The 115343-nt window shown below is 39.2% G+C and carries 87 protein-coding genes, 1 tRNA gene, 2 other RNA genes, 1 pseudogene and 1 riboswitch (2 of these 92 only partly in view); of the genes and pseudogenes, 63 read left to right on the plus strand and 28 right to left on the minus strand.

What is annotated here, in order from left to right:
• The 3 genes from guaA to ssrA form a co-directional block, all read left to right on the plus strand.
• Positions 1-423, plus strand: the final stretch of a protein-coding gene (guaA, locus tag HXT20_RS02150; protein ID WP_004112523.1) for a glutamine-hydrolyzing GMP synthase. 1140 nt of this gene lie to the left of the window's left edge; 423 of the gene's 1563 nt are visible here — the last part of the coding sequence; its start codon lies beyond the left edge, outside the window; the stop codon is at positions 421-423.
• Between the two features lie 90 nt (positions 424-513).
• Entirely contained in the window at positions 514-2196 is a 1683-nt protein-coding gene (locus HXT20_RS02155; protein ID WP_422114458.1) for an alpha-amylase, read from the plus strand.
• A 158-nt stretch (positions 2197-2354) separates the two neighbouring features.
• Positions 2355-2751, plus strand: a transfer-messenger RNA (tmRNA) gene (gene ssrA, locus HXT20_RS02160).
• A 239-nt stretch (positions 2752-2990) separates the two neighbouring features.
• Here the strand turns inward: ssrA and HXT20_RS02165 are convergent.
• Complete coding sequence (locus tag HXT20_RS02165) at positions 2991-3737, minus strand: Panacea domain-containing protein (RefSeq protein ID WP_004112525.1); 747 nt, start codon at positions 3735-3737, stop codon at positions 2991-2993.
• 370 nt (positions 3738-4107) lie between these two features.
• Between HXT20_RS02165 and miaA the strand changes: the two genes are divergently transcribed.
• The 15 genes from miaA (at position 4108) to HXT20_RS02240 (ending at position 23656) form a co-directional block, all read left to right on the plus strand.
• On the plus strand, positions 4108-5097 hold the full coding sequence (gene miaA / locus HXT20_RS02170) for a tRNA (adenosine(37)-N6)-dimethylallyltransferase MiaA (RefSeq protein WP_248912208.1): 990 nt from the start codon (positions 4108-4110) through the stop codon (positions 5095-5097).
• Positions 5098-5248: 151 nt separating this feature from the next.
• The gene (locus HXT20_RS02175) at positions 5249-6250 is read left to right on the plus strand and encodes a cation diffusion facilitator family transporter (RefSeq protein WP_004115518.1); all 1002 of its coding nucleotides are present in this window, start codon (positions 5249-5251) and stop codon (positions 6248-6250) included.
• A gap of 68 nt (positions 6251-6318) precedes the next feature.
• Positions 6319-7284, plus strand: coding sequence for a TrmH family RNA methyltransferase (locus HXT20_RS02180; protein WP_014554679.1), 966 nt, complete (start codon positions 6319-6321; stop codon positions 7282-7284).
• Between the two features lie 60 nt (positions 7285-7344).
• Entirely contained in the window at positions 7345-8412 is a 1068-nt protein-coding gene (gene pheS / locus HXT20_RS02185) for a phenylalanine--tRNA ligase subunit alpha (RefSeq protein ID WP_180946763.1), read from the plus strand.
• A gap of 5 nt (positions 8413-8417) precedes the next feature.
• Positions 8418-11042 (plus strand): phenylalanine--tRNA ligase subunit beta, encoded by a 2625-nt coding sequence (pheT, locus tag HXT20_RS02190; protein WP_420028138.1) that lies wholly within the window; start codon positions 8418-8420, stop codon positions 11040-11042.
• Between the two features lie 194 nt (positions 11043-11236).
• On the plus strand, positions 11237-11860 hold the full coding sequence (locus HXT20_RS02195) for an arginine repressor (protein WP_004115512.1): 624 nt from the start codon (positions 11237-11239) through the stop codon (positions 11858-11860).
• A gap of 285 nt (positions 11861-12145) precedes the next feature.
• Positions 12146-13360 (plus strand): argininosuccinate synthase, encoded by a 1215-nt coding sequence (locus HXT20_RS02200; protein WP_004115510.1) that lies wholly within the window; start codon positions 12146-12148, stop codon positions 13358-13360.
• A 30-nt stretch (positions 13361-13390) separates the two neighbouring features.
• Positions 13391-14920, plus strand: a complete 1530-nt coding sequence (argH, locus tag HXT20_RS02205) for an argininosuccinate lyase (RefSeq protein ID WP_422114424.1) — start codon at positions 13391-13393, stop codon at positions 14918-14920.
• A 66-nt stretch (positions 14921-14986) separates the two neighbouring features.
• On the plus strand, positions 14987-16306 hold the full coding sequence (gene tyrS / locus HXT20_RS02210; RefSeq protein ID WP_014554673.1) for a tyrosine--tRNA ligase: 1320 nt from the start codon (positions 14987-14989) through the stop codon (positions 16304-16306).
• An 83-nt stretch (positions 16307-16389) separates the two neighbouring features.
• On the plus strand, positions 16390-17955 hold the full coding sequence (locus HXT20_RS02215) for a hypothetical protein (protein ID WP_422114459.1): 1566 nt from the start codon (positions 16390-16392) through the stop codon (positions 17953-17955).
• 98 nt (positions 17956-18053) lie between these two features.
• Complete coding sequence (locus HXT20_RS02220; RefSeq protein WP_422114425.1) at positions 18054-19151, plus strand: HAD-IIA family hydrolase; 1098 nt, start codon at positions 18054-18056, stop codon at positions 19149-19151.
• 38 nt (positions 19152-19189) lie between these two features.
• Positions 19190-19969 carry a TlyA family RNA methyltransferase gene (locus HXT20_RS02225; RefSeq protein ID WP_004112542.1) on the plus strand — a complete coding sequence of 260 codons (780 nt, stop codon included), beginning with the start codon at positions 19190-19192 and terminating at the stop codon, positions 19967-19969.
• A gap of 107 nt (positions 19970-20076) precedes the next feature.
• Positions 20077-21105 carry an NAD kinase gene (locus HXT20_RS02230; protein WP_004112543.1) on the plus strand — a complete coding sequence of 343 codons (1029 nt, stop codon included), beginning with the start codon at positions 20077-20079 and terminating at the stop codon, positions 21103-21105.
• A gap of 9 nt (positions 21106-21114) precedes the next feature.
• Positions 21115-22893: a DNA repair protein RecN gene (recN, locus tag HXT20_RS02235; RefSeq protein ID WP_422114426.1), complete on the plus strand. Its 1779-nt coding sequence runs from the start codon at positions 21115-21117 to the stop codon at positions 22891-22893.
• Positions 22894-22957: 64 nt separating this feature from the next.
• Positions 22958-23656, plus strand: coding sequence for an HAD family hydrolase (locus HXT20_RS02240; RefSeq protein ID WP_422114427.1), 699 nt, complete (start codon positions 22958-22960; stop codon positions 23654-23656).
• On the opposite strand, the gene rnpB is transcribed toward HXT20_RS02240, so the two are convergent.
• Positions 23655-24026: RNase P RNA component class A (gene rnpB, locus HXT20_RS02245), an RNA gene on the minus strand. The genes HXT20_RS02240 and rnpB overlap by 2 nt on opposite strands.
• Before the next feature lie 156 nt (positions 24027-24182).
• Between rnpB and hpf the strand changes: the two genes are divergently transcribed.
• Both hpf and secA read left to right on the plus strand, forming a co-directional pair.
• Positions 24183-24857, plus strand: coding sequence for a ribosome hibernation-promoting factor, HPF/YfiA family (gene hpf / locus HXT20_RS02250; protein WP_004112546.1), 675 nt, complete (start codon positions 24183-24185; stop codon positions 24855-24857).
• A 215-nt stretch (positions 24858-25072) separates the two neighbouring features.
• Complete coding sequence (secA, locus tag HXT20_RS02255) at positions 25073-27844, plus strand: preprotein translocase subunit SecA (protein ID WP_004115494.1); 2772 nt, start codon at positions 25073-25075, stop codon at positions 27842-27844.
• 99 nt (positions 27845-27943) lie between these two features.
• On the opposite strand, the gene HXT20_RS02260 is transcribed toward secA, so the two are convergent.
• Positions 27944-28486, minus strand: a complete 543-nt coding sequence (locus HXT20_RS02260; RefSeq protein WP_422114428.1) for a hypothetical protein — start codon at positions 28484-28486, stop codon at positions 27944-27946.
• Between the two features lie 76 nt (positions 28487-28562).
• On the opposite strand from HXT20_RS02260, the gene HXT20_RS02265 reads away from it, so the two are divergent.
• Complete coding sequence (locus HXT20_RS02265) at positions 28563-29252, plus strand: lysophospholipid acyltransferase family protein (protein WP_004112549.1); 690 nt, start codon at positions 28563-28565, stop codon at positions 29250-29252.
• Between the two features lie 133 nt (positions 29253-29385).
• Here HXT20_RS02265 and HXT20_RS02270 read toward each other — a convergent pair whose 3' ends face one another.
• Positions 29386-31707 carry a protein kinase domain-containing protein gene (locus HXT20_RS02270; RefSeq protein ID WP_422114429.1) on the minus strand — a complete coding sequence of 774 codons (2322 nt, stop codon included), beginning with the start codon at positions 31705-31707 and terminating at the stop codon, positions 29386-29388.
• A gap of 90 nt (positions 31708-31797) precedes the next feature.
• Positions 31798-32880 (minus strand): polyprenyl synthetase family protein, encoded by a 1083-nt coding sequence (locus HXT20_RS02275; protein ID WP_422114430.1) that lies wholly within the window; start codon positions 32878-32880, stop codon positions 31798-31800.
• 178 nt (positions 32881-33058) lie between these two features.
• Between HXT20_RS02275 and HXT20_RS02280 the strand changes: the two genes are divergently transcribed.
• The 8 genes and pseudogenes from HXT20_RS02280 to HXT20_RS02315 all read left to right on the plus strand — a co-directional run bounded on the left by HXT20_RS02280 (position 33059) and on the right by HXT20_RS02315 (position 43262).
• On the plus strand, positions 33059-34009 hold the full coding sequence (locus tag HXT20_RS02280) for a hypothetical protein (protein WP_004112552.1): 951 nt from the start codon (positions 33059-33061) through the stop codon (positions 34007-34009).
• A 130-nt stretch (positions 34010-34139) separates the two neighbouring features.
• Entirely contained in the window at positions 34140-35444 is a 1305-nt protein-coding gene (locus HXT20_RS02285) for an RNA polymerase sigma factor (RefSeq protein ID WP_004112553.1), read from the plus strand.
• Positions 35445-35552: 108 nt separating this feature from the next.
• A complete protein-coding gene (locus HXT20_RS02290; RefSeq protein WP_422114431.1) occupies positions 35553-37913 on the plus strand; it encodes a DNA gyrase/topoisomerase IV subunit B in 2361 nt (786 codons plus the stop codon).
• A gap of 218 nt (positions 37914-38131) precedes the next feature.
• Positions 38132-40253: pseudogene (locus HXT20_RS02295) on the plus strand (InlB B-repeat-containing protein).
• A 208-nt stretch (positions 40254-40461) separates the two neighbouring features.
• Positions 40462-40761: a DUF3791 domain-containing protein gene (locus tag HXT20_RS02300; RefSeq protein ID WP_004112558.1), complete on the plus strand. Its 300-nt coding sequence runs from the start codon at positions 40462-40464 to the stop codon at positions 40759-40761.
• On the plus strand, positions 40721-40948 hold the full coding sequence (locus HXT20_RS02305; RefSeq protein ID WP_032837413.1) for a DUF3791 domain-containing protein: 228 nt from the start codon (positions 40721-40723) through the stop codon (positions 40946-40948). The genes HXT20_RS02300 and HXT20_RS02305 overlap by 41 nt, the downstream gene beginning before the upstream one ends.
• A gap of 119 nt (positions 40949-41067) precedes the next feature.
• Positions 41068-41247, plus strand: coding sequence for a hypothetical protein (locus tag HXT20_RS02310; RefSeq protein ID WP_004115478.1), 180 nt, complete (start codon positions 41068-41070; stop codon positions 41245-41247).
• A gap of 131 nt (positions 41248-41378) precedes the next feature.
• A complete protein-coding gene (locus HXT20_RS02315) occupies positions 41379-43262 on the plus strand; it encodes a cell surface protein (RefSeq protein ID WP_422114432.1) in 1884 nt (627 codons plus the stop codon).
• A 143-nt stretch (positions 43263-43405) separates the two neighbouring features.
• Here HXT20_RS02315 and HXT20_RS02320 read toward each other — a convergent pair whose 3' ends face one another.
• Positions 43406-44515: a type II TA system antitoxin MqsA family protein gene (locus HXT20_RS02320; protein WP_422114433.1), complete on the minus strand. Its 1110-nt coding sequence runs from the start codon at positions 44513-44515 to the stop codon at positions 43406-43408.
• Between the two features lie 57 nt (positions 44516-44572).
• Positions 44573-44980, minus strand: a complete 408-nt coding sequence (locus tag HXT20_RS02325) for a hypothetical protein (RefSeq protein WP_004112566.1) — start codon at positions 44978-44980, stop codon at positions 44573-44575.
• 477 nt (positions 44981-45457) lie between these two features.
• On the opposite strand from HXT20_RS02325, the gene HXT20_RS02330 reads away from it, so the two are divergent.
• The 4 genes from HXT20_RS02330 (at position 45458) to HXT20_RS02345 (ending at position 51781) form a co-directional block, all read left to right on the plus strand.
• On the plus strand, positions 45458-46636 hold the full coding sequence (locus HXT20_RS02330) for an MFS transporter (RefSeq protein WP_004115467.1): 1179 nt from the start codon (positions 45458-45460) through the stop codon (positions 46634-46636).
• Positions 46637-46854: 218 nt separating this feature from the next.
• Entirely contained in the window at positions 46855-48876 is a 2022-nt protein-coding gene (locus HXT20_RS02335; RefSeq protein WP_422114434.1) for an InlB B-repeat-containing protein, read from the plus strand.
• Positions 48877-49119: 243 nt separating this feature from the next.
• The gene (locus tag HXT20_RS02340) at positions 49120-49293 is read left to right on the plus strand and encodes a primosome assembly protein PriA (protein WP_101887847.1); all 174 of its coding nucleotides are present in this window, start codon (positions 49120-49122) and stop codon (positions 49291-49293) included.
• Between the two features lie 40 nt (positions 49294-49333).
• On the plus strand, positions 49334-51781 hold the full coding sequence (locus tag HXT20_RS02345; protein ID WP_422114460.1) for an InlB B-repeat-containing protein: 2448 nt from the start codon (positions 49334-49336) through the stop codon (positions 51779-51781).
• A gap of 265 nt (positions 51782-52046) precedes the next feature.
• Here the strand turns inward: HXT20_RS02345 and HXT20_RS02350 are convergent, their stop codons facing one another.
• A complete protein-coding gene (locus HXT20_RS02350; RefSeq protein ID WP_422114435.1) occupies positions 52047-54716 on the minus strand; it encodes a DNA gyrase/topoisomerase IV subunit A in 2670 nt (889 codons plus the stop codon).
• A 156-nt stretch (positions 54717-54872) separates the two neighbouring features.
• On the opposite strand from HXT20_RS02350, the gene HXT20_RS02355 reads away from it, so the two are divergent.
• Positions 54873-56066, plus strand: a complete 1194-nt coding sequence (locus HXT20_RS02355; protein ID WP_246979120.1) for an alkaline phosphatase family protein — start codon at positions 54873-54875, stop codon at positions 56064-56066.
• Positions 56067-56077: 11 nt separating this feature from the next.
• Here the strand turns inward: HXT20_RS02355 and sepH are convergent, their stop codons facing one another.
• A complete protein-coding gene (gene sepH, locus HXT20_RS02360) occupies positions 56078-57409 on the minus strand; it encodes a septation protein SepH (protein WP_009993669.1) in 1332 nt (443 codons plus the stop codon).
• Between the two features lie 205 nt (positions 57410-57614).
• On the opposite strand from sepH, the gene HXT20_RS02365 reads away from it, so the two are divergent.
• From HXT20_RS02365 to HXT20_RS02375, 3 genes are all read left to right on the plus strand, one after another.
• Positions 57615-57908, plus strand: coding sequence for a DUF4193 domain-containing protein (locus HXT20_RS02365; protein ID WP_004112589.1), 294 nt, complete (start codon positions 57615-57617; stop codon positions 57906-57908).
• Entirely contained in the window at positions 57908-58405 is a 498-nt protein-coding gene (gene dut, locus HXT20_RS02370) for a dUTP diphosphatase (RefSeq protein ID WP_009993670.1), read from the plus strand. The genes HXT20_RS02365 and dut overlap by 1 nt, the downstream gene beginning before the upstream one ends.
• A gap of 160 nt (positions 58406-58565) precedes the next feature.
• Positions 58566-60905 (plus strand): RelA/SpoT family protein, encoded by a 2340-nt coding sequence (locus HXT20_RS02375; RefSeq protein ID WP_004138463.1) that lies wholly within the window; start codon positions 58566-58568, stop codon positions 60903-60905.
• A 103-nt stretch (positions 60906-61008) separates the two neighbouring features.
• Here HXT20_RS02375 and HXT20_RS02380 read toward each other — a convergent pair whose 3' ends face one another.
• The 5 genes from HXT20_RS02380 to HXT20_RS02400 form a co-directional block, all read right to left on the minus strand.
• Complete coding sequence (locus HXT20_RS02380; RefSeq protein ID WP_020760232.1) at positions 61009-61548, minus strand: peptidylprolyl isomerase; 540 nt, start codon at positions 61546-61548, stop codon at positions 61009-61011.
• Positions 61549-61695: 147 nt separating this feature from the next.
• Positions 61696-64341, minus strand: coding sequence for a phosphomethylpyrimidine synthase ThiC (gene thiC / locus HXT20_RS02385; protein WP_422114436.1), 2646 nt, complete (start codon positions 64339-64341; stop codon positions 61696-61698).
• Positions 64338-64445, minus strand: a riboswitch (TPP riboswitch). (Overlaps the previous gene by 4 nt.)
• 171 nt (positions 64446-64616) lie before the next feature.
• On the minus strand, positions 64617-65300 hold the full coding sequence (locus HXT20_RS02390) for a methionine ABC transporter permease (RefSeq protein WP_004112597.1): 684 nt from the start codon (positions 65298-65300) through the stop codon (positions 64617-64619).
• 2 nt (positions 65301-65302) lie between these two features.
• Entirely contained in the window at positions 65303-66127 is an 825-nt protein-coding gene (locus tag HXT20_RS02395) for a methionine ABC transporter ATP-binding protein (RefSeq protein WP_004115441.1), read from the minus strand.
• Positions 66128-66231: 104 nt separating this feature from the next.
• Entirely contained in the window at positions 66232-67080 is an 849-nt protein-coding gene (locus HXT20_RS02400) for a MetQ/NlpA family ABC transporter substrate-binding protein (protein ID WP_004112601.1), read from the minus strand.
• A gap of 308 nt (positions 67081-67388) precedes the next feature.
• Here HXT20_RS02400 and HXT20_RS02405 point away from each other — a divergent pair, with 308 nt between their 5' ends.
• The 10 genes from HXT20_RS02405 to HXT20_RS02450 all read left to right on the plus strand — a co-directional run bounded on the left by HXT20_RS02405 (position 67389) and on the right by HXT20_RS02450 (position 79276).
• Complete coding sequence (locus tag HXT20_RS02405) at positions 67389-69086, plus strand: NAD+ synthase (RefSeq protein ID WP_246943321.1); 1698 nt, start codon at positions 67389-67391, stop codon at positions 69084-69086.
• Positions 69087-69327: 241 nt separating this feature from the next.
• The gene (gene pflB / locus HXT20_RS02410) at positions 69328-71703 is read left to right on the plus strand and encodes a formate C-acetyltransferase (protein WP_004112605.1); all 2376 of its coding nucleotides are present in this window, start codon (positions 69328-69330) and stop codon (positions 71701-71703) included.
• Between the two features lie 121 nt (positions 71704-71824).
• On the plus strand, positions 71825-72706 hold the full coding sequence (pflA, locus tag HXT20_RS02415) for a pyruvate formate-lyase-activating protein (protein ID WP_004112608.1): 882 nt from the start codon (positions 71825-71827) through the stop codon (positions 72704-72706).
• Positions 72707-72805: 99 nt separating this feature from the next.
• The gene (locus tag HXT20_RS02420) at positions 72806-73177 is read left to right on the plus strand and encodes a hypothetical protein (protein WP_004115434.1); all 372 of its coding nucleotides are present in this window, start codon (positions 72806-72808) and stop codon (positions 73175-73177) included.
• Positions 73178-73370: 193 nt separating this feature from the next.
• On the plus strand, positions 73371-74744 hold the full coding sequence (locus tag HXT20_RS02425; RefSeq protein WP_032836416.1) for an HRDC domain-containing protein: 1374 nt from the start codon (positions 73371-73373) through the stop codon (positions 74742-74744).
• A gap of 52 nt (positions 74745-74796) precedes the next feature.
• Entirely contained in the window at positions 74797-76155 is a 1359-nt protein-coding gene (gene tig, locus HXT20_RS02430) for a trigger factor (RefSeq protein WP_422114437.1), read from the plus strand.
• Between the two features lie 122 nt (positions 76156-76277).
• Positions 76278-77741 (plus strand): chloride channel protein, encoded by a 1464-nt coding sequence (locus tag HXT20_RS02435; protein ID WP_422114438.1) that lies wholly within the window; start codon positions 76278-76280, stop codon positions 77739-77741.
• A 35-nt stretch (positions 77742-77776) separates the two neighbouring features.
• Positions 77777-78388 (plus strand): ATP-dependent Clp protease proteolytic subunit, encoded by a 612-nt coding sequence (locus tag HXT20_RS02440; RefSeq protein ID WP_004112615.1) that lies wholly within the window; start codon positions 77777-77779, stop codon positions 78386-78388.
• A 6-nt stretch (positions 78389-78394) separates the two neighbouring features.
• Positions 78395-79063, plus strand: coding sequence for an ATP-dependent Clp protease proteolytic subunit (locus HXT20_RS02445; protein ID WP_004112616.1), 669 nt, complete (start codon positions 78395-78397; stop codon positions 79061-79063).
• Positions 79064-79202: 139 nt separating this feature from the next.
• Positions 79203-79276: transfer RNA gene (locus HXT20_RS02450), tRNA-Arg, on the plus strand.
• A gap of 152 nt (positions 79277-79428) precedes the next feature.
• Here the strand turns inward: HXT20_RS02450 and HXT20_RS02455 are convergent.
• The 12 genes from HXT20_RS02455 to HXT20_RS02510 form a co-directional block, all read right to left on the minus strand.
• Complete coding sequence (locus HXT20_RS02455; protein ID WP_004112617.1) at positions 79429-79710, minus strand: HU family DNA-binding protein; 282 nt, start codon at positions 79708-79710, stop codon at positions 79429-79431.
• A gap of 289 nt (positions 79711-79999) precedes the next feature.
• A complete protein-coding gene (locus tag HXT20_RS02460; RefSeq protein ID WP_014554652.1) occupies positions 80000-82435 on the minus strand; it encodes a lysylphosphatidylglycerol synthase transmembrane domain-containing protein in 2436 nt (811 codons plus the stop codon).
• A gap of 28 nt (positions 82436-82463) precedes the next feature.
• Positions 82464-83906 (minus strand): adenylosuccinate lyase, encoded by a 1443-nt coding sequence (gene purB, locus HXT20_RS02465; protein WP_004138519.1) that lies wholly within the window; start codon positions 83904-83906, stop codon positions 82464-82466.
• 69 nt (positions 83907-83975) lie between these two features.
• Entirely contained in the window at positions 83976-85646 is a 1671-nt protein-coding gene (locus HXT20_RS02470; protein ID WP_004138481.1) for a lipase family alpha/beta hydrolase, read from the minus strand.
• Positions 85647-85651: 5 nt separating this feature from the next.
• Positions 85652-85852, minus strand: coding sequence for a hypothetical protein (locus HXT20_RS02475; protein WP_009994208.1), 201 nt, complete (start codon positions 85850-85852; stop codon positions 85652-85654).
• 120 nt (positions 85853-85972) lie between these two features.
• Positions 85973-86587 (minus strand): DUF6466 family protein, encoded by a 615-nt coding sequence (locus tag HXT20_RS02480; protein WP_032841029.1) that lies wholly within the window; start codon positions 86585-86587, stop codon positions 85973-85975.
• On the minus strand, positions 86584-87621 hold the full coding sequence (locus HXT20_RS02485) for a vWA domain-containing protein (protein WP_004118050.1): 1038 nt from the start codon (positions 87619-87621) through the stop codon (positions 86584-86586). Before HXT20_RS02485 ends, HXT20_RS02480 begins: the two co-directional genes overlap by 4 nt.
• The gene (locus HXT20_RS02490; protein WP_048730308.1) at positions 87618-88808 is read right to left on the minus strand and encodes a vWA domain-containing protein; all 1191 of its coding nucleotides are present in this window, start codon (positions 88806-88808) and stop codon (positions 87618-87620) included. The genes HXT20_RS02485 and HXT20_RS02490 overlap by 4 nt, the downstream gene beginning before the upstream one ends.
• Entirely contained in the window at positions 88805-89338 is a 534-nt protein-coding gene (locus HXT20_RS02495; protein ID WP_004138491.1) for a hypothetical protein, read from the minus strand. The genes HXT20_RS02490 and HXT20_RS02495 overlap by 4 nt, the downstream gene beginning before the upstream one ends.
• A gap of 12 nt (positions 89339-89350) precedes the next feature.
• A complete protein-coding gene (locus HXT20_RS02500) occupies positions 89351-90385 on the minus strand; it encodes a DUF58 domain-containing protein (protein WP_009994213.1) in 1035 nt (344 codons plus the stop codon).
• A complete protein-coding gene (locus tag HXT20_RS02505; RefSeq protein WP_032812301.1) occupies positions 90382-91536 on the minus strand; it encodes an AAA family ATPase in 1155 nt (384 codons plus the stop codon). Before HXT20_RS02505 ends, HXT20_RS02500 begins: the two co-directional genes overlap by 4 nt.
• 61 nt (positions 91537-91597) lie before the next feature.
• A complete protein-coding gene (locus tag HXT20_RS02510) occupies positions 91598-92308 on the minus strand; it encodes a uracil-DNA glycosylase (protein ID WP_004118032.1) in 711 nt (236 codons plus the stop codon).
• 146 nt (positions 92309-92454) lie between these two features.
• On the opposite strand from HXT20_RS02510, the gene HXT20_RS02515 reads away from it, so the two are divergent.
• Positions 92455-93138, plus strand: coding sequence for a LytR C-terminal domain-containing protein (locus HXT20_RS02515; RefSeq protein ID WP_004138477.1), 684 nt, complete (start codon positions 92455-92457; stop codon positions 93136-93138).
• Between the two features lie 273 nt (positions 93139-93411).
• Positions 93412-95037 (plus strand): chaperonin GroEL, encoded by a 1626-nt coding sequence (gene groL, locus HXT20_RS02520; protein WP_004115364.1) that lies wholly within the window; start codon positions 93412-93414, stop codon positions 95035-95037.
• Positions 95038-95155: 118 nt separating this feature from the next.
• On the opposite strand, the gene HXT20_RS02525 is transcribed toward groL, so the two are convergent.
• Positions 95156-95449: a WXG100 family type VII secretion target gene (locus tag HXT20_RS02525; protein WP_004115363.1), complete on the minus strand. Its 294-nt coding sequence runs from the start codon at positions 95447-95449 to the stop codon at positions 95156-95158.
• A 186-nt stretch (positions 95450-95635) separates the two neighbouring features.
• Here HXT20_RS02525 and HXT20_RS02530 point away from each other — a divergent pair, with 186 nt between their 5' ends.
• The 6 genes from HXT20_RS02530 to HXT20_RS02555 all read left to right on the plus strand — a co-directional run bounded on the left by HXT20_RS02530 (position 95636) and on the right by HXT20_RS02555 (position 103623).
• Entirely contained in the window at positions 95636-96370 is a 735-nt protein-coding gene (locus HXT20_RS02530) for a hypothetical protein (RefSeq protein WP_004112647.1), read from the plus strand.
• Between the two features lie 60 nt (positions 96371-96430).
• Entirely contained in the window at positions 96431-97171 is a 741-nt protein-coding gene (locus tag HXT20_RS02535) for a response regulator transcription factor (protein ID WP_004112649.1), read from the plus strand.
• A gap of 2 nt (positions 97172-97173) precedes the next feature.
• On the plus strand, positions 97174-99207 hold the full coding sequence (locus HXT20_RS02540) for a sensor histidine kinase (RefSeq protein ID WP_248903155.1): 2034 nt from the start codon (positions 97174-97176) through the stop codon (positions 99205-99207).
• Between the two features lie 189 nt (positions 99208-99396).
• A complete protein-coding gene (locus tag HXT20_RS02545; RefSeq protein WP_004115360.1) occupies positions 99397-99786 on the plus strand; it encodes a cold-shock protein in 390 nt (129 codons plus the stop codon).
• An 18-nt stretch (positions 99787-99804) separates the two neighbouring features.
• Entirely contained in the window at positions 99805-101064 is a 1260-nt protein-coding gene (locus HXT20_RS02550; protein ID WP_248902375.1) for a DUF3027 domain-containing protein, read from the plus strand.
• 69 nt (positions 101065-101133) lie between these two features.
• Positions 101134-103623 carry an ATP-dependent Clp protease ATP-binding subunit gene (locus HXT20_RS02555; protein ID WP_004112655.1) on the plus strand — a complete coding sequence of 830 codons (2490 nt, stop codon included), beginning with the start codon at positions 101134-101136 and terminating at the stop codon, positions 103621-103623.
• A gap of 143 nt (positions 103624-103766) precedes the next feature.
• On the opposite strand, the gene HXT20_RS02560 is transcribed toward HXT20_RS02555, so the two are convergent.
• On the minus strand, positions 103767-105947 hold the full coding sequence (locus HXT20_RS02560; RefSeq protein WP_248902376.1) for a DUF2075 domain-containing protein: 2181 nt from the start codon (positions 105945-105947) through the stop codon (positions 103767-103769).
• 1259 nt (positions 105948-107206) lie between these two features.
• On the opposite strand from HXT20_RS02560, the gene HXT20_RS02565 reads away from it, so the two are divergent.
• From HXT20_RS02565 to cas5e, 8 genes are all read left to right on the plus strand, one after another.
• Positions 107207-107380: a hypothetical protein gene (locus tag HXT20_RS02565; RefSeq protein ID WP_004112661.1), complete on the plus strand. Its 174-nt coding sequence runs from the start codon at positions 107207-107209 to the stop codon at positions 107378-107380.
• Positions 107361-107495, plus strand: a complete 135-nt coding sequence (locus HXT20_RS02570) for a poly(A) polymerase (RefSeq protein ID WP_004138524.1) — start codon at positions 107361-107363, stop codon at positions 107493-107495. The genes HXT20_RS02565 and HXT20_RS02570 overlap by 20 nt, the downstream gene beginning before the upstream one ends.
• Positions 107496-107624: 129 nt before the next feature.
• A complete protein-coding gene (locus HXT20_RS02575) occupies positions 107625-107921 on the plus strand; it encodes a hypothetical protein (protein ID WP_004112662.1) in 297 nt (98 codons plus the stop codon).
• 856 nt (positions 107922-108777) lie between these two features.
• Entirely contained in the window at positions 108778-111615 is a 2838-nt protein-coding gene (locus HXT20_RS02580; protein ID WP_004138506.1) for a CRISPR-associated helicase/endonuclease Cas3, read from the plus strand.
• A 3-nt stretch (positions 111616-111618) separates the two neighbouring features.
• Complete coding sequence (locus HXT20_RS02585) at positions 111619-113289, plus strand: type I-E CRISPR-associated protein Cse1/CasA (RefSeq protein WP_004138497.1); 1671 nt, start codon at positions 111619-111621, stop codon at positions 113287-113289.
• A gap of 22 nt (positions 113290-113311) precedes the next feature.
• Positions 113312-113926, plus strand: coding sequence for a type I-E CRISPR-associated protein Cse2/CasB (gene casB / locus HXT20_RS02590; protein ID WP_009994023.1), 615 nt, complete (start codon positions 113312-113314; stop codon positions 113924-113926).
• 94 nt (positions 113927-114020) lie between these two features.
• Complete coding sequence (gene cas7e, locus HXT20_RS02595; protein WP_004138505.1) at positions 114021-115109, plus strand: type I-E CRISPR-associated protein Cas7/Cse4/CasC; 1089 nt, start codon at positions 114021-114023, stop codon at positions 115107-115109.
• A gap of 58 nt (positions 115110-115167) precedes the next feature.
• Positions 115168-115343: the start of a type I-E CRISPR-associated protein Cas5/CasD gene (gene cas5e / locus HXT20_RS02600; RefSeq protein WP_004138504.1), read on the plus strand. It continues 700 nt past the right edge of the window; only the first 176 of its 876 coding nucleotides appear in the window; the start codon lies at positions 115168-115170; the stop codon falls past the right edge of the window.

Raw genomic sequence — 115343 nt, forward strand, 5'->3', positions numbered from 1 at the left:
ATTGGTACGGAGCTTGGGCTTCCAGACGCTATTGTGTGGCGCCAGCCGTTCCCAGGCCCAGGATTGGGAATTCGCATTGTTGGCGAGATTACTCGCGAGCGTTTAGCTGTTCTTAGAGAAGCAGATGCGATTGCGCGCGAAGAGCTTTCGGCAGCTGGATTAGATCGCGATATTTGGCAATGCCCAGTTGTTCTTTTGGCAGATGTTCACTCTGTTGGAGTTCAAGGAGACGAGCGCACATATGGATCTCCAATTGTGCTTCGACCAGTAAGTTCTGAGGATGCTATGACTGCTGATTGGTCGCGAGTTCCTTACGATGTATTGGCAAAGATTTCTACTCGAATCACAAACGAATGTCGCCAGATTAATCGCGTTGTGTTAGACGTTACATCTAAGCCGCCTGCCACAATCGAGTGGGAATAGATGGTTCTAATATAGTGAGGTAGAATCTAGCTCTAAAAAGAATAAAGTAAGAACAAAGCAAAGCCGCAATTCTTGCAGGAAGGAACAATGATGATCCACGGCATAGAAGTATTTACAAGCTTCAATAAAAAGGCGCTTGTAAAGTTAAAGTTTGTGTTGGCAAGAGTTGCGGCTATAACATCTTGCGTCGCTATGATTTTGGCGGGAGCAGTAGTCGCAAGCAGACCAGCGATTGCAGATGAGGGCGTAAAATCATCTCAAAAAACTACACAAAAAGGTGTAATCGTAACAGCGTTCCAACAAAATTGGAGAAGTATAGCTAAGGAATGCAAAAAAACGTACGGCCCAGAAGGCGTAAAATATGTACAAGTATCACCTCCGCAAGATCATATTAAAGGTGACCAATGGTGGACAAGCTATCAACCTGTAAGCTATAAGCTAAATTCAAAACTTGGCACAGAAGACGAGTTTAAAAAGATGATTACAACGTGCAAAGCTTCGGGTGTTGGAATTATTGCAGATGCGGTAATAAACCACACAACTGGTTTTGCAAACAAAGACACTGTTGGCGTTGGTGGAAGCAAGTATGATGCTGCAAATCAATCGTTCCCAGATGCTGGATATACAAAAGACGATTTTCATAAGTCAACAGAAAATATCAACACGTATCGAAAAGCAGAAATCGTTTGGACGCATCGACTTGTTGGACTGTTGGATTTGGACACTTCTAATCCTCATGTGCAAAAAACTTTGGGAGAGTACTTTGCGCATATGCTAAAGCTTGGAGTGGCTGGGTTTAGAGTTGATGCAGCAAAACACATGTCTCCGCAAGATGTAAAGGGAATAAAAGATGCAGCTGCAGAGGCTGCTGGAACAACGCCAGATAAGATTTGGTGGATGCAAGAAACAATAGGGTTTTCTGAGCAAGACCCTAGAATTCAGCCAAACCAATATTTGCAAACTGGTGAAGTGAATGAATTTGAGTACTCTTATAGGCTTAGAAACTATTTTTATGGGTCTATTGAGAATCTTAAACATATTACAGATAAGTTGATTCCAAGCAAAAAAGCTGCGATTTTCGTTACAAATTGGGATACTGAGCGAGATAATGCAAGCAGAGTTTTGACGTATAAAGATGGTAAAAAATACGAGCTTGCAAACGCGTTTATGTTGGCGTATCCATATGGAACTCCAAATGTGTTTTCTGGTTATGAGTTTACAAAACGAGATGAGGGAGCACCTGGAGCTACGCAAACTTCGATTCCTGATGTGAGTTGTGCAAAGGATTCTAAGTGGCAATGCACGCAAAGGTTAACTTCGATTCGCGGAATGATTGGGTTCTACAACGCCGTTAGGGGCACTAAGGTTACTAATTGGCAAGATGATGACGATAATAACGTTGCATTTAGCCGAGGAAACAAGGGTTTTCTTGCGATTAACAATACGGAAGAGCCGCAAAAAGTGAGTTATAAGACTGACTTGCCAGATGGTGAATATTGCAATGTTTATGAGTCTAAAGATTGCACTAAAACTGTGAGCGTTAGTGACGGAAAAGTAAAGACCACTGTTGATGCGGAATCTGCTGTTGCTCTTCATGTTAATGCTGTAAAAAGTCTTGGAAATGCTAGAGCTAGAAACGTTACAATATTTATTTGCGTGTTTGTTGCGTCAATTTGTACGTTTGTTGTTAATAGAAGATTTGTTGAAAAATCGAAGAAGCTTGCCAAAGGCAATAGTGATGGTGTTAAAACAGGTGAGACTAAAGGTAAGTGATTTATTGGATTAGTCTTTGGATTAGTCTTTGGATTAGTCTTTGGATTAGTCTGAAATAAATCAATAGCCTAAAACAGGTTGACTCTGTTAAAACGTTTATTTATAATGATTATTCTGGCTTTATGCCAGTATCTAATTGATAGTTTGATAAATCAAAAGGGGTCGATCGGTTTCGACGGTGATCTGTTCGCCGCGGGGAAGCGTGCCGAGAATGCGAAAGTCCACTCGTAAACGTCCTTTCGCAAAAGAATAAGTGCTAAATCTAATCGCACTGAGTTCGCTCTTGCTGCCTGAGCTTCGCGCCAGGATTAACCAGTGAGCAGCTGCTCCGTTTACCCACTCACGTCTTCGGAGTGGTGCTAAACGTCATTAGAAGACTTGCTTGAATTGCCGAGCTGCAGGGTAGTTCAGGGACTTTTACTGTAGATATGCTCGCCATGAATTGTCTGCGATAACATGGGGGCAGAAAAACTGCCGAATGGCCAGCAGGCTACGCACGTAGAAGACCGAGGGTACGGTTTCCGGACCGGGGTTCAATTCCCCGCGACTCCACAAACGCAATAACGCCACTGCTAAAACAGTGGCGTTATTTGTAGCAAATCCCAATGTTTCCAACGCTTTTAGCATAGAACAGTGGGCGTTGTTTACCGCTTGCACACAAGTATGTACGATATGTGATATAGCACATACAACAGACGGAAATAATCAGAGCAAAAGCTCTAGGTATAAGATCTAGAGCTTTTTTGACTTTCCTATGCATACTTATTTGCGCCGTATGTTTTGACCTATACCACTTATTTATTTTTATTTTTATCATTAATATCATTGTTTATGTAGTCAACAAAATGTCGTGCTGTAATACGAACAATGTTTTCATCAAAATAAATTTTATTATTTTTAAGCCCATTCAATATGCTTAATTTTTCTCTTAAAATTTTTTCAGCCCGTCTTATTCTTCTAACTTTTTCATCTTGATTATATTGATTAAATTTTTCAATTTGTTCAGAAATTATATCTTGTATGTCTTTTTGTAGTTCTTCATCATCTTTTCTAAATTCTTTGCTTCGTGTTGTTCGTGAATTCGTATTAATTACTGGATGTTTTACGTAATAATCATGAATAATTTTCTTAGATATTTCTACTTCATTAGCCTTATTTGGTAATATCCCTCTGCGTGCATCAATCCATGGCATCTCACTGCGGGCGCGATTTTCTAGTTCTTCAATACTAAAATCAATTAAAGCGTCGCAAACGTTATAGATAGTGAGTAAATTAGAATAAGTAAGATGATTTTTAAGTTCATAAGGTCCTAGAACAATATCTTTACATTCTATAAAAACATCATTAATTCTGTGCATTTTAAATAAATCTAGGCATACTGGACCGTTGCGCCAAGCCTGAAAATTGTTATAGAACAAAGGAGAATTAGTGGATGCTAGGTTATAAGCTTGGCAATAGTAAGAAAGTAATTGTAAGCGATTAATATTCATTTTCCCATAACGTTTTAAAATCGCATATGCTACATGAGAAATAGTAATCATATCTATTCTCCATCGGTGCAGAAAAGACAACAAAATGATTAACGTAAAACCAAATGGAATCCTTTTATAAATCACGTTGAACGAATAATTTTAGTTGTAAAATGCACGAACACGTGTAAACAATAAAAATCATTCGGTTTTAAGTTAGCGAAAACGGTACCATATAAAATAAAACACATCAACAATAGCGCGTGTCGTCCTCAATGGGGATTGTAATACAGTGTGGTAATCAACTACTGCTTTGGTGTCGAAGCAAAATCTCCTACTACTTTTATTGACTTTTATGTATGTTTGATTGTGTAAATTTGTAGAAAAGATTCTTCTTTAAGGTTGATTTTAGTTCGTTTAATATGATTATTAGGAGCGCATTGTGTGCAAACCGCCGAAAGTGATTTCGATTGTAGGTCCAACAGCATCTGGCAAAACGAGTCTTGGTATTGCAATTGCAAAGAAATTTGCTGAACGTGGTGTAAAAGCGGAGATTATAAACGCAGACGCATATCAAATGTACCGTTATATGGATATTGGTACAGCAAAAGCCACTAAAGAAGAGCAAAGCGAGATTAAGCATCATTTAATAGATATTATTGATCCAGAAGAATCCATGAGCGTTGCAAAATTTCAAACGCTTGCTAGGCAATGCATACGCGATTTGCAAGAAAAAGGTATTCGCCCAATTCTTGTTGGAGGCTCTGGTCTATATGCTCGTGCGGCTGTAGATGATATAACTTTTCCAGGTACAGATCCTAATATTCGCAAAGCTTTGGAAGATCGTGAAAAGTCGCAAGGAGCAATGTCTCTTTTTGAAGAGTTACAAAAACTGGACCCAGTGGCGGCTAAAAATATGGATCCAAGAAATTCGCGCAGAACAATTCGCGCTCTAGAAGTTATTGAATTAACAGGAAAGCCGTATTCTGCTACTCTGCCAAAATACAAGTATTTGATTGATTGTGTGCAAATAGGATTGGACTTAAACAGAGAAGATTTGGATGCGCGAGTGGAGCTTCGCACAAAAATGATGCGCGAGCAGGGTTTTGTAAACGAAGTTAAAGAGATTCGCTCAAGGCTTGGTGTTACTGCGAGTAGAGCTTTGGGATACAAGCAAATAATGGACTATTTAGACGGCTTATGCAGCGAAGATGATGCTTTTGCTGATATTGCTCAGAAAACTAAACGTCTTGCTAGAAAACAAATGGGTTGGTTTGGAAGAGATTCGCGTATTCATTGGGTTAATGCTTTGCAGCCAGATGTGGTTGATGTCTCAATGAAGATAATTAATGCTGCTGATAATGGCGATTTTAAAGATGATTTGATTGCCGAATCAACTTCCCATCATCTCGGCGCGTTAATTGACGAATAGTAATAATAGAATAAGTTTTTAGATAATTAATCTTTAGATGTTTATGCGTGAACCCTAGCTTAGGCTGGGGTTCATTGCGTATAAGGCATATTGGGAATGATATTGAGAAACGATATCGAGATACTTATTTGTATGAACATAGGAGATTTGTGTGAATAATCATCATTTGTCAAACTCTTCCAGTGAAATCTTAGAGAAGAATGATTTAAGTACTTCTGGAACTAATGCCGCTTCTTTGCAAGATGCTATTAAAGCAAGTCATGCGCATCAGCATAAGCTAACTATCACTTTGGCTTTAACGTCTATTGTATTCTTGGCAGAAGTAATTGGATCTGTTTTAACAAATTCACTTTCTTTGTTAATTGACGCAGGACATATGTTAACAGATATTTCTGTTTTAGCTGCATCTACGGTTACTGCGATTTTGATGCGCAAAAGACCTAATGCAAAGCGCACTTGGGGTTGGGCTAGGCTAGAGGTAATTACTGCTGCTGCTGGTGCTCTTGTTCTACTTTTTGTTGGCATTTATGCGATTGTGGAATCTTGTATGCGTCTTTTTGGTGTAAATCATAATGGAATACATGATGTAAATCAGCTTCTTTTCTTTGGTATTCTTGGTTTGCTTGCAAATCTCGCTTCTCTTGTAATTCTTGTTTCTCAATCTAAAGACAACATGAATATGCGAGCAGCCTTTTTAGAAGTAATGAACGATGCTTTGGGATCTGTTGCTGTTGTAGTGTCTGCTGTAGTAATGATGAGTACTAGTTGGAATGGATTTGATGCTTTAGCTGGCGGGATTATTGCAATTTTGATGATTCCTAGAGCGTTACATTTGCTTAAAAATGCTGTAAAAGTTTTGCTTGAGCAAACGCCGGAAGGATTGGATATAGAAAAAGTTCGCGATCATCTTGAACACGTTCCTCATGTTCTTGCTGTTCACGATTTGCATGCAAGTACTGTTTCTACAGGAATGCCTATTTTTATGGCACATGTTGTTGTAGAGCGCGATTTAACAATGGATCAGTGTGCTGATATTTTAAGCCAGCTTCAAGATTGTTTGCGTGAGCATTTTCCAGTTTCTGTTTCGCACACCACATTCCAACTAGAACCTGAAGGATATACCACTCAAAGTTCGTCGGAACATCATGAGTAGTTTCGTTGAGTAGTTTTGTATTGCAACATTTACGCGTGTTGTAACTATATGTAAAGTAGAGTGATATTATGCCGTTAAAAGAGTTAATAGACAACGCGCATAGCGATCGCGTTAAGCGTATTTGCGCAATAAGTCGTGCAAAATCGCGAGTGGATGGGCGCTTTTTAGTAGAAGGTCCGCAAAGCGTTAGGGAAGCGGTAAGGTACGCGCATAAGTCGATTCTAGACATTTACGTTTTGCAAGATGCTGTTAATAGTGACTACATTGATGTCAATTCTTTTAAAAATCTTAAAAATGGCATTTTGCAAAATGGATCTTTAGAAACAATAAGCAAAATTGTTGACGAATCCTTAAAAAATCAGTGCTATGTGCACCCTGCAACAGCAGAAGTTATGCATAAGATCAGTACGGATTGTCAAGGGATTGTTGCCGTTTGTGATTCTACTATTTTAGATAAAGAATTTATAAAAGAATTTAATAGTATTGGGGTAGAAAGCAAATATAAGTCTGGTTTTGCTTATGATCCTATATTGATTGCAGCCTGCTGGCAGGTAAGAGACCCTGGCAACGCTGGTGCGATTATTCGCGTTGCAGATGTAGCTGGTTGTAGTGCCGTTGTTTTTGTTGACGATTGCGTGAATCGTTTTAATTCAAAGCTTGTTCGTTCTACTGCAGGCTCATTATTCCATTTGCCAGTAGTGACAATGAGTGAGGATGATTGGTTTGATTGGACAAAGTCATTAAAAATAAGGGTTATTGCAGCTGATATTTATGGAACGGAAAATAAAAAACCAAAGTCTTTTGCAAATCTTCTAAAACCACTAAGTGATGATTTAAATAAAGGATATAACGAAGGATCTAATGCAATATTATTTGGAAACGAAGCCAGAGGATTGCCAGAAGAAATATTAAATAAAGTAGACGAAATATCGGTAATACCTATTTACGGAAAAGCAGAATCAATGAACTTGGCAACCAGCGCTGCAGTAATGCTAATGGGCTTGGCTATGTCTAGTCATGAGCGAAAAATGTAGATTTGAGACGTTTTTTGAATGCTTCACAAAAGTACACATAACACGGATAGGAAGGGTGCTGTGGCAAGTAGTAAGCCGTTCGACTCGAAGGCAATTACAAAGGTAGTAAAAGAGGGTATAGCTTGTGTTCAAGCCGCTAAAACAATGGAAGAGTTGAAAGCGGCAAAAACTAAGTATGCAGGAGCTCAGTCTGCAATGACCCTTGCCAGCAAGTCTATTGGAAGTCTTCAAGTAGAAGAAAAGAAAGAAGCTGGCAAGATAATGTCGGCTTTACGCGCTGATTTTGGTCGTGAATTTGCAGCAGCCCAAGAGCGTATTAAGGCTATTGAAGAAGCTAATATGCTTCAAAAAGAAACAATCGATATGACCTTGCCAATAAATCGTAAGCCGCTTGGCGCTCGCCATCCGATTGCGCGTATTATTGAAGACTTTGAAGACTTCTTTGTGTCTATGGGTTGGCAGATTTCTGCAGGACCAGAGGTAGAAACAGAGTGGTTCGATTTTGACGCGTTGAATTTTGGTCCAGATCATCCTGCTCGTCAAATGCAAGATACTTTTTATGTGCAAGGTAATCAGGCAAAGGATGCTGCAGGATTTGTTGGATCTAACATGGTTTTGCGTACGCAAACTTCTTCCGATCAGGTTCGTGCGTTAATTGAGCGAGGAGTACCTCTGTATATTGCGTCCCCAGGCCGAGTATTCCGCACGGATGAGCTTGATGCAACGCATACTCCAGTCTTCCACCAGTGCGAAGCTTTGGCAGTAGATAAACATTTGAGCATGGCTGATTTAAAGGGTGTTCTTGATCGCCTTGCTGTTGCAATGTTTGGTCCAGATGCAAAAAGCCGTTTGCGCCCAAGCTACTTCCCGTTCACGGAGCCTAGTGCGGAGTTGGATCTTTGGTTCCCAGATAAGAAGGGTGGCCCAGGTTGGATTGAATGGGGCGGATGCGGAATGGTGAATCCGAATGTTCTTAAGTCTGCAGGCTTAGACCCAGATGTTTATACGGGATTTGCTTTCGGTGTTGGCTTGGAGCGCACTTTGCTGCTTCGTCACGATATTAACGATATGCACGATTTGGTTGAAGGCGATAAGCGCTTCAGTGAACAGTTTGTGATGGGAGAGTAGTACTCATGCCAATGGTAGATATTGACTGGCTTAAAGATCATGTTGAAGTGCCAGAAGGTTTGACTTACGAGCAGCTTGCTAAAGATTTGGTGCGAGTTGGCTTAGAAGAAGAAGAGATTCACGACTCTCAAGTTACAGGTCCTATTGTTGTAGGATACGTCGTTGATGCTACTCCTGAGCCGCAAAAAAATGGCAAAATTATTAATTGGTGCCATGTTGATGTTGGAGATAAATACAACGAGGTAGACGAAAATGGTAATAAGGTTCCTCGTGGAATTATTTGCGGTGCTCCAAACATGGCTGCTGGAGAAAAAGTTGTTGTAACTCTTCCTGGGGCAGTTTTGCCTGGCGATTTTAAGATTGAGCCTCGCAAAACTTACGGCCACATTTCTAATGGAATGTGCGCATCCGAGCGCGAGCTTGGTTTGGGAGATAGCCACGATGGCATTATTTTGCTTCGCGAATACGGTTTCTCTAAAGCTGAATATGATGCTTTGAAACCTGGAGACGACGCAATGTCGCTTCTTCACTTAAACAAGCCTTTGCTGGAAATTAACATCACTCCTGATCGTGGATACGCGTTTTCTTATAGGGGTGTTGCGCGCGAATATCACCATTCAACTGGTGCAACTTACACTGATCCAGTAATTGAACTTAATAATAAAGCTGATCAAGTAGTTTCTATGTCTGATGGAGCTTCTAAAGATATAGAAGTTAGTATTGAAGATAATAATCCTATTCATGGTGTTGTTGGATGCGACCGTTACTACGCTCGCGTTGTTAGAAACTTTAATCCAGATTCTTCTAGCCCTAATTGGATGCGTAGGCGTTTAACTCGTGCTGGAATGCGTGGTATATCTCTTGCAGTAGACGTTACAAATTACGTAATGCTCGACTTAGGTCAGCCTCTTCACGCTTATGATTTAGATAAGATTGAAGGTCCTATTGTTGTTCGCCGCGCTAAAGCTGGAGAGCGTTTAACAACTTTAGATGGCAAAGACAGAGAGCTTAACGTTGAGGACTTGCTTATTTGCGATTCTCCAAAGGGAAATCACGGTTCGCGTGTTCTTGGACTTGCTGGCGTAATGGGCGGAATGTATGGAGAAGTAACGAGCGAAACGAAGAATATTCTTGTTGAAGCTGCACACTTTGACCCCGTTTCTATTGCACGTACAGCTCGTAGACATAAGCTTCCAACTGAGGCATCTCGCAGGTTTGAGCGTGGCGTTGATACTGCTTTGCAGCCAGCAGCTGCGCAAATGGCTGTTACAATGCTCAGCGATTTTGGTTCTGGAGAGCCTTCTAATACGCCTACAGACGTAAACAATACTGTTGATAGAAGTGTTATTGTTTTCAAAGCTAGCGAAGTAGAGCGTGTTTCTGGCTTAAGCATTGATTTGAATCGTATTAGCGATATTCTTACGGATATTGGTTGCTCTGTTGCTGGCGGCGGAAACGGATCCTTCTCTGTTTTGCCTCCAACTTGGCGCCCAGACTTAAATGAGCCATGCGATTTGGTCGAAGAAATCGCGCGCTTGGTTGGCTACGATGAGATTCCTGTTAAGGTTCCAGCTGTTCCTGTTACTGGCAAAACTGGTTTAACGCAAGATCAAGCAACTCGTAGAGCTATTGCATATGAACTTGCTGAAATGGGCTTGATTGAATCTTTGAGCTACCCGTTTGTTGGTCAGGAAGATTTTAAAGCTTTCCGTGAAGACGTTGATTCTGTTGCTAAAGTCAGCGTAAAAATCGCAAATCCTTTGGCTGGCGATCGTCCTTGGCTTCGAAGGAATGTTCTTACCACTTTAGCTGGAACGGTTCGCAGAAATATTCGTCGTGGCTTAAGTGATGTTTCTCTTTATGAGCTTGGTCACGTGTATTTTGCGGATCCTAATGCTCCAGCTATTCCTGCTTTGCCTGGTTCGGTTCGTCCTACGGATGCTCAGCTTGTTGCGTTGGATGCAGGTTTGCCTGAGCAGCCTTTGCATGTTGCAGCTCTTTTAACTGGTAATGCTGAAGAAACAGGTTGGCTTGGAACTCATAGAGAAGTTGATTGGAGTGATGCTGTAGAAGCTGTTAATCGTTTAGGAAAGCGAATCGGCGTTGCTTTTGACGTTCGTCAGATTAATTCTGATGATGTTCCTGCTTCTTGGCATCCAGGTCGTACCGCGAAGGTGTATATTCCTGTTGATGGTGCCGACGATGTTGAAATTGGTATTGTTGGAGAGCTTCATCCTCAGGTTGATGAGAATTTGGGTTTGCCAAAGCACTCTGCAGCATTCGAGCTTGATTTGAGCGCATTGTTTGATGCTATGCAAGTTAAGCCTGTTCAGGCAAAACCTGTTTCTACATTCCCTCCTGTTAAGCAGGACTTCGCGTTTGTTGCTCCTTCTTCTTTGACTGCTCACGATTTAAAGGAAGCTATTGTTAAAGCTTCTGGTGATTTGCTTGAGTCTGTAGAGTTGTTCGATGTTTATGAAGGCGAACAACTTGGAGAAGGGCTAAGATCTCTTGCTTATTCTGTAACATTTAGGGCTGCTGATAGAACGCTTTCTAGCGATGATATGGAAGCGGTTCGAGAGGCTATTACAAAGTCTGCTCAAAAATTGCATGCAACATTGCGAGTATAAGTTCGAGTATAAGTTACAGAGTCGCGTTTTTTAAATTAATACGGCTGAATGATTAGTATTATCTGGTTGTTCAGCCGTATTTTTTAGTAAATAAAATAGTATTTATGGCTTTGTTAAAATGTATATATTCATGAATATATTTATGTATTCATGTATATTAGATTGGAGTGCTCTTTAGAAAGGTATTGCCAATTATGGTTGAGTCTAATAGGAAGTCAAATAATTTTAGTAGCGATGATGCGCTTAATCATAGTTATGTGAATGAAGATAATAATTTTGACGATGCTTTTGATGATAATGACGATTTTGGTTCTATTGAATCCGCTGGAAAGCAGCGTCCTACGACTAAAGCTGCACGTTTAAATGCGATTGAACAGGCGCTTTTAAGTGAGGTTATTACTTCACAGTCTCAGCTTGCTAAAGTTTTGGCTCGTCATGGTTTTGAGGTTACTCAAGCAACTTTGAGTAGAGATTTGGATGAAATAAATGCGGTTAAAATTCGTCTTACAGACGGCAGAATTGCTTATGTTCTAGGAGATGGAACTGGTAATCGTCACGCAATGGATACCGTTAGGATTGATCAACAGGTTGCTAGGACTCTTTCTGGTCTTATTACAGAAGTTGGATTTGCTAATAATATTGTTGTGATTCACACTCCTTCGGGCGCTGCTCAATATGTTGCAAGTGTTATTGATAGGCAGCCTTTAAAAGGTATTTTAGGTTCGGTTGCTGGCGATGATACAGTGCTTATGGTTTGTGTTTCTAACGAAGAAGCAGAAGATAGAGCTAATTGGATGCTTTCAGTTGCATCTAGGTGATTTTGTATTAGTTTATTCATTTTATAGTTATATTTGTGTCTAATATGCATCGATGGATGTTGAATTTATAATACTTGCTGCAAAGACCACAGTGTTGTGGTTTTGCACTTTGTTATAGTGTAATCAATTGCATAAGTATTATTTTTATTGTCTTATTTTTTTAAATATTATTTTTCGGAATGTAATAAAAACGTTGTATTTCTAAGCGTGTTGAGATTTTATCTATGGTTGTATAATATACTATATATCGTTTATTTATTCAATATATGACCTTGGGAGGTCACTATGACTAGTAAGAAACGTATTGTATTGGCGTATTCGGGTGGCCTCGATACATCTGTAGCTATTCCGTACCTTAAAGAGCAAACAGGTCAAGACGTTGTAGCTGTGTCACTAAACGTTGGTCAAGGTGGAGAAGCGCTCGAAGTTATTAAAAATCGTGCTTTGGCTTGTGGTGCTGTTGAATCGTATGTAGTTGATGCTCGTGAAGAATTTGCGGATAACTATTGCATGCTCGCATTAAAAGCAAATGCAATGTACGAAGACGTGTATCCTTTAGTTTCCGCGCTTTCTAGGCCGCTTATCACTCGTCACTTAGTTCACGCAGCGCACGAATTTGATGCTGATACAATCGCACACGGTTGCACTGGCAAAGGAAACGATCAGGTTCGTTTTGAAGTTGCAATCCAGTCTTTGGATCCAGATTTAAAGGCAATTAGCCCAATTCGCGATTTGTCGCTTACTCGCGATGTGGAAATCGCTTTTGCAAACGAGCACAAGCTTCCGATTACTCAAAGCAAGAAAAGCCCATATTCTATAGACCAAAATGTTTGGGGAAGGGCTATTGAAACAGGCTTTTTGGAAGATCCGTGGAATGCTCCAACCGAAGAATGCTACTCTTACACAAAGAATCCTTTGGAAGCTACAACTCCAGACGAAGTTACAATCACGTTTGAAAAAGGTATTCCAGTTGCAATTGACGGTCATAGCGTAACTCCATTGCAAGCAATCGAAGAAATGAACAAAAGAGCTGGGGCACAAGGAATCGGTAGAATCGACATTATTGAAGATCGTCTAGTTGGCATTAAGTCTCGCGAATTGTACGAAGTTCCAGGCGCGCAAGCTTTGATTACGGCTCATCAAGAGCTTGAGAATTGCTGCTTGGAGCGCGAACAGCATAGGCTTAAGCGTGCTCTTGATAAAAAGTGGGCGGAATTTGTGTATGACGGCCAGTGGTTCTCGCCAGTTGTGCGTTCTTTGAACGCGTTCATAAACGAAACGCAAGAGCATGTTTCTGGCGATATTCGCATGACTTTATACGCTGGAAAGGCTGTTGTAACAGGCAGAAAGTCGGATGAGTCTTTGTACGACTTTAACTTGGCTACTTACGATTCTTCCGATACTTTCGACCAGCGCGCTTCCAACGGATTTATTGAAATCTACGGATTGTCTAGCAAGGTTGCAGCGGCTCGAGATATGCGCGTTGCAAAGAACAACTAACAAGAGGAAAGCAGAAAGAAGAATATAACTATGCACGATGCAAATGCCAACGCAAATGCCAACGCAAATGCCAACGCAAATGCCAACGCAAACCATCCAATAGCCTTGTGGGGCGGACGTTTTAGCTCAGGACCTTCCGCAGAGCTTGCAAAGCTTAGCAAATCAACTCAATTTGACTGGCGATTAGCAGATGACGATATTGCAGGATCTCGCGCTCATGCGCATGCGTTGCATCGTGCAGGTTTATTAACAAATCAAGAATACGAGGATCTTCAAAAAGCTCTAGACGAGTTGCAAAATCGCGTGGATAATGGCACTTTTACGCCAATTGAAGAAGACGAGGATGAGGCAACTGCATTAGAGCGCGGTTTGCTTGAGATTGCAGGAAGCGAACTTGGCGGAAAACTTAGAGCTGGACGCTCTAGAAACGATCAAATTGCAGCTTTAATACGCATGTTTTTGCGCAGACACTCGCGCGTTTTGGCTGCTCTCGTGTTAGATGTTTGTAATGCTTTAGTTGCTCAATCTTTAGCTGCAAAAGATTCTGTAATGCCTGGTCGTACTCACATGCAGCATGCTCAACCTATTTTGCTTGCACACCAGCTAATGGCTCATGTTTGGCCGCTTTTGCGAGATGTCAATCGCCTTGCGGATTGGGATTTGCGCGCAAACGAAAGTCCATACGGAGCAGGGGCATTGGCTGGCAACACTCTTGGGCTAGATCCCGAAGAAGTTTCTAAAGAACTTGGTTTTTCTGCTGTCTGCGCGAATTCTATTGATGCTACAGCAAGTAGAGATATTGTTGCGGAGTTTTCATTTATTGCAGCCATGATTGGCGTTGATATTTCTCGCTTAAGCGAAGAGATTATTATATGGAATACTCAAGAATTTGCGTTCGTAACTTTAGACGATGCTTATTCTACTGGATCTTCTATTATGCCTCAAAAGAAGAATCCAGATATTGCGGAGCTTGCTAGAGGAAAAGCAGGACGATTAATAGGAGATTTAACTGGATTAATGGCCACTCTTAAAGGTCTTCCTACTGCTTATGCAAGAGATTTGCAAGAAGATAAAGAGGCAGTTTTTGACCAAATTGACACTCTAGAAGTTCTGCTTCCAGCATTCGCAGGGATGGTTAGAACAATGCAATTTAATATTGCTAGGTTGCGTGAACAGTCTGCTACTGGTTTTGCCTTAGCTACAGATATTGCAGAATGGCTTGTAAAACAAGGTGTTCCATTTAGAAATGCGCATAAGTTATCAGGATTATGCGTAAAACGTGCTGAAGAACTTGGTGGAGATTTAGACGTTTTAAGTGATGATGATTTTGCTAATATTCTGAATGATTTTGTAAATCGAGCCGATATTGAGAATCTTAAACTTGTTCTTTCTAGTGATGGATCAGTAGCTTCTAGATGTGGAAAAGGTGGAACGGCTTTTGTTCGCGTAAAAGAACAAATTACCCAAGCTCAGCTTGCTATTGATGAGTATAAGAAATTTTCTGAATCTGTAAGTGATGGAACTGCTTATAAGAGTGTCGCCCTGTGCTGCCAAAATTGAAAGGCTTGGATTGCGCTTTTAGCGCCCGATGCCTAGGTAAGTTTTGGCAATAATAAGGAGATACGAATGGCTCAGGTCAGGAATTACAAGGAAGCTGGATTTGCCTCCTTGTTTGAAGAGCTAAAGTGGCGTGGATTAATTTCACAATCTACTGATGAGCAGCAGCTTGCTCAAGCGCTTGACGGAGAACCATTAACTTATTATTGCGGTTACGATCCTACTGCTGCTTCATTGCATATTGGTAATCTTGTTCAGCTTATTAATATGCGTCATTTGCAAGCTGCAGGTCATCATCCTATTGCGTTAGTTGGTGGTGCTACTGGTTTGATTGGTGACCCTCGTCAAAGTGGAGAACGCACGCTTAATTCTAAAGATATTGTGGCTGGTTGGGCAGAGCGCTTACGCAAACAGATTGGCAGAATCTTGCCTCTTGATGGAGAGAATCCTGTTCGTTTTGTTAGCAATTACGACTGGGTTTCTAAGATGTCTGCTATTGACTTTTTGCGTGATGTTGGTAAGAATTTCCGTGTTGGCACAATGCTTTCTAAGGATATTGTGGCTCGCCGCTTAAACTCCGACGAAGGCATTTCTTTTGCTGAGTTCAGCTATCAGGTTTTGCAAGGAAACGACTTCTTGTACTTGTTTGATAATTACAATGTTACTTTGCAGCTTGGCGGTTCGGATCAGTGGGGTAATTTGACTTCTGGCATGGACTTGATTCGTAAGGTTCGCGGAGCTTCTGTGCACGTGTTTACAAGCCCTATTATTACGGATAATCAAGGTCGTAAGTTTGGTAAGTCGGAGGGTAATGCAATGTGGCTTGATCCTACAATGCTTAGCCCTTATCGCTTCTATCAGTTCTGGTTTAATCAGCCAGACGATGAAGTTGTTAAGCTTCTTAAAGCTTTTACGTTCTTGCCTAAGAGTGAGATTGAGCGCTTGGAAAAGCAAATTCAAGAAGACCCAGGAAGTCGTGAAGCTCAGCGTGTTCTCGCTTGGGAAGTTACGAGCTTTGTTCATGGTGAAGATGTTACGAATCAGGCGATTGCAGCTTCTTCGGCATTGTTTGGTAAGGGTGATTTAGACGCTATTGATGAGCAAACTCTTGAAGCTGCCTTGGATGGTGTTAAGGTTAAGGCGCAGGATGGTAGTTTAGAATTTGCTAAAGCAAATAGTGGTGATCGCGTTGTTGAGGCTGCTGTTGCTGCTGGATTGTTCCGCACAATTTCTGAAGCTCGTCGTGCTATTGAAGCCGGTGGTTTGTACGTTAACAATAATCGAGTAGACAGTGTCGATGACATTTTGAATGATAATTCATTCTTACATGGTCGTTTTGCTTTGATTCGTAGGGGCAAGAAGGCTATTGGCGCTGTTGAGCGTGCTTAGTTTTTTAAGCGTGTTTGATTTGTTTTTAATATTAGATTTTTAGTATAATTTTATATTTTTAGAATTTGAAAGGTATGCCAATAATGGGCGAAGAACGCGGATCGCGTAGTGGTAAGTCGTTTGGTAATCGTGGCCATTTTAGCCGTCAAAATGGCGGTAAAAATGGTGGAAACGGCGAGCATCGTGGTGGATTCCATAATGGTGGATTCCACAAAGATGGTGGCAGAAAGTTTAATCACCGTGATGGCGAACGTAGATTTGAGCACAATGATCGCAGATATGATGATCATAAGAACGGTCGTCGTGACGATTTTGAGCGTGATTCTGGTAGTTCAGAAGGTTTAAGACGCAATGGATTCCACAAAGGTGGATTCAATAAGAGCGGTTTTAAGAAGGATAACGATCGTAGGTTTAACCATCGTGATAATGATCATAGGTTCAACCGTGATGATCGTGATAACCGCAGTGATCGCAGATTCGATAGAAAAGATAATCACGAAACTCGCAGAAATCGTGGTTTTGATGCCAAGTCGGAAGAAAATGGCAATCCAAGGTACAAGAAGTTTGATCGTGATAATCGTGGCGAGCGCAATGATCGCCGCTTTGAAGATAATCGCGGTGGCTTCCACAAGGGTGATTTTAAGAAGAATGATTCTAGAAAGCGCGATTCAAAGTCGTCTTTCCGCTTTGAAAATGGTCCTCGTAGAAACTCGGATGGAACTGTTTCTTACCCATCTCAAAACCCTTATACTGATAGGCGTCCAGGCGAACCTAAGATGCCTAAGGGCTTAGAGTATTCCATGCTTTCTAAAGAATCTCGTGAGCGTTTGCGCGGTCTTTCTAAGGAACATTCTGAAAATATTGGTTTGCATATTCTCGCAGCTTATGCTTTGCAAGAAGAAGATCCAGAGCTTGCATTGGAACATGCAAAGTGGGCTGCAAAGCAGGCATCGCGTATTGATTTTTCGCGCGAAACATTAGGATTTATTGCATACCGTCAGGGTGATTACAAGCTTGCTGCGCGCGAGTTTAGAACAGCTATGCGAATGAATGGCTACATGGATTATCTTCCATTTATTGCCGATTGTGAGCGCGGTATGGGCAACCTTGATAAGGCTTTGGAAATCTGCATGTCGGATGAAGCTAGAAGGGTTACTGGCGAAGTCAAGGCAGAAATGTTCCTTGTGTACGCAGGTGTTTTGGCAGATACAAACCATTCAGATAAGGCTATTGAGCTTGTTCACGCAATGGGTAGGTCTAAGGGTTTGCCTGGCGAGTATAGAATGCGTGCAGTTCAGGCGGAACAGTACTTCCTAGAGGAGGCTGGGCGAAGTGATGAGGCTATTGAGCTTGACTCTTTGCTTGATCGCTTAGAAGAGGAATACGCAGATATTGAAGACGAAGAAAATCCAGAAGATGTTGTGATTGACTACGATTTGGAACATCTTAATGACGCGATTATGGACGAAGTTGGCATTAGTGAAGATGATGCGCAATTTGCTCCAGCTGATGATTTGGAAGATGATTCAGATGATTCAGATGATTCAGATGATTCGGGCGAAGATTCAGACGATTCAGACGATGATTCACAAATCGCAGACAATACTGAAACTATAGAGATGAGTGCAGTTAAGTCTGAAGAGGAATAGTACAACCATATCTTCTAAGCCCGGCTTCTGTATTATGAGAGTATAGTAAGCCGGGCGTTTGCTACTTTGATATTTTTAAAATCATGCGGGGATATTCTATGCAACTTGATGAACGAACGAATTTTTCAAATAGTAAATCTGCGTTAAGCAAGAATTTTCGCTTAGCTTTGCTTGACTTAGACGGCGTAGTGTATAGAGGCGGAAAATCCGTTGAATATGCTGCTGAATCAATTGAAAATGCTCAAAAAAATGGCATGTTTATTGAATATACGACTAATAATTCTTCTCGTTTTCAAGGAGTTGTAGCAAGTCAACTAGAAAGTTTCGGCTTAAAAGTAGAGCCGTGGCAGATTATAACTTCTTCTGTTGTTGCAGCAAGAATGGTTGCTCGCTACGTTCCGAGCAATTCTAATGTTTTAGTGCTTGGAGCCGATCATCTCATACAAGAGGTTCGTAGTGCTGGTCTTAATCCAGTAAAGTCTTGTAAAGACAATCCAAAAGCTGTTATCCAAGGCTGGTATCCGCAAATGACTTGGCAAGAAATGGCACAAGTCGCTTTCGCAGTAGAGCATGGAGCTAAGTATTTTGTTACTAATCGCGATTTAACAATTCCACGTGAGTTCGGTATAGCTCCTGGATGCGGTTCTATGATTCAAGCTGTAGTAAATGCAACTGGAGTTGAGCCTATTGCTTCTGCTGGAAAACCCGAGTGCGCAATGTATGACGAAGCGAGATTGTTGGTTGCTGCAAATGCAAATCACAATGATGAAGATGTTAAAGAATATGCAGAAAAAGATGAGTTTGGGAATCCTGTAATAAGTATTTCGCGCTCGCTAGCCGTAGGAGACCGATTGGATACAGACATCGAAGCTGGTACCAGAGGGGGATATGAGTCTCTTCTAGTGCTTACTGGTGTCACCAATCCGCGTATGTTGCTTGAGGCTCCAAAACACTTGCGACCAAGCTTTGTTTCTAAGGATTTAAGAGGACTAAACGAGGCTCATGAGTCTCCAAAGCGTGTTGACGACGTTACATTTGTATGCGGAACTTCTAGAGCACAAATTGTTTGTAACTCTATTGAAGTAAACAATCCTAATGATTGCAACGCTTTACGTGCTGCTTGTGCGCTCACTTGGAGCTTAATAGACAGTGGAAAATCACTTGAAGACTACATTCTTCCAGAGTTTTCTTTATAAATATATGAGTTTGCATATGTGTGTATGAGGATTTTTCAATGTCTGACGGAGATGATTTAGTTCAGCGATTAGATTGTGAACTTGTAAATCGCGGATTAGTGAAAAGTAGAACGACAGCTCAGCGTTTAATTAAGTCTGGGTTAGTAAAAGTAGATAATCGAATTGTTTATAAATCATCATTTTTAGTGGAAAAAGCGCAAGAAATAAGTTTTGATGAATCAAAAAAAGAAAATTCTTGTCTTAAATATGTTTCTAGAGGAGCACTCAAATTAGAAGGTGCGTTCTCTTTATTTGAAGATTTAGGATTAAAAGTTTATTCAAATACTAAAGCGCTAGATATTGGTGCTTCAACTGGCGGTTTTTGCGATTATTTGTTGCAAAATGGCGTTAATCGCGTTATTGCTTTAGACGTTGGACACGGTCAATTGCACCCAAAGATCGCAAGCGATCCGCGCGTTATCGAAATGAGTGGCGTAAATATTAGAAATGTTTACGCGCAAGATCTGCCTTACAAGCCTAATCTTATAGTCTCAGATGTTTCTTTTATATCTCTTACTTTTGTTATTCCAGTAATCGCGCGTATTGCGCAAAACAACGCGAATATTGTTCTTCTTGTAAAGCCACAATTTGAAGTTGGTAAAGGAAATCTTGGAAAAGGCGGAATTGTAACAGATAAAGACCTAAGACTTAAAGCATTAGAAAATATTAAAGAATGCGCTAAAAATAGTGGTTTAAAAGTTGTTTCAACTCATGAATCTCCTATAGAAGGAACTCATGGAAATATTGAATATCTTCTTTATGCGCAATTTAATAGTTAAAAATAATTATTTGATAAATATTTTTACATAAGCAGTACAATGCGCAATATGTAGTGCAACAATTACAATATTTATTGTTATTTGCAAAACCACAAAGGGGCTGTGTTATGCCAGAACTTTTAGTAGATGATGATGCTTCTTATGCTCGTCGCGCTCTGGTAGTTACGCATGCGCGTCTTGATAGTCACAGTGCCGTTGTAAATCAAGTTACCACGCAGCTTAGTAGTGCTGGTTTTCATGTAGATGTGTTTCATAGTGCTGCCGTATCTGATTTTGCGCAAAAAACAGCACATGTTATTGATGAAAACACAGAGATTGTTGTTGTGCTTGGTGGAGATGGCACAATGCTTCAAGCTGCAGAATTGGTGCATTGCACTCCTGTTCCAATCATAGGTATAAATCTTGGTCATGTTGGATTTTTGGCGGAATTTGAAAGCTTCCAAATAGATGAGGCTATTAGAAGAATTGCTCAAAAAGATTACTTTTTAGAGCATAGGATGGAAGCTCATGTAGATGTTTGGCTTCCTGGAGCGAGTGAGCCTTTAAGTGATTGGGCGCTTAACGATATTACTTTAGATAGGGCAGATCGCGGTAGAATGGTGGAGCTTTCGATTCGCGTTGATAATGTTGAAATGTCGTCTTTTGGCTGCGATGGTGTTATTGTTTCTACTCCTACTGGTTCTACTGCGTACGCATTTTCGGCAGGAGGTCCAATCATGTGGCCAAACGTTGAGGCTTTGCAACTGGTTCCTTTGGCTGCACACGCGCTTTTTTCTAGACCATTGATTATCGGAGCAGGTTCAACTTTTACTATTGATATTTTGGAAGATTCAGCTTCTGGTGGTTGGATTTGTTGTGATGGTAGGCGTCAAAGGGCTTTACCGCAAGGCTCTAGGATTCAAATTCGTCAGTCCAAAGATGAGCTGTTTTTAGCGCGTCTTTCTGGTGTTCCATTTACACAAAGATTAGTTACTAAGTTTGATTTGCCTGTAGTTGGTTGGCGCGAAAATCGTCGTAAAAAGTCTTCCAAACCTAAGGAATATGAGGCTAATCTGCATAATGAAACCGATAGGAATTATGAAGATGTTCCAAATGTCTCAAATAACTACCATAACCCTAATAGCTTAAACTCGTAGGGGGCATCCTTGCTTGAAGAATTAGAAATTCGTAATTTAGGACCAATCTCTCACGCGGTTATTACTCCCTCATATGGGATGACTGCTATTACTGGAGAAACAGGGGCTGGAAAATCTATGCTCCTAAGCGCTATAAGACTTATATCTGGAGGAAAGGCTGATTCTTCTAGAATTGCATCTTTTGCGTCAGAATCATGGGCGCAAGGCGTTTTTTCTGTTTCAAAGTCAGGAATTGTTTCTAATCTTTTGCAAGAATCTGGGATAGATGTTGAAGAATCTGAAGGCGATGATTCTAAAATAGATGTTTATGTATCTCGTACTGTTCCAAAATCTGGTAGGTCTAGGTCGGTAGTATCTGGTTGTTCTGTTCCTAAGACTTTGCTGGATAAAATTTGTTCGCAAACAATAACAATTCATGGGCAAAGTGATCAGTTGCGTATAGCAACAAGTGCAAAACAGCGTGAGTTCTTGGACTCAATTTCTTGTGATTCAAAAGAATTACAAGAATATTCTGTGGCATTTAAAGAATGGCAGGATGCTGTTGAATCTTATAACAGGCTTATAAATCAAGAATCTTCTTCTAGGCAGCGTGCAGATTATTTGCGAGAATCGCTAGAAAAAATTCGCCAAATCGATCCAAAACGGAATGAAGATGAAGAGCTTAAAGCTAAAAGAGATCGCATAGAAAACGCTGCTCAAATCGTTGGAGCTATTAGCGAAGCAATTTCTTCGTTAGACGCAAGTCAAATTGACTACTGCGCAATAGATTCCGTTGACGCATTACATTTGGTTGACAATGCATCTAAGTCAATTCGCTCAATTCGAGTTGACGGAGATTATAGCGCGATTGCAAATCAACTTGACGATATTTCTTCCCAAATTTCCGACATTGTTATGCAGCTCGCTCAGCAATTAGATGTTGATGAGAGTCAGGAAGATCTAGACGCTATTAACAATCGTATTCACGATTTAAGCGATTTAACACGCAGATGGGGTCCACAGATCGACGATGTTTTAGAGTGGGCTAAAAAGGCACAATTTGAGCTTGAAGATTTAGATGATTCACCTGAGGCTATTGATCGCGCTAAAAAAGCTTGTGATAAATATTATTCTAATGCCAAAAATTTAGCAGATAAACTTTATGATTTGCGCAAAAGTGCAGCAGAAAAGTTTAGTTTTGAAGTTAGTAAAGAGCTTGAATCTTTGGCTATGCAAGATGCTCAGCTTTTAATCAAAGTTAATAGGCGTAAAGTAGATGAAACTGGAGTAGTTGACTTAGATTCTCATGGTTTAGACAATGTTGAGTTTCTTTTTAAGCCTTTCCCGTCGTCTGATTATTTGCCAATGGGTAGCAGTGCTTCAGGTGGAGAGTTAAGTAGACTTATGTTAGCTATGGAGTTGGTTGCGGCAAAATTCAATAACAGCGACTCTCATTCTATGACTTTTATTTTCGACGAGGTTGATGCGGGAGTTGGAGGAGTTGCAGCAGTGGAATTAGGCAAACGCTTAGCTCAACTTGCTAAAAGTTCTCAGGTGATTGTTGTAACGCATTTGGCTCAAGTTGCTTCTTTTGCTGATGCTCAATTTGTGGTTAGAAAAAGTTTTAGTGATTCATCTGTTTCTGGCGATTCTTCTAATGATTTTGACTCTTCATTAGTCGTAGATACTACTGTTACTAAGTTGGATGATTCACAGCGTGAGCAGGAAATAGCTAGAATGCTTTCTGGAAGTCAGTCTCAAGCCTCTTTAGAGCATGCTAGAGAATTGTTAAAAACAAGCAAAATTTAATTTAAAATCTGAATCTAATTCAAAGTAATTTTTATAAAACAGGATTAATATCAGGATTAATAATATGAGCGAAAATGTGTTAGTTGATAATTCAAATTGCGCAGCAATTTTTGATTTTGATGGTACTTTGCTTGACTCCTTACATGTTTGGGATGATATAGACGAAAAGAGTTTTGCTAAACGCGGTATTAAAGTGCCTGCTGATTTTGCTGATTCAACTGCAACAATGACTCCTCGAGAAGTGGCTGATTATGTTATTGCACGTTTTGGTTTTACGGATTCTCCAGAAGATTTAATGCAGGAATGGAATGATATGGCTAATGAAGCTTATTCTAATCAACTGCTTCTTAGAAAAGGTGCAAAAATTTACGTGGATTATTTGCATAAAACAGGTGCAAAATTAGTTCTTATGACTACTCTTTCTAAATCTTTATGCGAATCATCTTTAAAGCGAACAGAATTATGGCAATATTTTGATTTGATGATTTTTGGTGAAGATTTACAATCAGATGGGAAAAATAGTCCTCAAACTTATTTAGATTTGTCCAATAGAATAGGTGTAAAACCAGAGTATTGCACTGTTTTTGAGGATTCAGCTATAGCTTTAAAGTCGGCTCGTTTGGCTGGAATGAAAACTTGTGGTGTAGCGGATTTAGATAATAGTGATTTAAATCCAGAATTTAATAATTGTTTCACAGTTTTTTGTGATTTTGATTTCGCTCCAAAAGTGTTATGCAAAAAACTAAGTGAAAATCAAAATTAAGTTGAGGTTTCACATACCCCGGGTTTTGTCGCGTGCAAAATGCACACGGATGACCATCCATCTCGATTTGACGTTACCGCCAAACTCTAGCAGTCTACCCGAAGACTTAGGCGAGCAGCCCTTAAACACCTTCTACTTGACCTTGCTCCCAATGAGGCTTGCCATGCGGCTAACTGTTACCAGAAGCCCGGTGGTCTCTTACACCGCCGTTTCACCCTTACCTAAACAAAAGTTTAGGCGGTCTATTCTCTGTTGCGCTATCTCTCAGGTTGCCCTGGGCGGACGTTATCCGCCATTGTGCTCTACGGAGCCCGGAAGTTCCTCAGCTGCTCCGAATGAACATTGCAGCCGCGGTCATCGTGAAACCTCAACCTTCCCAATTATAACAGACGTTTTAATTTTGCGCATATTTTGCGACTCGCTAGAAAATGGCGGCTTTTAGCGGATATAATGGATGTATCAGCGGCGCTGGTGCCGTTGACGTGTACACAAACCGATTTATATCGGATTACTTAAGGAGGTTCGCATGGAAATCGTCATCACCGGACGTCATACGCAGATTAAGCAAAGATTCCGTGACGTTGTGGAAAGCAAGATGAATCGTGTGACCGCCATTGCTCCAGATGCGCAGCGCATTCAGATTGTGCTTAACACTGAGGGCAATCCAAGGCAGGCAGATACTGCAAAGAGAGTTGAAATTACTGTAGTTGCAGGAAGTACGGTTATTCGCGCAGAGGCATCTAGCACAGACCAATACAGTGCATTGGATATGGCTCTTGATAAGTTGACGCTTCGTTTGCGCAGAACTCGCGATCGTCGTAAGGACCATCGTCGTGGATATGAGCAGATGGTTCCAGTTGACTTGGGTGTTGTAGAGCCAGAAGTTGAAACAACTGTTGAAGAAGTTGCACAAGAAGATGGAACGAATAGTGCAGATGCTGCGGTTGCTTCCGACTTGGGTCCTGGTGAATCAGTAGAGGTGAGTGTTGGAGATACTCCTATTGTGATTCGTCGCAAGCTTCATATTGCTGAGCCAATGAGCATTGACGAAGCGTTGTATGAAATGGAACTTATTGGTCATGATTTCTTCCTGTTCGTAAATAAGGAAACAATGAGACCTTCGGTTGTGTATCGTAGGCATGGATGGAGTTATGGTGTGTTTGAAATTGATACTCCAGAAAACGTTTCTAAAAAGAAGTAATAAAACAGTAAAGAAACAATAGAAGAATAAGGGTAAATAAAGTAAATAAAATAACTCATATGAGTTTAATGCCCGTCTAGTAATTAGCTAGGCGGGCATTTTATGCGTTGTTTTGGACTCGCTAGCTGCAAAAATCGTAGCCGTCGCGTAATATAGGCACAGTTTACGTCTATATTGGCTAGCCGAATAATAGACACGACCTAAGGGAGCTAAACGTGGTAGATATCGTCGATAAAGCCTTGCGCATGGGTGAAGGCCGTCAATTGAAGCGCCTTGAGAATGTTGCAAAGGCTGTGAATGCGCTAGAAGATGAGATTTCTGCGCTTTCCGATGAAGAGCTTAAAGGGCAAACGGCAAAATTCAAGCAGAAGTTAGACAATGGTGCAAAACTTGATGATTTAATGCCAGAAGCATTTGCTACAGTAAGAGAGGTTTCAAGGCGTACTCTTGGTCAGCGTCATTTTGACGTTCAGCTCATGGGTGGTGCAGCATTGCATTGGGGCAATATTGCAGAAATGAAGACTGGTGAAGGTAAAACACTTGTTGCAACACTGCCTAGCTATTTGAACGCTTTGGAAGGTAAGGGCGTTCATGTTGTTACTGTTAACGACTATCTTGCTAGCTATCAAAGTGAGCTTATGGGTCGTATTTACAGGTTCCTTGGCATGAGCGTTGGATGCATTATTACAGATCAGCAGCCTCCAGAGCGCAGGAAGCAATACAACGCAGATATTACTTACGGCACAAACAACGAGTTTGGTTTCGACTATTTGCGTGACAACATGGCTTGGGAAAAGGGCGATCTTGTTCAGCGTGGTCATCACTATGCAATCGTCGATGAGGTTGATTCCATTCTTATTGATGAGGCTCGTACGCCACTTATTATCTCGGGACCTGCCGAAGGTGATGTTACGCGTTGGTATCGCGAGTTTGCAAAGCTTGTTCTAAAGCTTGATCGCGATGTTGATTACAAAATTGATGAGAAGCGCAAGACTGCTGGTATTTTGGATCCAGGCATTGCAAAGATTGAAGATTATTTAGGTATTGATAATCTTTACGAGCCAAGCAACACTGCTTTGATTGGCTACTTGAACAATGCTTTGAAAGCTAAGGAATTGTTCCTTCTTGATCGCGATTATGTTGTTACTAATGGCGAAGTTTTGATTGTTGACGAGCACACTGGTCGTGTTCTTCCAGGTCGTCGTTATAGCGAAGGCTTGCATCAGGCGATTGAAGCTAAAGAGAATGTTGAAGTAAAAGCAGAAAATCAGACTTTTGCAACTATTACTTTGCAAAATTACTTCCGCATGTACGACAAGCTTGCTGGCATGACTGGTACTGCAGAAACGGAAGCTGCCGAGTTTATGGGAACATACAAGCTTGGAGTTCTTCCAATTCCTTCTAACCGTCCAGTTATTCGTATGGATAAGGATGATTTGATCTTCCGCACTAAGAAGGAAAAGCTTGCTGCGATTGTTCGAGACGTAGCTCAGCGTCATGCAAAGGGTCAGCCTGTTTTGCTTGGTACTGCATCGGTTGAATCTTCCGAAATCGTTTCTTCGCTTTTGGATGTTGCTCGTATTCCTCATCAAGTGTTGAATGCTAAGCAAAACGCTAAGGAAGCAGCTGTTGTTGCTGTTGCAGGTCGTAAGGGTGCTGTGACTGTTGCTACAAACATGGCAGGTCGTGGTACAGATATTATGCTTGGCGGAAACGTTGAGTTTTTGGCAGATGCAAAGCTTAAAGCAGAAGGCTATTCTCCAGACGATACTCCAGAGGAGTACGAGAAGCGTTGGCCAGGTGTTTTGGCAGAAGTTAAGGAACAAGTTAAAGACGAGCACGAAGAAGTTAAGAAGCTTGGTGGCTTATATGTTTTAGGCACTGAGCGCCACGAATCTCGTCGTATTGATAATCAGCTTAGAGGTCGTTCTGGCCGTCAGGGTGATCCTGGCGAATCGCGCTTCTACTTAAGCTTGGAAGATGACTTAATGCGTTTGTTCAACACTCAGCTTGTTGCGCGTGTTATGGCTAAGGGCTTGCCAGAAGGTGAGCCAATCGAATCTAAGTATGTTTCTAATGGCGTGCGCACGGCTCAAAAGACTGTTGAGGCGCGTAACTTTGAAATGCGTAAGAACGTTTTGAAGTACGATGATGTTATGAATAAGCAGCGTACTGTTATTTATTCAGAACGTCAGATTGTTCTTAAAGGTGAAGATATTCATGAAGATATCTTGAAGTTTATTAAAGATACTGCCGATAGCTATGTTCGCGGAGCTATGAACGGTTCTGATAAGCCAAAGAACTGGGATTGGGAAGGTCTTAAAGACGCTGTTAATGCTGTTATGCCAATTATTTTGGATTGGGATCAGCTTCGCCTGCAGATTGAGTCTCTTAAGGGAGAAAAAGCTGTTGAAGCTTTGCGAGACACTATAGTAGATGGCGTTACTACTATTTACGCTGTGTTTGAAGAAAGAATGGGTTCTGATAACTTGCGCCAGTTTGAGCGTAGAGTTGTTCTTGCTGTTCTTGATCGAAAGTGGCGTGAACATCTTTATGAGATGGATTATTTGAAGGATGGTATTGGTTTGCGCGGTATGGGTCAGCGTGACCCTCTGGTTGAATATCAGCGCGAAGGATTCCAGATGTATAACTCAATGATTGAGGCAATTAAGGAAGAGTCTATTCAGCTTCTATTCCGTATGAATCTCGAGCAGATTGTTGCGGAAACTGAAAACCAAGATGATTCTTATGTTGATGCCGATATTCAGCAAGCAGAACAAGAAGAAGATGAGCATTCTGGAATCGTTGGTCCTGCTCCTATGAGCCATGCTGATGGTGAAGTGCCATTGAGTAAGCGTCCAAAGGTTGAAGAATGGAAGACTCCTTGGGCTGATGGTCGTACCTTCCCAGGAACGAACAAGAATGATGAGTGCCCATGTGGCTCTGGCAGAAAGTACAAGTTATGCCATGGTCAGAATGAGGATTAAAATAATTTTAGTTTAAACGAAGATTAAATTTTAAGTTGTAATCTTTAAAAAATGAGGCTGGTGCTTTAACATCAGCCTCATTCTTTTGTATAAATGCACTTAAACTCGTGCGCCTTTTCCGTAGTCGTTGTAATCTTCACTAGAAGTATAATTTTTCTTTCTACTCATAAGTAAGCCTGCAGATCCAACAAGAAACAGAAAAGCGCTTATAGTACCTGAGTATGCTGCGAAATATGGCACTAAGACGCTAAGAATTACGCCCAAAATACCCAGAATAAGAATAGTCCATAAAACTATGAGGGTAATAGAAATATTCTTAAAATGTGGGTTTGGTGGAACAAAATCGTCTCCGTAAGAATCCATTGTTTCATCAACATCTAACCAACTGGTCTTAACGTTATCTCTTGGACCAGCATTATTGTATGACGCTATTTTAGTAAGTGGTTTTGTCGCCTGACTAATACGTTTTTTAAAGATTTTCGCACTTTTAGATTTCTCTATTTCTTTAAAATCTTCTGCATGATCTCTAATAAAATCAGACCAATTCTCATTAAAAGAATTATCGTCAAAAGAATCGTCATTATTGTTGTTTGAGTTTTTGTCCTCAGGGTGAGGGGAGTTGGTATTCTTAGAAGAAGTCATAAATTATACTGTAGCAAGTCTGCTTGATTGCGTAATGATTCGCTTTTAGTAACTCTTGCTAGAAGGGGTTTTTAGAATGTTGTATTGGTTCTTTGTAAAGGGGTTTGGATTTATTGCGCGTTTACGGATTAATCCTACTGCTCAAGGCGTTAACAACATTCCTAAAAAAGGTGGGGCTATTATTGCCGCAAATCATCTTGCCGTGATTGACGATGCACTTTTGCCTCTCACATGCCCTAGGATGATTCATTTTATGGGTAAAGCCGAGTATTTCGAAGGCAAAGGATTAAAGGGTCGCTTTAAAAAATGGTGGTTTACGTCCGTTGGCGTATTCCCAGTGGATCGTTCTGGAGGTTCTAAATCTCTTGGGGCATTGAATCATGCTCGTGCGATATTAGAAAATGGACAGCTTTTTGGAATTCATATTGAAGGAACTAGAAGTCCTGATGGAAGATTATATAAGGGACATACTGGTGCAGCTCGCTTAGCTTTAGAAACAGGATGCCCGATTATTCCAGTTGCGATTATTGGTACTAGGGAATTACAAAGGCATGGTCAGGTTATGCCTGCAAAGGGCTATACAAAGGCTATTTATGGCGAGCCTATTGAAGTTGAAAAAATGAATCCAGAAGATATTACGCACGATATTCTTCGTGAGCTTACCGATAGAGTAACCAAGACAATTCAAAAAATGAGCGGTCAAGAATATGTTGACGAATATGCTCAAACCGTTAAAAAGCGTATTATGGCAGAATCAGCGAAATAAGCTGGTAAATTGTTTGTTGTAGATTATTTGAGTAAAAATATTTTGATTCAAACAACCTACAACATAACTCACAACATTTCATACAACATTTTATACAATGTGTGTGTAGCATTACCTACGTTATTTGTATAAATCAAATAACGGTTAATGTAACAACTGTTGGGTTTCCTCTTTCATCAAGAACACGAACTTGTGTACCAGGAGCTACAGACTGGAATCTTACCGTGTGCATAAAGTCTCCAAGCGGAGCGGAAACATTTACTTTTAGTCCTAGGGCTTCAAGAGCTTTTCGAGCGTCGTTAGCATTTTTATTGCGAACATCTGGCATAGTAACAGTTCTTGGACCTTTAGAAACAACGACATTGAGTTTATCTCCCCAATGAAGTTGCGCTCCTTTTTCTACAGATGTGCTAATAATTTTGCCTTTTTCAACGGTATCATTGAACTCTTCACTGTATGTTGGAACAAGTTTTGCGTCGTTAAATGCTTTATCCGCATCTTCTTTTGTTCGGTTAACAACATCTGGCATAGAAACAGGCATAGGACCTTTAGATAATACAACAGTAATATTCTTATTGTGATTCATTTGCATTCCTGGTGTTGGAGAAATTTCTACAACACAGCCTTTAGGAACATCTAATGAATAAACGTCGTTGCTTTCTTTGTGATTAATAGAAGTAAAACCAGCTTTGCGTAAAGCTTTTATAGGATTCTTACCAGTTGTTGATGTTGGATCGATAATATCTTCAGGAATTGTAGATTGTCGTATTCCTTTTGACACAATAACATGAACTTTATTATTTCCGTGCTTAGATACATGACCGCCACTGAAATCAGGATTAGTGGAAATAATGTTTCCAGAAGGTATATTATCGCTAAATTCTTTTTGAACAGAATAAGGAATATTGGATATTTTAAGAGTTTGCTCGTAATCAAACCATGGAATATTTGTGATTTTGCAAGCTTCTTGTGTTTTGCATGACTGCGTATTTGGCTTCGGCAAAGACCAGTAGCTTCCAGGTCCTAGATAATACCAGTAAGAACCAAATGCGATTGCTGCTGCAACAACTGCCGCGCTGCTAACAGCTATAATAACAACTTTATTGTGTAATTTTTTATGATTAGAGTCTTGACTTTTACCGTCAGTGCCTAAATCATTCTTATTAAATTGAGGCGCACGCATAGCAATAGTTAGCATATTGCTATCATTAAAATCTTCAAGTTGATTCACACTGTTTGAAGAATTTTGACTATTGGAATAGTTAAAATCACTGTTACTGTTTTTTTGAACTATTGTCATAGTTGCATCAATATCAGCTGTTTTATCAATATCAGTTGTTTTATCAATGTCTTTAGTTTTAGACAATACCTCATTTCCAATATTGTTAGGATTAGAACTACTCTGATTTACATTCTCTTTATTAACTTTATCAGCATTATTCGCATCGTTCACATTAGGAGGAAGAGGTATGTTAGAGTAATTTCTTTTATCGAATTTATCTGAATCAGACATTTTATTTTCAGTTTTGATTGCGTCTAAAGTCGTATTTAAAAGTTGATCTTCATTATCGTAATTTGGATCAAACTTATATTGCCAATCTTCTTTAGGCATGTTAGCGCAAATTTGTCTAAGCATACTAAGTGCTTTAGAAGCGTCACTCGGTCTTTTTTCCATTTCTCGAGCAGTAATAGAGGCAAGAAAATCAGCTATAGAAGAGTTGATGTCGCTACAAATTGTTTTTATAGATGGAGTGTCTTCATGAACGTGCTTAAAAACAAGCGTAACAGGATTATCTGCGCTAAAGGGAACACGCCCAGCAAGCATTTCCCAAGCCATCATTCCAGCAGAGTATAAGTCTCCTTGAGGAGTGGCAAGATTCTTTTCAATCATTTCTGGAGCTAGGTATGCGGCAGTTCCAAGAAGAAGACCAGTAGAAGAAAGTGTAGCTTGCGATATAGCGCGAGCAAGACCAAAATCAGTTATTTGCACGTGACCGCGGTCGTTAATAAGAATATTTTCTGGTTTAATATCTCTGTGTACAACACCAGCAAGGTGTGCTGATGCAAGACCATCTAAAGTTTCCGCGAGAACTCGAAGAGTGTCTTTTAGGCTAAATGTGCCATATTTGTTCATTTCGTATCTAAGATTTACTCCATGAACATATTCCATCACCAAGTAGTCAAGCCCTTCAAATTCGCCAGTATCGTAAACCTGAACAATATGAGGATTCGCTATTGCAGCGGCAGATGTAGCTTCACGCCTAAATCTTGCAATAAATTGCTCTCTATGTATTCCTTGAGCTAGTTGAGTATGCATGATTTTAAGCGCAACTGGGCGATTAAGACGCTCATCTTGCGCTTGATAAACGGTAGCCATGCCGCCTTCTGCTATCTTCCGCATTATGCGATAGCGATTCTCAATACACATTCCTGGTTGCGCTTGAACTTCACTCATGTAGTAAATCCCTTATACGCGTATTAAACCAACTACCTAAAAGTGTACAGGCAATACAGTATCCACTAAATATTTAGTATATCAGTGATTTTACTGCCATTCTCTAGGAATGAATTTGCTAGAAACCTCGTTCAATATGGATTTTCCAAATTCAGATAATGTACTGTTATCTATTTTTTCTTGTGATGAAACCCAAAGATTATGAATACGATTTTTAGATTTATCTATAGCACCACTCTGATTGAAAATGTTAATAATCCTATTAACATCATCTTCATTGCGATTATTAGAATTATAAGCATCTATCAAAAATAGACGATCTTCGCTTGAAGAAAGATCTAGAGCATCAGCCAAAAGGACAGTGCGTTTACCTTCTCGAATATCGCCTCCAATAGGCTTTCCAGTGTGAGCAGAATCTGAAACAATATCAATAAGATCATCTGCAATCTGAAAAGCAATTCCCAATGGTTCACCAATATCATTCGCCAACTTAATAGCGTAATTTTTATTAAGTCCAGCAGATAAAAATCCGAGCGCAAGTGGAGCTATAGTTGTGTAACTTGCAGTTTTCCAACGAAAAACATTTATTGAGGATTCTGCTAGTTTCTTTGGATTTTTAAGGCTCATCATTTCTATGGAAAGATCTAAAACTTGACCAATACCAACATTTCTTTGCATATTTGCAAACTCGCCTAAAACTTCTTGAGGATTGCGCAAATTAGTACATGCTTTTCTAGTTATGTCAAAGCTTTGAGTTGCTAAAATATCTCCAAGCATTAATCCAAGTCCAATGCCGATATGCTTGCTATTGCATGCTTTGCTCAATGCGCAATATGCGCTTGGTCTTCCTCGTCTTAAAGCAGATTCGTCGATTATATCGTCATGTACAAGTGCTGCAGTTTGAAAGACTTCTAAAGCACATGCAACATCTAGCATTGCGCAATATACAGTGTCTTTAGAGCAGTTACCGCGTACTGCATCGAAAGCTTCTAAAGCTAAGTAAGCTCTGAGTCTTTTGCCGCCTTCACTAGAAGAAATTGCTTGTTTCACTACATCTTTAAGTGTTTTATCACAACTAGAAATAAGGTTTTTACAAGCTAAAGAATTAAATTGGTCATAAATTAATTCGCTTATACGCGTCTCTATACATGACTTTTGCGAATCTAAACTCATATTAAGAGTTATCCACATGCCTTAGACATTACAAAATGAGTATTTTTCTAGTATTTTCTAGGATTTTATAGCCTTTAACCACATTGCGTTATTTTTATTGCACTAATTTGTTTCTGCTGCAAAACTCTTATTACCAAGTTAAAAACAGTATAAAAACACAACAAAATAAGGAGGAATTATGCAAATAAAAAGTGAATTGAAAAACAAGCAAGTTTTTGAAGATAATGATCATGAATATTCAACTTTGAAAGAATTAACAAATTTATATGCTGCAGGTACGTTTTGCGGAATATCTGAAGAGTACTTTGCTATGACTTGTGTTGCTGGAAATAGTATAGAAAAAGTGAATATCAGTAATGTTCCAAAAGAATGTATGACAGTTTTAGATATTCCTAAAGATTATATTAACAAACATCATAATTATGAAGATTATTGGATTAAATGTCTTAGAGATTTAACGCCAGATCTTTTTGAAAAATACATAGGCATAGATTATATGAGCAAAAATTTGAATGTTAAAAAAGAGGAAGCTGTATTTTCAAGTTATGATATTTTTGTTACACAATCTATACGAAACTGGCATAACATGGTTTCTAAAAAAGACGGCAATATTGTGGGTTATGACTTAATAATGTTGCCGATTGCAATGCTAAATAACATTAATGTTCGAGATACTCTGCTTGTGTCTTTACTAGACAGTAAAGGCGAGTATTACAACATAAATGATCTACTCGTGCTAGCTTTAGCTCCACGAGAAAAAGAAAGATCTAAGGAATTAAGAGATTTTCTAGAAGAAAAATTTAACGAAGAATATGAGTTGCCTGATATTTGTAAAGCGCTAGACGTTGTTAACTTGCTAAAAGCTATGACTTATGTTGTAGATAATAATCCTAAATTAAAAGTACAAGTTTACGCATTAATGTCTTATATAAGCTGGTGGTTTAAGCTAGGAGATGTTGAAAGATACGTTTCAATGGCGCTAGAAATCGATCCTGATTGTTCTATGGCTATGATTGTGGATAATGCATACAAAAGTCATGTTGAGCCAGCATGGTGTAGAAAATTCGCCACGCCGCAAGTAGGGAAGCAGAAAAAATCGTCCTTAGAAGATGATTTACTTCTTAAGTAAAAGTTGCCCTTGCCATAACTATGCCTTTGTGGTATAGTGAGATGCCTTTAAAGGGCATAGCAAGGTATGATGAATGCCTTAATATGGCGGATTACTTTGCACATAGCAGGGAATCTACAGGAGGAAAAGTTTGGCGAGCGAAGATACATCTATTGTCGATTCCAAGATGGGCAAGGAAGAAAATCAGGAATTTAAAATGTCAGAAGATGTTGATGATCAAGATGTAGATGTTGACGTTGATGCAGACATGGATACAGATGAAGAACATATGGATTTAGAAGATTTTGATGAAATCCATGATGATCTTGATGTAGACGATGTTGACAATTTAGATGACGTTGACGATATGAATAATCTGGATGACATTCCAGATGATGAAGATTCCGAAGATTCTGACGATAATAAAGAAGAAGCGCCACAAGTTCCACAAGCAAAAGGTGCTTTTATTGTTCGAGATGATGATGACGACGATAATCTTACGCCTTCTGGAAATCCTAAGCGTCGAGTAATCGCCACTGGCGCTACAGCGGATCCTGTTAAGGATTATTTAAAGCAGATTGGTCGCGTGAGCCTGCTTAACGCAGAGCAGGAAGTTGATTTGTCAGAGCGTATTGAGGCTGGTTTGTATGCTCAGCATTTGCTTGATACGCAAATTGACCAAATGGAGTTTAAGCGTAAGCGTGAGCTTAAGTGGGCTGCAGCAGACGGTAAGAAAGCTAAAGATCATCTTCTTGAAGCAAACTTGCGTCTTGTGGTTTCTCTTGCAAAGCGTTATACAGGTAGAGGCATGCTTTTCCTTGATTTGATTCAGGAAGGTAATCTTGGTTTAATTCGCGCAGTAGAAAAGTTCGATTGGAAGAAGGGCTTTAAGTTCTCAACCTATGCTACTTGGTGGATTCGCCAGGCTATTACTCGTGCTATGGCAGATCAGGCTCGTACTATTCGAGTTCCAGTGCATATGGTTGAAGTTATTAATAAGCTTTCTAGAGTTCAGCGCCAGATGCTTCAAGATTTGGGTCGCGAACCTACGCCAGATGAGCTTGCGCGCGAGCTTGATATGCCTGTTGAAAAGGTGCAAGAAGTACAGAAGTATGGTCGTGAGCCAATTTCTTTGCACACTCCTTTGGGTGAAGATGGTGATTCTGAGTTTGGCGATTTGATTGAAGATACTGATGCAATCGCTCCATCGGACGCTGTAGCATTCTCGCTTCTTCAGGAACAATTTAGACAAGTTCTTGAAACTTTGTCTCCTAGGGAAGCTGGCGTTATTAAAATGCGCTACGGTTTGGAAGATGGTCAGCCAAAGACTTTGGATGATATTGGTCGAGTATATGGTGTTACTCGTGAGCGTATTCGTCAGATTGAGTCTAAGACAATGTCTAAGTTGCGCCATCCTTCCAGATCGCAAACTTTGCGTGACTTCTTAGATCAGTGATTTTAGAATAATTAACAAGTAAAGTGTCGTATTGTTGCTTTGTTTAGCAGGGATGCGACACTTATTGCTTAGTGGTTGCTTAATATTCGTGTTGTACAAGGGGTAGAAGTGGTCTCTAATAAAGATCGAGAACAGTATGATGCCGACAGTTTGACTGTGCTTGAAGGCTTGGATGCTGTACGAAAGCGCCCAGGCATGTATATTGGCACCACTGATAGTCAAGGTTTAATGCATTGCCTTTGGGAAATCATTGATAATGCTGTTGATGAGGCTTTAGCTGGGGCTTGTGACCATATTATCGTCACTCTTCACGACGATGGTTCTATTGAAGTTGCAGATAATGGTCGTGGTATTCCAGTAGATGTAGAGCCTAAAACAAAACTTACAGGTGTTGAAGTCGTTTTAACTAAGCTTCATGCTGGAGCTAAGTTTGGTAATGCTTCGTACAATGCTGCAGGTGGCTTGCATGGCGTTGGATCTTCTGTTGTAAATGCGTTGAGCTTGCGATTGGATGTTGAAGTTGATCGTGATGGTAAAACGCATCACATGGCTTTCCATCAGGGTCATCCTGGAGTTTATAGTGACGCAGATCCAATGCATCCGTCTCCAGTTTCTCCGTTTAAGCGCACTCGCAAGAACAAGCCTACTGAGCTTGAGATTATTGGTACTGTTTCGCCAAAAACTACAGGTACTCGAGTTCGCTATTGGGCTGATCCTGAGATTTTTAACTCAACAGCTCGCTTTAGTTATGAACAGTTAATTGATCGAGTTCGTCAAACTAGTTTTTTGGTTCCAGGCTTGCGCATTACTGTTATTGACGAACACGTGCCAGAAGGCGAATTTAGCGATATTCAAGAGATTGATGTTAGCGCTAGTGATGATGCGAATGCTAATACTAGTGATTTAACAGATGATTTGGCTTTTAAGTATGAATCGCAAGCAACCGTAGATAATGAATCTAATGAGCTAAATCAATCTGAATATGAATCAGAAGAATCTGAATCTGATGGCGAATCAGAAGAAACCACTGCGCAATCTGTTGCAAATAGTGAGTCTTCTAGAGAATTGCAAAATAAGCATCATCCTCGAGTGGTTGAATTTTTGCATAACGGCGGAGTAAAAGATTTCGTTGATTTTCTTTCAAAGGGTCAAGCAGTCTCAGATATTTGGCGTATTTCTGGCGAAGATACGTATGTAGAGGAGACACAAGCTGTTGATTCTGCTGGAGATTTACATGCTCAGCAAGTGACGCGTAAATGTGGCGTTGACATTGCAATGCGCTGGGTAAATGGCTACGATTCAACGATTATTAGTTTCGTAAACGTTGTTGAAACTCCTGGCGGAGGCATGCACGTAGACGGATTCTTGCAAGGATTGACTAAGCAAATTCGTAAAGCTGTTGAAGATAATGCTCGCAAGCTAAAAGTAAATCTTAAAGATTCAAACACTAAGATTGAGAGAGACGATATTTTAGCTGGAATGGTTGCTGTTGTAACAGTTCGCATTGCTGAACCTCAATTCCAAGGTCAAACTAAAGATGTTCTTGGAACTGCTCAAGTTAAGCCAATCGTTACTAAAATGACGGATGCTCAATTTGGGGAGATGATTAGCGGGTCCAAGAGAGGATTCAAAGAACAGTCTGCCAGAGTTTTAGAAAAAATTGTTTCCGAAATGCATGCGCGTATTCAAGCGCGTAAAACTAAGGAAGTTACTCGTAGAAAGAATGCACTTGAGTCTGCTTCAATGCCACCAAAGCTTTCTGATTGCCAGCCTGGAAATGACGATGTTGCAGAACTTTTCATCGTCGAGGGCGATTCTGCACTTGGAACTGCAAAAGCTGCTCGAAATTCTGCTTTCCAAGCGCTTTTGCCAATACGCGGTAAGATTTTGAACGTTCAAAAAGCAAGTCTTGCGCAAATGTTATCCAACAAGGAGTGCGCTGCAATTATTCAAGTTGTTGGAGCAGGGTCGGGCGCAAGTTTTGATATTTCGCAAGCGCGTTATAACAAGATTGTTATGATGACCGATGCAGATGTTGATGGCGCGCATATTCGTATTTTGTTGCTAACGCTGTTCTACCGCTATATGCGTCCGCTTATTGAGAACGGGCATGTTTATGCTGCTGTGCCGCCTCTTCACAGAATTGCTCTCGCTGGAAAGCACAAAGGCGAGTATATTTACACGTATTCCGATGACGAATTGGCTGGAAAACTTGATGATTTGCAAGCTAAGGGCATTGATTTTAACAGCGATATTCAGCGCTACAAGGGATTGGGTGAGATGGATGCGGATCAGCTTGCAGACACCACTATGGACCCTAGAACGCGAATGCTAAGAAGGATTCGTATGGAAGATGCTCAGCAGGCGAGCGAAGTATTCGATTTGCTTATGGGTGATGATGTTCCTCCGCGCAAGCAGTTTATTGTTGATAACGCTGACGACTTCGATCGTTCCAAAATCGATACCTGATTTTGTTTTACTTGTGCGTTAAGTTACTTAATTTGTAATTTTCTTCGCATTATATAATGTGTATTACAAATTTTGAATTGTAATTACATTATGACATTTAGTTAAGTTATAATGATTTTATGATATAATTGCGAATGCAGGTTTGCTTCAATAGTGGAAGTGAATCTGGGATTTTGCATTTATTGATTTTCTTAGAATTTGTTTTATAAGAGGGAAAAATGAACAAGAAAACTGTGATTTTATTATCGACTACGATGATGAGTATTGCTACTGCTGCTTGCGCTTTTTGCGTGGCTCAAACTGCGAATGCTGCTGATACTTACGTGGATTCTGGCACTTCAACTGCAAAAGTTACTACCCCCCCCCCCAATTGAAAATAGCTCTTCTCAAAAAACTGGTACTTTTGATAAGAGTGTAATAAAGTCTTCTGATTCTTCTGATAAAGATAATATAAAACCTGAAACGAATTCGAAACCAAATTCTAATACAAAAACTGAATCCAAGCTTGAAGCTAAGAGCGATGTAAAGTCTAGTATCAAGCTTTCTGCAAATACTAATGTAAATTCTGTAGTTGATACTACTGCTAAATCTAATGCAGATTCTGTTGTAAATACTGATACAAAGACTGAATTAAATATTGATTCAAAGTCTAAGGGTGAGGAAGATCCAGTTTCACCAACAATTTTTAATCAAGCGCTTTTTGCTAGTGGTAAGCCAGCTCCTAATCAAACTCCTAAACCTCAAACACAAACAACCGAGCTTAAAGTAAGTCTTTGCTGGGAAACTATGAACAAGGATAATAAAAATGCATTTATTAAGGGTGATAGTGATTTTGGTCAATTGAATTTTGAGAGTTGGGACTTTGGTTCCACGCTGGACTCAACTAGACAAGACGTAAAGGATGCATTTAAGAAGATTCAGTTTAAGATAAAAGATACAACTGATAACAAGGTAGTAGCAACAACTACTGGAACTTATGATCCTGATACTGCTACTAGTGCAACCAAAAGCTTGGGTAGTTATGATTCAAGCCATACTTATGAAGTGTCAGTGGTAAACAGCACAGTTCCAAGCCCGTATTATGTGACATACAATAATGTTTCTGTAGATGAAGGTGATGAATTTACACCTAGTGTTAGCCACTTTACATGGACTCCAGCTAGCGGGTCTAATAAAACGCAAAACAAATATTTTCGTCTTAATGCCTTGGAAATTGTGTATGCCAAGGATGAGGATGTTGCATCTAAGTGTTTCTCGTACGCGCAGCCTCAAAACTCTAATAAGGAGTATCAATCTGACGGAAACTGGAAGTTCACATATAACAAGGATAATATTTTTGAACGTCTTCGTGTAAAAGACAACGCTATTCAATTCCCGATGGATGAAAATGGTAAACCTAAGGTTCCTGTTAAAGCTGGTTACAAGTTTGTTGGTTGGCAGTTCTATGTTGCTAAAAAAACGAATGGTCAACCATACACATCATATGACCGTATGGGGGATGACAATAAAACGATGATTAATAGTACAACCGTTGCGTACGTACCATTTAACGATCAAACTACTGCCTACCCATATTTATTTGCTGTACTTAGAGACAACAAGGGCGTTAATACGTTTGGTAGTATGCTCGGTACGCAATATTGCTCTACAAATCACACATTTGTTGTATTCCCTAAGTGGGAGGTTGCTGGTCATACAGTTACTTTTATGGATGGAGATACTCAATATGCACAAGTAAAAGTGCAAGAAGGTAAAACTATTAATAGTGATGAGTGGACTGATCAGTCTATGCCTGATAATCCTACTAAAGCTGGTTTTACTTTTAATGGTTGGTATCAGGATAAAAATGGAACTGGGGATGCGTTTACTGGTGATACTGTTGTAGCTAATAGTGATATGACTGTATATGCGTCGTATGTAAAAGAAACATCTCCTACACCATCTCCTACACCATCTCCAACTCCTGAACCAACACCAACGCCGACTCCAGATCCTGAGCCAGATGTGACTCCTGAACCTGAGCCAATACCAGTTCCTGACGTTCCTGATGTTCCTGGTGGTTTGTGGATTCCTCTTCCTGAGATTGTTCCTGAGAATCCAGAGTATTCTGTTGTTGAGCAGCCTGTGTTGAATCCTGTTCATTCTTCGGATAAGCCGGTGGAGCATTCTGTTGAGCAGCGTTTTAAGGCTGTTGATGCTGGTGAATCTTATAATGCTAAGGCTCCTGCTAAGCATTTGCCTGATACTGGTGTTTCACTGGTTATGTCTATAAGTACTTTGTTTGTGTCTTTGTTTGCTGGCTTTGGTTTGTCTCTATTCAAGTCTCGCCGCAAGCATTAAACGCAAATATCGCATATAATCGCGTATAAACGCGTATAAGAATTAAAAAATATTGGAATAAGGCTTCTGAGTAAATGTTTTATAACATAAAGTCAGAAGCCTTATTTTATATGCGATTTTTGATGTAAACTGTATTAAAGGTTTGTTTTAAGAATTATTACTTTGTAAGTCAGTGTTCTATTGTGCTTTATCTTAAAAAGGAGGGTTTATGATTGGTAATAAGCAAGAAGTCTTTGACAAAGATAAGCTTGATTTTGCAATATTTTGTATTGAAAATGTTGCAAATAAGCTTAATCAAAACCCTCGAGATACGTATGATGCTTTGACTAAGAAAAGTAATATTCTTATGTCTTATATTGTTCCATCTTATGATGTTTTGCATACTCAAGGCAAAGAGTATATTACAAATGACATTATTTCCTTTATGCGTGAAAAAGGTGTGGCAAGTTTTAGGGGAGTGATGGATTTTGAAGGCGAATCCTATTTTGTTGCAAAAGAAGTATGCTAGGGTTGTAAGTTTGTTAGCTGAGCGTGCTGGGTTGAGTTATGAGCAGGCGCTTGACGTATTTTACCATTCCGTCACTTATGATTTGATGCGTAATGGTATTTCGGATATGCATTGTATGAGCGACGGATATTTGGTTCAAGATCTGCTTGATGAGATGCATAATTCTAAAATATGTGTTAATGCATGACTTTTGTAATAAATTAAACGATCGCGTGATATATCATGCTTGCATTAGTATTTCGACTATAAAGCGTACAATGTGTGTATGTTTTTACATTATTGCGTTATATATCTTTAAGAGGAAAAATGGGTAAGAGAACTAATATAATTTTGACTAGCGCTATGATGGGTATTGCTACTGCTGCTTGTGCTTTTTGTGTAGCGCAAAGTGCGAATGCTGCTGAAACTTCAGCTGCTTCTTCTGGTGTTAATACGTCTGTAAATTCTTCTGCCGCAACTTCTAATACACCCGGGGGGGGGCTTTAGATAGCACTTCCTCAGAACATGCTAAATCTGTTGATGAAGATAGAAGTGCTCCTGAGGAAACGCCTGTATTTGATACTGCTGCTAACTATAAGAAAGTTGGCGAAGATGATGACCAAATTAAGTACACTTATGTGAATAATACTACTAAAAAAATCACAAATCCATTTCCAGATGTAATTTCAGATGACGAGATTGAAAAAGCGTTTAAGAATAAAGAAACTTCTGTAGAAAAAATTTATTTTAAGCCTGCTGCCACTTCAGATAATCCTAATCCCAAAAGTGAGATTGTTAAAAATAGATTCTTAAAGAATGTTGATGGAGAATATATTGTTTACAAAGTATATAAAAATGATTATGTTTCTGGCAAAAATGAGTCACAGATTACTTCATCTCAGGGTGTGTCTGTAAATGGTTCTATATCAAAAGATGGTAGTATTTATGCAGGCTCTGAACAAACAATTACAGCTTCTGCTGAACCAGTTGATTTTGAATTAAATGGTTATACTGTTGCAAAGAATTGTAAAAAGTCTATTGATATTCGCTCTGAGTATGCTTTCAAAAATTACTTATACCTAAAACTCACGTATAAGTATAAGTTTAATTTTGAAAGATTTAAATTTGTGTATGTTTATTGTCATCATGCTGGGTGCAATACAAGTTATAATCGTTATTTTTCTGCAGCAGATGCGCAGTTCCATTTTGTGGATGATTTGCAATATAGATCTAAGAATCCAAATGGGGTAGATAAAGATGGTAAGTTAAAGCAGCGAGGAAATTCTGACACTCATCCATCTTTAACTGATGCAGACAAGAAGAAGGGTACTCTAATATCGTCGGTTCCATTTTACGAAATTGCGGGATTGGCGGATATTTCTGGTACTTCTGCTGTAATAACTGATAAAGCAGCCTTCTATCGAACAGATAGTGGTGACGGTAAGACATCTATTTTGTCTTTTGATAAAGATCCAGATATAAAATATGCGAAGCGTCCTATACTTACTGATCTTACTGGTAAGAATATTCCAGGATACGTGTATTGGGATAATGACATTGATAAGCCTCAGAACAAGAATCATGAGTTTGCGAACGATAAGGATACTAAGGAAGATCCTGGTAATCACTATCTTTCCTTTGCTTATGAAATGAAGGATGGCAAGCCTGTTAAGCGTCTTACACGTAAACATTATTATGTTACTTTTAGAGCAATTCCTACGCAGTTGGTCGTTAAGTATAAGAAGTCTGATGGAACATTTGAATCAAATGCAAAGTACGAGCTTTTAGATTCTGGTAATGCGAAAATTGGCAATGAATTTGCTGCTGCGAGTGGTGATATTGTTGCCAGCAGTATAAACGATCTAGTGACTATGATGAAGTCAACTGACACTACTCTTCTTAAAGGTTTTACTGGTTACTTATCTAACGGTGCTGTGTATTTGACTCCAGGAAACTATACTGTAAAACCTACAGCTCAAGCGCCTGAAGGGTACGATTGGGTTGTAGATTCAAATAAGCAGGATTCCAAAACTAGTGCAGATATTAATATCGGACTTCAAACTGGAAAGACTACTGCTATACAATTTATTACTTTTGTATTGAAGAAGAAGCCAACTCCTCCTATTCCTACGCCATCTCCAACTCCTGAAACTACACCAACGCCGACTCCAGATCCTGAGCCAGATGTGACTCCTGAACTTGAGCCAATACCAGTTCCTGACGTTCCTGATGTTCCTGATGATTCGTGGATTCCTCTTCCTGAGGTTGTTCCTGAGAATCCAGAGTATTCTGTTGTTGAGCAGCCTGTGTTGAATCCTGTTCATTCTTCGGATAAGCCAGTGGAGCGTTCTGTTGAGCAGCGTTTTAAGGCTGTTGATGCTGGTGAAGCTTATAATGCTAAGTCTCCTGCTAAGCATTTGCCTGATACTGGTGTTTCACTGGTTATGTCTATAAGTGCTTTGTTTGTGTCTTTGTTTGCTGGCTTTGGTTTGTCTATGTTCAAGTCTCGCCGCAAGCATTAAATATGCATGTAGTAGGTTGATTTTATGTAAGAATCTAGTTATGTTGTGTTGATATTGTGATTCAAGAATTCCCCCTGTTGTGTAACTTGTATGGTTGTTTGCAGGGGGAATTTGATTTTATTGTGTTTTGTTTCTGTTTCGCTTTATTTACTGGCAAACATATCTTTCGCATACTGGCGAATATCATCTGGATTTATCATATTGTATTTTTCTTTTATTTTTGTGAAGTATTCGCCAATTATCTTTTTGCTGATTATTTTATTTGATGAATCATTAGTTTTTAGATTTCCGCGAGTAAGTATCCAAGGCTCCTCATGATGCGTAAATCGTTCAAGTTCTTTACCGCTGTAGCAGCAAAGATTATCAATAACGCTATCGCATACTGCTTTTTCGGTAGCTGATAGTGTGGTTGTTAGTTCTGATGTAAATAATGTCACATCACTTTTTTGAACATGTTTGTAATCCGCTAATTTTTCTGATGATTTAATTCCTGATATTTCTGTTGTCGGTGAATCTATTGGAGTAAAAGTGTAGTCTTTATAACGCAAATAGACGTCTTTATATACAGGTCCATGAATCCATGCTTGACAATCATCGGTAAATATGAATGATTTATAAAAAGCGAAATAAAAACCCTGAATGTAGTATAAGGATTTTTGCAAGGCTAGGGTAGTTATATCCTCACACTTTATAAGCAAGTATTGTATTACATTGTGTATTTTGTCACTCGACTTATTGCCATCAAAGTTATTGTTTGCAAAGTTATTTTGTAATTCGCGTATTAGTTTTTGTGTTGCTTTATAACTTTTTTCGTAACTAATTGCAGATTTCAGATTATCCTTATTGCTGATTAATAATTGCAAGTAATATTCCGGATCATTATAAATGCGTAGCAAAATATCAGAATATTGTTTTGAAGGAATGTCTCCGTCTGCAAATCTAGAAAACGTTTGTTCACCCCAACCGAGAAGCAGTGAAAGTGGACGCTTGCCTATTGAGTATTTAGCAGGTATTTCGTTGATTTTGTCAAGCGGAATAATATTGTTTTCTTTACGATACTCGTCATACAATGCTCGAAGATTCGCGTCAATAATTTCGGGTACATATACAGCAGAGCCGCATTCTTTGCAGTGTGCTTCTGTGCCAGTGTAGGAATATTGTTTTCCTTTGATAGATGCAGTCATTGGAACGGATTTTGTTGAGTACTCAACGTCATTCCTGCATTCTTCACAAAATGTCTTATTATCTTTCATTATGAGCCTTTTATTGAAAATTAGCAGATTTATTATCTTTTTGAGTTGTTTATTAGATTATTTAAATAAATAATCTATCTGTTTATTTGCTTTATGGAATGAAATAACAACTGTTCTATTTTGCTGAGAAATAGTAATGATATTAAACTTCGTGTAAATGTTTACCATCTCACATTTACCTACGTGTGATAGTTTTACGCGTGGTGCGAATACGTAAAGCGTTTCATATTCATAGCCTCTTTTTTTGTTTTTTAACGAATGACAAAAATCTTCCACTTCTATGTTGAGAAGTATATTTTTCTGAATATCTGATCGTATGTTGTATTCTCGAATGAAGTTTATGTTTTCTTGACGATTTTCGTTTAACGAGATGGTAAAACGGTCATTCCTTATGCAGTCTTTTATCTTTGCAAGTATTGCTGAAATTTCTTCTTTTGTGTAATTCTGATTATAGTTCTTGTTCATACATCACCTCTAGTCGTATGATACAAAAAATAGGTGCATTTATCAAGAAAAATGCATCTATTGATGCATAAATAATTTCTAAGCATTCTAGAATAAAATTTATTAGCCTTATTAATGTATTTGGCTTGTTTTTATGCTTTAAGATGATATGCAATAAAATGTAAATTTGAAACTTTTATTTAGTTTAAATAAGATGTTGAATCATTTGGTTACTTACAGTATTGCTTATGCTGTTGAATATTGTATCATTTTTATCGTTGCTAATTTTTGTCTTTCCTAGTAACACATATTTGCAGTAGGAGTGTTGCATGACTGATTTAGATGCTATTTTTGATTTCTCTACAACAAATTGTGCTTTTTGCAAGAAGTATGATATTCCTAATGCTGATACGTTTGCTGCATTTGAAGAAACTGAGTAACTGAAGTATGATCCTAATGCGAAAACTTATAACTCGTTTTATGAATTAATATGTGAATATGATTAATCTTCTTCTTGCAATTATTTATCTAGCATTTATCAGTTTGGGTTTGCCTGATGCTCTTTTGGGATCTGCTTGGCCGACTATGAGTCACGATATTGGCGCGCAAATTTCTTGGGCTGGCGGAATATCAATGGTTATTTCTGCAGGAACTATTGTTTCTGCTCTACTGAGTGACAGGATGACTAAGCGTTTTGGTGCAGGCAAAGTTACGTTTGTATCTGTTGCTTTAACTGCATTGGCATTGTTGGGTTTTTCTTTTGCACCGAATTATATTGTGCTTATTTTGTTAGCAATCCCGTATGGTCTAGGTGCTGGAGGGGTAGACGCTGCTCTTAACAATTATGTTGCTGTGCACTACGAAAGCCGTCATATGAGCTGGCTTCACTGCATGTGGGGTATTGGAGCTTCAGCTGGACCTTACGTTATGGGTTTTGCGCTTTCTCACGAATTGGGATGGTCTGCAGGATATCAGTATATTGCGATTGTTCAAGTGATATTAACTGTAATATTGTTTATAAGTTTGCCATTGTGGAATAATCATAAAGCGCATGAATTAAGTAAATCTATTCAGATATCTAAAGAATATTCTAAAACGCTATCTTTTGCGGAAGTTTTGCGCATTCCTGGAGCTAAAAATATTCTTATAATGTTCTTCTGCTACTGTGCTATTGAACAGACTGCAGGATTATGGGCCAGTAGTTACATGGTTTTGTATGGGTCCGTTAGCCACGTTGTTGCAGCAGGATGGGCAAGTTTATTTTATGTTGGTATTACAGCAGGACGATTTATAAGCGGATTTTTGACAATGCGTTTTAATGACGAAACCATGATTCGTCTTGGGCAACTAGTGATGATTCTAGGTATTCTTGTGTTGTTATTGCCATTGCCCAATCATATAGCATTAGTTGCAGGATTTGTGATTATTGGCTTAGGGTGTGCTCCTATTTATCCATGCGTTATTCACTCTACACCGCATTATTTTGGAGCTGATAAATCGCAAGCGATTGTTGGCATGCAAATGGCTAGCGCATATATTGGATCAATGCTAATGCCTGCAATCTTTGGGTTTATTGGTCAAAACGTGTCTATGTCTTTTCTTCCAGCATATTTGATTATTTTGCTATCTATAATGGCGTTTATGCATATGCAATTGCTTCGGATTTGCAAAAGTTGAGTATGAGAATATTTTCGTGTGATTGTTTGCTTAATGGTTGTTTGTTTAAGATTTATTAAGCTTATTGTGAGTTTGGTTACATTTTGTTGAGATTGAAGTTGTAAGTTGTAGAATGTCTGAAGATTCAATGCTGTTAAATGCCTGTATTATACTTGTTTTGGTGTTGATTCCGTTATTTTGGTAATTATTCTAGAAAATTTGGTTTTGCGGGAGGAAAAATGAGTAAGAGAACTAACATAATTTTGACTAGCACTATGATGGGTATTGCTACTGCTGCGTGTGCTTTTTGTGTAGCACAAAGTGCAAATGCTGCCGATACCTCAGTGAGTGATGGTATTAATACAACTGTAAATTCTTCTAACGCAAACTCTTATGCTACAAATCCTAGTAAAAACCAGCATGGGGGGGGGGCTTTAGATAGCACTTCCGTAAAATCCTCTGAAAATATCAATTCCTCCAATTCTAATGAAGCTGCAAAAATTACCGAAACTGCAAAAACTGATAATGATGTTGTTAAATCTTCTAAACCTGTAGACGCTACTGAAAATTTTGAAACTACTAAACTTACTCAAACTCTTATTGATGTAAGCAATACTAATCTTCAAACAAATAATCGTGAAGATAGAAGCGTAACTGCATATGAAGAATCCAGAGCAGCTTCAACTGATTCAAGTAGCACAAATGATGAATCTTTAACTTGGACGCGTGACGACTTTAATATCACCCCTGACGGCAAACAGATTGGGTACAGGAAAGATATTACTGTTACTGATCATGATGGAAAACCAGCTGGTACAGAAAATGTTATTGTTCCAGGACTTAATGAAAAAGGCCTTGCAAAGCTTAAGAAAAATCCGCATATTGTAATTCCAGAAGGTATAGAAGTAATTGGAGAAGTTGCTTTTACAGGTAAAGCGAAACAAGTTGGCAAAAATCATGAGCATATCGAGGGTGAACATTATATAGAAAGTGTCACTCTTCCGCAATCTCTTAAAATCATCGAATACGGTGCGTTCGGCTGGAACAAAATTAAGGGAACTGTTACTATTCCGAAAAGTGTAATTTCAATACATAATGGTGCTTTTGTAGCTAATGAAATTGAAAAAGTTGTGTTTGAAGGCGTAATTGATGACAAGGGCAAAGAGCACGATTCAGACTCTAAGCCGTATTATCTTTCTGGAATTGGTAGCGATGCTTTCCAAGGTAATAAAATTACTGAAATTGATGTAAAAGATAATTTGGCTAAGTATCAATTATTCCCATCTAATAATCCACAGAAGGGCGATTCTGTGTTCGATAACCAGAATCCTGGAACTTTCACTATTGAAGTAGGAGACGAATATAAAAGTCCTATTAAAATTACGAAAGAAGGTGTCAATCAGAGTATTAATGTAGTGGAAGGATTCAAAGAAGATGGTACTCCGGTACAGATTGAAAATTCATCTTATTTTGAGAAGAATAAAGAAGGCAAATATATAGCAGTAAAATCTGGCAAGCTTGAAGGTCAGTGCCTGTTTTACGATATTATCAAAAGACAATTTAGGATAATTGGTATTTCGCACTTTACCTACAACATTGTTCCTAAACCTAAGATCTACAAAGTTACTTTTGTTAATGATAGCAATAAAAATTATGCTTCTGTGCAAGTTAAGGAAGGCAAGAGCATAAGTGAAAACAGTGTTGCAGGTCAGATGATGCCATCGGCACCATCTAAAGAAGGTTATACTTTTGTAGAGTGGAATGCTGATTCTACAGGTAAGGATAAAAGCAAAGTATTTACTGCTCAAACTCCAGTAAAAAGTGACATGACGGTTTATGCTATTTATACACCTACGCCATCTCCAACTCCTGAACCAACACCAACACCAACACCAACACCAGAGCCAGCGCCTGAGCCAGATGTAACTCCTGAACCTGAGCCAATACCAGTTCCTGACGTTCCTGATGTTCCTGGTGGTTTGTGGATTCCTCTTCCTGAGATTGTTCCTGAGAATCCAGAGTATTCTGTTGTTGAGCAGCCTGTGTTGAATCCTGTTCATTCTTCGGATAAGCCGGTGGAGCATTCTGTTGAGCAGCATTTTAAAGCTGTTGATGCTGGTGAAGCTTATAATGCTAAGGCTCCTGCTAAGCATTTGCCTGATACTGGTGTTTCAGCAACTTCAACATTTGTGATTTCAATCATATCCCTTTTCGCTGGTTTTTCTAGTTTGCTTGCTGGAATAGCTAAACGCAAAAATTAGTATTGCATTTATGAATGTTTTGAGCGAATGCTGATAATTTCCCTCTGATGTTTTATATATCAGGGGGAAATTCGTTACTATCGTATTGTCTACTTTCAAGCAAATATTGTGTGCATCTACTTATATTTAATGTTTATTTATTGTATAATCAAAAGTGTTTATAAGTTTTGTGGATTTAAGCTTTGCTTAATGGTTGTTTGTACAATTTATGTAATTTTATGAGTTTTTAGTGAAGAGGCTAAAATGAATAAAAAAACTGCAATCGTGTTGTCAACGACGATGATGAGTATTGCTACTGCGGCTTGCGCTTTTTGCATGGCTCAAACTGCGAATGCGTCTGAAAATAATTCTGCATCAGATGTGAAGCAGAATGTCACTAGTGTTGATTTTTCTAATGGGGGGGGGGGTTCCTGGTGATTTAGCAAAGTCACAAAAATCTGTAAAATCACAAGAAAATGTGCAGAATGATATATCTGCAAAGTCGCGCGGTTTGGCGCAGTCACATGCTTCTAAACAGTCACAAGAAATTATTAGAAAACAGAAGTCTGATTCTGAAGATCATGAATCTAACTTTGCTAATGCTGATCCTTCCAGTAGTGAAACTAGGTTGACATCTTCCTCTGACTATAGTGGTTCTGTTGCCGATAACAAAGCTGATAAAAGAAATGATCCTACTGATGCGGATAAACCAAAAAACGATGAAGTAAGTACACAAAAATCAGTTAAAGCAGCAAAAGATGATAGGGCGTCAACAGATTCTACAAATAATGGCGAGAAGAAAAGCGAAGTTAAGCCTAATAAAGATGGCATATATGATTTTAGTAATGACAAGAATGTAACCAATCCGTTCCCGAATGTTATTACACCTGCTGAAGTCAAAGAGCTGCAGGATAAAACAACATCTGTTAGACCTCTGCCTTCTATTCAAAAGATTTTTTATACGCCTTATGGCAAGAAATTTTCTGTAGAGAATGGTCAAGCATCTGGCGATACTAGAAGTATTAATGAGATTATCAATACATATAATGGCAGGCTTGGAAGAGTTGATACATTCATATTTTTCCCGCGGGTTGATAAAGAAAGTGTATATACTGCCGATGGTCAATTTTACCCATACAGATCATCCCGCGAGCTAAAAAATCCAGATGGATCAGCAGATTTTGACTTTAATAAAGCTCCCGACAATAAGATCTCATACAGGCTCGAGGTAAATGGGAAGCTTATTGGATCCAATTTGGCTGATAAGACAAATATCACAGTATATATGAGAAAGAACCAAACGTTTATTCATGTTGTTATGGAGGGTGACAACACTCATGAAGCTATTTTTGGCTATGAAGGATTTAATCATGAAGACTCATCTGGAATTTTTGGATATGTCGCCTTTCTACCTGAATGTGGCGCGCAATTTCACTTTGTAGATGATTTGCAATATCGCAAGGCAGCAAACATTAAAGGGAATGATGATCTTCCACAACGTAGTTCTGGTGAAGCTGATAGGTTCTCTACTAAACCGTTTACCAAGTTGGATTTATCCGATTTGTCTGACGCGAAAAATATTTCCAAAGTTAGGTTTGGTAATAATCAGGTTGTCAGAAATATGTATACGCCTCTTCTAAGCTACGAAGGCGATCCCAAGAAAGATTCTATTAAGCGCCCAACTATGGAAGAGCTTAAAAACACGCAAATCACTGGTTATTTGTATTACAGTAATGATATAGACACGCCAAAAGACGGTACTTTTACTACTAAAAATGCTGACAAAAAACCTGGAAATTTCAATTACGGTATTGTTCGAGATAAAGATGACAATCAACTAAATACAAAGCATTATTATGTGACATTTAGACCAATTCCTACTCAGCTTGTTGTGCGATACAAAGATTTGCAAAACAAGATCGAGAGTGGTAAGAAATTTGGACTTTACGTTGGCGATAAGCAAATTGCTGGTGATTTCAAGTCATCTGAGTCTAGCGCAGCTCCAGAGTTAAACGCATTACAATCAATGATAACAAATAAAAATACGGCTTTGCTTAGTGAAGCTGCTGGTTATCTTTCCAATGGTTTTGCTTATTTGTCTCCTGGAAACTACATCGTAAAGTCTGCTGCTGAAGCGCCTACAAACTATGAGTGGGTTGTTGAACCAGAAAATTCAGCAGATATTAATAGTGCTCCAACTAGTGCGAATGTTAATATTGCAGTGCACAAAGATGATAATGTTTCTACTCAAAAAGTTGTTACTTTTGTGTTGAGAAGAAAGATTGCTACCGTCAAATTTATAAATGGTGATGACAAGAAACCGTATGCTACTGTGAAAGTTCAGCAAGGTCTCTCTATTAGTGGTGATGGTTTAACTGATCAGTCTATGCCAGCTAATCCTACTAAAGCTGGTTTTACTTTTAATGGTTGGTATAAGGATAAAAATGGAACTGGGGATGCGTTTACTGCGTCCACAATTGTAAGCGAGGATACTACTGTTTACGCTATTTATACGCAAATACCTCCTGCACCTACACCTGAGCCAACTCCTGAACCAACGCCAACGCCGACTCCAGCTCCTGAGCCAGATGTGACTCCTGAACTTGAGCCAATACCAGTTCCTGACGTTCCTGATGTTCCTGATGATTCGTGGATTCCTCTTCCTGAGGTTGTTCCTGAGAATCCAGAGTATTCTGTTGTTGAGCAGCCTGTGTTGAATCCTGTTCATTCTTCGGATAAGCCAGTGGGGCATTCTGTTGAGCAGCGTTTTAAGGCTGTTGATGCTGGTGAAGCTTATAGTGCTAAGGTTCCTGCTAAGCATTTGCCTGATACTGGTGTTTCGCTGGTTATGTCTATAAGTGCTTTGTTTGTGTCTTTGTTTGCTGGCTTTGGTTTGTCTCTATTCAAGTCTCGCCGCAAGCATTAAATATGCATGTAGTAGGTTGATTTTATGTAAGAATCTAAGTTATGTTGTGTTGATATTGTGATTCAAGAATTCCCCCTGTTGTGTAACTCGTATGGTTGTTCGCAGGGGGAATTTGATTTTATTGTGTTTTTGCTGATTATTTTATTTGATGAATCATTAGTTTTAGATTGCCGCGAATAAGTATCCAAGGCTCCTCATGATGCGTAAATCGTTCAAGTTCTTTACCACTGTAGCAACAAAATCGCAACTATAGCAGTAAAGATGATTACCCAATATGCGCAATTGGGGAAACTAACTCGGTTCCTGAAGCGTCTCTTCGCATATCTGGCTTAGGTAGCTCTACGTTCGCTCCACGTTGTGTAGTCGCGTAAAGCGGATAATTCCCAACGTATGCTGCCAAAATCGTGTTTTGCCCCTTAAGGAATCGCTGTGATCGCACGCCTCCGGTGCCGCGACCCTTTGTAGGGTACATTTCTAGCGGCGTAATCTTTGCAGCTCCGTTTTCTGTTCCAGCAAGCGCATCGCTATCTCCAGCAAGAGTGAACACTACGCTTCCAGAAGCAGAAAATAGACCATTTTCGCCCTCTTCGTAATTCCATTCAACATCATTTTTAGCAACTACAGCAAAAGCAGAAACAGTGCATCCTTCATTAAGCCTAATTCCTGCCATTCCTGCAGAGCTTCGCCCCTGCGCACGCACTTGCTTTGCATCGAATGTAAGTAGGGAAGAATCGTTGCTTATAAACACAAGCCTATCTTCATCATTAGCAAGTGCTGCATTAATTACTGAATCGTTGTCTTTTAAGTCAATAATGCTCCAAGAATCCATTGTTGTTGGTGATTCAAAATTCCATCGTTTTACAACGCCATTCTTTGTTCCGATTGCGAGAGGAGTTTTAGAATCAGATTCGCTCAACGCAATAGCAGCTACGACTTTCTCTCCTCTAATTGGGTCTGTGCTTTGAGTAGAAGTTAATAATTCGCTTGCTTTAACACCATTGGAAAGAGATTCCGAAACGTTTTCATCTCCTTGATTTAAATGTGGCAAGTCTGCAACATGCGCTATTACTAATCGCCCTGCGGATGTTATTAAAGCGTATGTTGCTCGCGTAGTAGTAGTAAACACGTTTAAGCATGGAGTGTCAAAGATATTTGAAGAATGTGATTGCCATCTATTGAATGTTTCAACACTAGTTCTTGCTATAAGCCCAGATGTGCTCAAAGCTACGGCACACGGTTCGTCGCTTAATTGCAAAGCCGCTGAGGTTGCGTCAGTGTCTCCAGACTTACGAGCGGCGCTTGCGGCTGCTGCAACATCTGCCTGGGCATTTGTCAATTGATTTGCTGCAATAACTGCGTCCATAGCTGAATCAGAATTAACTTCTTTACTGTTTTTAGTGCAAACAGGCGTAAAGCTGCCGTCTTCTTGTTCGTCTAAAAGAATAGTTCTGCGCGGAGTATCCCACTGTTTTACAGCGTAATCCATTTCTGCAATCACAACTTTGTCTAGCTGGCTTGCGGAGCTTAGAATCTCGTTAAGTTCATCTATTTTTTGCAATAAGTCGTTTTTTTCGCCTTCTAGCTCGATTCGACTCATTTTTGTAAGTCTTCTAAGTCTTAAGTCAAGAATGTATTGCGCTTGAATCTCGTCTAAATCAAATACGCTAATAAGCTTTGATTTTGCGGTTTCTGCATCTTCGGAAGACCTAATTACTTGAATTACTTCGTCAATGTCTAGCATTGCAAGAAGCAATCCTTCTACAAGGTGCAGTCTCTCTTTGGCTTTGTTTAGTCTAAATTCGCTGCGCCTTCTAATAACGGTTCTTCTGTGCAAAATCCACACGTCTAGAAGCTCTCGAAGACCCATTGTGTGAGGTCTTCCATCAACTAGTGCAACGTTGTTAATCGTAAAGCTTTCTTGCAGCGGAGTGTGCTTAAAAAGTTGCGCAAGAACCGCGTTTGGGTCGAATCCTGTTTTTATTTCGATTACGATTCGCGTTCCGTTATGTCTATCTGTTAAGTCTATTGCTCCAGATATTCCGTCTAGTTTGCGCGCTTTTATGCCTTGAGATATGCGTTCGAGCACGCGCTCTGGTCCAACCATAAATGGTAATTCGGTAACAATAATCGCCTTTTTGCGCGCTGTAACGTTTTCAATATGCGTTTTCGATCTAGTTGTAAAAGCGCCTCTTCCAGTTTCGTACGCTTCGCGGATTCCACTTCGCCCAATAATTATGCCGCCGCCAGGCCAGTCTGGTCCTGGAACTATTTGCATTAAATCGTCTAGAGTAGCATTTGGATGCTTCATAACGTATTTTGCTGCAGCTACGACTTCGCCAAGATTGTGAGTAGCCATATTTGTGGCCATTCCAACTGCGATTCCAGAAGCTCCGTTTACAAGCAAGTTTGGTATAGCGGCAGGCAGAACAGTTGGTTCTTTTAGCTTATTGTCATAGTTTGGAGCAAAGTCAACAGTGTCTTCGTTTATATCTGCATTCATTCCAAGTGCTGCTGGAGCTAGTCGCGCTTCCGTGTACCTAGATGCTGCAGGACCGTCGTCTAAGGAACCAAAGTTTCCATGACCGTCAACCAGAGGGAGTCTAAGAGAAAATGGCTGAGCCAAACGCACCATTGCCTCGTAAATTGCGGAATCTCCATGCGGATGCAGTTTTCCCATAACTTCGCCTACAACGCGAGCAGACTTCATGTATGCGTGTTCTGGGGTAAGGTTCATGTTTCCCATTTGATACACGATTCGGCGCTGTACAGGCTTCATTCCATCTCTAGCGTCTGGCAATGCGCGCGCGTAAATCACCGAGTATGCGTATTCGAGGAATGATTTGCTCATTTCTTCGTTAAGCGGCGTTTCAACAATGTTTTCCTTAACCTTTCTAGGGTCGAAGGTTTGTTTTGCTGATTTGCTGCGTGAAGGCATGGTTTTGAACTCCTTGAAGTGATTTACAAGCCTTTATAATACCAATTTATGTGCACAAAACTTTATTAAATGCTTATTTTATGCTTATTTTACTCATAGTCTGTTATGCATTATTCATGATTTTGTATAGTTTGTGTTTTGACTACAATGTTGCTTATGAGTATTGAGATTCCGTCTGTGGATGATTTGCTGAATTTTGTTGATGATTCGTGTAACTCCAATCTTCGTTTGTCTGCGATTCTTCCAGCAGTAAGCTCTTCGATTGATGCTTCGATTAGTACAGCTGTTTATAATGATCCTGATACTGCGCGCATTAGTCTTGGATTTCCGAAGTCACAGAGTGCTGTTGTTGTGCTTGTAGACGGACTTGGCTATTGGAATCTTGCTATTAGAAAAGGTCATGCTCCTTATTTGCGCTATCTTCTTAACGATTGCGCAAATCAGCGTCCAATAAAGACTTGTATTCCGAGTACTACGGTTGCAGCAATGGCAACTTTTGGCACTGGAACATGCCCTGGTCTTACTGCAATGACGGGATACACGCAAAAAAATCCTAAAACGGTGGCATTATGTCAATTAATCCAATTTAGGGATGCTCCAGATCCATTAGATTTGCAACGCCAGCCTACAATATTTGAGTCGCTTTCTAATTTAGGTGTTAGAGCGAATCATGTAAGTCTTTCAAAATTTGAGGATTCTCCTCTAACTCAAGCAGCTTTTAGGGGAGCTAAATTCATAAGTGGATCAACTCCTAGAGCAAGAATTATGAATGCTGCCAATAGTACTAAAACGCCTGGTTTAACATATTTGTACCTTAGAGATATTGATAAAGTTGGTCACAATTACGGTTGGAAATCTGAGAATTGGGTTTCAGCTTTTGAGCAGATAGACGCGCAACTGAGTCTTTTAAAAAAGAATTGTCAAAAAGGCACTTTGATTGTTATTACTGCAGACCATGGAATGATTGAATCAAATCCAGATTTGAAAATAGATATTGCAAAAGATAGTCGTCTTACTAAAGGAGTTAAGCTTGTTGGGGGAGAGCCTAGGTCTGTTATGCTTTACGCGGAAGATGGCGAAAATCCAGATGACATTGCGTTAAGATGGTCTAACGTTTTGCAAGATAAAGCGCGTGTAAGAACTAAAGAGCAAGCTGTTAAAGATGGTGTTTTTGGGAAAGTCAGCCCGTTAGCATTAAGCGTCATAGGTGATGTTCTTGTTCAAGCAAAGTCATCTGTAACTATAGTGGATTCCAGGATAGAAACAGAAAAAGCCATGAACTTACCAAGCGTTCATGGCTCTATGAGTCACATGGAAATGGACATTCCATGCTTAGTTGATATAGCTTGATTTATGATAAATTAAGCCTCTCCAAAAAGAATCTCATCCCAACTAGGAACAGCAGCTCTCGTGCTCTTCTTAGCCCTAGTATGCTCGTTCATATGCTGTTTTGGTTCAGTTTTTGGAGTTTCTATAGCAACTGTTTTATCTGCTTGAACATGCGCATCTTCAGAATCTGATCCAAAAGTGTTTGATTTAGAATTTGCATATTTGCTTTTTGCAGAAGCAGAATTGGAAGAATCGACTACCGCATTTTCACTAGAATTATCTTGTGAAATGTTTGCGCTCGCATTTTCGCTACTATCTTCATTTTCTGAATTTTCTTTAGACTTATAGATTCCAGAATTAGAAGAAGAGTTTGCAATATTTGCAGCAGTTTCTGCGGCTTCTATGTTTTTTACGTTTGCAGAAGACTGTTCTGTATTATCTGGATTGTTAGATGGAGTAGAGTTTGATACCAAATCGCTTAGAATTGGATTTTCTGTATAACCATCTAAAGAATTATTAGTATTGTTGCTGTTTTGTTCTTTTTGTGCAGCCTCTGTTTGAATAGCAACATTTGCAAGATTAACGCTATTCCTTGATTCCCACTGACTCACAGCACGTTCTATTCTTGCAGAACGAATCGAATTTCCTGGAAGCTCATCATTTGCGAATGGGAAGTTTATGCTTACTGTGTCTCTATAAGCTCCTCCAAACTGTGATTTTTTAGAAGAAGAATCATTGTTCATAACTTCTTCGCCAAGCAACAATCTAGATGAAGGGTTTGCGCACGTAATAGAGTTGTCGTGCATATTCCAAGTCCACTCTGCTTTTATTGTTCGAGTAGCAGTGTTGAACTCTGCTGTTATAAGCCATGGTTCAAGTCCGCGTCTTGTGGCACGCCATTTTACAGTTTCCATTCCAATGTGTGCTTTTGCGAGAGTTCGTTCAATCAAATCTGAAATAGTTCTCATATTGCTTTGTTTTGGAGCTGGAACTGTTAAGAATTGCTCAATAGCATACTGTTTTTCTGTTTCAACGCCACTAGAGAATCTTTTAACTTGAGATTCGCTTACGTTATATCGCTTTGCAACATGTTCTGGATCGACGCCAGCACGTATCAGTGCTTGTATCTGAGATATAGGTAGTGTTGCCGTGGTAGCAGCTGGCGAATCATCAGATTTACTAATAGAATTAACTGTGTTTTGATTATCGCCACCAACATTTGTTAGTTTTTTTGATTCGGCAATCGCGCGCTCCAGCGTGTCGTCAACATGAATTTTTAACGGCGTGTTTTCAAAAATAAAAATTAAATCGCCATTATTATCCACATGATCGAAACTCGCCTCTTTTGGCGGATTTTCAAGCATTGTGCACCACTTTCCTCGCTTTTAACGCTACTTATAACATACTTTAGTCCATAGTCTGCCTTCTTTGCCATTTTCTATGAATAAAAAAGCGAGTATTCTATGCGGGGTAGCTTTCATGTATGCTATGCGCGTAGGTAGCTTTTATTAGATAGCTAAAAGTATAAAAGTAGATTTAGTAAGTAGTTTTAAAAACGAAAGGACCATAATGGCACAGGATTATGATTCTCCTCGTAGTAAAGACGAAGACGAGGAGTCATTGGAAGCGTTGAGTAAGGGTTCACAAAGCTCTGCTAACGATATAGACGATGATGAGAATGCTATTGCAGAAGATTACGAGTTGCCAGGTGCAGATTTAAGCAATGAAGATGCGTCTGTTACAGTAATACCAATGCAGGGTGATGAATTTATTTGCTCAGAGTGTTTCCTCGTAAAGCATCGTAGTCAGCTTGCACAAATGTCTCAAGATGGTCAGCCAGTTTGTAAGGAGTGCGCAGCCTAATGTCTTATGACGAGACCTACACTGGTCCAGAACAGGTAGAAGTTCTTATCAAGTATTTGGATAATTTGAATGATACTGATAGTAATCAGCCTGCTATGGAACATATTTCTTACGCTCATGCTGGAGATGCTGGGGCGGATTTACGAACTACGCAAGATGTGACTTTGCGCCCATTTGAACGTGCTCTGGTTCCAACTGGTGTTGCTATAGCTTTGCCAGCTGGATACGTTGCTCTAGTTCATCCGCGTTCTGGTCTCGCTGTAAAACAAGGTGTTACAGTTCTTAACGCGCCAGGAACCGTTGATGCTGGGTATCGCGGTGAAATTAAGGTTCCGTTGATAAATATGGATCCGAACAATACTGTGCAGTTCCATCGTGGAGATCGTATAGCTCAACTAGTTATCCAGCGTTATGTTGAAGCTAATTTTATTGAAGCAAATAAGCTTCCAGGATCAGATAGATCTACAAAAGGATTTGGATCTACTGGAGTGCAATAAATTACATAAATCCGGCCAGAGCTAAGTTTATTAGACTGAGTCGGATTTATTGTATTTAATATTAAGTTTATTGTGTTTAATATTAGACATGTAGATTATTGTATGATTTAGCTTGTTTTACAATGTAGGATAGTAACTATAAATCGGGAGGTGATATTCGATGGGTGAAAATCAAGACGACATTAAGGGCGCTAACATGCTCGGATGTGAAATTAGCGAAGATATGCGAGACCCATTGTGCCCAATATTGCGAATGTGTAAGTGGCATCATCCCGATGAGAATATGGAGATTTTGCACAAAGCTTATGCTAGAGCCGTAAAACAGCATACTGGTCAAAGGCGTAAATCAGGCGAACCATATATTATTCATCCTCTTGCTGTTGCTCAGATTTTAGCTGACCTAGGAATGGGTCCTATAGTTGTTGCTGCAGGATTATTACACGATACTGTTGAAGATACGGATTACACGCTAGAAGAGTGTAGGGCTGATTTTGGTGATACTGTTGCAGGATTAGTCGACGGTGTTACAAAAATATCAAACATGGAATATGGAGAAAGCGCTCAGGCAGAAACAATCAGAAAAATGGTTGTTGCAATGAGCCGAGATGTGCGAGTGTTGGTAGTAAAACTTGCAGATCGTTTGCATAACGCTCGTACATGGAGATACGTTAAGCCATCTAGCTCGCATAAAAAGGCTCGTGAAACTCTAGATGTTTACGCTCCTCTTGCAAATCGACTCGGTATGAACGCAATTAAGACAGAGCTTGAAGAGCTAAGCTTTAAAGTTTTATATCCAAAAATTTATAACGAAATAGTAGTTTTAGTTGCTCGTAGAGCTGGTCAACGTGAAGTTTATTTGCGTCAAATTCTAGAAGAAATCAATGAAGATTTAAACCAGCAACATGTAAAAGCTTCTGTTAAGGGGCGTCCAAAAGATTATTTTTCAATCTATCAAAAGATGATTGTTCGCGGTCATGATTTTGAAAATATTTACGATCTTGTAGGTGTGCGAATAATCGTTGATTCTATTCGGGACTGTTATGCTGCATTAGGTGCAGTTCATGCGCGCTGGAGTCCTGTTCCTGGACGTTTTAAGGACTATATAGCAACGCCTAAGCTAAATATGTATCAAAGCTTGCACACTACTGTTGTAGGTCCTGGTGGAAAGCCTGTGGAGATTCAGATTCGCACATGGGACATGCATAGGCGTGCTGAATTTGGTATTGCTGCTCACTGGAAGTATAAGGCAAACGGACAAGCTGGTCGCGCTTTAAGTAAGCCAGATAAAGGTGATGTTAAGCGTGAACAAGAAGAAAACAAAGAGCTTAGCGAATTAGATAATTTAAAGTGGATTCAGCAGCTTGCAGATTGGACCAGTGAAACGCCAGATTCTGACGAATTCTTGGGTTCCTTAAAGCAAGATCTTGGAGCTTCGGAAGTCTACGTGTTTACTCCAAAGGGAAGTATTGTTGCTCTTCCGCAAGATGCAACTCCAGTTGACTTTGCTTATTCTGTGCATACTGAGGTTGGTCACAGAATGATGGGCGCTCGCGTAAATGGAAAGCTTGTGCCACTTGACACTAAGCTTAACAATGGCGATACTGTAGAAGTTCTTACATCAAAGTCTGATACTGCTGGTCCTTCAAGAGATTGGCTCAGCTTTGTAAAAAGCCCTAGAGCTAGAAATAAGATTCGTCAATGGTTTAGCAAGGAACGCCGTTCGGAGGCGATTGAAGAGGGTAAAGACGAGCTTACGCGAGCTATGCGTAAACGTAATTTGCCTTTATCTACTTTACTTACTCCACAAGCGTTAATAGGTGTTGCAGAAGAGCTTAATATAACTGCTAATGTAGAAGCTGTTTACGCTGCAATTGGCGAAGGTCAAGTTTCCACTCAAAACGTTATTTCTCGTCTTGTTAAAGATGCTGGTAGTGAAGAAGTAGCTGAAGAAGCTCAGGAAGAAGCACTTCCGCTTAGGAGAGTTGAGCGTAATCGCAAATCTAATGGTGTTCTTGGTGTTTCCGTAAAGGGCGTTGGAGATGTGTGGGTTAAACTTGCTCGCTGTTGCATGCCTGTTCCTGGAGATGACATTGTTGGTTTTATAACTAGAAATCAGGGTGTTTCTGTTCATAGAACGGATTGCCAGAATATGATTGATTTGCAAAAGTCACAGTCAGAGCGTGTTATTCCTGTTCAATGGACTAGCGATAAAGGCTTGTTCCTTGTTAAAGTTCAAGTAGAAGCTTTGGATCGTCAGCATTTGCTTTCGGATGTTACGCGAGTTCTTTCGGATCATGGTGTAAACATTCTTTCGGGAACGATTGCTACTGGAGATGACCGCGTTGCTACAAGTCAATTTACGTTTGAAATGGCAGATCCTCAGCATTTGAACACTCTTCTTGCTGCAATTCGTAAGATTGATGGCGTTTTTGACGTTTATAGAATTACGGGCGCAAAAGATAGTGCGGAACCGCGACTTAGAAAAATGGAACGCGACTAAACAATAAAACCTAAACAATAAAACTTCCAGTCAAATAATGTTTTGGCTGGAAGTTTTGTTATTGCAATTTTATATTATTTATGCTTTATTTTAGTTAATGTTATTACTTAATAACCTCAATAGATATAATTCCAACTGGCTCTAGTGGGGCATCAGACCTATCTGTTGGAACAGATTCGAGCTTATCTACAACAGCTTTAGATTCATCATCTACTACTTCTCCAAAAATAGTGTGATGACCATCAAGCCAAGGAGTTGGTACGGTAGTTATAAAGAACTGAGATCCATTCGTTCCATGTAAGCGTCCGTCCCGTCCTCGCTGTTTTCCAGCATTTGCCATTGCAAGAAGATATGGTTTATCAAACTTTAAAGATGGGTCAATCTCATCATCAAATTCGTAGCCAGGACCACCCATTCCGTTTCCGAGAGGGCATCCGCCTTGAATCATAAAGTCTTTGATAATACGATGGAATGTTAAGCCGTCATAGAATGGTTCGCTGGATTTTTCTCCCGTAAAAGGATTCATCCACTCTTTTGAGCCAGTTGCCAAGTCAACGAAATTTTTTACTGTAATAGGCGCTTTATCGTCAAAAAGATTAATCTTTATATCGCCTTCGGACGTATGCATATTGATAAGTGTCATAATGCGATTTTCCCATATATTAAAGACTGTTCAAAACTGTTGCAAATAAAACTGTTGCAAATAAAAATAAGGCGAGCTTGAGCAGGATTAATCTTGCATTAACTCGCCTTATTTTCGTAATATCAAAACTTTAGAAACATAGATACTCTACGCTTTGGCGCTTTGATACAACGTTGAACCAGCTTCCTGGAACTTTTTACTCATCTCTTTCATACCCTCGGCAATAGCCTGACTGCGGGCTTCTTCAACAAGTTGTTCTTGTTGATCTGCGCCACCGAAACGCTTGCGAATATTCTGAGAAATAGCCATTGAGCAGAATTTTGGTCCACACATGGAACAGAAGTGAGCCATTTTTGCTGGCTCTGCTGGAAGCGTTTCGTCATGGAAAGCGATAGCGGTATCTGGATCGTAGCTTAAATTAAACTGATCCAGCCAGCGAAACTCGAAACGAGCCTTGCTTATAGCGTTATCTCTATCCATGGCATGCGGATGATGCTTAGCAAGATCCGCAGCGTGACAAGCAATCTTATAAGCAATAACACCTTGCTTAACGTCGTCCTTATTAGGAAGTCCTAAATGCTCTTTAGGAGTGACGTAGCAAAGCATTGCTGTGCCATAACGAGCGATTTCAACGCCGCCGATAGCGGAAGTAATGTGATCATATCCTGGTGCAGTATCGGTTGTTAAAGGACCAAGAGTATAGAATGGAGCATTCTGGCAAATCGCTTTCTCCATTTCAATATTCATGCGTACCGTATCAAATGGTACGTGTCCTGGGCCTTCAATCATAACCTGAACATCGTGTTGCCAAGCAATCTTAGTAAGCTCACCAAGCGTCATAAGCTCGGAAAGCTGAGCAGCATCGTTTGCATCAGCCAAGCTTCCTGGTCGTAAACCATCTCCCAAAGAGAACGCAACATCGTACTTGGCAAAAATCTCACATAATTCTTCGAAGTGAGTGTATAAGAAGCTTTCTTGATGGTGTTGCAAGCACCATTCAGCCATAATGGATCCGCCTCGAGAAACAATACCAGTTACGCGGTTTGCAGTAAGAGGCACGTAGCGAAGAAGCACGCCTGCGTGAATAGTCATGTAGTCAACGCCTTGCTCGCACTGTTCAATAACAGTGTCGCGGAAAAGCTCCCAGCTGAGCTTAGAAGCATCATCCTCAACTTTTTCCAAAGCTTGATACATTGGAACGGTACCAATCGGAACAGGGGAGTTACGCAAAATCCACTCGCGAGTTGTGTGAATATCGTTACCTGTGGAAAGATCCATAACGGTATCTGCACCCCACTTAGTAGCCCACGTAAGTTTTTCTACTTCTTCGTCAATAGAAGATGTTACAGCAGAATTACCCATGTTTGCGTTTAGCTTAGTTAAGAAGCGAGAACCAATAATCATAGGTTCTGCTTCAGGGTGGTTGATATTGCAAGGAATCACAGCGCGACCAAATGCAACTTCAGAGCGAACAAGTTCCACATCGCAATTTTCGCGAGTAGCAACATACTGCATTTCTGGAGTGATAATTCCATGACGCGCGTACCACATTTGGGTAATAGGATGATCTGCAGCCTTCATTGGCTTATGAGTGCGACCACGCCACTCTTTTGAAGCTTTACCGCGCTTAATAGCTCGCTTGCCGTCATCTTGAAGATTTCGACTACGACCTTCATATTCAACAACATCGCCACGATCTCTAATCCAATCAAGACGAAGTGGAGCCAAGCCTTCCTTAGGATCGCACTTAGGTCCCTCTGTGTTGTAATCCTTAAATGGTGGGTTAGGGCCAACGCCTGGAGTATCAGAAAGCTTAATTTCTGTATAAGGAACTTCCAAATCGTAAGAACCATATTCATATTCAAAGTGAACTGGCGTAGTTTTACGAATATGAGCTTTGTCCCTCTGAGTACATCCGCGAGAAGCAATATCAACGCGCTGTTGCTTTGCTAATTTTGCAGCATCTTTTGCTTCTTTAGCATTAATGAACTTTGGCGTATTGTTAGCTTTCTCATCAGCTTTTTCCTGAACTATAACGCGTTTTGCATAACCGTGCTTTTGATTGCCGCGAATGTGCGTAAAGCGTTCCACGAATTCACTCATAGTGGATTCTGGTGTTTCGCTTGCGTACAATGCTTCAGATACAAACAATCCTGCAGCCTTACTGCGAGCAATCATGTCAACATCTTCTAAAGATGTTCTTCCTCCAACAAGTACTGGAAAATCGCTTGCTGAGCAAATAGTATTAATCTTTGCTACATCTAAAATAGTGTGATTTGGTTCTAATTCATAAGTTGGAGTAATGTTTTCGCAACCATCTTCTGGATTACGCATTGCCGTTACACAAATATAATCAATGCAGCCATCAGGAAGTTCATTAATAACCTTAACAAGACTTTCTGTTTCTACGGACAAGCCTATTATTGCGTCTTCTCCCAAAAGTGCTCGTGCTTCTTTAGGTTCCATGTCGCTTTGCGCAAGATGAACTCCATCGACTTTAATTCCTTGATTTCTTGCCTGCCAGACAACGTCAACTCTTCCGTCTATTACGAAAGTTACTGAATCACATTTATCGTTATCTTCTATGATTTGTGCAATATCTCGTGCGATTGATGTGATTTCTTTTGCGCTTTCATCCGCACAATTAAGCCTTATAAATGTTGATCCTGCGCGTAAAGAGTCGTCAACTATATCCGTGAGTGCGCGACTTTTGCATAGTTTAGGATTTGCAATAAAACATGTGTTTAGGTTGAACTGGTCACGCATTGATGCGTATGGATAGTTTGAGGTCATACTTAATCGTTGCTCCCTACGTTGTATTAACTAACAGGTTCGAAGGGTCAGGTTTTTCACCTATCTCAGCCTTCTTTAAAAAGAAAGCACCCCTGCAAAATGTTGTGACTCAGACATTCTACATTATTTGGTATCTTTTTAATAAATCGTAGGCATGTTGAATGGTTGATCATTTGATAAATAGAAAATCCTAGAAGCGATTAATAGATTTTACTGTATCTTACGCTACTAGGATTTTATTTGTGACTTTTTTATTTGTGACTTTTTATTGGATATTATCGACGTTCATGATGGTTGATTTTATTGGATATTAAATCTCCAACAGTTTGTACTACTTGCACAAGAAGAATACAGAAAATAACAGCAACACTCATAACATCGTATTGGTAACGCTGATATCCGTAGCGAATTGCAATATCTCCTAGACCGCCTGCGCCAACAGTTCCAGCCATTGCAGAGAATCCAAAAAGTGTAATGAAAGTCAATGCCGCTCCACGAATTAATGAAGGCAAGCTTTCAAAAAGCAATACTTTGAATACTATTTGCGTATTGCTTGCGCCAAAACTTTGTGCAGCTTCTATAAGACTTCCATCAACTTCTGCAAGAGATTGCTCAACAATTCGCGCTACGAATGGTGCAGCTGTTAAAACAAGAGGAACAATAGCGCCAGAAACTCCCAAAGACGTTCCAACAATAAGTCTAGTAAGTGGAATTATTGCAACAAGTAGGATTATAAACGGTATTGAGCGAACAATATTTACAATCCAACCTAAAACCGCATTCAAATATGAGTTAGGACGTATTCCTTGTTTTGCGCTTGTTATAAGAAGAACTCCTATTGGTAATCCTATTACGTATGCGAATAGTGTAGATATTGAAGTCATAGATATTGTATCTTTTGTGCCTTCAATAAGTAGTTCTCCATATTCGTCTATAAATTGTGAAATATTTTCTGGCATTTTTATTTCACCCCATTGTTTGTTGCGCTATTAGTGGTTATTCCATTTTCGGAATTACTATTATTGGATTTAGTTCCCCTATGGTTTTCAACATGTTCGTCTGCAATAAGCGTTTTTAAAATATTGCTTTGAGGATTTTTGAAAAGTGTTGAAGTGTCACCGATCTCTACGATTTTTCCGCCGTCAATCATAGCAACCCTATCGCAAATATTTCTTGCTACTGCTAACGAGTGAGTAATAATAACCAGTGTTACGTTAAGATCTCGGTTGATTCTTCTAAGCAAGTCAAGTATTTGTGCTGTAGTTGTTGAATCCAAGGCGCTTGTTGCTTCGTCACAAAGCATTATAGAAGGATTATTAGCAAGTGCTCTCGCTATTGCAACTCTTTGCTGTTGTCCGCCAGAAAGCTGAACAGGGTAGCGGTTTGCTAAATCTTTTAATCCAACTAAATCGAGTAAATACTTTGCTCGTTCTTCTCTTTTTTCTTTAGGAGTGTTGTTTAGTTCCAAAGGAAAAGTCACATTTTGTAACACAGTTCGCTGTTGAAAAAGACTAAAGTTTTGGAAAATCATTCCAATATTCGATCTTATTTTAGATAAATCTCTATTTTTGGCGTCCGTAATATCTTTTCCGTCTATTAGCACTCTTCCAGATGTTGGACGTTCTAACAAGTTCATGCATCTGACTAATGATGATTTTCCAGCTCCAGAAGATCCCAAAATACCAAATACTTCGCCTGATTCAATAGTTAAATTAATATCGTTAAGTGCTTCGTGCGATTGCTTACCACTTGAGTAAGTTTTATAAAGATGCTCAATTTGAATCATATTATCTCTCACTGATTTTGAAAAGCAAATATGAGGCACGTGCCTCTATGCTTTTGTGAGGCACATGTCTCATATTTGCTTAAGGTTAGAACAATGCAATCATCTTAGAAAACTGGCAAAACAGCGCCGTTGTAGTTTTTCTTTATAAAATCACGAACTGCATCTGTTTTTAACGCTTTTACAAGAGCCTTGATTTTAGCAAGCTTTTCGGATCCTTTCTTAACAGCAATAATGTTTTCGTATGTCTTAGCAGCTACGCCTCCAACTTTTTCGCTTGTAAGAGGATCTTTAGTTGGGTTAAATCCAGCTTGAATAGCGTAGTTTCCGTTTAGAGCAGCTAAATCAACGTCCTTAACAACTGTTGGAACCAAAGCAGCGTCTATTTCCTTAAACTTTAGATTCTTTGGATTAGAAACAATATCTTTCTTTGTTGCGTTAACATCCTTTGGATTCTTTAGCTTAAGAAGACCTGCGTCTTGCAAAAGAAGAAGTGCGCGAGCTTCGTTGGTTGGGTCGCTAGGAACCGCAACTGTTGCGCCATCTTTTAAGTCCTTAATTGTTTTAGTCTTTCCTGGGTAAAGTCCAAATGGTTCAAAGTGGATTCCAGCAATAGAAATAATATGCGTTCCTCTTTCTTTATTAAAGTTATCTAAGTATGGCAAATGCTGATGGTAGTTTGCGTCTGCTTCGCCTTCTTCTACAGCAGTATTTGGTTGCACGTAGTCAGTAAATTCCTTAACAACCAACTTATAGCCTTGTTTTTGCAAAATTGGCTTAACTACTTTGTTCAAAATATCGCTGTGAGGAGTTGGGGAAGCTGCAACCTTAATTACCTTATCGTCTTTAGTTGCTCCATTTGCAGAAGATCCGCATGCGCTTAGTGAAAGCCCCAAAATCGCAGTTAGTGCTGTAAAAGCTGCAATAATCTTTGTGTTCTTCTTTGTGATTTTCATATTTTTCCCCTTGTCCTTTAATGTTTTTTGTTCGTTGATGTTTTGTTTCTTAGCAACGGAATATCAATATATGCGATTTTGTATCTTCTTCGCTACCTATTTTCTATTTGTATAATTTATGACGAGTTAGCAATACTAATGAAATCAGGCAGATATGTGACAATTAATTTTTTATACTTGCGATTGATTTTTTGTTTTTCGCTTGTTTTTTATGATTGGCGTTTTGCGATTTTTCTGTTTAGTGGATGCTTTTATTGCAATATGACTTTATACAATGCGGCTTATGCAACATGGATTATAATAAAAACATGACTTCTTTGCGTTTAGCTTTAGCTCAAATTGACACTTGCGTTGGAAACATAAGCAAAAATACGGATGAAATATTGCGATTTTGCAAAGATGCAAGTAGTGGAAACGCTGATATTGTTGTGTTTCCAGAAATGACACTAACAGGGTATCCAATCGAAGACCTTGCTTTGCGTGCAACATTTAGAAAAGCAGCTAGCGACGCTGCTTACAGTCTTGCAAAAATCTTAAAAGATAGCGGATTAGCTGACTTATACGTTGTTGTTGGAACAGTTGGTGTAGACGATGAATTAGGTAAGCCAAGAAATCGTTTACTTGTTATTCATGATGGAAAAGTGGAGCTTGTTTACGACAAGCATTTCTTACCAAATTATGGCGTTTTTGACGAATTTAGAATTTTCTCTTCTGGAGATGATTGCGGAATTCTAAACGTTAAAGGCGCAAAATTAGGATTTGCGATTTGCGAAGACATTTGGCAAGATGGCGGTCCAGTTGCGCGTCTTTCTAAAGAGGGGATTGATGTTTTAGTAACAATCAACGGTTCTCCGTACGAAGAAGGCAAAACGGATATTCGCTTAAAGCTGGCGCAAAAGCGTGCAAAAGAGGTTAATGCTCCTCTTGTTTACGTAAATCAAGTTGGTGCTCAAGATGATCTTGTTTTTGATGGCGGCAGTTTTGTAGTAAACGCAGATGGATCCCTGATCGAGCGTTCTAAAATGTTTGATCAAGACTTAAGTTTTGTTGATTTTAATACAGATTTAGATGCACAAAAATGCTCAACGATTGCTCAAAAATTAGACCCAGACGAAGAAGTTTATTGCGCATGTGTATTGGGACTTAGAGATTACATGCGCAAAAACGGATTTAAGGGCGTTTGCTTAGGACTTTCTGGCGGAATTGACTCTGCGCTAGTTGCAACTATGGCGGCAGATGCTTGCGGAGGGCAAAACGTTTGGGGAATCTCAATGCCAAGCATGTATTCTTCGCTTGGTTCTAAAGACGACGCTTGCGATTTAGCTAAGCGACTTGGAGCACATTACGATATTCAGCCCATTGAGCCACTTTTTAAGTCATTCCAAAATCAGCTTGATTTACAAGGTGTTGCTGCAGAAAATTTGCAAGCGCGAGTTAGAGGCGTGATTGTTATGGCGTACTCTAATTCAAAAGGATTGCTGGCACTAGCTACTGGCAATAAGTCGGAGCTTGCATGCGGTTATTCTACGATTTATGGAGATGCAGTAGGAGGGTATGCTCCTATTAAAGATTTGTTTAAGACTCGCGTTTGGGCGCTTTCTAGATGGCGAAATCGTGCTGCTCAAAATGGAGTAGGTCTTGGAATGTTACCTATTGCTGGAAGAGAAGATTTTCCTAAAGACAATGCTCCAAAAGATAGCATTCTTATACCTGTAAACTCGATTATTAAGCCTCCAAGCGCAGAGCTAAGACCAGGGCAAAAGGATTCTGATTCTTTGCCAGAATACGATTTGCTAGATAAAGTGTTGGAAGCTCATATTGAGCTTGCTCACGGTCGCGCAGATTTGCTTGCAGACGGTTTTGATGAGCGCACAGTTGATACAGTTATTAGGCTTGTAGACCGCGCAGAATGGAAGCGTAGGCAGTATCCGTTAGGGCCAAAAGTTAGTGCGATTGCGTTTGGAAGAGATAGGCGAATTCCAGTAACAACCGCGTTTAGAGAGTAGACGAAATCTTGGATACGTCTTGGGAAAAGTCGCAAGCATCCGTTGATTAACTACATATTGCATATGCGCTAGTTTGAGTATTCAAACTAGCGTTTTTTACTAAATTGAATACATAAAAGCATAAAATGTGAGGTAACTCACTTTAAAATAGTAAAAAATCGACGTGTACTGTTTAAACATTGCTTTAACATAGTAGAGAAGACGGCGTGAAGAAGCGTCGTGGATACGAAAGGAGTCAAATATGGCATCAGTGGATGCATCCGTTCTCACCGAAGAGGATCTTCGTGCAAAAGCGTGGGATGGATTTACAAGCGGCAATTGGGAAAAAGATATTGACGTACGCGACTTTATTTTAAAGAACTACACCCCATACGAAGGCGACGAATCCTTCTTGGCGAATGCTACCGAGAAAACGAAGCATATGTGGAAGTATCTCGATGACAATTACTTGGCAGTTGAGCGTGAGCGCCGCGTATACGACGTTGAAACTCATATTCCAGCAGGCATTGACGCAATGCCAGCAGGCTACATTGAAAGCCCAGAAGTAGATAACGTAATCGTCGGTTTGCAAACTGACGAACCTTGCAAGCGCGCTATGATGCCAAACGGTGGTTGGCGAATGGTTGAGCAGGCTATTAAGGAAGCCGGCAAGGAAGTAGATCCAGAAATTAAGAAGATTTTCACCGTTTATCGCAAGACTCATAACGATGGCGTGTTTGGTGTTTACACCAAGAATATTAAGATTGCTCGCCACAATAAGATTTTGACTGGTTTGCCAGACGCTTATGGTCGTGGTCGTATTATCGGTGATTATCGTCGCGTGGCTCTTTACGGCGTAAATATGCTTATTGAGTTCAAGAAGCGCGATAAGGATTCGATTCCATACCGCAACGACTTTACTGAGACCGAGATTGAGCATTGGATTCGCTTCCGCGAAGAGCACGATGAGCAAATCAAGGCTTTGAAGCAGCTTATCAACTTGGGTAACGAGTACGGCTTGGATTTGAGCCGCCCAGCTCAAACCGCTAAGGAAGCTGTTCAGTGGACTTACATGGGCTATCTTGCTTCTGTTAAGAGCCAGGATGGCGCTGCAATGAGCTTCGGACGTGTTTCCGCATTCTTCGATTGCTACTTTGAGCGTGATTTGAAGGCTGGATTAATCAACGAAACCGATGCTCAGGAAATCATTGATGCTTTGGTTATGAAGCTTCGTATTGTTCGCTTCTTGCGTACTAAGGATTACGACGCAATCTTCTCTGGAGATCCATATTGGGCAACTTGGTCCGATGCTGGCTTCAGCGATGATGGTCGCACATTTGTTACTAAGACTTCGTTCCGTTTGCTCAACACTTTGACTCTTGAGCATCTTGGGCCAGGTCCTGAGCCAAACATCACTATTTTCTGGGATCCAAAGCTTCCAGAAGCCTACAAGCGTTTCTGCGCACAAATCTCTATCGACACTTCTGCAATTCAGTACGAGTCCGATAAAGATATTCGTGAGCACTGGGGCGATGACGCTGCTATTGCTTGCTGCGTTTCCCCAATGCGCGTTGGTAAGCAAATGCAGTTCTTCGCTGCTCGCGTTAACTCCGCAAAGGCTTTGCTCTACGCGATTAACGGTGGTCGCGATGAAATGACTGGCATGCAGGTTATTGATAAGGGTGTTATTGACCCAATCAAGCCAGAAGCCGACGGAACTCTTGACTACGAGAAGGTTAAGGCCAATTACGAGAAGGCTTTGGAATGGCTTTCCGAAACCTACATTGAGGCTTTGAACATCATCCACTACATGCATGATAAGTACGCGTACGAGTCCATTGAGATGGCTTTGCACGATAGGGAAGTCTATCGTACACTCGGCTGCGGTATGTCTGGCTTGTCTATTGCTGCAGATTCCTTGGCTGCTTTGAAGTATGCAAAGGTTTACCCAATTTACAACAAGGATGCTAAGACCACTGAAGGTCATGAGTATGAGTACATCGAAGGCGCAGAAGACGACTTAATCGTTGGCTACAAGACGGTTGGAGAGTTCCCAATCTACGGTAACGATGACGATCGTGCTGATGACTTGGCAAAGTGGGTTGTAAGCACTGTTATGGGTCAGGTAAAGCGTTTGCCTGTGTACCGTAATGCTGTTCCAACTCAGTCTATCTTGACTATTACTTCTAACGTTGAATACGGCAAGAACACTGGTTCCTTCCCATCTGGTCACAAGAAGGGTACTCCTTACGCTCCAGGCGCAAACCCAGAAAATGGTATGGATTCTCACGGTATGCTTCCATCCATGTTCTCCGTTGGCAAGATTGACTATGATGATGCTCTCGATGGTATTTCTTTGACCAACACCATTACGCCAGATGGTTTGGGAAGAGATGAAGACGAGCGTATAACGAATTTGGTTGGTATTTTGGACGCTGGCAACGGTCACGGCTTGTACCACGCAAACATCAACGTTTTGCGCAAGGAACAGCTTGAAGACGCTGTTGAGCACCCAGAAAAGTATCCACACCTTACGGTTCGCGTTTCTGGCTACGCAGTGAACTTCGTAAAGCTCACTAAGGAGCAGCAGCTCGACGTTATTTCTCGTACATTCCACCAGGGTTCAGTTACTGACTGATTCTGATTGATTGCGAATGCCGCCGGGAGTGAGTAGGTTTTGCTCCTGGCGGCTTTTAAAATAAACGTAGTTTTTAAAATCGAATAAATTAAACCAAAGACGGTTATAGGAGGGCATATAGATGGTTGAAAACACAGCATTTCGTACCACGACTCAGCACATGTTAAAGGAGTCAAAAGAGTATGCCCGACAAACTTTAATGGGTGGTCTTTCTGGTTTTGAATCTCCAATTGGATTAGACAGAAAAGACCGCTTAGTTGCTCTTAAAACTGGCGATATTGGATTTGTGCATTCTTGGGATATTAATACTTCTGTTGATGGCCCTGGCACTCGTATGACTGTTTTTATGAGCGGCTGCCCACTTCGCTGCCAATATTGCCAAAATCCAGATACTTGGAAAATGCGCGATGGCAAGCCAGTCTACTTAGATGCAATGATTAAAAAAGTAGACCGTTATCAAAGTCTTTTTAAGGCAACTGGTGGCGGAATCACATTTTCTGGCGGCGAATCCATGATGCAACCAGCTTTTGTATCTAGAGTATTTCGTGCAGCAAAAGAAATGGGCGTGCATACTTGCTTAGATACTTCGGGCTTTTTGAATCGCAATTATACAGACGAAATGATTGACGACATTGATCTTTGCTTGCTAGATGTTAAATCTGGTATTGAAGAAACGTATAAAAAAGTAACTGGCGGCTTGCTTCAGCCAACTATTGACTTTGGTCAGCGCTTAGCGAAGGCTGGTAAGAAGATTTGGGTGCGTTTTGTGCTCGTTCCAGGTCTTACAGACAGTGAAGAAAATGTTGAAAAAGTTGCTGAGATTTGCGATTCGTTTGGAGATGCTGTTGAGCATATTGACGTGCTTGGATTCCATCAACTAGGCCGTCCAAAGTGGCATGAGCTTAGGATTCCGTACCCACTTGAGAATCAAAAAGGACCTTCTAGAGCATTAAAAGAGCGAGTTGTAAATCAGTTCAAAGACCACGGTTTTGTAGTGTATTAGACTGAACCTCGATGCGTTTTAGGCAATCTTTGTGTATTGTATTTTTTTGAAGGATTTTGTATAATTATACAAATACCCTTTTTAGAGAAAGGATACGCAATGAAGCGCAGAATAGGTTGTTGGATTGCATTAGCTTTTGCATTAGCGTTAGCTATTTTTGCACGGTGTAACGATCAGTTTGGCTTTGGCACAGCGCTTATTATTTTAATTGTTTTGCCGATAATTTTGTTGCCGATAAATATCGTTGCGGCTTTCGATAAGAAACCTCTTATCGAAGTGCCGATAATATCTATTGCTATAACTATTGCTACAGAACTTGCCACTTTCCCAATAAGAGATTTAGGTTTACATGCTCTCTACGTTATCCCAACAGTTTTAGTTTCGGCAGTCGCATTTACTCTTACTAGATTCCTTAAAACTAAACTTGTTAAGCGCATAAATGGAGAAATAGTAAATAATAAAACAGATTGATTATCTAAATGATTATTTAATTGATTATTTATTTTGATTAGTCGTAGTTGTGTGCGAAAGTTGAAGCCGTGTTAAAAGATGCACAATCTATAACACGGCTTAAATATTTTTTACGGATATTTTGCAAAAAATTGCAAGGCAAGATGCAAAAAGCGTAAGACTTTGGCTAGAGCATGCAAATCGGGAGGCGTTCTTGAATAAGGAACCAAAGCTCTTAAAAGAGCCTAGAGAAGGAGTTCCAGAAGTCATTGATACGCTTGAAGCATATAAAGAATATTGTAATTTGTTAGCATCAGGGTCGGGGTCTTTGGCTGCAGACGCAGAGCGCGCATCTGGTTTTAGATATGGTCACGAAGATTGGCTGATTCAGTTCAAACGCAAAGGTGCAGGAATTGGATTGCTGGACCCAATAGCGTTAGGAAAACTTGGCGTTGATTGGCATGAATTTAACAAGGCAGTAGGAGACGCGCCTTGGATTATTCACGATTCTATGCAAGATTTGCCAGGATTTTTCGATATTGGTTTGCGCCCGCGCGCCTTATTTGATACCGAGATTGCAGCTAAATTGCTTGGTAGAAAGCGATTTGGATTAAGCTCTGTAACTGAATATTATTTGGGGCTTACTCTTGCAAAAGAACATTCTGCAGCGGATTGGTCATATAGACCTCTTCCTAGAGATTGGCGAAATTACGCGGCTTTAGACGTTGAATTGCTAATCGAATTAGAAGAAGTAATGAGTGGCGAGTTAAAAAAGCAAGGCAAGCTTTTATGGGCAAATCAAGAGTTTGCACACTTATTAAGTAAAGGTGCGCAAAAGAAGGCTCCTCACCCAAATCCTTGGCTTAGAATATCTCATATAAGCGTTCTTATGCACGATAAAATCGGCTTAATGATTGCAAAAGAGCTTTGGCAAAAGCGAGATGAGCTTGCTTGTCAATACGATATTGCGCCAACTCTATTGCTTTCGGATGCTGCGATTATTGAAGCAGGAAAGCGAAAACCAAGTAATTCTAGGGAGTTTCGCTCAATTCGCATTCTTAACGAACGCGTTAGGATTCACACGGGCAGCGAGCAAGACAAGATGTTTGAACGTTATGCTCCGATTCAGCGCAAAATCAAGCCAAATGTGTGGAAAGTTGTTATAGAAGACGCGATTAGTCGCGCTAAAAGTGGGGAAGTTGCTATTGTTTCTAAGCTTGATGATTCAAGTAGTAAATATGGCAATTACAACGATTCTGGCGATTCTGACAATTCTGCGGATGCTGGCGATTCTGCGGATTCTAGCGACGCACAAGAATCGCAAGCAGCTCCACGATCTATGAAGTATTGGCGTGATCATCATCCCAAAAGATATGAGCGCTTACAAAATGTAAAGCAGTCTTTAATCAAGATTGCAGAAGATACGCATACTCCTACAGAAATCATTATTAAACCGCAAATTATTCGCAATCTTTGTTGGCAAGATAATATTGAGCATATTAACGTTAAGGAGTTTCTTGTAGAGCAGGGCGCAAGAACGTGGCAAAGCGATTTAATTGCAGAGTCCGTAACTCGCGCTATTATGTAACGGTTGTGCCATATGGCAGAAGCTAGAAAACGTAATTTCAGGAGCATGAAGCGTGAAAATCAGCGTCAGGAATCTTGAGCCAACTAAGGTTAAGCTCACCATTACCGCAGATCTCGAAGATTTTGAGCCATTTATGGATAAGGCTCGTAAAGAGATCGCAAAGCAAATCAACGTGCCAGGTTTCCGTAAGGGACACGTACCAGGCAAGATTGTAGATCAGCGAGTTGGCTTCGGAGCTGTTGCCGGTGAAGCTGTAAATTCTGCTGTTCCAGAGCTTTATTCTAAGGCTTTGGAAGAAAAGAAGATTCGCCCAATGGATCAGCCAGAATTTGATGTTCAGGAAGTCCCAGAATCTGCTAAAGACGAACTTAAGCTTAAGTTTGTTGCAACTGTTGAGCGTCGTCCAGAGTTCAAGCTTAACAAGTTCAAGGGTGTAGAAATCGAAGTAGAAAAGCCAGAAGTTACAGACGAAGATGTTAATGCTCGTCTTGAGGCTTTGCGTCAGCGCTTCGGTACTCTTGTTGGTGTTGATCGCCCAGCTAAGAAGGGTGATTTTGCTAACATTGATTTGGAAGCTCGAATCGACGATGAGGTTGCTGATTCTCAGAATGGCGTGAGCTATGAGCTTGGTTCCAACACCATGCTTGATGGTTTGGATGAAGCTTTGGAAGGTCTTTCCGCTGGCGAAGAGACCACTTTTGAAGGCACTCTTGAGGCTGGAAAGAACCAGGGTAAAAAAGCTCAGGTTAAGGTGAAGGTTAACTCTGTTAAGACTCAGGAATTGCCAGAGCTTAATGATGACTTCGCTCAGGAAGCTTCTGAGTTTGATACTTTCGAAGAGCTTAAAGCTGATGTTCGTAAGTCTTGCGAGCAGGCAAATGAAGGCCGTCAGGCTACTATGGCTCGCGATGCCTTTATTGCTAAGATTCAGGAAGAGGTTGAGATTCCTGTACCAAAGGGTGTTAAAGAAAAGGCTGTTGCTGAACATCTTAAGGGTATGACTCCAGATCCTGAAAAGGCTACTAAAGAGCAGAAGGAAGAAGCTGAGAAGGCTGCAGAAAAGGAGCTTCGTGACCAAATGGTTCTCGACGCTTTGGCAGAAAGCCTCGATGTTTCTGTATCTCAGGCAGATGTCACTAACTTCTTGGTTTCTGTTGCTCAGCAGTATGGTATGGATCCAAGCCAGTTTATTAACGCTATTGTTCGTAATGGTCAGCTTGGTTCCGCTGTTCAGGAAGTTGCTCGTTCTAAGGGCTTGCTTGCTGGTATGCGTGCTGTGAAATTCGTTGCTGGTGGAGAGGCTATAGACTTGAGTGCTTTCTTAACGGAAGAAGAGGAGCCAGAAGACGAAAGCGTTAAAGCTGCTTCCGCTGCTGCTGCAGTAGCTGATGAGCTTACCTCTGAAAAGTAAGTTAGTATCTTCTATTAGATTTTAATCTAAGACCTAGTGGAGTTTAGCTCCGCTGGGTCTTACTTATATCTAATTAAATAATTACGATTATTATAGGAAAATCTTAAGAATTGCGAGACATTATGGATAATAGTGCTAAAACTAAGCATGAAGCTTGTTGCAGATTTGGCAGATTCGGTAAATCTTGCAAGTTATTTAGTTTTGCAATTCGTCTAGCGTGTTTTATTGAAGTCTCTGTTGCCCTTGGCGTTCTTATTGGCCTAGGAGCTACAGTTCTTACGCTTATTTTTTATGCTGTACAATACCTTGCTTTTGGCTCAATTGAATCTGCTAAAAACACTGTATTTTCAGCTCTTCCTTGGTATCGATACGTGCTACCTGGCACAATTGCTATGACTATTGCTGCACTGGCTTGGTATTTTTTGCGAAAAAGAGAAAATCCTCCTCGAATCGTTACTATTCCACAAGCCGTTAGTGGCAGTAGAATGCCAATTTTTTCTACTATTGCACATGTTTTATTGCAAATCGGCATTGTTGGCTCTGGAATTTCAATCGGAAGGGAAGTAGCTCCTAGAGAATTAGCTGCAATGATTGCTCAGCGTTGCAGCAGTATTTTTCATATGTCTGTTAAAACTCAGCGTATACTAGTTGCGTCTGCTGCAGGTGCTGGCTTGGCTGCAGTGTACCACGCGCCTTTAGCTGGCACCGTGCTTTCTTTAGGTTTGCTTAGTAAAACCCAAGGTTTTGGTTTTTATGCGTGGCTAAATCGCGAGAATGGCTCGCTAATAGATAATGCAGCTAAAAATATTGCGCGCTCGGAGCGTTTGCATTGCTTGCCTTTTGCTCTTGTTATGAATTATGTTGCTGCGTTTGTTGTTGAATTTTTATTGCATCATTCTAGATACTACAATATTTCGCAATTTTCTTGCGTGATTTCTTGGCAAATTTGCGTTTTAACTGTTGTTGTTGGTGCAGCGTGCGGCTTAGTTGGTTACGTTTTTCGCTTGGGTATTATTTGGTGTAGAACTCATGCTTTGCGTGGCATACAAATGCTGTGTTTTATGCCTGTAGCTGGCTTAGTTATTGGTGTTGCGGCTTGTTGGTTTCCGCATATTATGGGGAATGGTAGGTCGCTTTCTCAGCTTGCTTTTTCTGTAGCTAGTTTTCCGTATTTGGCAGAAAGTTCACATATTGTGACTATTTTATTGCTTCTTGCAATGATGAAAATGCTTGCGACTTTGTTGGTTTTGCGTTACGGTGCCTCTGGAGGCGTTTTGCAGCCGAGTATTTCGACTGGCGCTTGCTTTGGTGTGATTTTATACGCTATTTTTTCAACGTCTGCGCTTTCGCAAGTTTTTGACATTTCGCAAGTTTCTGCAATTTCTGTATCTATTATTGGCGCTGTTTCTTTACTTGCATCTTCCAGAAAAGCTCCAATTATGGCTTGGCTTTTAGTTGCTGAATTAGTAAATGCGCCGTTTGCATTACTTTTTCTTATGCTATTTGCTGCAATTGTGTCCAATTGCGTAGCTAATTGTGTTGAGCGATTTATTTCGCATTTTTTTGCGGTCACGCGCACACGATAGTCTAGATATATTCAAAATGTTTGTAAGGAGATAAGGTGACTGAGCTGTTTACGGCTTCTCCCATTATGCAAGAAGGGGAGCCACAAAATCCAATGGATTCGATTTTTAATCAACTTTTAAAGGATCGTATTATTTGGCTTGGTTCTGAAGTCAAGGATGAAAATGCTAATATCATCTGTGCACAGATGCTTATGCTAGCTGCGCAAGATCCTAAAAAAGATATTTGGCTTTATATAAATTCGCCTGGAGGGTCTATTACGGCAGGAATGGCGATTTATGATACTATGCAGCTTATTGAGCCAGATGTGGCTACTATTGCTGTGGGAATGGCTGCTTCTATGGGTCAGTTCTTACTGAGTTCTGGTACTCCTGGTAAGCGTTTTATTACATCTCATGCACGTGTTCTTATGCACCAGCCTTCTGGTGGCGTTGGCGGTACTGCAACTGATGTGCGTATTAATGCTGAGTTAATTATGGATATGAAGAAGACTCTTTCTGAGCTTACTGCGCAGCAGACTGGTCATACAGTTGAAGAAATTTACCGTGACAATGAGTATGATCATTGGTTTACTGCGCAGCAGGCTTTGGAGTATGGTTTTGTGGATAAGATTGTCACCACTCCAGCTTCTATGCGTGGGGAGGAGTGATTTTATATGGCAAGTGAAGAAGCAAAGTTTGTTGCACGCGCCCAGCGCTTGGGTGGATTTGGTCAAACCAGTGGTGTGTTTACGAATCGTTATGTTTTGCCTCAATTTGGCGAGCAGACTCCTTATGGTATGAAAACTCAAGATCCGTACACTAAGCTTTTTGAAGATCGTATTATTTTCATGGGTGTACAAGTTGATGACACTTCTGCTGATGACATTATGGCTCAGCTCTTGGTTCTAGAAAGCATGGATCCAAATAGGGATGTAATGATGTACATTAACTCTCCAGGCGGTTCTATGACAGCTATGACGGCAATTTACGACACTATGCAGTATATTAAGCCAGATGTTCAAACGGTGTGTTTAGGGCAAGCTGCTTCGGCTGCTGCGATTTTGCTTGCAGCTGGTTCTGCTGGTAAGCGTATGATTCTGCCAAATGCTCGTGTTCTTATTCATCAGCCTGCTATGGGTCAGGATTTTGGTAAGGCTACTGAGATAGAGCTTCAGGCTAAGGAAATGTTGCGTTTGCGCGAATGGTTGGAATCCACTCTTGCAAAGCATACTGGTCAGGATATTGAGCGTATTCGTAAAGATATTGAGGTGGATACGATTCTTACAGCTCCTCAGGCTAAAGAATACGGTATGGTAGATGAAGTTCTTGAACATAGGTCTTAAGTAGTTTTTACTTTTTAGATTTTTATGTTTTAGCTGCAACCCTTGGCGACACGCCAAGGGTTGTGTTTTTGTGAATATGGTTGTATATTAGTCAAGTTGCCGAAAACAAGGGAACGATTTCCTAAGGCTTCGGAAACATGCGCCAGTAGCCCAACGGATTAGAGCATCTGACTACGGATCAGAAGGTTGCAGGTTCGAATCCTGTCTGGCGCACAGGTGGCGCGGTGATTTTCACCGCGTTTTTTTTTTATTCTGTTTTCCGCTTAACGCATACAAAATCATATTAGGTATAAAAAAACGAGGAACAAATCCAAAATTGGGAGCGTTCCTCGTTTGCTTGTAAGTCTTACGCTTATCGTTTAAACCTACTCAGTAACTGCCTTCTTGAGCAAAGAACCAGCGGAGATTCTAACACCGTAAGATGCAGGAATCTTAATGGTTTCGCCAGTGCGTGGGTTGCGGCCAGTGCGCTCAGCGCGCTTTACACGCTCAGCGGAGAACAGGCCAGTGAGCTTCAATCCTTCACCAGACTGCAAAGCCTCAACGAACACATCCTGGAATGCGTTGACAGCGGCCTCGGCCTGTGCCTTGGTAAGGTTGGACTTCTGAGCGATCTTCGAAACGAGATCAGACTTGTTGTATGCCATACAAGCATCCTTTGTGTTAGGGGCCTTCTCTTCCAAAGACCACTTTCACTCATAGATATTAATACATTTTCCCTACAAATGCGCGGTTTTTCGCCGTTTTTCCGAGATTTTTTTACGATTTTTTAGATTTTTTGCTTGATAAAATACTTTAAAATCGTAGAAATGCCTTATATAGGTTTATTTATACTATTATCAACTAAATAATCTTATATAATAAGAAAGTTGGTTTTTCAAGATTTTAAGCAGACCATACTAAGCTGTCTAGCTTTTTAAGCATATGTTACATGGTCTAAACTAATCCGCGGTTACTAAGACTTTTCATAGCAAAAGCGCCTATTGGTATTCTTAGCCAGTAGAACATGAGTCTGTAAAGTAGGGTAGCAGATAATGCGATAGTTGGATGAATTCCAACTGAGGTAAAAGCAAAAGTAAGTGAAGCTTCAACAGCTCCCAATCCACCTGGTGTAGGAACAGCGGAACCAGCAGTATTGGCAACTAGGAACAGTAGCACTGTTTCCCAAGGGTTTGCATAGTAGCCGAAAGCAAGAAGAGCTACCCAATATCCCAGTCCTGTTGCAAAAACAAGAATAAGACCGCCTACAGTGCCTTTAATGAGCTGTTTAGGGCTACTTATTAGCTCTTTAATCTGTTTACCATAATCTGAAAGAATAGGAAGATATCTTTTACGTATAAATTTTCGAATAGGTGTAATAATCATAAAAGTGCATATGATTAGCGTTACTATTCCTATTACTGTTATGAGCATGTGTGTAGGAATCATTCCAGAAAGCACATTTTTACCAGTAAAAATGCCTACGCAGAACATAACTAAAGCTGTAACAAGTGCTTGTAAAAGCCAAACTGCACTTGTAATGGCTGTGGCTTGAGCAGCCGAATACCCATTCTTTTTTATAATTTGCATGTTCACAAAGGCTGGTCCTACGCCAGCTGGCATGGAAACAGCTGTAAACCCAGAAGCAGCTTGTGATGTAAACAGAACGCCAGCAGAAGGGCGTGAATCGTCCATAAAAGATCCAACTGTAATCGCAGAACCTACCCAAGCTAGCAAGCTGAACGCAAAGCATAATAGAACCATTAATGTATCCGCGCGTTTAAGAGCAGATACAATTTCTTGAGGATGCCATTGTGTTGCAATAGCAGCCAGAGCTGCAACAATAAGAATCAGCGTAACGAAGAATCTAATATTAAAACGGGCTAATCGCACTGTATCATAATCTTCGTCATCTGTGTGCTCGCATACCTTTTCACCCAGCTTAGTTTTAAGTTCTTCAAACAATTTCTTATTCCAAGACGTTAATGCTCTAGTTGATGAAGGAATAGCAGCTTTTTGCATAAAAGGCATTATTTGAGCTAGCTTATCTGCGCCCCAAGTATTCATAGCAGCTTCTATAGCGCTACTTGTATCAATGCATGTTGCGATTATTGATAAAAGTTGTACTTTGTCTAAAGCAATATTGATGTCGTCGCTAGCCACATCGCCATTTTGCCATCCTGCAATAACCGGAGTTCCATCTTCTAGCCTTGCAAGTGTTTCTGGGCTTATTCTTCTATGTGTTATTCCTCGATTGTTTGCAATATCGAGGTAGCGCATAAGTCTTTCCGCATCTTTAATTGTAAGCGTGTTTAAATTGCATGGCACAAGTACATTATCGGTGTGGAATACCATTATTGAAGATTTTCCACAATCTGTTACTCCATAAACGTTTGCTGTAGCTAAGTGCAAGCTCCTAAGAACAAGAAGCATTGAAAGATGATGATGTATGGAGTGTCTTGCAGAACGATCTCGTCTAACTGGTATATCTATTAGCTTAATCCATTGCCATAGCTGATTTAGATATCCTGGCAAGTGAACCTGATTATCTAGAACCGAAATCACGTATCTTGTTCCATGAATATCAATCGCATCGTATAGCCTTGAATTTTCAATCAGATCGTCATCAAGGCTAGATTTCAGAACACCATTATGGTCTGTAGTTAGTGTACGTCTGTTTAATTGAACAAGATGAGTAATTCCAATATTTTCTAATGCGTCAACTATATCTTTTCCCCAAGCACCTTTGCTGCGAGTGCCTTTAATAAATCTGATTATTGTACCTATAGCGCGACCAATACACCAAGATGTTAAAACACCTGTTAGTGAATGCCATGATGTGACTATTAGTATAGGTGAAGCAATTATTAATGCTTGCCAAGATATTCTTACGACTTTACTATCTCGTCTAGGTCCACTAACGGTTAAAAAAGCAACTATTACCGCGTATATGTCTGGCAATAATTCAGTACCGTGACTGCTGGAAATCGAATTGAATGATGTAAATAGTGGAGCATTATTTAAAGCAGTGAGAAGATAAGAAATATACCATACGAGAGGATATGTTAATAGCAAGGTTAGTGTAGATATCGTTGTATCAATCCAACGTCTTGCGTTAATCATAGAAATTACTACGCTAGCTACTATGGCGATTGTAATTGCTTGCTGGAAAAGAGAAGATGGTAATCCAGTTACAATCCACACAATAATTTTTCCAGCATTTTTTGCATCGTGCTCTACGCCTGCGGTTGTGCCAGAAAAACACATTGTAAACAGCACAACCGCAGTTCCTAGTGCAATAGATATAATCGCGTAAATCAAGTCAGCCCAATTACGAACTAATTTAGGCCTCGTGTCATTAATAACCAAATTTTCTTCTACTTGCGATTGCATAAACACACCGTTTATTTATTAAATAAAATTATCGAATAAAATCAACCAGCCTAGATGCAATACCAGTATAAGATTCTGGTGTAAGAGCTTTCAACCTATTTGCTGTTTCTCTATCAAAGTTTCTAGAAGATATAAACTTTTCAACATCTTGCCTAGAAATACTATGACCGCGCATTAATTCTTTAACCTGCTCATATGGGCGTTCCATTCCTTCTACGCCAGCAATTTCTTGAGCTCTCATAGCAGTTTGGATTGGTTCTCCAAGAACTTCCCAATTGCTGTTAAGCTCTTCGCTCATCATTTGCGTGTTTGGATGAATCGACTTTAAGCCGCCAAGAAGATTGTTCAAAGCAAGAAGAGCATAACCGAATGCGGAACCAACGTTTCTTTGAGTAGTTGAATCTGTTAAGTCTCGCTGCCAACGGCTCTCGGTAAGAGTTGCGCAAAGAGTGTCGAAAAGTGCGCAAGAAATCTCAAGATTTGCTTCCGCGTTTTCAAATCGAATAGGATTCACTTTGTGAGGCATTGTGGAAGATCCTGTAGCTCCTTTAACTGGAACTTGTACAAAAACTCCGCGAGAAATGTACATCCACACGTCTACAGCAAGATTGTGAAGAATATGATTAATGTGACTTACAGTGCTATAAAGCTCTGCTTGCCAATCGTGACTTTCGATTTGCGTTGTAAGAGGATTGAAACAAAGACCCATTCTATTTTCTACAAATTCTTTAGAAACACTAAGCCAATCAACATTAGGGAAAGCAGCAAGATGAGCGCCAAAAGTTCCAGTAGCACCGTTTATTTTTCCAAGATATTCTTGGCAGCTAAGGTGTTTTAGCTGGCGATTTAGCCTGTAAACAAACACTGCAAGCTCTTTACCTAAAGTTGTAGGAGTGGCAGGCTGACCATGAGTGAGAGATAGCATTGGCATATCTCTATACTCTTGTGCTTTTTGAGTTAAGTAATCAACAATAGCTTTCAAATTTGGCGTGTATACATTTTCAACCGCGTTTTTTACACACCTCGCTATAGAAAGATTATTTATATCTTCACTCGTGCATGCAAAATGAACTAATGTTTTAAGATTGCTAAGCTGGGTTTTATGCCCTAATACTTGCTCTGCTTTGTCTAACTCGTCGTCAATGTAGTATTCAACAGCTTTAACGTCGTGATGTGTTATAGCTTCGTGAGCTGCATGGCGTTTTATTCCTTCTGCTCCAAAATTTTCTGGAATTGCACGCAAATAATCGCATTCTTCATCTATTAAAGGATTTACGCCGTCTACAATGGTTTTGAATCCGTTTCCCTTGTATCCGTTTGCTAAAAGGATCATCCATTCAACCTCTACGCGCATGCGCTCGCGGTTTAAGGCTGGTTCGCTTAGAAATTCTACAAGATCAACAGTTTGATTGTGGTATCTTCCGTCTAGCGGAGTCAAAGCAATAGCAGGGCAAATATCAGTAAGCTTCATACTTTAAAGGTTACAGCATGGCATGAAACTACTAGGTGTTTTGAGCGGTTATTAGTTAATGGCGCATAGTTAATGGCTCATAATTCCTTGCCATAGTGTTGTTTCTTCTAATTCGTCACCTAGTGTTTTTCTAAAATGCTCTTCTTGCATTCGTATCTCTTTAGATCCAAGTTGATGAGCGTCTTCATAAGCTGCTTTATGATAATTCAAATCATGTGTGAGCGTTCCTTCTTCTGGTACATTTTTTACTAAGATTCCATCTTTTTCAAAAAGTTTTTCATTTTTATAACTTTTAGTTCTGTATTGTTTATTGTTTTTCTTATTATTTTCTTTATTTTTGTTTTGCGATTTTATTACATTTACAACAAGTGAATTGTATATTGCATTATGAGCTGTTTTAGGGGCGATTGTGCCATTGTGAGCAATAGCGCTTTTCTTGGCAGTTCCATGTATTGTAACCCAATTATTTCTATTTGGATTAGATGCGCCATCTAAGGTAGGAACTAGTTCGTCTTCCATTTCTATGCTTGTGACCCAAGTTTTATTTGGTATTGGATGGTTTGCTATTGGAGATCCAGCAGTTACTATGTGTCTTATGTTGTATTGTTTTGAGTAATCGCTAGCTATGCTTGCAGATACAATTCCTCCTTGTGAATGTCCAACAAGAATAACTGAGTCTTTTGCTTTAATTCCGCTTTTTCTCATGGCTTCTATAACCATTCTTATGCTGTCTGCATTTTGTCTTACGTTTTTAGAACTACTCATAACTTCTGCGTTTTGTGGCCATCCAAAAGGAGATTTTGGTTTGCCATCTGTTCCAGGTATTGTAACAAGCCAAGATATGCTACCGTCTTTTTTCTTAAAGCGTTGTATTGCTATTGTTGCTGCATCTGCGTTTATTTTAGGCGGTTTTACGCCAAGGTTTCCATTTGAAAGATCTGTTAGATTTCCAAGAGCTTGACTAATATTACTTCCTCTGTAATGAAATATTTTTGAATATTCTCTGTGAGGTAATCTAATTTTTATTACTTTAAGATTATTCCCTTGTTTTGCATCGTTGATTTTTGCGCTAAACAAGCTTAATGCACTTGCAAGCTTAGAAACTGGATCGTTTGAATGCTTATTTGAATTTCTTTCTTGAATACTAGAAATAAAATGCACAGGAATTCCCGTTACGGGGTTTATTAGAAAATGCTTAGAAAAGCCTCTAATAAAGCCTTGTTGAATTGGTGCAGTTTCATGACTCCATTTAGAAAAGTTTTTCATACCGCTTTTTTGAGTCATATCTAAAAGTATGCTAAATCCTACGCTTGCAAAGAATGGTACTGCTGTAATAGGAAAGATACTTGTACCAATCGATACAAGATTATCTAAGTTTTCTCTATTTTTGTATTCTGCGTTAGCATATAGATTATTTGCTCTGATTATTAGAGAAGATAATTCATCAAGTTTATTTGATAACGATTCGCATTGGCTTGATTTTATTCTGCATTCTGCAGGATCCAATAGCGGTTGTAAAGAATCGTCGTTAAAATAACCATTAAAATTTTTGTTATTTTCAGAGAAAACAGATGATTTTTGGCTTTCAATCTGCATCGCAGCTTGCATCCAGCTTGTGCTTAACGAGTGGAAATCGTTGGATAGTTCTTGTAATTTTGCGGATTTTGTTTTGTATTCGCTAGCATCAGCTACGCTAATGGTTTTCCCACCTGTTATTGTTGATTTAACTCTCCAAGGCATTAAATTCACCTCCATAAGTTGATTTTTGAGTTAATAGAGCCAATTTCGCATGCTTTTTTGGCAGCATTAAACATTTCTTCATTGAACGCGTTTGCGGCTTTTCCATGCCAATCTTTAAGAGTATTTGAATGTGCTTCGCCAAGCACGCTGTTAGAACATTGTTCTGTTCTTGCTATCAGCCAGTAATAATTATTAAATGTATGCATACAAAGTATTACACACAATGTTTTTTAAATAGTCACGAAAAATCTTTTAATGTGGTTAAAGGTTCCAAAATATTGAAATATAAGGGTTTATATTCTATTAGATATTTTTTTTTATTACCTTTACCACGGCTTGTTACTTGAATCTTCTTGTTTAGAAGACTTTATTTTTCCGGACTTACTATTTGAATCATTATTGCTGTAATCTTTTTCGGATTGGTTTATTTGATTCTGGTCTTGATCTTTTTGATTGTTTTGTTTTAATAAGTCTTCGACCTTCTTTTTTTGAGAATCGCTTAAACTAGAATTCCCAGATTTGTCCTGCAAATTATTTTTTTGGTTTCGGTCATTATAGTTGGATTGTGTACTAGAATCAGTATTCTTTTTATCTTCATCAATTTGTTTTTGTAAGAATCTAGTAAGTCTTTTAGATATTAGTGCGTTGTGCTCAATACTATTTTTTATATGAGGTAAAAGAATAGTGTATGGCGATTTTGCTTCGCTAAATTGATCATCAACCTGTTTTTGAGATACGAGCAATATTTCTATATCTGCATCAACTTTTTTTGACGCTTTTATGTTATTTATTAGTGATTTTGTGGCAGAATTATACGTTGATTCTGCTTTAAGATTAGTAATAGACAAATAAGCTGATATAGCGCATAAGGCTATAACAATAGAAGATAAAGTAACAAGAGAAAATCTTAGGAGTGACTTAGGTGTGATTCTGCTAATCATATAAGCTTCCTTGATTTTGTAATCCAGCATGATAATTCCCAAAGAATCAATATGCTTGCAAGAATAGCAAAAGGCCAAACGATTGGCTCAGGTCTAAGTCTCGGCTTAACAGTATTGTTCTGTCTCCATTGTTTAGAAAGAATATTTTTTGCTTCTAATCCAATAGAGTGATTTTTGCTAGAGTCAACATATTTTCCACTAACCTCATCAGCTATATTCTTAAGATTCTGCGGATCCATCTTAGATATTCCAGGTTTTCCAGTAGATGGGTCAATAATCCATTTACCAGATTGTTTTGTAGAAGAATCTGTAGAATTTATATCATCTAAATCATTTAGCTTAGTGGTGGTATTTGGGATTTTCCCGCCATTTTTAGAACCTACGCCAATAACATAAGCATGATTCACGTATCCGCGTAGAGATGAGAATGTTCTACGCTTTCTAGAAGTTGTTTCTTCTCCATCGCTTATTAAATATAAAACTGTAACGTCTTGCGGATGAGCGTCATGAATTGCCTTAGCTTCAAGAAGAGTTTTATCTAGGGGAGCATCCAAACTAGTTCCATTTGAAACTCCAACAGGTTCAGTGTTGATAGTATCAACCCAATTTTCAATTGCATTAGAATCTGGCGTAAGTGGAACATCAACACTAGAAGACGCTCCAAACCTAATAGCAGTAAAACTTGCGTTTATGTAATTATTTGTAATTTGTTTTATTATTTGTTTTGCAGAATTAAACCTAGTGGTTGTGTTGTTGTTTAAATCCTTAGAATCATTAACATTCATAGAGCCAGTAACATCTAAAACAAATATAACATTTGTAGCATTAAGAGAGCGTTGCAAGGTGCTTTTCATAACACAAGGGCATAATGCGCAAATAGCTAGAAGAACGCATATCAACACTCTTCGAACCCTCATATAAATTGTTTCGTCCGAACTAAGGTTTTTGCGATTAATTGGGAAAATTTCATATAATGCCAAAATGCCAAGAATTGCAATAGCAACTAGCGAAATCCAACTAAAAGATATTTTCATCGTTTTATCCTTCTCGCTGAAATAAGCCAGAGAGTTACAAAAATAACCGCAAATATTGTTGCAATACTAGGATCGTCGCTTAAAGCAGATTGTGTAGAGTCCTTTTGCATAATTGTGTGCTGCTGTTCAATTTTACGTACCAAAGCTAAAACAGAATCAGAATTATGCTGAGTTAAGAAAATGCCACCATTTTTTTCAATAAGTTCACGCATCTGATTAGTAGTGTTCTCATTTTCGCTTTGAGTAGATCCAGAATACAATCCATCGACTTGAATATTAGCTCGTTTTGTTAGATCTAAAGCTTGCTTAAGAGAGTAAACTGGTTTCCCAGAAACAACATTATCTGTAGCTAAAACAATAGATGCACTACGATTAAGACGATTATGAGGTTTTTGGGAGTTGCTAGAAGAACCATATACAACTCCAGGAATCATTGCAGCGCAACTAACAAGACCATCGCCAATTAACGATGTTGCTTCTTTTCGGTTTTGCGTACCATCAAGCCACGTGGAAATTTGCTGATACTGCTTTTGTTGCATATTGTCGATTTTGTCTTGTGTTTGAACTCCATCCAACAGCTTAGAGGCGTATTGCAACTGTTTTTTAACAAGTGAATAATCGTCTGTAAGAGGAAAAACAGTCCTAGAAGTTGAATTAAAAATACTCAAACCAATGCGCTCGCCTTGAAAATGCTCAACAAATTTCAAATAAGCGTTAATAACTTCCAAATCATACGGCAGAGTAGATCCAGAAACATCTAAGCATAAAACAATATCTCTAGAGCTTGATTGTTCGTTTGCGTTTAAAACTCTTGAAGGTCTAGAGCTGAGAATTGTAGTGCATATAAGAGCTAGGATAAGCATTATAAAAGAGAATTTGCGAAGAATATTCCATAGTCTCCATTTTCTAGCACATAAACTTCCTTGCAAATCCTCGTCTAAAGTAAATGTTCTCAAAAAGCTTGATTCTAAAATGTTTCTTGAATTGTACGAATGATTCTTTAAGTTGTGTCGTTTAACCTCGCTAATCACTAATACAGTTATAAGAATTATTACGCTTGCTAAAACACCAAAAAACAGGACTATTGGCCATTTAAGTCGCATAGAGAAAATGGATGAAACTAGTGTTGAATAATTATATATTTGGCAGTTACATAATGTTGAGAATGATAATGTGGAGAATGTCATCTTTTATTCTCCTTTGTTTTCCAACTTTCTAGCAGAATAAGAACCCATCTTGCACCCTGATCCACATCTGTATTTTTAGCTTGATTATTATATGTGCTATCTGCAAATTCAGGAGGATATAATGCTGCGATTGTTTGTCTTAAAAGATCTGCTCCATGAGTGTTTTTCCAAGATTTTCTAAGTGAACTAATCTCTCCAAGTGTATGCGATTTAATGTTTTCGCCACTCATTATGGAAACATATTGTCTAGCTATTTGCGCTAATTTTGCAAAAGCCTGATCTTTCTCAATTTTATTTTCATGATATTGGCTTACCACTAAATCAATCTTTTTACGCCATTCTTGCTTATTGGCATTCAATGTATGAGCAGCATTTTTAACTTTTTGCTTAGAATCCACTTTAGTGTTCATTTTATAAATTGCAGCATATAGAACTATGAAAGCAGCGCATGCGATTATTAGACTTAAGCCAATAAATGCGAATAGCATTGAATCATCGTTTAGAATTTTATTAACATCAAGAATACTCATCGACTTACCCCACTAACTCAAGCGTAAATCTTTATTGCTTTTAGCGCCAGAAAACATACTCTGTAAGGTAGCTTTCGATATAAATTTCGTCGAAGAATGGAATATTTGTTCACTAGAAGAACCGCGTATAAGCGATGATCCTGTGTTATTTAGAATTTCGTGCAATGCGTTATTGACAAAAGCTCTATGTGTATTAACTTCTTTAGCGCAAGAATCATCTTTTAAGAATGCTGGAATTTCTCGCATTGTTGTACCGTCAATTATTGGCGTGACTTTATATGAATTAAATGGATTAATTGGACATATTGTTACCACTATCAGTGAGTGGAGTCTTGAAATTTTTTGCAAATCATCAAAATGTTTTGACGAAATTGCATATTCATCCGTGATAATTACTATTAATCCGCGTGATTGATTAATCGAATTAGCAAAATTTATGATCGTATTTGTATCTCTAAGTTTTTTACGTGTTTTATATATATTTTTATCCAAATTACGTTCAAAATCAGGAAGATTCCTAGATGAAGGAATCTTTATAATATCGTTACCGTCAAATAAAACGCAGTTTAATGAATCGTTACGTTTTATACTTAAAGACGCAAAGAAACACGCTGAATTAGAAGCTGCCTCGTACAAATACTCGTTAAGTCCATTACAAGAACATGAAGCATTCATGTTCGCGCTAGAATCTACAAGAATCCAAGTCTTAGAAGAACAGTTTCTTTCTCTAGAAGAGACCATTGGCTCGCCAAGTCTAGCGCTAGCTTTCCAGTTCATCATTCTAGCTTCATCACCAGGCTGCCATGAGTGAATATCAACTAAATCACCATTTCCAAAATTATGATTGGACGGATGCTCTCCTTCAAAAACGCCCAACGATTTTTTGGCTACAGGTAAATTCAGACGATTATCTAATTCTTCAATCTTTCGCCTAATCTTTTTAGCAGAATTTGAAACTAATAAGCTTCTTTTAGTATCTTGTACCACAAAATCAGATTTTGTAAAAGATTTTAACATTCTTGTAAAAAACGGATTTGCAAAGATCATGGTGCAGGAACCGTTTTCACTATTGCGTCAATAATCTGATCACTTGTAATAGAATCAGCTAAAGCTTCAAAAGTAAGAAGAATCCTGTGTCTAAGAACATCATGAGCAAACTTTTTAACGTCTTCCGGTATTACGTAATCTCTTCCAGAAAGCAAAGCTTGAGCTTGACCAATGCGGATCAAAGCAATAGAAGCTCTAGGGCTTGCGCCCATTCTAACTAGAGAAGAAATAGTTTTAAGAGGGTGACTACCTTCTCCTCTAGAAGTTGCAACAATATCTACTGCATACTTCATAACTGCTTCCGAAACATGTACTCTGCGAGTTGCCGATCTTAAGAAAGTGACATCCTGAAGGCTAATCTTTTGATTATTTAAAGATTCTGGATTGAAAACGTCACTACCTCTATTGGTTAAAAGCTTCAGCATACTAACTTCTTCGTTGAAGGAAGGATACGACATAATTGCTTTAATCATAAAGCGATCCATTTGTGCTTCTGGAAGATTAAAAGTTCCTTCTTCTTCAATAGGGTTTTGTGTAGCGATAACCATAAAAGGCTGAGGAAGATTAATGCGTTCTCCACCAATAGTTGTGGCGCCTTCTGCCATTGCTTCAAGCATAGCGGATTGTGTTTTTGCGTTAGAACGATTAATTTCATCTAGAAGAATTACGTTAGCGTGAATAGGTCCAATTTGTGTTGTGAATCTTTGAGAAGCGAAGTCAAAAACTTGTGTTCCAACCAAATCTGCTGGCATTAAATCAGGAGTGCATTGCACTCTTTTGAAACTTCCAGACATTGCTGTAGCAAGAGTCTGAGCCGCTGTGGTTTTAGCCAATCCAGGAACGGACTCAATAAGAATATGTCCTCCAGCAGCAAGAGTTAAAATAAGTGATTCTCTGAGAGAATCCTGTCCAACAAGTGTTTGTGCAAACCTAGAACGAAGAATATCAGCGATCTGTTGAGCTCGTTTAATATCTTCATTAGAAACACCAGCAGATACTGGTTGATTTATAGAGTCAACAATTTGATTAGCTATTGTATTGCTGACCATTGTATTGTTAGGTGTAACTGCACGTGGTTGTGGAGGAAGATTAAATACGCCAGTATTAGCGTTATCGTTTTGTTTGCTTGGTTGTGGAGGGAATAATGCCATGCGTTTCATTCTAACTGATGTTTACTACTTTAGATGATTTTACTACTTTAAATAATCTTTACTATTCGCTAGGGAGAGTCCAATCTATTGGTGTTGATCCTAACGATATTAAAGCCTGGTTTGCTCTTGAAAATGGACGAGAACCAAAGAATCCTCTAGAGGCAGAAAGAGGACTTGGGTGAGGGGATTGAATAATGATTGCGTTTGTGAGAAGAGGAGCAAGACTTTGAGCATTTCTTCCCCACAAAATTGCAACCAGAGGAATATGCTTGCCGTTATTATCTACACGGTTATTCAATGCGGTAATAGCTGCATCGGTAATTTCTTCCCAGCCCTTTCCCTGATGACTATTAGGTCTACCTACTTCAACGCTAAGGCACCTGTTTAGTAGCATAACGCCTTTTTGAGTCCACGGTGTTAAGTCACCATTCTTTGGCATTGGTACATTTAAATCACTAACTAATTCTTTATAAATATTAATAAGACTTTTAGGTAATGGTTTAACGTTTGGAGCAACGCAGAAACTAAGTCCTACAGGATGACCTGGAGTAGGATATGGGTCTTGACCAACAATAAGAACCTTTATTTCTTTAAAAGGTATTGTAAAAGCTCTGAGAATATTGTGACTTTCTGGCAGGAATCGCCTCCCGTTAGATAGTTCATCTCTTAAAAAGTCTCCCATTTTGTGAACTTGTGGTTCTACTGGTTCAAGAGCGTCTGCCCAATCTGGGTCTATTAAATCGTGTAAAGACTTTCGCTGTTTAATCTCCATGGTTAATAACTTTAAAACATAAATGACAAATATGTGCAGCAAATAATAATAATTTTTTATATTTCCATTTATCTTATGTTTTGTGCGAGGCATTCGCTAGTATGTATTCCATACTGTTTTAATGATTTTTTGGAAGGGATACAATTATGGCGAACAATAGCCAGAACGTGTCATTCACGACTGATGATTTCGATAATCCACCAGAAGGTCCTGTTGGAGTACATCGTGGAAATCGCGCGTGGTATGCTGTATTGTTCCCATATGTTGTTGTGCTAGTTGTTGCTGTTGTGTTGGGTCTTCTGGCATGGGCGGTTATGTCTGGAGAAATCAACAATATTCGTATGCCTTGGAGTGCAAATAATTCAGCAATTTCCAAGTCTTCTAATGGCAATAAAAATGGCAAAATTGATGAGAGCAAGAGTAAATCTGACAAAGCTGATGGCGATGATTCAGACGAGGATAAGGACCCAGAAGAAACAAATAAGTCAGATAAAAAGCAAGATAAAGAAGATAAGAATTCTTCTAAAGACTCTAATGCTAACAATGACTCTTCGACAGCAGATATTAACAAGACAGTTCAAGTAAAAGTTGTTAATGCAACTAAAATTCAGGGTCATGCAGCTCAAGAAGCTGGAAAGCTTAAGCAAGCTGGTTATGCAAATGTAGAAGCTGCAAATCCTAAAGGTAATGTTCCTTCGGATTCTGTTGTTTGGTACAAGGGAGATGAAAATCGTGCTGCTGCACAAGACGTCGCTAAAACTTTGGGTATTAGCAATGTTGAGGCAACTAGTGAAATAACTACCACAATAGTTGTTGTTTTGTGCAAGTAAATTGCTATTTACTCATTTTGCAATAAATTTCAATAATAAATAATTTCTTAAATAGTCGAGTAGAAAGTCGTATAGAGTGGCTTTTTGCTTGGCTATTTTTGATTTTGCTTATAGATTTTTTCTATATATTTTTGAATATAGTTGGCACTCGGGCACTTAGAGTGCTAATCTTCATTTAGCACTCTAATGTTGCAGGTTTAATCAACAGCTGACGGTTGGTTAGATTTCGACGGTTTGAGTGAGTGTTCCATAGTTAAGTTATGTGGAGGAATAATGGCAAAGATTATTGCCTATGAAGAAGATGCCCGTCAGGGTATGCTTGCTGGTCTTGATAAGCTTGCAAATACAGTAAAGGTGACTCTTGGTCCAAAGGGTCGTAACGTTGTTCTTGATAAGTCTTACGGCGCCCCAACCATCACTAATGATGGCGTTTCAATCGCTAAGGAGATCGATCTTGAAGATCCATACGAGCGTATTGGCGCCGAATTGGTAAAGGAAGTTGCTAAGAAGACTGACGACGTTGCAGGTGACGGCACTACAACCGCTACCGTGTTGGCTCAATCTCTGGTGCACGAAGGCTTAAAGAATGTTGTTGCTGGTAGCAACCCGATCGCTCTTCGTCGCGGAATTGAAAAGGCTTCAGAAGCAATTGTTAAGGAACTTCTCGCATCTGCTAAGGATGTTGAAACAAAGGATCAGATTGCAGCTACTGCAACTATTTCTGCAGCAGATCCTGAAGTTGGCGAAAAGATTGCTGAAGCTTTGGATAAGGTTGGTCAGGACGGTGTTGTTACCGTTGAAGACAACAACAAGTTTGGTCTTGATTTGGACTTCACTGAAGGTATGCGTTTTGATAAGGGTTATATTTCCCCTTACTTCGTCACTAATGCAGAAGATCAGACTGCTGTTCTTGAAGACCCATACATTTTGCTCACTTCTGGCAAGGTTTCTAGCCAGCAGGACATTGTTCATGTTGCTGAACTTGTTATGAAGTCTGGTAAGCCATTGCTCATTATTGCTGAAGATGTTGATGGCGAAGCATTACCAACTCTTGTTCTTAACAAGATTCGCGGTACTTTCAATACTGTTGCAGTAAAGGCTCCAGGATTTGGCGATCGCCGTAAGGCAATGCTTCAGGATATGGCTATTTTGACTGGTGCTCAGGTTGTTTCTGACGACCTTGGTTTGAAGCTTGATTCTATCGACGCTTCTGTGTTTGGTCATGCTGCAAAGGTTATTGTTTCTAAGGATGAAACAACTATCGTTTCTGGCGCTGGCTCTAAGGAAGATGTTGAGGCTCGTGTTGCTCAGATTCGCGCCGAAATTGAGAACACTGATTCCGATTACGATCGCGAAAAGCTTCAGGAACGTCTTGCTAAGCTCGCTGGCGGCGTTGCTGTTATTAAGGTTGGTGCTGCTACGGAAGTTGAGGCTAAGGAACGTAAGCATCGCATTGAAGATGCAGTTCGTAATGCTAAGGCTGCTATCGAGGAGGGTTTGCTTCCAGGCGGTGGTGTAGCTTTGGTTCAGGCTGCCGCTAAGGTTGAGAAGTCTGCTGATATTGTTGCTCTTAGTGGAGAAGAAGCCACGGGTGCTGCAATTGTGTTCCGTGCTGTAGAAGCTCCAATCAAGCAGATTGCTCAGAATTCTGGCGTTTCTGGAGACGTTGTGCTCAACAAGGTCCGTGAGCTTCCAGAAGGCGAAGGCTTCAATGCTGCAACTAATACTTATGAAGATTTGTTGGCTGCAGGCGTTACCGACCCAGTTAAGGTAACTCGTTCTGCTCTACAGAATGCTGCTTCTATCGCTGGCTTGTTCTTAACTACAGAAGCTGTGGTTGCTAATAAGCCTGAGAAGCCAGCTGCTGCACCACAGGCTGGCGCAGAGATGGGCTACTAAATAAAAGTTAGACGTATTGCTTAGCTTTTAGCTAGTTGTTATATGTGAGCGGTGAGTTGTTATAAAATACAAGTCATCGCTCACGTTTTTTATTTATTCTATTGTTTAATTATTTTGTTTATCCCATTGAAAACAAAGATGTAGCTTGCGCTTCTGTATCCATGTAAATGTTAGAAGCATTTTGCATAGCGAGTTGAATGGATTGCAATGATTGTTCCATTTGCTGGTGTGCTGCACGCCATTGCCCAGCTGTTGATGCAAATTGTGTAGCTGCAGGACCAGTCCATACACTTTGCAATTGTTGGAGATTTGCGTACATTCCATTTGTGGCGTCTCGAATCGCATTAATCGAAGATGCAACTGCTGCAGCAGATTGCTGAATTTGTTCTGAATCAACTCTAAATTGTGTCATTTTTTCTCCTCATTTAGTGTAGTTAATTTTCTTATAGTTATTCATTTAGTTTTTGCCGTGCAAACTTATCTTTTGTATAAATTAATTTGTATAAATCAAATTTATAATTTTTTAACTTTTGTTTTGCCTAAATTGCTCTATTTTGCGCTTGTTTCTTGTAATCTAAAAACACGGTATTATGAATATATGCCGTCGAGAAAGTTTATAAAAGATTTTTTTATCAATGTGGTTAAAGGCTTATCTGCTTTTGTAATTATTGTATTTTTGAGCGAAAGTGTTTTGTTTCCAACAACAGCTTTTGCTAATGATGGATTATCAAAAGCGGATTCTCAGAATAAAAGCACTAAGAATTTGGGTATTGTTGCAACAGATTCTATTACGGATACAGAAAATCTTCTTGGAGATTCTGTTACAAAAGTTTCAGATATGATTTCAATAACCAAAAAACAAACAGGTGTATCGGTTAAATTACTTTATTTATCTAATTTTACTGGAAATAAAAATCCGTCAAAATGGGCTAGTGATTTACTTACAAGCACTAATCCAGATCGTAATACTGTTCTTCTTGCTGTTGCTACTCATGATGGAAAGCTTGTAGTAGCAGTTTCATCTAATTCTGATGAATGGCTTAAAAGAAAAACAACCGTGGATTTGCTTTCTGATGCGGCGTATCGTCCTCTTATTAGTTCTCAAGGTGCTGATTGGTCTCAATCTGCAATCATGCTTATGAAACAGATTGCTCGGTCTAAGAAAACTTCTGTAACTTCCAGAACAAGTGTAGTTTCAACAATCGTTATGGTTGTTATTATTGTTGCTTTGTTTGTTCTTGTTGCACTTATTTTGTGGAGAAGAAACTATATTCTAAAACAAGTATCACTAGGGTTGAGAAGAGCTAAGAGACGCCATGCGGCGCGTAAATAAATCGATTTTTTTCAGGAAACACTCAGGAAACATTCAGTTTTATAAGTGATGCTAATCAGTATGGGTAAGAATGTAGAAGCATCTATTGTTGTGGTCGATGACGAACCTTCAATTCGTGAGCTTTTGGTAGCATCGCTACACTTTGCAGGATTTGATGTAGAAACAGCAGCTTCTGGATCAGAAGCTATTGATGTTATTGAGCGTGTACATCCAGATCTTATTGTTATGGACGTTATGCTCCCAGATATAGACGGATTTACGGTTACAAGGCGAATTCGCCAGAATGGTGTTGCTGTTCCTGTGTTATTCCTTACTGCTAGAGACGACACTCAGGATAAGATTATGGGTCTTACTGTTGGTGGCGACGATTATGTTACAAAGCCTTTTAGTCTAGAAGAAGTAGTTGCGAGAATTCGTGCAATATTGCGTAGAACTCAAGATCCAGATGAAGATACTCCTGTTGTGCGCGTTGCTGATTTGGAAATTAATGAGGATTCGCATGATGTTTCCAGATCTGGTGTTCCAATTGAATTAAGTCCTACGGAGTATAAACTGCTTCATTATTTGATGGACAATGAAGGTAGAGTATTGTCTAAGAGTCAGATTCTCAATCATGTTTGGCAATATGATTGGGGTGGAGATGCGGCAATCGTAGAATCCTATATTTCTTATCTTCGTAAAAAGATTGATGGTATTGAAATTAAAAATGAGGATGGAAGCTTAAAGAAGGTTGTTCCTCTTATTGAAACGAAGCGTGGTATTGGCTATATGATTCGCGTTCCGAAAGCAGGTCAAGCCTGATTATGAGTGAGAGCAAATCTGTGGATGGTTCGCTTTACAATAATGGTTCCAAAACATCTGGTTCTGATAACAGCGGATTAAATCAGTCCGAAGTTAGTGCTGATCGAAATGTTAAAGCCGAATTAGTGACTTATTCTGGTGATAATCCTAAAAAAACTAAGAATAAATCTAAGTCCAAATGGTTGCGGAGGCATATTGATGCTATACCGTTGAGTACTCGTTTGGTGGCGTGTACTTTGGTTGTTCTTACAATTGCTGCATTGTGTATTTCTCTTTCTATTAGGCAATTAGTTGGCAGTTATCTTCTGGATAAAACCGATGCTCAGCTTACAGATCAGGCTCAGCTTATTTACGACAATATAGATTTACTTCGTAGTAAGGATTCTGGAGAACAGGCTGCAGGTCCTAATGATTATTTCTTGCAGATTAGAGACACTAATAACAAGATTATTACTACACCTTTGATTCCAAAACTTAAAGGTGATGTTGTTTCTATGCCAACTCTTCCAGAAGATGGAGAAATTAATAATGTTGTTGTAAGACGTAGGCCTTTTACTGCTCCAGCGCGTGTACATGGAGATGTAAAAAGCATTGATGAAACAACTGCAAAAGCTGCGGAATCTCCTTGGCGAGTTCTTGTTCTTACATGGGGTCAGCGAAGCGGATATAATTCCGAAATGCATGTTAGAGGGTATGTTTATATAGCTCTTTCTTTAAGTGACCAATTAGATACTGTTAATACGCTTACACGCTATTGTGTGATGGTTAGTATAACAGTTATCCTTCTTGGTGCTGTTTTAGCCGCTCTTATTATTCAATCTACTCTTGTTCCACTAAAGAGAATAGAAAAAACTGCGTCGAAGATTGCTTCAGGAGATTTAAGTAGGCGAGTACCTTCCGCACCAGAGAACACGGAGGTTGGATCTTTAGCTGCTTCGTTGAACTCTATGCTTTCTAAGATTGAACAAGGATTTAACGACCAGGAAGCAATGACTGAGAAAATGAAACAATTTGTTTCTGATGCAAGTCATGAACTCCGTACTCCATTAGCTGCTATTCATGGATACGCTGAATTGTACTACATGTGGAGAGGTGTGCCTGGTCAGCAAGAAAAAGCTGATGATTCTATTGCTCATATTAAGGCTTCTAGTGAAAGAATGACGGAACTTGTAGAAGATTTGCTTTCACTGGCGCGATTTGACGAGGGTAGAGGAATAAATGTTTCTCAGACAGTTAAAGTAACTCCTATTCTTTCTGATGCGGCAAATGATTTGAGAGCGTTAGATCCAGTTCGAGTTATTCAGCAAGGCACTTTGCATTTAGCTGATGACTGGAAGTTGATGAATTGCTCTAAGCCAACAAATTGCAGTCTTGATAGAAAGTTTATTTTTACTCCAGGTGAGTTACCTAAAGTCACTTTAAAGGGTGACGGAGCTAGATTGCGACAAGTTCTTACAAATATTGTTGGAAACATTCATCGATATACTCCAAGCGATTCTCCAGTAGAGATAGGTATGGGTGTTCTAAAGGCTTCTATTACTCCTGAAGCTCTTCAAAAAATGGGATCTGTATCTCGTTCATTGAAAGACTTTTTAGAAGCTGCGGAAGTGAGCCAATCTACTGGAACAGGCAGCTCATTTGTGGTTATTCGAGTGGTAGATCATGGACCTGGCGTACCTGAAGAATCTTTATCTCACATATTTGAGCGATTCTATATTGCAGATCCATCTCGCGCTAGAGAAAAGGGTGGTACTGGCTTAGGTATGTCTATTGCTCAGTCTGTTGTTAAAGCTCATCGTGGTTTTATATGTGCTACTACGTCTTGTGCATCTAGGACCAGCAGTGATCAGCTTATTGATGATACAATGGTAGGAAGCGAATCATCTGAATCTAAGCCTCATGGTTTAACTCTTACGGTTGTGTTGCCGAATGTGATATTTGACGATGAGAATAATAAGAAGGTTAAGAATACAGATACTTCTAGCATGGTTACCGATAATAATATTGTAAAAATCGATAATAGTTTAAATTATTAATTATTTTATTTATAATTTTGCTTGTTTTGACATGTTTTTTCGGATAATTTATTGCTTATAGTTTTCGTTTTAGATTGTTCGGGATTCATGCGCTACAATTGATAAAGCGTGAGCCGAGTGAATGTTATGTGGATTATAGTAGAATATGATGATTCGCATAGAATTTAATGAATTCGAGTGAGGTGTGTTATGCCCAACGGGCGTGTTCGTTGGTACGATTCTAAAAAAGGATATGGCTTTATATGCGATGAAGAGGGCAAAGATGTATTCTTACCATCTTCTGCGCTGCCAGAATCAGTGAAAGAGCTGCGTAAAGGTACGCGTGTTGAATTCTCTGTTGTTGAAGGTCGTAAAGGGCCACAGGCAATGGGTCTCACTGTTGTGGCTTCTGCGCCTTCGCTAGTAAAAGCCACAAGACCAAAAGCTGAAGATATGGCTGCAATAGTAGAAGACCTTATTAAGCTTTTGGATTCTGCAGGCAATGGTTTACGACGTCGTCATTATCCGTCTACTGCTGAGAGTAAGAAACTTGCGCATTTGTTGCGTGCTGTAGCAGACAATTTTGACGTGCAGGACTGATATTTAACAGGATTTTTTATGGCAGATGAAGTAATTAATCCTCAGGAGCTTGCATATAGTATTGCTGTGGAAACTTCAGAGCGTGAAAACGCTGTTGGAGATTTCGTAAGTGCTACAGATCTTGGTAGTGATGTTACCGATTTTAGATTTGTTTGCAATATGCCTGGGTATGAAGGTTGGCAGTGGTCAGTAACGCTGTACCACGATGCTGATGTTGATCGTTGGACAGTTAATGAGTCAACTCTTGCCCCAACTGAGGATTCTTTACTACCTCCACCTTGGATTCCTTGGAAAGATAGACTTAAGCCAACGGATCTTTCGGTTATGGACTCTATTGGTACAGCCGAAGATGATGAAAGGCTTGAATCTGGAGTTAATCCAGAAGATTTAAATTATAAAAAATCTAAAGCAAATGTTTCTGAAGATTCTGTAGAAACTGAATGCTCTGAATCGGATAAGTCGCCAGCAACCGAACAGGATGGCGAAACAGAGCAAAATAATGAATCTAAAGAAGATAATGAGTCTAAAGAATCTCAAGAAGATTTTGAAGAAGCAGTTGAGACTTTTAGATTAACTCGTAAGAGGGTTATGACTGCTGAGGCAATAGCTCAAACAGCGAAGCGATGGTATTCGGGACAACATGGTCCTAAATCGCTTTCTACTAAAATTGCGGATGGTAAAGCGTGTTCATCCTGCGGATTTATGATTCCGTTAGCTGGCAGCTTAGGAAACATGTTTGGAGTTTGCGCAAATATGTGGAGCCCAGACGATGGGAGAGTGGTGGCATTAGATCACGGGTGTGGAGAGCATTCCGAAATAGAGCCACCAGAGCCATCACAACTTTGGATTCAATCGACTCCAGCCTATGACGATTATCATATTGAGATAGCTCCTCAAGCCCCTAGAGACGAGAGAGCAGATGTAGAGCTTATCGAAGAAGCGATTGAAGATAGTAAGGAAAATCGTAAAAAACATCGCAGGTTGATAATTGAAGACGAGTCTGACGAGTTCAGTGAAAATAGCGAAAATAGCGATTCTGCAGAAATTGATTCAATTGATAGAAGTAATAATAAAGATAATAAAGCTAATGAAGATATTGAATCAGAAGATTTTGCAGATAGCACTGATAATTCTGATGATGTTGATAAGAGTGATGTTTCGGATGATGCAGATAGCGCAGATTATGCAGAATCTGGCGATGACTCGGATTCTGCAGATGACTCGGATTCTGCAGACAATTCTGAAGATTTAAATAAGTCGTCATTAACCAATGAGTAACACTAAAAATAGTGTTAGAGTCATGGCAACTCGTTACCATAGAACGAAGGATAAGAACGGAAGGCAATTATGTTTGAACGGTTCACTGACCGCGCTCGGCGTGTGATTGTGCTAGCTCAGGAAGAAGCGCGCTCTCTTCAGCATAACTATATTGGTACCGAGCATATTCTCTTAGGTCTTATTAGAGAAGGCGAAGGAATAGCAGCAAAAGCTTTAAACGCCAAAGGCGTAGAATTAGACAATACTCGTAAACAAATAAAAGAAATGATTGGCACTGGTACTGTCTCGCCTAGTGGACACATACCTTTTACTCCGCATGCTAAACAAGTGCTTGAGCTTAGTTTGCGTGAAGCATTGCAATTGGGGCACAGCTATATTGGTACCGAGCATATTCTCTTAGGTCTTATTAGAGAAGGCGAAGGTGTTGGAACGCAGGTGCTTATTAAGATGGAGGTCGATTTAGGAGATCTTCGTAGCACTGCAATGGATTTGATTCGAGGAAATTCTGGATTACCAGAAGACGGTCAGAAGGGTGATTTGGCTAATGCTGGAGGAGTGCAGGATAAGAGGAATCAGTCTGGTTCTGCGCTGCTAGATCAGTTCGGAAGGAATCTTACTACAGAAGCTGAGCAAGGGAAGCTTGATCCTGTTATTGGTCGTTCAAAAGAGATTGAGCGCGTTATGGTTGTGCTTTCTCGCAGAACTAAGAATAATCCTGTTCTTATAGGTGAACCTGGTGTTGGTAAAACAGCTGTTGTGGAAGGTCTTGCACAGAAGATTGTTGCTGGAGATGTGCCAGAAACGTTAAAGGGCAAGCAGGTTTATTCTCTTGACTTGGGTTCGATGGTTGCTGGATCTCGTTATCGTGGCGATTTTGAAGAGCGCTTAAAGAAGGTGCTTAAAGAAATTAAGACTCGTGGAGATATAGTTCTATTTATTGATGAGATTCATACTATTGTTGGTGCTGGGTCTGCAGATGGTGCTTTGGGTGCTTCTGACATGCTTAAACCTATGCTTGCGCGTGGTGAGCTACAGACGATTGGTGCTACAACTACCGATGAGTATAGAAAGTATATTGAAAAGGATGCGGCTTTGGAACGAAGATTCCAGCCTATTCAAGTTCAAGAGCCTTCTATTGCAGAGACAATTGAGATTCTGAAAGGTTTGCGTGCGCGCTACGAGAATCATCATCACGTAACTATTACGGATGCTGCTTTGCAGTCTGCAGCAGAAATGTCTGCTCGCTATATTCAAGATAGGAATTTGCCAGATAAGGCGATTGATCTTATTGATGAAGCTGGAGCTCGCCTACGTATTAAGCGATTGACAGAGCCACCAGAGCTTAAGGAACTTGATTCTAAGATTTCTAAACTTTCAGAAAAGAAAGATGAAGCTATTAAGAATCAGGACTTTGAGAAGGCTGCCGACTTGCGAGATGAGCAGGAAAAGCTTGAGGAAGAACGTAAGAATAAAGAGCAGGCTTGGCGTGAGGGCGAGTCTAATGTGAATATGGTTGTAGACGAGGATGTTATTGCATCTGTTGTTTCTAATACAACTGGTATTCCTGTTGTTAAGCTAACTCAAGCGGAATCCAAAAAGTTGCTCGGTATGGAAGCGGAGCTTCATAAGCGTATTATTGGTCAAGATGAGGCTGTTTCTGCACTTTCTCGTTCTATTCGTCGTGCGCGAGTAGGATTGAAAGATCCAAAGCGTCCTTCTGGATCGTTTATTTTCGCTGGTCCTACAGGAGTTGGTAAGACAGAGCTTGCTAAAACCTTGGCTCAATTCCTGTTCGACGATGATGATGCTTTGATTCGTGTGGATATGTCGGAGTTTGCGGAAAAGTATGCGGCTTCTCGTCTTTTCGGTGCTCCTCCAGGATATGTTGGCTACGAGGAGGGTGGCGAGCTTACAGAGAAGGTTCGTAGAAAGCCATTCTCGGTGGTGCTTTTTGACGAAATTGAAAAGGCTCATCCAGATATTTTCAACACTTTGTTGCAAGTGTTAGACGACGGTCATTTAACAGATGGCCAAGGAAGAAAAGTTGATTTTAAGAACACGATTATTATCTTGACTACAAATCTTGGTACTCGTGATATTGCTAAGTCAGCGAATACTGGTTTTAGTCTTGGCAATAATGCGGATGCATCTTACCAGAGAATGAAGGATCAGGTTAATTCGGAATTGAAGCGTCAGTTCCGTCCGGAATTCCTAAACCGTTTGGATGATACGATTGTATTCCGTCAGCTTACTGAGCCAGAGGTTCGTCAGATTGTTGATTTGGACGTTAAGCGTTTGAATGACCGTCTGTTTGAACGTCATATGACTTTGGAGCTTACAGATGCAGCTAAGAATCTTCTTGCGCAAAAGGGCTTTGATCCTCTTCTTGGAGCAAGACCGTTGCGAAGAGTTATTCAGCGCGATATTGAGGATGCCATAAGTGAGAAGATTTTGCTTGGCGACTTAACAGATGGTGAACGCGTTGAAGTTGATGCGGAAGGAGAAGGTTTGCTGGGGGAGTTTATTTTCCGCGGTATAAAGTTTGATGTTGAATCTTGATGTTGAGTTCTAAATAACGAAAATATTCTAAATAACGAAAATCCCGGTGTGTAAAACCATCGGGATTTTTGCGTTTTATGGGTTTTATAAATCACTATTGTTCCGATAAATAAAATATGTTGTTCCGATACTGTTTATATTATTCAGATAAATGAATTACGCTGAGCTTCTAATAATGCTTTTTCTAATTCCGTATCTACAGCAAAAATGTAGAGTCCATTAACTCCTCGTTTTAATAACACGTTAAGCTCATTTTTAAGATTATCAATTGAATAGTCTAACGTAATTTTCTTTTTTGTAGATAAATCTTTAGTGTGCCTTTTATTAGTTGCTTTATCGTTTCTACTATTTTCTGGGCAAAAAACAACTTTACAATTACGATACTGCACTGAAGGTCCAATTATTACCCCAGCATAATTTAAATCAAATCCTTGAACGGTAAATGTAGATTCAATCTCATTTATAGTATGAGGCTGTTCTGCCCATGATTTTTTTGTTTCCTTTATTGAACGTGAATGCTTAGAGCTATCTAACGATGACAATTGATAATTCCATGGATGGCTAAAAACTTTCCCTTCTCTTTCCAAAATTTCTAACTCTGAACTACTAGCATCAGCATATTCTCCAAGTCCCATATACCATTGTCCATTACTATCACAATGCAAATCTACATTCCAAGTACCATTTATTGCTTTAGGATTATTCTTATTGCTCTTGTACTCCCAATCATATGTTGCAACAATACGTGATAATCCGTGCCCATCGCACCCAGAAGCTTTTTCTTCAGATTTAGATTTAATAGCCTTAAACAATTTAATAGGTGAATCAAATACCTTGAAATCAAAAGGTTTATCTTCAGTATTCGAATCTGCATTTTTTACCTCAGAATTACTACATACTGGAAGAGTGTCAATGCAACCATTGTATACAAAATTTTTAATCCATTCGAGAATATTTTTATTAGCTCTCATACGCATCTGATTTTCAAGAATAAAACGACGGACATTCACACTTATTGAATCATTTAAGGATAATGCTCCACAACCATTAGCACTATTGCCAAAAGACTTCTTATCTTTGCAATATGTACCCAATAATTTTTCTAAGTCTTCTGAATTCCACCGTTGGTTACTTTGTAAAATTTGATTAGGATCAAAAGCTGCAATAACAACTCGAGACCTACATAAGATATCAGACAACATATTTGAACCAGAGTAAGCCTGATTAGCTTGTGTATTCAGCAAGTGAGCTTCATCAATAAGAGCTACATCACAGCAACGCTTTGGTCTGTCAATGATGCCACGACCTTGTTCGGTTTGCTCGCTAAAACGATTAATAAACTGAGAAGGTAGCATAACAAGTTCATCATTATTTTTTTGCAAACGTAACTTTGTTGCTATTTGATTGTATACATTCACTTGTTCTTTATGATTTACAATTATGCAAGCAGTTTTCCTATTACTAATAGTTGAAAATTGTTTATATTCATAATCAGAATCCTCTTCGTTTTCTTCTTCAACATCATCATAACTGTATTGGCGTAATTGATTTTTTATTTTGCTTAGCTTGTTACAAATTTTATAGAACAAATCACTGAGTAAAACTGTTTTTCCAGTACCAGCATCACCTTCTAACAGAATAAGCGTAGAAGAATCAGAGTCACACTTATTCTCTGATTTTAAAGCTTCATTGACGATATCTATAACTTTTCTTTCAATATCCTTCTGTTCAGAAGTCAATTTATGAAATGGTGATGCCTTGAATAAAGCTGAGTCGCGAATAATTCCTTCCTCTGGAAATAAATTTGGATCCATGTCATGAAGCTGAACCCATATTCCAGAAAAAATACGTTCGAACTCTTCTTCTGGATAATATTCACCCTGAGGATTTGTTCGGCGATTAGTAACCTCATTAATTGAATTAACGCTTAACAAGTACTGCATGAAGCGGTTTTCAACATCTAAAGTAAGTGATTTATTAAAATGCTCATTAGCAATAATATATTGTTTTACTTCGCCTTCAGATAATTTTTCCCAATCATCTCTGATTTTGGTATCAGCATTCAGATGTTGTTTTGTTCTTTCCTCAATGTTATTAGTTTCACCAACATAAACCGTATATCTCTCATATTCTTTTTTATGAACAATATAAACAGTTGGAAATTTCAGCAAGTAATGCTTCAAAACTTGAATAGTTTGGTTATCAAGATCACTTCTCTTATACTTTAGATTTTCATTAATGCTATGTTCCAATTCATTATCTTTGAAAACTTTATAAGGCAAATTAACAATTATGGACTTAGGGGGAACAATAGCTTTCATCATGATTCAATGATAGCTATTTGATAAGAAATATTCTATTAATAAAAACTACTAATAGTGACAAATTTACAAATGTTTTTGAATTGAATATTTTTAACTCAATTTATAAATTTTCGATTATGAAAATTTAGTCCACGTATCAAAACTGTTTCCTTAACGCAACAATTTTGATACACTTGCCCACAAACTCTATAAATTAGATTTACCATATAAACAAAGTCAATGTTGTGTAATAATGCAATATTTACTAGCATGAATCGTAGGAGTCTTCCTGCGTTGAAAGTCGGCTTCATGCCGTCGGCTGATTTACTCACCTTAGGCGTTGTGTGGGCTCCTTTATTTTTTTTTACATATAACATATGGATCATTAAAGACTATAAAACAGTTGGAATATGCGAAAGCTAGTCATACCCTCAAACCAACTCATTACGAGATTAAGGGGTAAGAGGAGCCCTAGCCCTCATTTCGATTCTATCATATAAGTCTTTACCTAATACGCAGTGGTAATCCTTGAAGCGCAATAAGTAAATAGTTAGTCCCGAACAGACCAAGTGTCCGGGACTCACTATCCACTATACTGCAGGCTCATTATGAAATTAGATGCAATAGTATCTGCTATGTTTTCACTCGTTATTATCGCTGGCGTATGGTGCCATTTTTCACCTTGGTTCACAGTCTTTCCCGCATCGTGGGGCGGGACAACCTGCTTGAGTGCAACACAACAAGCGCGAAAGTACCTTGGAACGCCGAGCTTGCTCAAAGTTGAAAGCATAGTGTGCTTTTCAACGCAAGTGAGGGCTGACTACGTTAAATCAACGAAATTAGTTTTTCCGCACAAAGATTTATGCGAATGTGTTTACGGTCGATGTGTATCGTGATAGCATAGTAGAGCCGTGGTGCAAAGGGCGATTTTATCCTTTTCGTCCTCTTGACAATTGCGCACCACGGTGCTTTTAGGTCTTTTCTAAATGTGTGGTTATTCATAGAAATTCTAGCTAGTATGTGTAGTTGGAATTTTTTTCTCACATATGAGGTATGAATCTTAATTGCAACGCGTGGCCCTCGGCAACTAGCTTTCAAGACTGGAACATTAGTCTGAGGAGTACCACGCGTTTTTGCTTATAACCCTATAACCACACGTTTTTCAGGCTTTCACACATAAGCTGATGCTATCCTAGAAGTGCGTTTATCAAAAAAGAAAGAGCTTAGCGCGTTGTTACTGCATATAACGATGTGGAAGATAAGAGAGGAATCAAAAGCTGATGAATATGATGAAACTTTGTTATGATATGGCTGAGAAACTTCGTCCCTATGCTGAACCTAATATGGACAAACACTCTAAAGAAGCAGCCAATAGCGCTATTAGAGCAGGTGAACCATCAATCGCAATTGATATTTATTTAAGTAGACGCATGGATGCGCAAGAGTGCACCTAAAGAGTTGCTAATAGAAGCCTATAACCTTCTAGATCCTTATGAATGCGGAGATGTCTATGACGATATAGCAGACGATTTAGGAGTTCCGCGTAAAGTCCATTCACCAGATGAATAAAAAATAAATTTTATATTAAATCAACAATTATCAGATTTTAGCCACCTGCAAAAGGTTGTAAGCAATTAAAAGTATGCGCGTTAATACCGTGTTCCCAGTTGTGGAAAATAAGAGAGGAGTGAAAAGCTGATGAACATGCAGAAAATTTATTATGACACGGCAGAGAAACTTCGGCCTTATGCTGAACCATACATGGATAAACTTTGCAAAGAAGCCGCTAGTAATGCTACATGCGCAGGAGAGCCTTATGAAGCATTAGCAGATTACTTAAGTTTTGCATGGGAACATCAAGATACTCCTCGCAAACTTATTATTGAAGCATACAATCTTATTGACGATGATTATCTTGATTCATATAACGAAATGGCAGATAAACTAGGGATTCCACGTCGCCAACATTCTGCAGATTACGATGAAGATGAATAAATTGTATATTAAAAAAATATACTTAGAATGAAAATTGCGAGGGACCCCTCGACTAACAATCTGACGTAAACGGCAGCTGCGAGGCCCTCGCGTTGCTTTCATTATAGCGTTATTTTTTAAAATATTTCAATGTACCAAGGGATTCAATAAATACTATTGTTCAAAAACGTTTATCTAGAGAAAATATGAAGCTAAATTGCGTTTGCATAATAGAAGACGGGAAAATTAACTATTACAAAAGAGCTGGTCATTCCCCCAAACCTACCCCGTGAAGGGTCAAGGGTAAGGGGGAGCCCCAGCTCTCAATTCGATTCTATCATATGAGCACCTTCCTTATACGCAAGGATCACCCATATTCTTGTTATTGTTTAGCTAGATTTATCATACGCAATAAGCACGTATCAAAACTGTTTCCTTAACGCAATAATTTTGATACACCTGTGTTATATCTATTTTTGTGAATGACACTCTTCCTACGCATTAAACATCTACATCTGCTTTACTCTTGTAAGAGTTATATCACTTTGAACAATTTTAAATTTATACTACAAACTGACCTAACTTTATACGCAGAAGATTTAGATTAATGAATCACAATAACAATGTTGTTGATGTATAATCGCTTTTGATAGAGTTTCCCGCATGTGCGGGGGTGATCCTTCTGCGTTTCGTGTTCTATCGTCTTTCTCGCATTGGCGAGGCAATTATTTGAGCTTCAAACGTATTGCATCCGTTTGAAGCTCAACTAGTTTAGTAATAAATATGCAACACAATCTTTCTTAAAGCTCTTATTGAGAGTATATTTGCCATTATTTAATAATCATTGTGGATTAGGAAAAATGGGAAGACGGTAATCATGAATTGTAATCATGTTGTTAATCCTGAATTATGGGGTAAAAAGAGAGAAGTTAATGGAGTAATGCAATGGCTTCCTCTTGCTCAACACCTTGAAGATACTGGAAATGTTATTGGTCAATTATGGGATCATTGGCTTAGTGATGGTCAGCGAAGATTGATTGAAGCCTCATTAAGTAAACATGTTGATGCAAAAAAGTTATCTCAATTTTTAGGATGCATACATGATATTGGTAAAGCTACTCCAGTTTTTCAGTTTCGAAAATCGTATTCAAATTCAGAAGATTTAGATATTGCGTTAAAAAATAAGTTAGCTACTGTTGGTTTTACAAATATCGATGATTTTATTAAAAAGGCAGAAGATTGCTCGAGTAGCCATCACACTATAACTGGTCAAGCTATTCTTTCTAATGCTGGAGTCCATGAAGGAATTTGTGCAATCGTTGGTGCTCATCACGGTAAGCCTTTAGATAATGATTTTGTTTATAAAAATAACGAATCTGCGTATTCTGACCATTACTATCAAAGTGAAACTGAAAGTGAGAATAGTAAATTATGGAAAAAATTGCAGAATGATATTTTGGTTTGGGCTTTAGAAAGAAATGATTTTTCTAATGTAGATGATCTTCCAGAAATAAGTGAGCCAGCACAAGTTTTATTGTGTGGATTAGTAATTATGGCTGATTGGATTGCTAGTAATGAACACTATTTTCCTCTTATTCCAATAGAGAAAGATTTGATTGAAAATCAGGAAGAAAGATATAGAAAAGGCTGGGAAAAGTGGTTACAACATGGTTCTAAAGACGTATGGGAATCATTAAATTGTTGTAGCAATGTTTCGCAAATATACAAACATCGTTTTGGCTTCTTGCCGAATAGCATTCAGACAGCGTTGCACGATGTCATTTCTCATTGCAAAGAGCCTGGAATTTTTATTCTTGAATCTGCAATGGGTTCAGGAAAAACAGAAGCTTCTTTGATTGCCGCTGAGCAATTAGCAAATCTAACCGGAAGAAGCGGAGTATTCTTCGGTCTTCCTACTCAAGCAACTTCTAACGGAATGTTTAGGAGAGTTGAGGATTGGCTTAAAAGCGTGAATCGTGATTTTCAGGGTGAAATTGGTTTACGTTTAGTTCATGGTAAAGCTGAACTGAATGCAGATTATGCGCATTTACCGCATGGAATGCAAAATATGAATGATGGTTCTGAGAGTAGATCTAGTAATAATGATGTAAATAATAATGGAGTAATACTTAATGATTGGTTTACTGGGCGAAAAACCGCAATGTTGGATGATTTTGTAGTTGGTACAGTAGATCAATTTTTGTTAGCTTCGCTAAAGCAGAAACATCTTATGCTACGTCATTTGGGCTTAAGTAAAAAAGTTGTAATTATTGACGAGGTGCACGCTTATGACGCTTATATGAATAAGTATCTTGAAGAATCTCTTATTTGGATGGCAGCATACGGTGTTCCCGTAGTGTTACTTTCTGCTACTTTACCAGCCAAGCGTAGAAAAGAACTTATAAAAGCCTATATGTGTGGGTTATTTGGATTTAGTTGGAGAGAATGTGATAAATCTAATGTTGATTTTGAAACAAATAATTATCCTTTAATTACGTACAGTGATAAAAACTGTGTAAAACAAAAATTTATTGAAAATGATGCTAGTGAAAATAAATCTGTTTCTGTAAGAAAAATAACAGACGATAGATTACACGAATCACTTGTTAGTGAGCTTAAATCTTTGTTAAATAATGGCGGCATTGCTGGGATTATAGTAAACACCGTTAAAAGAGCTCAAGAAATTTATAATGCGTGCGTTGATGAATTTAGTGATGACGAAGTTATAGTTATTCATTCGCAATTTATTGCTACAGATAGAGTTAGAAAAGAACAACAGATTTGCAATATGATTGGCAAGAATGCTCATAGACCTACTCGTGCAATAATTATCGGTACGCAAGTATTAGAGCAGTCACTTGATATTGATTTTGATATTTTGTTTACTGATCTTGCTCCTATAGATTTATTACTTCAACGTGCTGGCAGATTACACAGGCATACGATGGAACGCCCAGAAACTTTCACAGAGCCAATTTTATATGTGTTGGGAACCAGTGAGTGTTATGAATTTGATAAAGGTTCAGAGTCTATTTACAGCAAATATTTACTTATGAGAACTCAATACTATTTGCCAGATGTTATAAACATGCCTCAAGATATTTCTCGATTAGTGCAAATAGTTTATGGCGATAATCCTTTAGAGTTGCAAGAAGATCTGAAAGATGTGTATGCTGTTGCAAAAAGAGAACATGATTCAGTAAGAAATAGTAATGAAAGTGCTGCAAAAACATATAGAATCGAAAATCCAAAATCAAAAATCGGTAAAAGATCTATTGTCGGCCTGTTGGAGAATCCAATTACAAATGAATCTGATGAATTTGCATGTGCTCAAGTTCGTAATAGCGGCGAATCTATAGAAGTTATTGCTGTGAAAAAAGTTGGATCTGGCTATGGAACTTTCCATGATTGTGAAGATATTTCACAAAATATTGATGATTCAGAAGTTGCAATGAAACTTGCTCAAGAAACAGTAGGATTGCCGTGGATGTTTACATTAAACAGCAATCGTGTTGATGAAACAATTGCAGAACTGGAAAGAATACGAAAACAAAATCAATTCAAAAATTGGGATAATCAGCCTTGGTTGCGAGGTTCTTTGGTGCTTTTATTCGATGAAAATAATATTTGCAAATTATCGAAATGCAGAGTTGTGTATTCTGAGAAAAGTGGTATTGTATGTATTAAGAGTTCGGAAGAAGACAGAAAGGAATAAAAGGTGAGCAGGTTTAATCTACTAGATGAGCCTTGGATTTCCGTCATTGTAGACGAAAAAGGCCACAATAAGCTCGTATCAATGACAGATGTGTTTAAGCATGCATCTGAATATAAAGCTCTTGCTGGCGATATGAAAACTCAGGACTTTGCATTGCTTCGTGTTTTGCTTGCTGCGCTTCATACTGTTTTTTCTAGGTACGATATTCAGGGAAATTCTCGTGAATTTGATTCAGGTGAAGATACTGAAGATGATTTCAATGAAGAAACAATGGATATTTGGCGCGAAGTTTGGAATTCAAAAAAGTTTCCAGATGCAGTTTTCAAATATTTAGAACAATGGCATGATCATTTCTACCTTTTTGATGACAAATATCCATTTTTCCAAGTACTTAAACAGGATGTAGATAGTAAAAATCTTGGCGGTAAATCTCCTAGTGAGATATCTGGTAAAAATATAAATCGATTGATTTCTGAAAGTAACAATAAAATAGCAGTATTTTCTCCAAAAGATAATGTTGATAACAACAAATCATCACTTACTGAACCACAATTAGCAAGATGGATTATTACCTTACAGTCATACGCTGGATTAGCAGATAAGACCATGTTTGGTACGGAAAAATATAAAGCTTCTAAAGGTTGGCTTTTTGATCTCGGTGGCATTGAGATAATAGGAGCAAATTTATTTGAAACTCTTATGCTCAACTGCGTACTTGTTGGCGAAATGCAATCTCCTGAGAAAAAGCAAAAGCCATGTTGGGAATATTCAGGAACAGAAAATATTGAAAATTCGTTTTACGATACATTTATTGACAATATTTCCCAGCTTTACACTCGCTGGAGTAGGGCAATATATATAAATCCTGATATTAGTGTTGACAAGCCAATATCGGTTTCTATAGTGAAACTTCCTGATATTAATCATAAAAATTCTTTTATTGAACCAATGACAGTATGGCAGTATAACAAGGAAGGTGAAAACAAGGATAAATACACTCCAAGGAAGCATAGAACAGAAGAAGCTATGTGGAGATCATTTGGACTCCTTACATCGCAAGAATTATATGATGGGAGTGTAAAAAATCACAAACCAGGAATTATGGAATGGCTTAACAAAATTAAACATGATATTACTGGTTCTTCTATTTCACTGCAAGCCATAAGTATGAAAGATGACGGCAATGCTACATCTTGGGTTCCTACAGATGAAATATGCGATACTCTGTATATTGATGAAGTCGTAGTAACTGATAATGCTGACGATGGATGGGTATACAGAATTAACAATGAAGTTGAGTATACAAGATCTGCCATAGGATTCATTTACAAGCAATTTCTTCTCGACATATGTGAAATACGCAATAGAAATAAAGATGATGCAACTAAATATTCTGCTAAGTACATTAGTCAGGCTTATTTCTTAGTTGATCAACCGTTTAGAGAATGGTTAGCAAATATTAAACCAAAAGATTCAATGAATGAACGTTGTACTCAATGGAGAAATACTTTGCATAACATACTCATAGATGAGGCAAAAGGAATGCTAGAAAATGCAACATTGCGCGATTTTACAGGTAGACCATCTGATCAAAGCGAGAAAGAATCTACAAAAAATATAGTTACAGCTTACAACATTTTTACTAGTCGATTAAAAAAATTATCAGGAAAATAAAAGACATAGAAAGGAGGCTATTATGGCTGAAAATAAAAGCAAATCTGTTGAAGTATCAAACGCTGTTAGCAAAATCATAAATCAATTTTTGAACAGCTCAGATATTGCATCGAGACGAACTATGCTTGCTCAACTACGTCACACAATCGGTAAGCCATTAAGTCAGTCAATAGAAATATGGCCATGGATATTAAACAATGTGCCAGAAAGCTTCATAGATAAATATGGCGAAGTTAACTACCAATTGCGAGCTGTTATAAACACTTTGCAAATATACGCATTGTACGAGCAAGGTGTTGCAGAAAAATCAAGTTATAAAGATTTGAACAAATCTGAAGATTCAGAAAATGAAAAATCTTATAACAATATGGGAACAGCTTTAAGAACACTAAGAAGTGATGAAGGCGTACGTGGAGCTATGGATAGGCGCTTTAGTGTTATGATCACTGCAAACGACTACGAAAGTTTTTACTACTACCTTCGTCAACTAGTTCGACTACTAAAAAGCAGAACAAAAGAAAATCAACAATCGATTGATTATTCTAAACTAGCTCGCGATTTATATTTGCTTCAGTTTGAAGATTCAGAAAAAGTAAGACTTTCCTGGGCGCAAGAATATTATCGCTTAAGCAAGTAGCAATAACTTTTTATCAACATCACATATTTTAAAAATTACATATTTCAAAAACAACGTTATTAAACAATTAACTAAAATTTAGAAAGGCAAAACAATGAACGCTCATTTATTCTTAGATATTCAAGCAATCCAAACTGTTCCACCATGCAATATTAATCGCGATGATGCAGGCAGTCCAAAAACTGCTCAATATGGCGGTGTAACTAGAACCAGAATAAGTTCTCAATGCTGGAAGCACTCAATGCGTGAATACTTCAAAGAGCACAGCGGTGATTCTAATGTTGGAATACGAAGCAAAAATATTGTTAAATACGTTGCCGATAAAATCATTACGTTAAAACCAGAATTATCTGAACAAGAAGCATTAGATTTAGCAGATAAAACGTTAAATACTGCTGGAGTTAAAACTAAAACAGATAAGGGGGAAACAGTTCCTACAGCAAAAGCTTTATTCTTCTTAGGCGAGACTCAAGCAAATTCTCTAGCTCAAGCAGCAATCAATAATGTTACTGACAAGAAGCAACTGCAAGAAATCTTGAGAGATAATCCACCTATTGATATTGCGTTATTCGGTCGCATGCTTGCAGACGATCCATCGCTTAATGAGGACGCTTCTTCGCAAGTTGCTCACGCAATTTCCACTCACGCTGTTCGTACTGAATTCGATTACTATACTGCTGTTGATGATTTATCTGCGGATGATAATGCTGGAGCTGGAATGCTTGGAACAATAGAATATAATTCTTCAACGCTGTATCGTTATGCAAATGTTGCAGTACATGAATTTAGCCATCAGTTGAGCGATAACAAAGAATCTACAATTAATGCTCTTAGACTTTTTATTGAAGCTTTCGCTAACGCAATGCCTACTGGCAAAGTAAATACTTTTGCTAATCAAACTTTGCCGCAAATGCTGGTGGTAACTTTAAGAGATGACAGGCCAGTGAACTTAGTTAGTGCATTTGAAGATCCAGTAAAATCTAAGGACGGATATGTTTCAAAATCTATAGAAAAGCTATCTCAAGAATACGAAAAAGTTCAAAAATTTGTCCATAAACCACTTGCATCATTCTATGTAACAATGGATTCTTCGAATGAGGAAATTAAATTAGGCGTGGAAGAGCAAAGTATGCAGCAATTGTTGGATGACTTTTCTTCTAAAGTCTCCGAATTCCTTCAGTAAATTCCTTAATAAATAACACTTATTAGTTGATATTTAGTGTTTAAGAGTTAGGAAGCTTATGAAAAGTTTATTACTGAAGTTTTCTGGGCCATTGCAATCATGGGGTACAGATTCGCATTTTGAGACTCGTCACACAGACTACTATCCATCTAAAAGTGCGGTAGTAGGCATGATTGCTGCAGCTTTTGGATATAGAAGAAGTGCAGATTGTGATGAAGCGATTGCAAAGCTTAA

This window comes from Gardnerella sp. DNF00109 (genome assembly GCF_049262845.1).
GTDB classification, from domain to species: Bacteria; Actinomycetota; Actinomycetes; order Actinomycetales; family Bifidobacteriaceae; genus Bifidobacterium; species Bifidobacterium vaginale.

What these genes read in the sequence shown, in the direction of transcription:
- HXT20_RS02155 (WP_422114458.1), top strand. Translation starts at nt 514, where the DNA reads ATGATCCACGGCATAGAAGTATTTACAAGCTTCAATAAAAAGGCGCTT.
- HXT20_RS02165 (WP_004112525.1), bottom strand. Translation starts at nt 3,737, where the DNA reads ATGATTACTATTTCTCATGTAGCATATGCGATTTTAAAACGTTATGGG.
- HXT20_RS02180 (WP_014554679.1), top strand. Translation starts at nt 6,319, where the DNA reads ATGCCGTTAAAAGAGTTAATAGACAACGCGCATAGCGATCGCGTTAAG.
- pheT (WP_420028138.1), top strand. Translation starts at nt 8,418, where the DNA reads ATGCCAATGGTAGATATTGACTGGCTTAAAGATCATGTTGAAGTGCCA.
- HXT20_RS02195 (WP_004115512.1), top strand. Translation starts at nt 11,237, where the DNA reads ATGGTTGAGTCTAATAGGAAGTCAAATAATTTTAGTAGCGATGATGCG.
- HXT20_RS02200 (WP_004115510.1), top strand. Translation starts at nt 12,146, where the DNA reads ATGACTAGTAAGAAACGTATTGTATTGGCGTATTCGGGTGGCCTCGAT.
- argH (WP_422114424.1), top strand. Translation starts at nt 13,391, where the DNA reads ATGCACGATGCAAATGCCAACGCAAATGCCAACGCAAATGCCAACGCA.
- tyrS (WP_014554673.1), top strand. Translation starts at nt 14,987, where the DNA reads ATGGCTCAGGTCAGGAATTACAAGGAAGCTGGATTTGCCTCCTTGTTT.
- HXT20_RS02215 (WP_422114459.1), top strand. Translation starts at nt 16,390, where the DNA reads ATGGGCGAAGAACGCGGATCGCGTAGTGGTAAGTCGTTTGGTAATCGT.
- HXT20_RS02220 (WP_422114425.1), top strand. Translation starts at nt 18,054, where the DNA reads ATGCAACTTGATGAACGAACGAATTTTTCAAATAGTAAATCTGCGTTA.
- HXT20_RS02225 (WP_004112542.1), top strand. Translation starts at nt 19,190, where the DNA reads ATGTCTGACGGAGATGATTTAGTTCAGCGATTAGATTGTGAACTTGTA.
- HXT20_RS02230 (WP_004112543.1), top strand. Translation starts at nt 20,077, where the DNA reads ATGCCAGAACTTTTAGTAGATGATGATGCTTCTTATGCTCGTCGCGCT.
- HXT20_RS02240 (WP_422114427.1), top strand. Translation starts at nt 22,958, where the DNA reads ATGAGCGAAAATGTGTTAGTTGATAATTCAAATTGCGCAGCAATTTTT.
- hpf (WP_004112546.1), top strand. Translation starts at nt 24,183, where the DNA reads ATGGAAATCGTCATCACCGGACGTCATACGCAGATTAAGCAAAGATTC.
- HXT20_RS02260 (WP_422114428.1), bottom strand. Translation starts at nt 28,486, where the DNA reads ATGACTTCTTCTAAGAATACCAACTCCCCTCACCCTGAGGACAAAAAC.
- HXT20_RS02265 (WP_004112549.1), top strand. Translation starts at nt 28,563, where the DNA reads ATGTTGTATTGGTTCTTTGTAAAGGGGTTTGGATTTATTGCGCGTTTA.
- HXT20_RS02270 (WP_422114429.1), bottom strand. Translation starts at nt 31,707, where the DNA reads ATGAGTGAAGTTCAAGCGCAACCAGGAATGTGTATTGAGAATCGCTAT.
- HXT20_RS02275 (WP_422114430.1), bottom strand. Translation starts at nt 32,880, where the DNA reads ATGAGTTTAGATTCGCAAAAGTCATGTATAGAGACGCGTATAAGCGAA.
- HXT20_RS02280 (WP_004112552.1), top strand. Translation starts at nt 33,059, where the DNA reads ATGCAAATAAAAAGTGAATTGAAAAACAAGCAAGTTTTTGAAGATAAT.
- HXT20_RS02300 (WP_004112558.1), top strand. Translation starts at nt 40,462, where the DNA reads ATGATTGGTAATAAGCAAGAAGTCTTTGACAAAGATAAGCTTGATTTT.
- HXT20_RS02310 (WP_004115478.1), top strand. Translation starts at nt 41,068, where the DNA reads ATGGGTAAGAGAACTAATATAATTTTGACTAGCGCTATGATGGGTATT.
- HXT20_RS02320 (WP_422114433.1), bottom strand. Translation starts at nt 44,515, where the DNA reads ATGAAAGATAATAAGACATTTTGTGAAGAATGCAGGAATGACGTTGAG.
- HXT20_RS02325 (WP_004112566.1), bottom strand. Translation starts at nt 44,980, where the DNA reads ATGAACAAGAACTATAATCAGAATTACACAAAAGAAGAAATTTCAGCA.
- HXT20_RS02330 (WP_004115467.1), top strand. Translation starts at nt 45,458, where the DNA reads ATGATTAATCTTCTTCTTGCAATTATTTATCTAGCATTTATCAGTTTG.
- HXT20_RS02335 (WP_422114434.1), top strand. Translation starts at nt 46,855, where the DNA reads ATGAGTAAGAGAACTAACATAATTTTGACTAGCACTATGATGGGTATT.
- HXT20_RS02340 (WP_101887847.1), top strand. Translation starts at nt 49,120, where the DNA reads ATGAATAAAAAAACTGCAATCGTGTTGTCAACGACGATGATGAGTATT.
- HXT20_RS02350 (WP_422114435.1), bottom strand. Translation starts at nt 54,716, where the DNA reads ATGCCTTCACGCAGCAAATCAGCAAAACAAACCTTCGACCCTAGAAAG.
- HXT20_RS02355 (WP_246979120.1), top strand. Translation starts at nt 54,873, where the DNA reads ATGAGTATTGAGATTCCGTCTGTGGATGATTTGCTGAATTTTGTTGAT.
- sepH (WP_009993669.1), bottom strand. Translation starts at nt 57,409, where the DNA reads ATGCTTGAAAATCCGCCAAAAGAGGCGAGTTTCGATCATGTGGATAAT.
- HXT20_RS02365 (WP_004112589.1), top strand. Translation starts at nt 57,615, where the DNA reads ATGGCACAGGATTATGATTCTCCTCGTAGTAAAGACGAAGACGAGGAG.
- dut (WP_009993670.1), top strand. Translation starts at nt 57,908, where the DNA reads ATGTCTTATGACGAGACCTACACTGGTCCAGAACAGGTAGAAGTTCTT.
- HXT20_RS02375 (WP_004138463.1), top strand. Translation starts at nt 58,566, where the DNA reads ATGGGTGAAAATCAAGACGACATTAAGGGCGCTAACATGCTCGGATGT.
- HXT20_RS02380 (WP_020760232.1), bottom strand. Translation starts at nt 61,548, where the DNA reads ATGACACTTATCAATATGCATACGTCCGAAGGCGATATAAAGATTAAT.
- thiC (WP_422114436.1), bottom strand. Translation starts at nt 64,341, where the DNA reads ATGACCTCAAACTATCCATACGCATCAATGCGTGACCAGTTCAACCTA.
- HXT20_RS02390 (WP_004112597.1), bottom strand. Translation starts at nt 65,300, where the DNA reads ATGCCAGAAAATATTTCACAATTTATAGACGAATATGGAGAACTACTT.
- HXT20_RS02395 (WP_004115441.1), bottom strand. Translation starts at nt 66,127, where the DNA reads ATGATTCAAATTGAGCATCTTTATAAAACTTACTCAAGTGGTAAGCAA.
- HXT20_RS02400 (WP_004112601.1), bottom strand. Translation starts at nt 67,080, where the DNA reads ATGAAAATCACAAAGAAGAACACAAAGATTATTGCAGCTTTTACAGCA.
- HXT20_RS02405 (WP_246943321.1), top strand. Translation starts at nt 67,389, where the DNA reads ATGACTTCTTTGCGTTTAGCTTTAGCTCAAATTGACACTTGCGTTGGA.
- pflB (WP_004112605.1), top strand. Translation starts at nt 69,328, where the DNA reads ATGGCATCAGTGGATGCATCCGTTCTCACCGAAGAGGATCTTCGTGCA.
- pflA (WP_004112608.1), top strand. Translation starts at nt 71,825, where the DNA reads ATGGTTGAAAACACAGCATTTCGTACCACGACTCAGCACATGTTAAAG.
- HXT20_RS02420 (WP_004115434.1), top strand. Translation starts at nt 72,806, where the DNA reads ATGAAGCGCAGAATAGGTTGTTGGATTGCATTAGCTTTTGCATTAGCG.
- HXT20_RS02435 (WP_422114438.1), top strand. Translation starts at nt 76,278, where the DNA reads ATGGATAATAGTGCTAAAACTAAGCATGAAGCTTGTTGCAGATTTGGC.
- HXT20_RS02445 (WP_004112616.1), top strand. Translation starts at nt 78,395, where the DNA reads ATGGCAAGTGAAGAAGCAAAGTTTGTTGCACGCGCCCAGCGCTTGGGT.
- HXT20_RS02455 (WP_004112617.1), bottom strand. Translation starts at nt 79,710, where the DNA reads ATGGCATACAACAAGTCTGATCTCGTTTCGAAGATCGCTCAGAAGTCC.
- HXT20_RS02460 (WP_014554652.1), bottom strand. Translation starts at nt 82,435, where the DNA reads ATGCAATCGCAAGTAGAAGAAAATTTGGTTATTAATGACACGAGGCCT.
- purB (WP_004138519.1), bottom strand. Translation starts at nt 83,906, where the DNA reads ATGAAGCTTACTGATATTTGCCCTGCTATTGCTTTGACTCCGCTAGAC.
- HXT20_RS02470 (WP_004138481.1), bottom strand. Translation starts at nt 85,646, where the DNA reads ATGCCTTGGAGAGTTAAATCAACAATAACAGGTGGGAAAACCATTAGC.
- HXT20_RS02475 (WP_009994208.1), bottom strand. Translation starts at nt 85,852, where the DNA reads ATGCATACATTTAATAATTATTACTGGCTGATAGCAAGAACAGAACAA.
- HXT20_RS02480 (WP_032841029.1), bottom strand. Translation starts at nt 86,587, where the DNA reads ATGATTAGCAGAATCACACCTAAGTCACTCCTAAGATTTTCTCTTGTT.
- HXT20_RS02485 (WP_004118050.1), bottom strand. Translation starts at nt 87,621, where the DNA reads ATGAAAATATCTTTTAGTTGGATTTCGCTAGTTGCTATTGCAATTCTT.
- HXT20_RS02490 (WP_048730308.1), bottom strand. Translation starts at nt 88,808, where the DNA reads ATGACATTCTCCACATTATCATTCTCAACATTATGTAACTGCCAAATA.
- HXT20_RS02495 (WP_004138491.1), bottom strand. Translation starts at nt 89,338, where the DNA reads ATGAGTATTCTTGATGTTAATAAAATTCTAAACGATGATTCAATGCTA.
- HXT20_RS02500 (WP_009994213.1), bottom strand. Translation starts at nt 90,385, where the DNA reads ATGATCTTTGCAAATCCGTTTTTTACAAGAATGTTAAAATCTTTTACA.
- HXT20_RS02505 (WP_032812301.1), bottom strand. Translation starts at nt 91,536, where the DNA reads ATGGCATTATTCCCTCCACAACCAAGCAAACAAAACGATAACGCTAAT.
- HXT20_RS02510 (WP_004118032.1), bottom strand. Translation starts at nt 92,308, where the DNA reads ATGGAGATTAAACAGCGAAAGTCTTTACACGATTTAATAGACCCAGAT.
- HXT20_RS02515 (WP_004138477.1), top strand. Translation starts at nt 92,455, where the DNA reads ATGGCGAACAATAGCCAGAACGTGTCATTCACGACTGATGATTTCGAT.
- groL (WP_004115364.1), top strand. Translation starts at nt 93,412, where the DNA reads ATGGCAAAGATTATTGCCTATGAAGAAGATGCCCGTCAGGGTATGCTT.
- HXT20_RS02525 (WP_004115363.1), bottom strand. Translation starts at nt 95,449, where the DNA reads ATGACACAATTTAGAGTTGATTCAGAACAAATTCAGCAATCTGCTGCA.
- HXT20_RS02530 (WP_004112647.1), top strand. Translation starts at nt 95,636, where the DNA reads ATGCCGTCGAGAAAGTTTATAAAAGATTTTTTTATCAATGTGGTTAAA.
- HXT20_RS02535 (WP_004112649.1), top strand. Translation starts at nt 96,431, where the DNA reads ATGGGTAAGAATGTAGAAGCATCTATTGTTGTGGTCGATGACGAACCT.
- HXT20_RS02540 (WP_248903155.1), top strand. Translation starts at nt 97,174, where the DNA reads ATGAGTGAGAGCAAATCTGTGGATGGTTCGCTTTACAATAATGGTTCC.
- HXT20_RS02545 (WP_004115360.1), top strand. Translation starts at nt 99,397, where the DNA reads ATGCCCAACGGGCGTGTTCGTTGGTACGATTCTAAAAAAGGATATGGC.
- HXT20_RS02550 (WP_248902375.1), top strand. Translation starts at nt 99,805, where the DNA reads ATGGCAGATGAAGTAATTAATCCTCAGGAGCTTGCATATAGTATTGCT.
- HXT20_RS02555 (WP_004112655.1), top strand. Translation starts at nt 101,134, where the DNA reads ATGTTTGAACGGTTCACTGACCGCGCTCGGCGTGTGATTGTGCTAGCT.
- HXT20_RS02560 (WP_248902376.1), bottom strand. Translation starts at nt 105,947, where the DNA reads ATGATGAAAGCTATTGTTCCCCCTAAGTCCATAATTGTTAATTTGCCT.
- HXT20_RS02565 (WP_004112661.1), top strand. Translation starts at nt 107,207, where the DNA reads ATGAATATGATGAAACTTTGTTATGATATGGCTGAGAAACTTCGTCCC.
- HXT20_RS02570 (WP_004138524.1), top strand. Translation starts at nt 107,361, where the DNA reads ATGCGCAAGAGTGCACCTAAAGAGTTGCTAATAGAAGCCTATAACCTT.
- HXT20_RS02575 (WP_004112662.1), top strand. Translation starts at nt 107,625, where the DNA reads ATGAACATGCAGAAAATTTATTATGACACGGCAGAGAAACTTCGGCCT.
- HXT20_RS02580 (WP_004138506.1), top strand. Translation starts at nt 108,778, where the DNA reads ATGAATTGTAATCATGTTGTTAATCCTGAATTATGGGGTAAAAAGAGA.
- casB (WP_009994023.1), top strand. Translation starts at nt 113,312, where the DNA reads ATGGCTGAAAATAAAAGCAAATCTGTTGAAGTATCAAACGCTGTTAGC.
- cas7e (WP_004138505.1), top strand. Translation starts at nt 114,021, where the DNA reads ATGAACGCTCATTTATTCTTAGATATTCAAGCAATCCAAACTGTTCCA.